This window comes from Myxococcus sp. XM-1-1-1 (genome assembly GCF_020037095.1).
Taxonomy (GTDB): domain Bacteria; phylum Myxococcota; class Myxococcia; order Myxococcales; family Myxococcaceae; genus Myxococcus; species Myxococcus fulvus.
This window is the reverse complement of record NZ_JAIQDH010000005.1, coordinates 229732-345074: the sequence shown is the minus strand read 5'-3', so window position 1 is coordinate 345074 and position 115343 is coordinate 229732. Positions and strand designations below refer to the sequence as shown.

General features: G+C 70.8%; 35 protein-coding genes (1 of these 35 running past the window's edge). 12 read left to right on the top strand and 23 right to left on the bottom strand.

Annotated features, from left to right (window positions below):
• The 4 genes from K8640_RS42860 to K8640_RS13505 all read right to left on the bottom strand — a co-directional run.
• Positions 1-23474: the 5' portion of an IPT/TIG domain-containing protein gene (locus K8640_RS42860; RefSeq protein ID WP_370640341.1), read on the bottom strand. Its footprint begins 8605 nt before the window's first position; only the first 23474 of its 32079 coding nucleotides appear in the window; it begins with the start codon at positions 23472-23474; its stop codon lies off the left edge, out of view.
• Between the two features lie 686 nt (positions 23475-24160).
• The gene (locus tag K8640_RS13515) at positions 24161-39040 is read right to left on the bottom strand and encodes an RHS repeat-associated core domain-containing protein (RefSeq protein WP_223747413.1); all 14880 of its coding nucleotides are present in this window, start codon (positions 39038-39040) and stop codon (positions 24161-24163) included.
• A gap of 5 nt (positions 39041-39045) precedes the next feature.
• On the bottom strand, positions 39046-39876 hold the full coding sequence (locus K8640_RS13510; RefSeq protein WP_223747412.1) for a peptidylprolyl isomerase: 831 nt from the start codon (positions 39874-39876) through the stop codon (positions 39046-39048).
• Between the two features lie 131 nt (positions 39877-40007).
• Complete coding sequence (locus K8640_RS13505; RefSeq protein WP_370640340.1) at positions 40008-40781, bottom strand: peptidylprolyl isomerase; 774 nt, start codon at positions 40779-40781, stop codon at positions 40008-40010.
• Positions 40782-41076: 295 nt separating this feature from the next.
• On the opposite strand from K8640_RS13505, the gene K8640_RS13500 reads away from it, so the two are divergent.
• Positions 41077-42072 (top strand): peptidyl-prolyl cis-trans isomerase, encoded by a 996-nt coding sequence (locus K8640_RS13500; RefSeq protein ID WP_223747411.1) that lies wholly within the window; start codon positions 41077-41079, stop codon positions 42070-42072.
• A gap of 108 nt (positions 42073-42180) precedes the next feature.
• A complete protein-coding gene (locus tag K8640_RS13495; RefSeq protein WP_223747410.1) occupies positions 42181-42444 on the top strand; it encodes an acyl carrier protein in 264 nt (87 codons plus the stop codon).
• A gap of 6 nt (positions 42445-42450) precedes the next feature.
• Here K8640_RS13495 and K8640_RS13490 read toward each other — a convergent pair whose 3' ends face one another.
• From K8640_RS13490 to K8640_RS13430, 13 genes are all read right to left on the bottom strand, one after another.
• Positions 42451-45288, bottom strand: a complete 2838-nt coding sequence (locus tag K8640_RS13490; RefSeq protein WP_223747409.1) for a type I polyketide synthase — start codon at positions 45286-45288, stop codon at positions 42451-42453.
• 21 nt (positions 45289-45309) lie between these two features.
• Positions 45310-50784: a type I polyketide synthase gene (locus tag K8640_RS13485; RefSeq protein WP_223747408.1), complete on the bottom strand. Its 5475-nt coding sequence runs from the start codon at positions 50782-50784 to the stop codon at positions 45310-45312.
• A 9-nt stretch (positions 50785-50793) separates the two neighbouring features.
• On the bottom strand, positions 50794-52818 hold the full coding sequence (locus tag K8640_RS13480; protein WP_223747407.1) for a RiPP maturation radical SAM C-methyltransferase: 2025 nt from the start codon (positions 52816-52818) through the stop codon (positions 50794-50796).
• Positions 52819-52838: 20 nt separating this feature from the next.
• Positions 52839-55640, bottom strand: a complete 2802-nt coding sequence (locus K8640_RS42855) for an SDR family NAD(P)-dependent oxidoreductase (RefSeq protein WP_305070655.1) — start codon at positions 55638-55640, stop codon at positions 52839-52841.
• Positions 55641-55735: 95 nt separating this feature from the next.
• Positions 55736-56218: a hypothetical protein gene (locus K8640_RS13470; RefSeq protein ID WP_223747406.1), complete on the bottom strand. Its 483-nt coding sequence runs from the start codon at positions 56216-56218 to the stop codon at positions 55736-55738.
• Between the two features lie 2 nt (positions 56219-56220).
• The gene (locus K8640_RS13465) at positions 56221-57360 is read right to left on the bottom strand and encodes an ArsA family ATPase (RefSeq protein WP_223747405.1); all 1140 of its coding nucleotides are present in this window, start codon (positions 57358-57360) and stop codon (positions 56221-56223) included.
• Positions 57360-58460 carry a patatin-like phospholipase family protein gene (locus K8640_RS13460; RefSeq protein ID WP_223747404.1) on the bottom strand — a complete coding sequence of 367 codons (1101 nt, stop codon included), beginning with the start codon at positions 58458-58460 and terminating at the stop codon, positions 57360-57362. The genes K8640_RS13465 and K8640_RS13460 overlap by 1 nt, the downstream gene beginning before the upstream one ends.
• Positions 58460-62755 carry an amino acid adenylation domain-containing protein gene (locus K8640_RS13455; protein ID WP_223747403.1) on the bottom strand — a complete coding sequence of 1432 codons (4296 nt, stop codon included), beginning with the start codon at positions 62753-62755 and terminating at the stop codon, positions 58460-58462. The genes K8640_RS13460 and K8640_RS13455 overlap by 1 nt, the downstream gene beginning before the upstream one ends.
• Positions 62752-68247: a type I polyketide synthase gene (locus tag K8640_RS13450; RefSeq protein WP_223747402.1), complete on the bottom strand. Its 5496-nt coding sequence runs from the start codon at positions 68245-68247 to the stop codon at positions 62752-62754. The genes K8640_RS13455 and K8640_RS13450 overlap by 4 nt, the downstream gene beginning before the upstream one ends.
• A gap of 7 nt (positions 68248-68254) precedes the next feature.
• Complete coding sequence (locus K8640_RS13445) at positions 68255-73681, bottom strand: type I polyketide synthase (RefSeq protein ID WP_223747479.1); 5427 nt, start codon at positions 73679-73681, stop codon at positions 68255-68257.
• Between the two features lie 39 nt (positions 73682-73720).
• Positions 73721-82615: a non-ribosomal peptide synthetase/type I polyketide synthase gene (locus K8640_RS13440; RefSeq protein WP_223747401.1), complete on the bottom strand. Its 8895-nt coding sequence runs from the start codon at positions 82613-82615 to the stop codon at positions 73721-73723.
• Positions 82612-87150 carry a type I polyketide synthase gene (locus tag K8640_RS13435; protein WP_223747400.1) on the bottom strand — a complete coding sequence of 1513 codons (4539 nt, stop codon included), beginning with the start codon at positions 87148-87150 and terminating at the stop codon, positions 82612-82614. The genes K8640_RS13440 and K8640_RS13435 overlap by 4 nt, the downstream gene beginning before the upstream one ends.
• Positions 87147-89348, bottom strand: a complete 2202-nt coding sequence (locus tag K8640_RS13430; protein WP_223747399.1) for a beta-ketoacyl synthase N-terminal-like domain-containing protein — start codon at positions 89346-89348, stop codon at positions 87147-87149. Before K8640_RS13430 ends, K8640_RS13435 begins: the two co-directional genes overlap by 4 nt.
• 209 nt (positions 89349-89557) lie before the next feature.
• Between K8640_RS13430 and K8640_RS13425 the strand changes: the two genes are divergently transcribed.
• Both K8640_RS13425 and K8640_RS13420 read left to right on the top strand, forming a co-directional pair.
• The gene (locus K8640_RS13425; RefSeq protein WP_223747398.1) at positions 89558-90694 is read left to right on the top strand and encodes an acyl-CoA dehydrogenase family protein; all 1137 of its coding nucleotides are present in this window, start codon (positions 89558-89560) and stop codon (positions 90692-90694) included.
• Positions 90691-92184, top strand: coding sequence for an amino acid adenylation domain-containing protein (locus tag K8640_RS13420; RefSeq protein WP_223747397.1), 1494 nt, complete (start codon positions 90691-90693; stop codon positions 92182-92184). The genes K8640_RS13425 and K8640_RS13420 overlap by 4 nt, the downstream gene beginning before the upstream one ends.
• Before the next feature lie 6 nt (positions 92185-92190).
• On the opposite strand, the gene K8640_RS13415 is transcribed toward K8640_RS13420, so the two are convergent.
• Positions 92191-93393 carry a PLP-dependent aminotransferase family protein gene (locus tag K8640_RS13415; RefSeq protein WP_223747396.1) on the bottom strand — a complete coding sequence of 401 codons (1203 nt, stop codon included), beginning with the start codon at positions 93391-93393 and terminating at the stop codon, positions 92191-92193.
• Between the two features lie 216 nt (positions 93394-93609).
• Here K8640_RS13415 and K8640_RS13410 point away from each other — a divergent pair, with 216 nt between their 5' ends.
• On the top strand, positions 93610-95196 hold the full coding sequence (locus K8640_RS13410; protein WP_141328022.1) for an MBL fold metallo-hydrolase: 1587 nt from the start codon (positions 93610-93612) through the stop codon (positions 95194-95196).
• Positions 95197-95203: 7 nt separating this feature from the next.
• On the opposite strand, the gene cysC is transcribed toward K8640_RS13410, so the two are convergent.
• Genes cysC through cysD form a run of 3 tightly spaced genes read right to left on the bottom strand, consistent with a single transcriptional unit; the run spans position 95204 to position 97924 of the window.
• Positions 95204-95755: an adenylyl-sulfate kinase gene (gene cysC / locus K8640_RS13405; RefSeq protein ID WP_046714122.1), complete on the bottom strand. Its 552-nt coding sequence runs from the start codon at positions 95753-95755 to the stop codon at positions 95204-95206.
• A 7-nt stretch (positions 95756-95762) separates the two neighbouring features.
• On the bottom strand, positions 95763-97019 hold the full coding sequence (locus K8640_RS13400) for a sulfate adenylyltransferase subunit 1 (protein WP_223747395.1): 1257 nt from the start codon (positions 97017-97019) through the stop codon (positions 95763-95765).
• Positions 97019-97924 carry a sulfate adenylyltransferase subunit CysD gene (cysD, locus tag K8640_RS13395; protein WP_141328026.1) on the bottom strand — a complete coding sequence of 302 codons (906 nt, stop codon included), beginning with the start codon at positions 97922-97924 and terminating at the stop codon, positions 97019-97021. Before cysD ends, K8640_RS13400 begins: the two co-directional genes overlap by 1 nt.
• Before the next feature lie 165 nt (positions 97925-98089).
• Here cysD and K8640_RS13390 point away from each other — a divergent pair, with 165 nt between their 5' ends.
• Complete coding sequence (locus tag K8640_RS13390) at positions 98090-98875, top strand: thioesterase II family protein (protein ID WP_223747394.1); 786 nt, start codon at positions 98090-98092, stop codon at positions 98873-98875.
• On the opposite strand, the gene K8640_RS13385 is transcribed toward K8640_RS13390, so the two are convergent.
• On the bottom strand, positions 98847-99653 hold the full coding sequence (locus tag K8640_RS13385; protein WP_223747393.1) for a 4'-phosphopantetheinyl transferase superfamily protein: 807 nt from the start codon (positions 99651-99653) through the stop codon (positions 98847-98849). The two genes, K8640_RS13390 and K8640_RS13385, sit on opposite strands and share 29 nt — an antisense overlap.
• Before the next feature lie 83 nt (positions 99654-99736).
• On the opposite strand from K8640_RS13385, the gene K8640_RS13380 reads away from it, so the two are divergent.
• The 6 genes from K8640_RS13380 (at position 99737) to K8640_RS13355 (ending at position 114017) form a co-directional block, all read left to right on the top strand.
• Complete coding sequence (locus K8640_RS13380; RefSeq protein ID WP_223747392.1) at positions 99737-100951, top strand: phosphatase domain-containing protein; 1215 nt, start codon at positions 99737-99739, stop codon at positions 100949-100951.
• 240 nt (positions 100952-101191) lie between these two features.
• Entirely contained in the window at positions 101192-102442 is a 1251-nt protein-coding gene (locus tag K8640_RS13375; protein ID WP_141328034.1) for a glycosyltransferase family 2 protein, read from the top strand.
• Positions 102439-103524, top strand: coding sequence for a hypothetical protein (locus K8640_RS13370; protein ID WP_223747391.1), 1086 nt, complete (start codon positions 102439-102441; stop codon positions 103522-103524). Before K8640_RS13375 ends, K8640_RS13370 begins: the two co-directional genes overlap by 4 nt.
• Before the next feature lie 35 nt (positions 103525-103559).
• Positions 103560-104690: a hypothetical protein gene (locus K8640_RS42850; protein ID WP_305070654.1), complete on the top strand. Its 1131-nt coding sequence runs from the start codon at positions 103560-103562 to the stop codon at positions 104688-104690.
• An 86-nt stretch (positions 104691-104776) separates the two neighbouring features.
• Entirely contained in the window at positions 104777-105334 is a 558-nt protein-coding gene (locus K8640_RS13360; RefSeq protein ID WP_223747390.1) for a hypothetical protein, read from the top strand.
• Between the two features lie 445 nt (positions 105335-105779).
• The gene (locus K8640_RS13355; RefSeq protein ID WP_223747389.1) at positions 105780-114017 is read left to right on the top strand and encodes an Ig-like domain-containing protein; all 8238 of its coding nucleotides are present in this window, start codon (positions 105780-105782) and stop codon (positions 114015-114017) included.
• Between the two features lie 45 nt (positions 114018-114062).
• Here the strand turns inward: K8640_RS13355 and K8640_RS13350 are convergent, their stop codons facing one another.
• Positions 114063-115211, bottom strand: coding sequence for a mannosyltransferase family protein (locus K8640_RS13350; RefSeq protein ID WP_223747388.1), 1149 nt, complete (start codon positions 115209-115211; stop codon positions 114063-114065).
• Positions 115212-115343: the final 132 nt, after the last annotated feature.

Genomic DNA, 115343 nt, shown 5'->3' with positions numbered 1-115343 from the left:
GCGCTCGAGCTCGCGCCCAGCACGGTGACGTCCACCGTCGCCTCCGCGTCGTTGTCGCGCGCGTCGTAGGCCCGCAGGCGCAGCTTCACCTGCGTGTCCTGGGACACGGTCGGCGCCACCCAGCGCACCGCCCCGGGCACGGCCGTGAACGAGGCGACCTGCTTCGCCGCGCCGGTCCCCACCAGCTCCTCGATGGTGACGCGAGCGACGCGGTTGTCGTCCGTCACCTTCACGCGCAGGTCCAGCCCCGCGCCCGAGGGCAGCTTCGCGCCCGCCGTCGGCAACAGCCACGCCACCGTCGGGTCCTGCACGTCCGGCGTCACCGTCACCTGCAACAGGGCGGGCGGAGACGTCTGGCCCCGCGAGTCCGTCGCCACCGCGACCAGCTCGTGGACCTCGCTCGTCGAGCCCGACAGCGTCAGCGGGAGCGACTCCGTCAAGTCATGCAGCTGGCCCGACAGGCCCGTGACGCGCCGGAACGGCTGACCATCCAGGCTGAGCTCCAGGGCGTTGAGGGCGTCGGGGTCCTCCGCGCGGACCACCAGCGGGAGCGTGCCCCCCTCCGTGCGCTCCACGGCGGACAGCGTGGGCTCGAGGAAGCGCACCGAGGGGACCCGGTCATTCGTCAGGAAGACGGTGGCCGACAGCTCGGCGTCGTTGCCGCTGGGGTCCGTCACCCGGGCCACGAGCGTGGACTGGCCGCTGGGCGGGATGCTCCGCCACGTGTAGCGGAAGTGCGGCGTCCAGCGGTCCACGCGCGACACCTCCTCGCCGTCGATGAAGAATTCCATCTCCAGATTCGTCCCGCTGGCGTCCGTGCCTGACACCGCGAAGACGTACTCCGTGCCGATGCCGAGCGTGGCGTTGTGCACGGGCATCGCGCGGCCGACGAAGGCCAGCGCCACCGTCGGGTCGATGGTGTCCTGGGCGTAGTAGTAGTGCGCGTCCGGCGAGGCCTGGACGTTGCCCACCAGGTCGTAGACGTTCTTCAGCGTCAGCTTGTAAGCGCCGTTGGACGCGAGGGTCGGCGGAGTCGTGCCGCGCGTCACGGTCAACGTCGAGCCCGACACGCTCACCGTGCCCGGCAGGACCTCACCCGTGGCGACGTTCGTCAGCACCGCGGTGGTGGCCGACTCGATCCCCGTGTGCATCCGGATGGGCTCGTCGAACGTCGCGCTGAACACCTTCTGCGCGAGCGGCACGGCGCCCACGGGCGCGTACACGGGCCGCGAGGTCGGCGGCTTCAGGTCGCCTCGGGAGAGGGACTCGGGCAGCACCAGGCTCGCGCCGGGCTGCGACAGGTACAGCGGCACCCAGCCCGCCACTCCAGCGGGGACCTGGACATCCACGCGGGTCGACGTGAAGCCGGACAGCTTCGCGGCGGGAGCACCCGGCGCGAAGCGGACCTCCAGGCCCCGGGTGAAGCCCGTGCCCCTCAGCGTCACCCAGCCCCCGGCGAAGTCCAGCCGGTTCGGGGTGACCTCCGACACGGTGATGGGGGCCGTGTAGACGAACCCGCCCGGGACACGCGCCTCGTCACCACCGTCGACCACGCGCACCGTCACCGGCCCCGCGAACAGGGTCGACGGCGCCAGCACCCGCAGCTCCGTGCTGCTCGCGGTGTGCGTCGGGTCGGCCTCCGCCCGCGTCGCGCCGAAGTACACCTGGGACGCGGCGGAGAAGCCCTGGCCCGTGAGCGTCACCACGGTGTCACCGGCCACCGGCCCGTGGTCCGGGCTGATGTGGCTGACGCGCACGCCAGCTTCCCCGGCGCCGCCCTTGAACGAGAAGGACCAGGGGCTCAGCACCGTTCCGCCACGGTACGGCGTCGCGCCCAGGGTGACGCGCGCGGTGTAGTCACGCGAGGACACCAGCGTGTCCTCGGGCAGCGCACGCACCACCGAGCCCGAACGCTCCACGCTCGCGAGCACCTCCGTCTCCCCTTCCAGCAGGAGGATGGAGGACTGCGCCGCCACCGTCAGCGGCAGCTCGCTGGCCAGGGACACCTTCACCGGAGCCTCCGGCGACAGCGCGCCTCCCGGAGGCGGCGACGTGTGCCGGACCGTCGGATACGGCAGCGTGTCGAAGAGCTGCGTGCGCGAAGCGCCCGCGAGCAGCGCGATGCCGTCTCCCAGCAGCGCCTTCGGCAGCGACGACACCGTGTGCATGAAGAACGTGCGCTCCACGAAACCCGGCGCCGTCGTGGTGTCGATCCACGCCGCGCGGTTCGTCCCCGCGGCCAGCAGCCACGGGCCCGCGAGCGCCACGGTGCGCGGAGTGCTCGTCGACTCATCCGCCGACGTCCACGAGCCCAGCCGCCTCGGGAGCTTCGGGTCCAACACCTCCACGACATGGGCCGTGCGGCCCGTGGCCACGGCGATGCGGCTGCCATCCACGGCCAGGGCCTGGGCCACGCCCGCCAGCCCGCTCACCACGGAGAGCGGCTCCAGCTCGCCGTCGCTCAGGTCTCGCAGCTCCATGCGCGACACCTGGCCCTCGTCCATCAGCACCGCCAGCGCCTCGCCCACCACGCCCAGGGCGACGACCCGCGCGGGCGCCACCGAGTGCTGAGCCACGACCACCAGCGCGTCCCGGGTCTGCGCGCCCTCGCGCAGCTCACCGAGCACCACCAGCTCGCTTCCTCCCGCCACGACCACCGTCGTCGCGCCGGGCCCCACGGCCACCGTCGACAGGGGCGCGCCGGTCACCAACGGGACACGGTCCAGCTCCTCGGGCGCACAAGGCACACCCGGGCCGCTGCCACAGGCCCCCAGGTCGTAGCGCACCACCACGTTCGTCCCGAGCAGCACGGCGCGGTCGCCCGACACCGCCAGCGACAGCGCGCCTTCCACACCGGCCACGCGGCCCAGCTCCAGCTTGTTGCCGGACGTCGACAGGTCGATGGCGACCAGGTCCTTGTCCCGCGCCTGCAGCAGCGTGGTCCCCACGAGCGCGCTCGCGGCCCCGCCCACCGTCAGGCTCTCGCGCTGGGCGAGCGTGAAGGTGAAGCCCGCCACCAGGGAGCTGCCCTGGGCATTGCCGCCCGAGCCCGTCTCCACGCGCACGTCCACCGGACCGACGATTCCATCCGGCACCGTCGCCGTCAGCGTGCCCGACACGTCCACCGTCGTGGTGAGCGCCGGCACGCCGCCGAACGTCACCTTCGAGCCCGCGTAGAAGCCCTCGCCCGACAGGCGGACCTGCGCGCGGCTCATCGTCTCCGCGAAGGCCGGCTCCACCTTCGTGAGCTTGGGCACCGGCAGGTAGCGCCAGGCCCCCAGCCGCGACACGGACAGGCCATCCGGATTGATGACCTCCACCGCCGCGGCGCCCGCGACGCCCGGAGGCGCCAGGACGGTGATGACCTTGCCCCCCTGCGACACCGCGCAGGCCCCCAGGGACGTCGCGCCCGCCAGCTGCCCGCCGATGCGCACCGTGCAGCCGGACTCGAAGCCCGTGCCGTGGATCGTCAGCGTCTCACCGCCCGCCGTGAGGCCATACCCCGGGCTCACCTCACCCAGCGTCGGGCGCTCCACGGTGTTGCGCGTGGCCGTCTGGAAGCGCACCTCCGTGTCCGCGCCCAGCGCGCCGCCCTGCAGGTCCGAAAGGCCGGCTCCGACCTTGAGCACGTAGCGCGTGCCCACCGTCAGCGCGGACGCGGGGATGAACGTGGCCCTGGCGCCGCCCTCGTCCGAGCGGGCCTCCACCGTGCCCGCCACCGTCTGCGGCGACGCGGACAGCGTCTCCAGGCGAAGCTCATCCAGCGTGTCCGTGCTCGGCAGCTCCGACAGGAGCACCGCCGGGCGCGTGCCTACCGGCACCGTCTCGCCGTCCTCGGGAATGGAGCCACGCACCTCCAGGTGGTCGAGCATCACCGAGGCCAGGGTGCCGGCCAGCTCGCCGCGCCCGTCGTCGGGAGGCTGCACGGGCAGCTCCACCGCGCGACCGTTCTTGTCGAGCACCAGCGTGCTCACCATCAGGTAGCGGTCCATCATCGCCAGCGACATGGCGTCGCCCTGGACGAGCGCATGCTCCAGCGGCGTGACAGCCCCGGCGTGCGTCACCCGGAAGCGCTGCACCTTGCCGCCGCCCGACGCGACGTACGCGATGCCCGCCGCCACGCGCGTCTGCTCCGCGGAGACGCGGCCACGGCCCGTCACGTCCGCCAGCACCAGCGCCCCCAGGAGCACCGGCGCGTCCGGCGCCTTCACGTCGATGATGGACACCTGGGCCTTGGCGCCGAGCGACACGAAGGCTCGCGAGCCGTCCATCGCGATGTGGCGCGCGGCGCCGATGAGCGCGTGCTCGCCGACCTGCGCCAGGTCTCCGCGCCGCGCGTCCAGCACGAGCAGGCGCGTGCCGCCCGCGCCCTCCGTGGCGGCGAGCAGGTGGTGGCCATGCAGCGCCATCGCCGTCACGCCGCCCGGGATGGGCCGCTGCGACGTCAAACGGGGCTGCGGGTTCTCCGTGGTCCGATAGGCCCGGATGCCCGAGGCGTCCGCCGCGTAGAGCATGTCTCCCGCGACGGCCACGCCCACCGTGGCCCCCGTTCCCGGCAGCGTGTACTTCACGCTCGCCGCGGAGGGCCGCGCCACGTCCACCACCTTCACGCCCGCCGTGCCCGCGGCCACGTAGAGCGTGCTGCCCTGCTTCGCGAGCTGGTACGCCCCCGACGTCCCGCTGTCGGTGAACATCACCCGGGCCATCTGCCGGACCGCCGTCTGCTCGGAGAGGTCCGCGATGTACAGGCCGCCCTGCGACTGCGCACGCGAGCCGCCACCCTCCACCGCCGCGCCGTTGGGCCCGGTGACCTCCACCTGTCCGCCGATGGCGCCATACAGCACGCCCCGGTCCACCAGCACCTGCCGCAGCGGAGGCGTCTCCAGCCGCGCCATGGCGCCCGCGCCGTAGAGGAACGCGTCGGGCCGCACACCCTCCTTCATTTGCGTCCCGCCCGAGTGGATGGGCAGCTCCAGCCGCGCCGTGAGGTCCACCAGGCCCGCGCCGTGAGGCGGCGCCACCGCCGTGGCCTCGTTGGCCGAGCGCACGTGCACCGTGAAGGAGCGCGCGTCACCGAAGAAGACCTTCATGTCGGGCAGGAAGCCCGTGCCGCGCAGCGCCACCTCGACGCCGCCCTGCTGACCCGAGTTGTCGGGAACGGGCGCGCTCAACTGGAGCGCCTCGCGGTAGGTGAACGTCCCCAGCCGCGTCGCCGTCATGCCATCCGCGTACCCCACGCGCACCGCCGCCGGGCCGGAGTTCGTCGAGGGAGGAATGCGCACGGTGAGCGCTTCCGTCTCGGAGTCGTACACCACGTCACCCGCGCCGGTGATGGGCGTCTCGCCCACGAACACCACCAGCCCCGGGCTGCCCAGGTTCGTGCCGTCGATGCGCACCGTCGTCGTCTCGGTCTTCAGGCCGCTCGACGGGGTCAGCTGGGTGATGGAGGGCCGCGCCCGGCCCGCCTTGTCCACCTTGAAGCGGAAGTGCACGGGCGTCGCCAGCGGATACGTCAGGCCGGCCTCGGTCAGCATCGACCGCACGCCTCCCGCCGTCAGCGACACCTCGACCTCCTCCTCCGGCTCGAAGACATGGCCCGCGTCGGGCGTGAAGAACAGGGACGACGTCCTCAGCCCCGTCGCCTCCACCCTCAGCGTCCCCTGCACGATGCGCCCCGTCGGGTGGGCGTCGGAGACGGCCTCCACCACGAGCGCGCCCGGCTGCAGCGTGTTGAGCGCCACGGGCATCGTGAAGTCGATGCGGACGTCCGTGCCCACCGGCGCCATGGCCCCATCCGCGGGAGCCGAGCCCACCGCGAGCAGCTCCGAGGACGGCACCTCCACGACGCTGCGATTCTGACCGCGCGTGGCCACCCACAGCGCGCCGCCGAACCACGTCAGGCCCGAGCCCTCCGCCTCCAGCAACGTGGACTGGAGCAGCTTCGGCTGGCCCTCGTTCGTCGTCGTCACGTCGAAGACGTACAGGCGCGTGCCCACCGTGACGTAGGCCCGGCCGGCGCGCACGGTGATGCGGGCGCGCAGCATCTGCTCCAGCGTCGCGTTCGCGTCCACGGTGACACCGCCCAGCCGCGCACCCGCGCGGTCATGGATGGCCAGGCGCAGGCCGTTTCCACCCGAGGCGTTGATGTTCGACGTGAGGACGTAGAAGCGGTCAGGCCCCAGGTCCAACGCGAGCCCGTCCTCCGGGTACAGCAGGATGGCGTGGTCGAACTCGGGCTGCGGCCCCAGCAGCTCGAAGACCTGGATCTGCCCGCTGGGCACGCCGGGCTGGGTGATGCTGACGTACGCCATCGAGCCCTCGATGCGCACCCCTGTCGCCAGGCCACCGGTGTTCACCCGGCCGGTGATGTAAGGCAGCCGGCTCCTGCTCGCGTCCACCACGGTGAGCCCCGAGCCCTCGGCCAGCAGCACCAGCGAGCCGCTCACGTCCAGCCCGTTGACCGGGTTGTCCGTCCGCACGCCGCCCAGGCGGATGGGACGCTCCTCGAGCGTCACGTCGAAGATGTCCAGCCCCACCGCGTTCGCCGGCCCGCCCACGCCCACGTACAGCGTGTTCCCGGAGAGCCGCAGCTCGGAGATGCTCTTGGGCGGGTAGCCGGGCAGCCCCAGGTTCGAGCCGAACGGCAGGTCGTAGGCGAAGGTCGCCACGTTCCACGTGTGCGTCGTCTCCGGCGTGGAGCCCGGGCGCACCAGCGTCACCGTCGCGAGTCCCGGCGCGGTCGCCGCGGGCACCGTGAAGCGCACCGTGCGCAGGTCGACGATGTCGACCGCCTCCGCCTCCAGCGACTCGCCGAAGCGGACCTTCATGCCGGGCTCGAGGACGGACTTGTCGAACGTCAGGGTGGCGCGCGTGCCCCCGCCCACCGGACCGTGGTTCGGCGAGAGGGTGGCCACCGCCTGGCCCGGGTCATCGACGAAGAAGAGCGCGAAGGGCAGCTCGGACCTCGGGCCCCCCGGGTGCTTCACCGACACGTCCACGGGGCCCGCCTGCGCCGCCGCCCTGGCGGTCAGCGACATCCGCGTGCCGCTCTCCGTCACCAGACACGTGCCCGCCACCAGGGCGCAGTTCACCACGTCCGTCCCCACGCGCACCTCCTCCGTGCCCGTGAAGCCCGAGCCCGCCAGGGTGATGCGGCCGCCCGTGGTGCGCGGCAGCGAGGTGGGCGACACGGACACCAGCATCGGCACCCGGGCGTTCGCCTTGCCCGTCGTGAAGGTGGCACGGAACTCGGACAGCAGCCGTCCGGCGCGCTCGTCCGTCACGTCCTTCGTGAGCACCAGCGTGTAGTCCTCCTCGGGCTTCAGCGTGCCCTGCACGGTGGCCTTCACCGTGTAGTGCCGCTTCGCATCCACGCGCTCCACCGTGAGGTCCAGGGAGACCGGCTGGCCGTTCGCGCCGAGCGCGGGCTGCCCGTTCTCGCCCAGCAGGTACACGGAGCTGGGCGTCACGCTGGGCCCATGCACGGGCCGGTTGAGGCGCACCGCCAGCACGGGGCTGTCGGGGGTGATGATGGCGCCACGCTCCGGCGAGACGTCGGTGACGAAGGAGAACGGAATCTCCAGCTCCGTGAGCTTGTCGCCCCCCGCGAGCAGCAGCCGGTCTCCCGCCAGCGCCGTGTCCAGCGCGGACTCCGTGTTGCCGCCACTCACCAGCTCCGGCTCACGCGGGTTCGCCACGTTCACCAGCACCACGCCGCCATCCTTCGCGGACACGAAGAGCATGTCGCCCACCAGCCGCAGGCGCTGCGGCTGACCCGGCGTGTTGGAGAGCGTCTCGTCGAAGTCGATGCGCAGCGACTCCAGCTCCTCGGCGGTCGCCGGGTCGCTGATGTCGATGAAGAGCAGGCCCAGCTCCGCCGCCGCGACGATGGCCGTGTCGCCCACCACCACCACGTCGGTGAGGTTCGCGTCGTAGTCCAGCCGCTTCACCACCGAGGCGTCCGGGCGCGCCGAGTCGTAGATGACCAGGCTGCCGCGCGGGCCCGCCTCGGACGACCTCGCGTGGTACGTCGTGCGCTGACCACCACCGAGGCCGCCGCCGACGGAGTACTCGGGTGGCGGGGGCAGCGTGCCCTCCGGGTTGTTGCAGTAGTGCACGCCCTCGTGGTGCCCCGTGGCCACGAACAGCCGGCCACCGTGCACCGTCATGCCGTACGGCTCGCCGCCGGGGCTGAGGCTGCCCACGAGCAGCGGGTCCGCGGGGTAGCGCGTGTCCATCAACCGGAGGACACCGCCGTTGCCCGCCGCGGGCTCGAAGCCCTTGCAGGGCCCCGCGTCCGGCGGAGGATTCGGCACCATCTTGTTGAAGGCCACCCAGCTGCCCATGGGCGTCGGCAGCAGGCGCGTCGCGAACTCGGGGTCCGCCCAGCCTCCGAACTTCGCGCGCCCCAGCTCCGTCATGGCGCGGTCATTCGCCGTCGTCACCGCGAGGCCCGACGCGCCGTTGGCGATGAGGACCTGGCCCGGCAGCGTCGCCACGTCGAGCGAGTCCGCCGTCAGCTCCAGCTCCGGCCACGGCGTCTGCGCGGGCAGGTAGCCGAACAGGATGGCCTGCAGCAGGTCCACCCGGGCCGGGTTCGGGTTCAGCGTCTGGCCAATCGAGGCCAGGGCCTGACCGGGCATCCGCACGTCGAACGTGGCGGCCGTGAACGCGTCGAAGAAGTACCCCTCGTCGACGTGCGTCCCCTGGAACTCCTTGCGCTGACGGTTGCCCCGGATGGAGGCACCGGCGGCGGAGTACAGGTAGAGCGGCGAGTCGAGGTCCGCCACCAGGGCGCGGGTGTTGAAGTCGCTGACGGAGACCACGCCGTCCGAGGGCAGCACGGGTCCCGTCGCGTTCTCCGGACGTCCACGCTCCAGACCGTAGCCCACCTTGCGCGCCAGGCGCACGTCCTCGAACAGGTCCGTCCCCGTCTCGGAGCCCCGATTGTCCGGGAGCTGCGACGTCACGCGGACCTCGGCGAAGCCGTCCTCGCCGAACGAGCCCAGGGGCGCCGTCAGCGTCAGCTCCTCGGTGGACACCACCTGGACACCCGTGGCCTGCAACGTGCCGACATACACCTTCGGCGGTCCGAGCGCGCCATAGGCCCACGCCGGCAGGAAGCCGTCACCGCGCAGCCGCATGGGGCTGCCGCCGAACGGGTTGAGGAAGCGCGGCGTCGCGGCCGAGAGGAAGAGCGGCGCCTTGTACAGGAAGCCACCCGCCCTGCGGTCCCACAACCCCGAGCCCGACACGAGCACGCCCGCGTCGTTCACGACGCCGTTGATGACGACCACGTCCGCGAGCCCCGGCTCTCCGCCCGGGACCATGACGACGAGCCGCTCCGACGACGCGGGCCCGTCCGACGGGAGCACGGTCGCCTTCGCGCCGCCAATCAGGACGGTGGTCTCCTCCGCGAAGTTGCGGCCCAGGATCTGGACGAACGAGCCACCCCCCGTGGGCCCCACGCGAGGCACCACCTGCGAAATCTCCGGACGCGCGCCGTCGTCGGCCGCGGCATCCAGCACCACCGAGAACGGCGTCAGCAGGTGCTGGCCGTCCGGCGTGAGCAGGTCCGTGGACACGGAGAGCTGCAGCACCGCGCTCGGAGGCAGCGGCCTCTCCGGACGGAAGCGCACGAGCACCGTGCTGACGGGCTGCTCCGCGCTCCCCGCCTCCAGGTCCGCGCCGGGCGCATCCGGGCCCAGCCACTCCACGCCGTCCACCCTCAGCGACACGGCCTGCTTCGCGCTCTCCGGCGTCACCGTCGTCGAGAACGACAGCATCATCGAGGACAGGCCCAGCGGGACGACGTCGCCCGACTTCACGCTCGCGGAGACCAGCGTCAGCTCCGCCGCCTGACCGAACTCCAGCGCCCAGCCCGCGGCGCCACGGTTCCTGGCGCTCACGACGCGGCCCCCCGCCACCGCCACCCGCTCGGCGGCGCCACCGTTCGCGCCCGCGACGTGGTGCATCAGCCGAGGCGCCGCCAGGTTGCTCAGGTCCACCACCGCCACGCCCGCCGCGCCCACCGCGACATAGGCCACGTCCCCCACCACCCGCACATCCGAGGCGAAGCCCTTGAGCACGTCCGTGCCCACCGACGCGCCCCGCTGGGGGGCATCGGGGTTGGACACGTTCACCAGCACCAGGCCCTCGTTGCCCGCCGCCACGACGGCCCAGTGGTCCCGACGCAGGCGCACCCGCTGGACATCCAGCGCCAGCGAGCCCCGCTGCGACGGACGCTTGTCCACCCGCACCGTGTGCAGCTGGCCCCCGGTGAAGCGGTGCCCCGGCGTCCACGTGCCGGTCCCCACCACCGCGAGGCCCTCTTCCACGGCCAGCGCGCTGACCTCGGGGGCCAGCGGTGACTTCAGCGTGTGGAGCAGGAACGCCGCGTTCGTGATGTCGAAGCCGAGCAGACCGCCCTTGCCGGCCGCCGTCAGCAGCCGGTCTCCGCGCAGGTCCAGGCCGAAGGCCGCGCCGTCGCCGGCGGACGTGGTCCGCACCAGCTGGGGCCGCGCGGGGTTGGAGATGTCCAGCTCCAGGACCGTGGCCGCCGAGTACGAGCTCTGGCCCCGCATCGAGCCCGAGCCCAGGAACAGGCGGTCATTCCACTCGGACGCGTACGCGATGGAGAGCAGGTCCGCGCCCAGGTAGTCCCACTTCCCGATGATGCGGTCGTCCAGCCGGTCGTTGTCCTCGTCGATGAGCTCGCTGCGGCGCTCGGGAGGAATCGGCGTCCCGGCCAGGCGCCCCTTCAGGTAGAGGCCCGACAGGTCGACGATGCGCAGCCCGCCCGCGCCCACCATGTAGACGTGGTCGCCGATGGCCACCATGTCGCGAATCTCGCCCTGGAACGCCACCGAGGCGTCCGTGGGCTGGTCGAAGATGTACGCATCCTCGAGCACCGCAGGCGGAGCGCCGTCCTGGACCACCGACACGTCCACCGCCCCACGAAGCCCGTTGGGCGTGTACGCCTCCAGCCGCTTCATGCCCAGCACGCGCACTCGCAGCGCCGGCGTGGTGCCGAACAGCACCCGGACGGTGCCGCTGGTGGAGAAGCCGTTGCCCTCGAGCACCACCTTCGTGCCGCCCGACGACGGGCCGCGCCCCGGCGAAATCGAGACCAGCGACAGCGGCCGCGTGTAGATGAACGCACCCGCGCGTGTCAGCGAGGTGCCCGAGAGGTTGCGCACCTCGAGCGCCACCGCGCCGTCCACCGTGGACACGGGCGTGCGCACGGTGACTTCGTTCGCCGAGAAGGACTGGATGTCCGCGGGGAGGCCGCCGATGCGGACCTCCAGGCCCGCCTCGAAGCCACGCCCCTTCAGCGTGACGAGCGTGCCGCCCGCCACCGGGCCCTCGCGCGGCGAAATCGTGTCGACCACCACCTGCCGCGTCACGGTGTCCTTGGACGTCCGGAACTCGGTGACGAAGCGCCCGGGCATGAGCGAGCCGTCCGCGTCGTCGGCCTGGAGGCCGGAGATGATCAACCGATAGCGCGCATCTCCCGCGAGCGCGCTCACGGGGTCGATGACGAGCTTCTGGACGCCCTCCTCCACCGGCGTCCGGAGCTCCGTGGTGATCTCCTCACCCAGCGCGGATCCATCCAGCGCGTACAGGCGCGCGTTCACCGACGACACGTTCCGGATGGGGACGTTGAGCTCGGCGACGAGCGTCTCCAGCGTGGACACGCCCAGCTCGGAAGCGGCCGGACGCATCGCGGTCACCATGGGGAACGGCACCGCGACGACGGCGAACCCGTCATTCGGCGTGGGCAGGTTCCTCGGCGAGAAGACGCCGTTGATGCTGGCCACGACCACGCCCCGGTCGATGCCCACGTCGGCGAGCGACGTCGCCGGCCACAGGTCCACCGCATCCACGGCGAGCGGAGCGTCGATTTCGGAAGCGGCCGACAGCTGGAGCACGCCCGCGCCGGCGTTCACGCCCAGGTGCGGCCCCAGCGCGGACTGGAAGAAGCGCGTGCCCACCAGGGACGGGATGGACGCCACCTTGCGCGGCAGCGTGGGCGGAGACAGCGACACCGTGGCCGCCGTCTCGAGCGAGGCGAGGCCCCGGCCCGAGTGGATGGCGAGGTCCCCCACGTCCGGCGTCTCTCCCACCACGGGGAAGCCCGGGCGCGCCAGGTCCACCGTCAGGGTGGCCGCGGCGTTCCCCAGCCGGGCCCGCAGCACCGCGTGGCGGCCGAGGATGCGCACCTGCTCGATGGAGGGCGTCTTGACGGTGCCGTTCATGACGAACGACCTCACGGCGCCCAGCAGCATGGGGCGCAGTGGCTCCACCAGCGAGAACACCGCCAGGCCGCTGTCTCCCGCGGCCACGAGCGCCAGGTCATCCACCACCGCGACATCCAGCGCCTCGCCCTCGTAGGGCAGCGCCTGCACCAGCTTGGGCTCGGTCGGCTTGCTCACGTCCACCACGAGCAGCGACGGGCCACCCTCCCCCACCATGTCCACGTGGGTCAGCTCGGCCGCGTCGGCCGCCACGTACGCGATGGTTCCGCGCACGGTGAGCGCCTTCGGCTCGTAGGGCGGCGGGAACGAGACGCCGCCCATCATCCCGGCGTTCTCCGGCACGGAGACGTCGATGACCGACAGCGCGCCTTGCGTGCTGCGCTTGAGCACGTCGATGACGTCGACGCCCTGCTGGATGGACGCCTCGGAGAGCACGTAGGCGCGGCCCCCGGAGATGACGAGCGGCCCTGGGCGGCCCTGCGGCATCCGGTCCGACGGGCGGCCGTCCGTGCCATCGATGGAGGGCTGGTACCGGCCGATGCGCTTCGTCGTCGACAGGTTCGTGTAGAGGTACGCGCTCTCGGCCACCGCGAGCTGCCCGTCCGGGTTGGCGACGAAGACGTCCGCCGGACCGTAGCCGCCCTCGGGCGTCTCCACGAGCAGGCGGCCCGGCGACAGCAACGTGACGGAGCGCGCCGGGCGCCCCCGCGCCGTCTGCGAGCCCTGCCCCCGGAAGAAGACCTCCGCGCCGTGCTGGAAGCCCGCGCCGGACAGCTCCACCAACTGCCCGCCCGCCAGCGGCCCCGAGGCCGGCGAGGCGTGGCTCACCTGGAGGATGTCCATGAAGATGAAGCCGCCCAGGAGGCTGCCCTGCAGCCCGCCGGGGTTGACCACCGTGACGCGCGCGGGGCCCTCCACCTGCTGCGGCGTGCGCGCGGTGAGGCGCGTGCCGGTCTCATCGACGGAGACCTCCGTCGCCTCCGCGTTGGAGAAGTACACGCGCGCCCCCTGCGCGAACCGCTCGCCGTGAATCGTCACGCGCGTGCCGCCATCCACCGGGCCCGCGCGCGGCACCACGCGGTCCACGCTGGGCAGCTCGCCCTCCGTCGTGCGCGTGCGGAAGCGCGAGAGGTAGCGCCGCTCCAGCGTCTGGCCAAAGGTGCTGCCCAGGTCCGCCTCCACCGCGATGGAGTGCTCCTTGCCGCGCGCCAGCTTCACGCCCTCGGGCAGCACCAGCTCGACGCGGAAGGCATCCGTCGCGCTCACGCGCACGTCGGCGGTCACCACGCGGCCGTTCAGCAGGCCCTCGCGCAGGATGACGCGCGACGCGCTCACCGTGGCCGCGTCCACCGGCTGCGAGAAGCCGACCGACAACACCGGCGCCTCGAACGACACCTGCTCCGCGCCGTCCGCCGGGGTGACGTCCGTCACCAGGAAGCGCGGCAGGGTGAACTCCGCCACGCCCTGGTGACCGAAGAGCGTCATCGGCCCGCCGGACGTCATCTCCACGTCGCCCGCCGCGGGGACGTTGGCGCGCACGGACGTCGTCGTGACGCCCTCCGCGTCCACGATGGAGGCCGTGAGCAGGCCCTTCACCGGACGGTTCGTCGGGTCGATGAGCTGCACCGTCGACACCGACACGTTGCCCAGGCCGGACACGGAGCGCTGGCCGGTGGCCAGCAGGTCCGCGCGGCCCGGCGCGTGGGAAAGCAGCGACAGCACGCGCGGCGCGGCGCGCACGTCCACCACCGCCAGCGAGGCCGAGGCCCCCTGGCAGCCCACGTGGACGCGCTCGCCCACCACCGTCACCGTCTCCGCGCCACCCGGCACCGCCGCGTACCCCAGCTCACCGAGCTTCGGGTCCAGCAGGTCGAACACCCGCAGGCCGCTCGTCCCCGCGGCCACCAGCAGCTTGTCGCCGAGCACCGCCACGTCGCGCGCAGGCGCCGGCGTGGGCAGCGTCGTCACGCGCTGGGGGTAGTCGCGGTCCGACAGGTCCACCACCACCACGCCCGCGGCGCCGTTGGCCACGAAGGCCAGCTGCCCCGCCGCCACCACGCCGCCCACCTCGGGACCGGACAGCTCGATGCTGCCCTGCTGGAGGATGTGGGCCGCGTCGTTCGTCTTGAACAGCACCAGCTCACCGTTGCGCGCCGCCGAGTCGTGGCGGACGCTGACCAGCGCCAGGCCGTCGTGGAACGCCGACGCCACCGGCGCGCCCTGCAGGGCATGTCCCACCAGGGCCGCCAGGGGGGCGTCCGTCACGCGGAAGAACTCCACGCCACGCGAGAAGGGCGCGCCCTTGGGCAGGCCCGTGGCGCCGACGATGCCCAGCCCCTCGCCGTCCACCGCCAGGGCGGACAGCCGGGTGCTCTCACCCGAGCCACCGAAGGGCTTGTAGGGCGCGCGGGAGGGCCGCATGCCGGCCTCCACCTGGACCACGGGCGTCGCCTTCGGGTTGCCCGACAGGTCGCTCGCGAGCGCATGGAGCGTGATGGCCTTGCCGGCCATCGGCGTGGGCACCAGCCACGAATAGCGGTACTGGGGCCGGTTCGCGCTGCTCGTCACCGGCACCACGGAGGCGCCGACCTGCTCGGACACCGGCTGGCCGGCGACGTTGGTGTAGGCCGCGTGGAAGGCGACCTCGTGGATGCCGGCGTTGTCCTCGGCGAAGGCGGACAGGAGCAGCGGGTCGCCTTCGGTGACGACGTCCAGGTGCGGCGGGTCCACCAGCTCCACCTCGGGAACGGTGGTGTCGGGGATGGTGCCCACCTTGCGCTCGGGCGTCTCCACCTCCTGCCCCGCCTTGTCCACCGCCACGGCCTTGATGAAGAACTCACGGCTGCCGCTGCCGATGGGCGCCACGAAGCTTCCCACGTAGGCATGGGGACGGCCGGGGATGCCCGCGGGCGTCAGCGCCGTGGCCACCTTGCGGCCGTCCACGAAGAACGACACCGCCTCGATGCCGCTGTCCACGTCGAAGGCGTTGGCCTCCAGCCGCAGCCGCGCGCCCGCGAAGACGGTGCCATCGGGCTCCGGCCGCGTCAGCTCCACCGAGGGGAGCTGGTCCGCCACCACGCTGAACGCGATGGGCTCCGACTGCGTCGCCTGTCCGGCGGTGTCCACCGCGCGAGCGGCGATCCACAGCCGCTTGCCCACGTCCGCCGGGTCCGCCACGTGGATGTGCTCGAACGGGAGCTGGAAGCGGCGCCCCACCTCGGCCAGCTGGTCTCTGGCGGGCCCCACCAGGAACGTCACGTAGGACACCGCGACGTCGTCGCCCGTCTCGGTCGCGAAGGTGCTCGGCAGCTTCGCCACCACCTTGAACGGCGGGTTTCGCAGCGACACCGACGGCGGCTTGTCGTTGATGGCGCTCACGGTGACCACGTCCGACGAGGTCCGGTTGCTCAGGTCCACGGCCCGGGCGGTGAAGCGCAGCGGCACGCTCACCCCGGCCTCCGTCACCAGGTTCTTGGGCACCAGGTAGGAGAAGCGATACGGCGGCGCGGGGACCTGGGCCAGCTGCGTCTCCGCCCCGTCGCCTACCTTCACGAAGAACGTCACGCTCGCCACGCCCACGTTGTCCTCGGCGCGCGCCTCCACATCCATCCGCAGGCCGGACACCATCGCCGAGCCGTTCGCCGGGGACACCAGCTTCACCACCGGGTCCTGCGTGTCCGCCTTCGCCTGCACCGTCACTTCACGCGCCTGGACCGTCCTGCCCGACGAGTCCCGCGCGTTGGCGCGAATCGTCAGGTGACGCCCCGCCGAGCCATGCGGCAGCGGGACGCGGAAGGAGTACGGACGGGTGGCGCTGGCGAAGCGCAGCGGCCCCTCGACCCCGCCCTCCACGGTGACCTCCACGCGCTGGACCTCGACGTCGTCCTGCGCGGCCACCAGCACGGCGAAGTCGCGGCCCTCGGTGACGATGGCGCCATGCGCCGGCTGCGCGATGGCCACCGTGGGAGGCTGGTCGCCCACCACGGAGAGCACCACCGTCTGCGAGCTCACCTCATGCCCGAAGCTGTCCACCGCGTGGCCGCGCAGGCGCAGGGTGCCCCCCGTCGACGCGGGCACCGGCACCAGGAAGCGGAACGGCGGCTGGTTCAGCGTGGCGACGGGCGCCGTCTGGTCATCCAGGTAGAGCGACACGGACGTGACGCCCACGTCGTCCTCCGCCGAGAGGATGACCGGCAGCGGGTTGTCCGCGACCACGGTGGTGCCATCCGACGGGGAGAGGATGGCCAGCGCGGGCTCGCGGTCCCTCACGATGTCGATCTGCTGGTACTCCAGCTCGCCCTGGTTGCCGGAGACGTCACGGGCGCGCGTGGCGATGAAGTACGGGACCAGGTCCAGGCCGCCCAGCTCCGAGAGCCTCGGGACGGAGTACTGGAAGGTCACCACCGGCGAGTACACGTCGAACGGCGAGCCGGGCAGCCCGTTCTCCGACGGGAAGCCTCCGGCGACGTGGATGAGCTTCAGACCCTCCGCGCTCGGGCCGGCGTAGATCTCCACCCGGTCCACGAAGGCGTTGTCGTGCGCCTGCACCTGGATGAGCACGGGCGTGTTCTCGATGACGTCGCGGCCCAGGCTGGGGCGCAGCACGTTCGCCACCGGCAGGGCCGTGTCCTCGGCGATGCGGATGCGCCGCTCGACGGAGGAGCGGTTGCCCTCCAGGTCGCGAGCCTCGACGCGCAGGAGCACGTGGCTCTCCGTGCGCGTGGGGTCCAGGCGCACGAAGCCCGGGGGCAGCGACAGCAGCCCGCGGAAGATGCGGAAGCGGGAGATGTCCTCGGGCGCCACGCGCAGGGCCGCGAGCGTGTCGCGCACGGTGACGTCGGCGGCGACGGGGTTGCCCTCCGGGTCGAAGAGCGTGGGCACCACGGTGCCGTCGCGCTCGGCGAGCTGGAGCGCGGGCTTGCCGTTGACGAAGAACTCCACGCCCGTCACCTTCGTGTCGTCCGCGGCCAGCGCGCCCAGGCGCAGCTGGATGCTGCCTTCCACCAGGTAGGCATCCGCCGCGGGCTCCAGGAAGGCGAGCTGGGGCGCGCGCGGCCTGCGGCTCTCGATGACCAGCCGCGCGCTCTTCTCCTGGTTCGCCGTGTCCTTGACGGTGAGGGTCAACACGGTGGGCTGGCCATCGGCGCCCATGGGCGGCGTGAACTTCACGCTCAGCGACCTGCTGCCCGTCACCGCCGGCGTGAAGGGCCGCGTATCCGGCAGGCCGTCTCCGTAGGTCGTGGTGACGGAGGCCACGCCCACGTCGTCCTTGACGGTGAAGTGCAGCGTCGCCTCCTTGCCCTGCAGGAGGCTGACGAAGCCGTTCTCCAGCTCCGCGCGGTGGATGGTCTCCCCCGTGGCCACCAGCCGGTCCAGCTGGAGCGTCGGCGCGGCGTCGGGGACGATCTGCACGAACACCGGATGGGACACGGCGTCGTTGCCCGCGCGGTCCGTGACGAGCGCGTCGAGCTTGACGGGCCCCAGCGTCGTGCGCTGCAAGGTGAGCTCCACGTCCTGCGAGGTCCCCACCAGGAGGGTGTCGCCCTGGGGCTCACCGTTCACCAGCAGTTGGACCTTGGCCAGGCTCGCGTTGTCCGCGGCGCGCAGGCGCACCTTGAAGGGCTGGCCCGTCACCGCCGAGGCGCCCTCCCCCAAGCCGACGAAGGCCACCGTCGGGTCCACCGTGTCGGGCACCACCTTCAGGACGCGAGCGTCCTTCGCCACCACGCCCGCCGTGTCCACCGCGACGGTGGTGAGGCGCGCGTCCGTGGCCGTCCACGCCGCCGGGATGCGGAAGCCCGCCTGGCGCGCGCTCAGCTGGCCCGCCGTGAGCGTCGCGGACAGCGGGTCCACCGTCAGGCGCTGGCCAGCGGCGGCCACGCGGACCTGGTGCGGCTGGCCGGACTGGTAGCGCAGCGCCAGCTCGGAGACCAGCACCGGGCGCGAGTCTCCACCGACGGCGTGCAGCGACACGAGGACCTGCTCCACGTCCACCGCGTTCTTCGGGAAGCCGAGGTCCACCTCGTACAGGTTGCCCGCGTCGAGCGTGAGCACGCGCGTCTGCGTCAAATCACCGGAGGGGAACAGGGCCTTGAAGGCCGCCAGCTCCGCCTGCGCCTCGGTCGACAGCTGCGTCTTCGGCCGCAGGTGGTAGGAGACGTGCGCCTGGGCACCGTGCGAGTCCGCGGCGACCTTCAGGCGGAGCTGCCCCGGGCCGTTGTCCGAGGGATGGGCCGCGTGCGGCGTGACGCGCACCGCGCCGTCCTCACCCGTCACCACGAAGGTGAACGGGGTGCCCGCCGACGTGCCGCTCCCGGGCTGGGCGCCGAAGGTGAGCGTCGCGCTCGACACCGCGTGGTTCGACAGCGAGAAGGGCACCTGCGGCGTGCCCGTGAGCAACGGGGCATCGAGCGCCAGGCCCGTGGCCGTCGCGGACTTCACCTCGGAGGTGGAGGCGACGAGCCACGCCGCGCGCAGCCCCACGTCATCCTGGAGCTCCATCGAGCCCGTGTAGCGCTGCTCCTCGATGAGGTCCCCGCTCGCGGGCGACACCCAGCGGACGACGGGCGCCGCGTCGGGCACCAGCAGGCACGAGTAGCCGGACACCGTGGTGCGGCCCAGCGTGTCCGTCGCCGTGGCCTCGAAGCTCACCGTGCGCGACGCGCCGCTCGTCAGCGTGGGCATCACGAACGGACCGCTCAAGCTCACCGAGGCCGCGGGCAGCGTCCCCGGCCGCTGCTCGAGCCCCTCGATGCCCTCGGGCTCCTCCAGGCCATCATCGAAGCTCACGGCGAGCGACTGCACCGCGCTGTCGTCGGACGCCTGCGCCTGGAGGGTGACCTCCGAACCGGACACGCACGTCTTCGCGTCGGGCACGCCTCGCAGCGAGATGCGCACCACCGGCGGCAGCTTGTCCTCGGGGGTGATGATCTCGAACTCGACCTTGGACGTGTCGGTGGGGTTGCCGGCCGGGTCATACGCGCGGGCCCAGACGACGTGCTTCTCGGGCGCGGTGTTGGACGGGTCCGTGCCAGTGCGCTGGACGGGAATCGTCCCCGAGTAGGTGCCCACGTAGCGCCGGCTGACGAGGATGTCGCCGGGGCCCTGCGGGTTGGGGGCGCGGACCTCCTCGAAGTCCTCGTGGCTTGCGCGCAGGTAGTCCTTCTGCGGCTCGGGCCGGATCTCGACACCGTCCAGCACCACGGCGACGCGCGAGACGCGCACGTCGTCGGAGACATCCACGCGCAGCCCCAGGCTGCTGCGGTTGGCGACCTGCAGGGGCTGCGTGGCCGTGCCGGGAATCGGCGACAGGAGCAGCGCGGTGGGGTGCTCCACGTCGTCGATGACGTCGAGCAGCACGTCCTCGTGGCCGAGCTGGGGCACGGGGCTCACGTCCTTGGCGACGACCCCCACCGAGCGCTCGGACGCGGGCGTCGTCGACGTGACGATGGGCGCGCGCACCACCAGCTTCTGCTGGATGGCCGTGTTGACCGGACCGATGAACGGCTCCAGCGTCACGCCGCCGGAGCGACCCGCGACGCTCGCCACGCCCTCGTCGTCGGACACGGTGAAGGTGATGGTGACGTCCTGGCCCTCCTTCACCACGGAGCTCGGCGCGGGCAGCATCAGGTTGACCACGGGCGCGGTGTTCTCCACCGCCTGGAGCACCAGCCGGCGCTCCGCGGAGCGGTCCCCGTCATCCACCACCTCCGCGCGCAGCCGCAGCGGATGGCCCGCGTACGCGGCCGGCACGTCCAGCTTCCACTTGAACACCTGGTACAGCCCCTCTTCCGTCCCGGCGTTGACGGAGCCCACCGGCGACTCGGGAGCGTCCGGGTTCTTGGGCTGGAGGGGGTCCTGGAGGAAGAGCCGGGCGTTCTTGACGTGGACGTTGTCCGTGGCGACCACGACGACGTCCACGCTCCGGTTGGGGCCCGCGAACACGCGCGTGCCCTCGGCGGGGCTCCGGAAGGCCACCATGGGCGGCTCTTCGTCCGCCTTCACGTCGAGCGTGAGGCTCACCGTCTTCGTGTTCTTCTCGTTGTTGCTGTCGGTGACCTCGGCCTCCAACCGCACGCTCCCCGCCGTCGAGGGCAGGCGCAGGTCGAAGCGGTACGGCGGCAGCGTGGCGACACCGGCGGAGTGGCGCGCGGCGCCGCGGTACTCGAAGAGCTCCACCCTGGAAACGGCGACGTCGTCCTCGGCGTGGAGGACGATGGGGACGAGCGTGTTCGCGGTGCCGACGAAGCCGGGGCTCGGACTGAGGAACTCCACGGTGGGCGGAAGGTCCCCCTGGAGGGTGACGGTGTGGCTCACCTCGTCGTGATTGTCCGAGGTGTCGTAGGCGCGCGCGGTGAGCTTGAGGCTCGTCTTGGGGACCGCGCCGTCGAAGAAGTGCTCGGTGGGGATGACGGTGTAGCTGATGAACGAGCCGGGCACGCCCGCGTTGTCGCCGGGTGAGGTGTCGGTGAAGACGGGCGTGTTGAGCTCCTCGCCCAGGAAGAGCTCCACGCGTTTGGCGCCCACGTCGTCGAAGCCGGCGATGGTGACGAGCAGCCCCTGCGAGTTGGGCACCTTCACCAGGTGCTGCGGCGTGAGGATGTTGACCTTGGGCTTGTTGAGGTCCGGGCGAATCACCACGTCCACGTGGTGGCTCTCCCGCTCGTGCCCCTGAGCGTCGCGGGCGGTCGCGATGAGGCGATAGGTGGTGGCCGTCGTCACCACGGACGTGCGCCACGTCACCCGGTAGGGCGGCACGGAGGACTGGCCCACGGGCACGCCGTTCACCTTCCACGTCACCTGCGGCGCCTCGCCGCTGTCATCCGAGGCGGCGGCGGTGAGGAGCACCTGCGTACCCCCCACGTACGAGTCCGTGAAGGTGGGCGTCTGGATGGCCACGTTGGGCGGGCCGTCCTGCACGACGACGGCCTCGAAGCCGACGCGGCGCTCGAGCCCGCCATGGTCGATGGCCTGAATCTCCACGCGAGGCCGACTGCCCGCGGAGCCCGCGGGCGGCGTCCACAGGAGCCGGAAGTTCTGCGAGCCCTGCGCGGTGCCGCCCTGCCCTCCTTCGTCCAGCCGCGTGGTGGCCACGGCGTTGCCGTTGACCAGCAGCGCCACCTTGACGCCGAAGGACAGCGCGTCGTCCCCCACGGTGCCCTCGACGGCGAGCGGCACCTTCTCCGTCACCTCCACCGTGCTGCCCAGCGGGGCGCGCCGGGTGATGAGCGGAGGCGCGTTGCCGACGATGCGCACGAGGACGGCGGAGCCCTCCGCGGTGGCGCCATGGCGGTCCACGGCGATGGCCTTGATGGAGGCGCCCGTGCCCGCGCTCCCCGGCGGCGGCACGTAGCTCACCTCCCACAGCGGGACGGCGACGATCTCCTGCGGCACCTTGTCGGGGACGGGGCGCAGCTCGATGCGGGCCGTCGAGGATGAGCCCACGGGGGCGCCGTCCACGGTGAAGCGCACGACCTGGAAGTCGAGCGGGGACAGCGTGCCGGACGTCCAGTCGCCGCTCGTCACCCGGAGGATGTGCGGGATTCCCTCGATGAGGTTCGCGCCGGAGACGGGCTGTTCGTAGACGACCTGTCGGGTGCTCGGGCCCGGGGGCGCCGTCACCTTGACCTGGAGCACAGCCGGCGTGGACTCCTGGTCACCGGAGTCCACGGCGATGGCGGACAGCTTGAAGGTCGCCCCCACGTTCGGCGGGGCCTGGATGCGCAGGGTGTACGGCGCGGTGTCGTCGATGACGGTGGGCACGCCGTTGACGAGGAAGCTGACGTGCTTGACGGCCACGTCGTCGGAGGCCACGGCGCGCAGCTCCACGCTTGCGCCGGCGGCGATGGAGGTGGGGCCGGACAGGCGCACCGAGGGGACGCCGTCCTTCGCCTCGACGCGGCGGGTGTCCGTCCACGGCTCGTTCTCCGAGGTGAGGTGGGTGGCGGTGATGGTGGCGCTGCCGGGGGCGAGCGAGGTGACCTTGCCCTCGGAGCTGACGGCGACGATGGCCGGGTGCGAGGAGCTCCAGGTGGTGCGCAGGGTGCTCGGGGTCAGGTCGATGACGCGGCCGGTGACGGGGTGGTCCAGGCGGCCCTGCAGTTGGAGCTGGAGGCTGTCCTTCACGCGCGCGAGCGTGACGGTGTCCGGGAGGATGCTCACGCCCGCGATGCGCGAGGGGTCCGTGACGATGACGGGGACCTCGCGGGTGCGCTCGGCATACGTCACCTTGATGGTGGCCTCGCCCTGCGCGAGCGCGATGACCTCACCGGACTGGGTGACGGCGACAACGGCGGGCTTGCTGGACTCGTAGAGGACGCCGCGGCGACCGCCGGAGAGGTCCGCCTGCCCGGCGACGGCGAAGTTGCCGAAGACCTTGAGGTCCTCGCGCTGGCCCACCTGCTCCAGCAGGAGCGAGCTGGGCTGGACGGTGATGTCGACGAGCGGATCGAAGGACGTGGAGCTGGTGAACTCGACGGCGGAGGTGTGGACGGTGCGGCCGAAGGGGTCCTGGAGGGCGACGTCGGCGATGACGACGCCGTCGGGGGGCAGCCTTCCGTCGGTGGTGGGGATGAAGAAGCTGATGCGGCCGGGTGTGGCGACGTGGGGACGGCCGACGAGCCGGCGCGCGGTGACGAAGGCCTGGGCCTCGGCCTCGCCGAGGTCACCGTGCACGGTGCGCAGGGCGAGCGCGGAGGCGCCCATCATGGAGAGCTCGGCGGAGGCGACCTGGCCGGTGTAGGCGACCTGCAGGACGATGCCGCCCGCGGTGGCGTCGGAGCGGACGGTGACGGGCGTGGCGGCGAAGCCGGGCGGGCTGCCCTTGGCGTTGAAGGTGGTGACGAAGGGGGTGCCCGGAACGGAGTCGGACCCGATGGGCGTGGCGGTGACCTTCAGGGCGCCGTCGTCGGGGAAGGCGACCTTGAGGGGCACGAGCACGTGGAAGGGCACGGCGCCCGCGAAGTCACGCTCGACCCGGAGGTTGGAGGTGGCGACGAAGGAGCCGTGGGAGTCCGAGGTGCCCTCGAGGGTGACGAGGACCTGGGAGACCTGTTGCTCGATGTCGAAGCCGATCTCGACACTCTGGGCGCCGGGGCGCAGAGGCGCGAGGGGATAGGCCGCCGTCACCACGGGGGGCTCCGCCCGGGCCACCAGAGCGAACCCCAGACACAGCACCGTGAGCACCGCGCGAACACCGCTCCAACCCTGACTGTTCACAGCCCCTCCCACCGACGAACCACGAACTCCGGAACCCCCACCTGCACGCCGCCCACTTCCCGACAATCGAGACGCACCTACCCACATACGGGGCCACCCATTAATTGAGGTCGTCAGGCCTTCCGCTTTCCCTCACGGGAGCGGGAATCGAGGCGCGCGGACACACCTCCGGCGTGGCGTCGCGGGTCAACCGCGACTGCGTTCACGCCTCGGGGCTCTCGAGATTCTTCAGCGCGGAAGCGCCCGTTCAGGGCTCGCCTTCACGAACCAAGAACGCGCCGCCGGACGAAGACATCGCATACCGGCCGGAACAGACGGGACAACGGTCGCTGACATGGCCGACACCATGCTTCTCACAGCGGCCGGTTCCGTCCCGCGGTGCGTAATCCAGCGCCGTGACGGTGCCCGAGCCTTCATTGCTCGCGCAGGGCCCCTGCCCAGACCAACACCGCCGTCAAAGGAATCGCGCGACACGCGTCGCATCGTGAACCAGGACCATCAATGGCCCATCGAACACCGACCCGTCTTCTCCTCGCCTTTCGAAGAGCACGACCCACTCGTCCGGCATCCTGGGGTGCTTTCTCACCAGGGGATCTGGCTTCAACTCCCGCCCCAGTTCTCGACGGATGAACGCACCCGCAATCTCGGCCACCTCTTCCGCATTCAACATTCAAGCGCCTCTCGAACTACCAGGTCCCGAGCTTGTCGGACTCTTCCGCCGTCAACCCTCGCCCACCATATCCTCCGCTGCCCTCAATATAGTTGAGCGCATGGCGTCGCTGGTCTTCATTGAAGTGCGTGCGCCACTTGTTCGACCGCGAGAGAACATCGAACACACGCTGCTCGGTGGGCCATCCGCTGGCGATGTTCCGTGGCAGCTTCAGGAACGCATCGCGCCCCACCTCGTTGTAGTGCATCCAGTGGGCCAGCTCGTGCCAGACCTCATACTCCGTGGGATTGCTGCGCAGGTAGATGATAGGACGCACGGACTCATCAGGGCTCACCCAGAACCCACCTGCCTTCTTGTCGGGCAAGAACTCGTCCCCAACCATCAAGTCGACCTCGCGACCCTCCTTGTTGAGATAGGCCCTGAGCCGCTCAATCCGCTTCTCGCCGTAGAGGCGGCCACCCAAGCGGGTGCCCTCGAAGACTTCGTCGGCCATCTCACGAGGCGCGACACTCTTGACGCCACTCAGTCCGAACCTCTTCCGCAACCGCTCGAAGCGTTTGGTGGAAAGCCGGCTAGAGACACCTGCGGGGATGTAGTCCATCACAGGCCCCGCTGCGCCACTTCGATAGCTCTTGGCCCCGGTGCGAACAAAGCGTCCGGCTCTTCCAACCCCGACGACCTGAGCCGCGCCATCAACCTCGGCCATCGTCAACCCGAGGGATGGCATGAACGCATCCGCGTGAGACAGAAGCCCGATTGTTCCAAAGCCCGCCGTCACGGCATTGAACGCCACGCCTTCGGCCGTGACGTTGCCGGTCAGGCCATACTCCGAAACAGTTCCTGCCCCTGTCTCGACCAGCCACACGCCAGTGGCGGCCGTTGTCCCCGAGATGCTCCCAGCTTCAACCATTGCAAGAGCGATCGGCGGAGCCGCAAGAGAGATCCCCACGCCCACGGCAAGGAAAGCCCCCTGGACGCTCTTCTGGAGTTCCCGCTGCCGCTCCTCCTCCATCCGCTCATAGGGCCCGCGGAAATCGGTCAGATCACCTTGGTGGAAGGGTGAGGAGCCCCAACGTCCCGACAACGCCAGGCGCGCTTCGCACGCAGTGTGGCTCTCTCCGCTGTAGCAAGAGGACCGACCATCGGGGTCCGTGAATCGGGTCGGATTGGCATTGCCATAACCCCAGGGCTGCATGCCCATGGGAGCATTCAGGTACGCCTCCGCGCCCACGGAGTCCTCGGACAGGAACCGTCCGGTCCTTCCGTCGTACCAGCGCTGCTGGGCATAGGTGAGCCCCGCCGCCGCGTCCCATGCATGCCCCGTGAAGCCGACACTGGACTGGTTCTCACCCGGGACATGGCCCGCCCGGTATCCACCCCAGGCATCGAACCGGGACTGCGTCGTCAGGTTTCCGGTCCCGTCAACGCGCCCCACCGCGCTGCCCAGTCCATCGTGGACGATGCGCTCTCCACCCGAAGAGAGCGTCAGTCCCGCGAGCACCTCCTGGTGCAGCCGCGTGCCCCCGACAAGCTGCTCCTCGACGAGCTGCTCCCCCGCCCACACGTAGCGGGTGGTGCCCGAGGACGTGGTCCTCGACCGCCGCAGGCCGTCGTAGCCATAGCGGTACTGGGTCGCCGTCGTCACCGGCGGCGCACCGCCAACACCGGGCTTCTGGTCGCGGACCTGGGCCAGCCGCCCCTCCGCATCCCAGTCGTAGTTCGTCACGTCCGTGTCCGAGCGCTTCTCGCGCCGCACACGTCCCGAGCCATCCGTGAAGTACTCCGCCACGCGCTGTCCGCTCGAAAGCGCCTGGTCATCGATGGACTTCAGTCCACCCGCGCCGTCGAAGCCGTACACCAGGCGCCGTTGCGCCCCCGACGCCAGGTCGTACCCTTCCGTCGACAGCGAGCCGGAGTGGCTCGTGGCGAACCGCGCCCCCAGCCGCGTTCCATCCGCCGCGAGCCTGTACAGCTCCGCCGCGCCACCCGGGTAACGGACTCCCGTCAGCCGGTCCGCCAGGTCATAGCCATACTCCGTCGGCTCGTTGACCAGGGCGCCCAGCGCGTCCGGGCGTCGAGCGTCCTCGCGGATGCGATTGCCGCGAGCATCATAGGTGTACTCGAAGGCAAGCCGCGGCGCGCTGGGCGACTGGCTGCACTCCACATCCATCGCCACCGTCGTGGCCCGGACCGACGTCAGCCAACCACGGCCGTCGTAGCAGTTGCGCTCGACGAGTGAGCCGTCCGCGATACGCGAGAGCCGACTCCCACCCGGCTCCCACGCCACGGTGCGCTCGCTCTGCTGGACGCCATCGACGCGCATCCGCACGGCGTTGATGCGAGCCAGCGCGTCGTAGCCGAACTCCTCCTCGAGCCGAGCCCCATCCGCCGCGCGACCCGACGTGCTCCGGTGGAGCAGATCGCTCCCCGTCACATACGTGAAGTCGACCCGGTCATCCTTGTCCGTCGCGTGGTCCTTGCCGCGCTCGAGCCACTCGATGCGTCCGCGTCCGTCGTAGCTGAACCGGTTCAGCACGTTCCCGCTACCACGCGTCTCGTGCGCCTGCACCAGCGAGTCCAGCGCGTCGTAGGCAAAGGCCACACGGCTGATGTCCTGCTGGTCCTCCGACGAAGCCCCAGCGGTGATGGCCTTCCAGACCGGCCGTCCCCGGCCATCCACCAGCGTCTCGGTGATGTCCCAATCACTGCCACCCGACGTTTCCGAGTTGCTCGGGCTCGTCGAATGAACGACGCCGTTCACCCACGACGACACCCACTCGGAGGTCCCGCGCTTCCGCTTCGTGCTCCGCCCCAGGTAGTCGTACTCGAACGACTCCGAGGGCACCCCACCCGAAGGCCGCTGGATGGCCGTCAGTCGCCGCGCGGCGTCGTACTCGTAGTTGAAGGCCGCGAGCCCCGGCGGCGTCACCCGGCGCACTTCACCGAACGGGCCGTTCTTGTACTCCCACGCCTCCGCGGGCTTCGCGGGGTCCTTCCACACCTTGGCGAGGAAGCCACCCGCGTCGTAGGAGAGGTTCGTCTCCGTCGACTCGCCGCCCTTGCCGAACCACTCGCGCACCAGCAGGCCACGCGGCCCATAGAAGTACGCCCGCACGCGCTCGGCCGGGTCCGTCACGCTCTTGAGCCGACCGTCCTGCCGGTACGCCAGGTGGGTGGGCTCCGAGTCCGCGCCAGTGCCCAGGACGAGCTCGGTCAGCAAGCCCTGCTCGTACGTGTAGCGCTTCGACGGCTGCCCCGCGGGCTGCTCGCGGGCAATCAGGCCCACGGCGTCATAGGCCCAGGTGTCCGTCAGCCCGCCCTGCGTCCGGGACTCCATCTGTCCCAGGCCGTTCGTCTCCACCTCGAACTGCCGCGAAGGCAGCGTGACAGGCGGCGAGGCGCTCATCGTCCCCGTCTGGAGCACCGTCACGGTGCGCCCCATCCACGGCGACTTCGTCACGTACTCATACGAGTCCGAGCCCCGCTGCCAGTGCTCGCGCGCCTCCAGCGAGCGGCCCCGGTCATCGAACTTCTTGTGCTCGAACGTGAGCACCGTCGGAGAGCCCGTGCCACCCGCCGTCTGCTCCGTCGTCACCTGCTTCTGCAGCCACGGTCCCGCGTAGCTGTACGTCGTGGTCCGGGTGTTCCCGCTCGTGCTCGTCCCGCCACCGGCGACTTCGAGCTTGTCCTCGCGCACCTCCTTGAGGACCTGGTAGCGCGCGTTGAAGTAGCGATAGGTCTTGTACCCGAGCGGGTCCGTCTCCACCGTCGCCGAGTCCGGCACCGAGCCATCCGCGCCCGGCTTCCCACTCAACCCATAGTCATACGTCCACGTGGCGCCGACGGTGTTCTCCCCCGCGGCCACCAGCTCCTTGCGCGAGAGCTGTCCGAAGGCGTCGTACCGGTAGCGCCAGTCCACATCGGGATGCGGCCCCACCTGGCGCACGGTGCGCCCTTCCCCGTCCACGAAGAGCTCCGTGACGGCGGCGGGGTTGGCCGCGTCCCCGGGCTCGTTCTTGCGGTAGAGGTTGCCCGCGGAGTCGTAGTGGTACGTCGTCGTCTCGGTACCCGACGCATCCGTCGGCACCACCTCGGTCAGCACCTGGCCCCGAGGGTTGTATGTGTAGCGCCACCGGGAGACCTGCCCCGAGAGTGTGCGGGACTGCTCCACCAGCCGCCCCGCCAGGTCGTAGTACTCCTCCTCCACCTCGGTGCGCGGCGTCCCGCCGCCCGGCAGACCGATGGTCCGCGTAATCGTCACCTTCCGGCGGTTCTCGGAGGAATGCGTCCCGTCCTCGTAGCGACGCGTCTCCACGAGCTGCAGCGGCGCCGAGCCCGTCGCCATCGTCCGCGTGTAGCGCGTCTGGCGACCGAGCACGTCGCGATACTCGAAGTGCTCGTCCGTCTCCATGACGTGGTCCTGCTGCCGCGTCACGCGCCCCAGGTCGTCATAGTCCGTGGTGACATCGACGCTCGTCGCCGCGCCCCCCGCGAGGTTCGTCTTCGTCGAGCGCACCTGTCCCAGCGCGTCCGGAGCGATGTCCAGCACATGGCTGGAAGCGCTGTTGCCGAACGAGCGAGACACCACGTCGCCCTGGAAGTTTCGGCGCCACTCCTCGGTGCTGGCATCTCCGCTCAGTCCGTCCGCGCCGGTGTAGTCCCAGTACACGGGCCGACCCAGGAAGTCGTGACCGATGCGCGTCACCAGCCCGTTGTGGTCCGTGATCTTCCGCGCGCTCCCGTTCGTGTCGAACTCCGAGAAGCTCTTCTCCACCGCCGTGGCGGGGCCGGTGGTCGTCCCGGCGTTGACGATGCGCACCGCCAGCAGGCGACCCGACGTGTCGTAGTCGTACTCACGCTCCACACCCGACGCGTCCGTCGTGGAGACCCACCGGCCGTTGCGCAGGTGCCGCTTGCGCACCGCGATGGCCTCATGGCCGGGAGCGCCGTAAGGCGTGCGCTCCTCCTCGAAGAGCCCGCGCGTCGACTCCTCGCCCTCCGTCACCTCCCAGGTGTCCACCGTGCGAACGGGCGCGGAGCCATCCAGGTGCTCGGTCATCGTCACCCGACGGTTCGCGGGCGTGTACGTGTACGTCCAGGCCCAGCCCTGCGTGGGCGACAGCTGCACGCGGTGACGGGTGACACGGCCCAGGCTGTCGTAGCTCCACTCCTCCCAGGTTCCGGTCTCCACCTCCGTGAGCTTCGTGACGTGGCCGAAGTCGTCGTACGTCAGCTCACGCGTCAGCGTCCCCAGCCCCAACCCATCCGTGGCATTCGGGTTCGTCACGACGATGCGCTGCGACAACCCCAAGGCGTTGGGGTTGCTGTACGTCGTCACCTGTCCCTGCGCGTCCGTCTCCGACTCGAGGACGCCCGAGCCGTCCGTCTTGAACCGCCGCGTCCCGGTGTTGCGCGCCGTCGTCCCGTTGCTGTTGGTGACGGTGACCCCCTCCACCTGCCCCTGAGGGGTGACGCGCGTGGTGAGGGACTGCGTCCCCGTCGTGGCGGGGGTGATGCGCTGGTCCGGGATGCCGAACTTCTGGTTGGCCGGGTTCGGGAACGTCTGGCGGACCACCTCCGCCTGGGTGCCGGGGGCGATGGGCCCCTGGTACTCGTTGCCCCCAGGCGCAGTCACCTTCAGCGACAGCAGTCGGTGCGACGCGTCGATGTCGTAGTCCAGCTTCGACTGGTTGGGCAGCGTCACCTCCTTCGGCGACACCTGTCCATCCGAGCGCCACACCGTCTTGTGTTCGTTGAACGAGCCCACGGTGACGCTCTCGGCGCTGCCGTAGCTCGTCAGGGTGTAGAGCACCTGCACGCCATCGGGCCGCGTCACCGTGCGGCTGCCGCCGCTCGCGTAGACGTACTGGTACGGCCGGGGCCCCTTGCCCGAGCTCGTCGCCGAGTCGATGACCTCCGCGGACTGCACGTGCTCGTAGGTGCGGGACGTCCCGCTGCTCGCGTAGTCGGCGACCCACTGGTCGTGGAACGTCGGCTCGCCCAGCACCGGCACCGGAACCGCCGTCACCTGGTAGCGCGCCGTGCGCAGCTCGTTGATCAGGCGCCACTTGTTGTACCCCGAGCCCGTCTCGGGCAGCGGCGCGTACTCGTACACCCACGCCTGCTGCGGCAGGCCCGTGCGCCGCACCGCGCGCCTCAGGTTGCCCCACTTGTCGTGCTCGAACTCCACCCGGTGGATGGCGTCGTCCGAGTCAGGCGCGTCCTCTGGGTCCTCAGGCAGGTGCTCGTTGCGATACACCCCTACCGCGGACAGCAACTTCAGTCCCTGCGTCCGCGCCAGGAGCTGGAGCTTCTCCGAGGCCTCGTCCTCGTCGATTTCCTCGTACTCGAACGCCAGCGACACATGCCCGGGCGTCCGCGTCACGCGCAGCACGCGGTCCGAGTCCTGCGCGTACGTCAGCGCCGTCCAGCCCTGCTTCGGGCTGTCCTGCCCCAACCCATCCGAGTACTCGGAGAGCACCCACCGGCGCTGCTCCGCGATGCCCGTGTCCAGCACAGAGGGCCGCAGGAACCGGAACACCATGCCCTGAGGCGTCACGAACTCCGCGCCCGCGCGCGTCACCGTGAGGCTGCCACCGTGCGACTTGTCCGTCCGGCAGTCGCTCGCGGACTGGTCCTGGCGAAGCACCGTCTCGCACCGGGGGAAGTCATACGACTGGCCGCTCAGGACGACGATGTAGCGCCCGAGCTCCTCCTCCACGACGAAGCCCTCGTACGCATGGGACCAGCCCACGCCCAGCGGCGTCATCTCGTTGCGCTGGTTGTTGAAGGTGCGCGAGAAGCTCACGGACTCCGCCAGGTGCGGCACGGAGAAGTCCTCGTGCGTGACGCTCAGGTGGCCACCGGCGAGGTTGACGTTCTCCACCACCGACTGACCCGCCGCACGCGCGTTGACGAAGCTGTAGCGGCCCACCGGCTCGCCCAGCGCCATCTTCACCGGCGCGCTCGCGCCGAAGATGCCGGGCTCCGGCTCCAGCACCAGGAACAGCTCCCGCCCGCTCGACAGCATGTCGTGCATGCGGCCCAAATCGTTCGACAGCGGCAGCGCGAAGCGGCGGGCGCCATTCGCCCCGGGCTTCGTCAAGAGGATGAGCGGCTGCTTGACGCGCGCATCGCCCTCATTCAGGTAGCGCACCACCTCGTACGTCCCGACGCCCGTGTCGGCGTTCCGGCTGTACTTGAGCTCCGCCGCCTTCAGCAGCGTGTTCGCGTTGCAGTCCGGCCCCTCGCACAGCCGGACGATGCCGTTCGTCATCGTCTCCGGTTCAATGGCGAAGTGAGCCATCGCCTTGACGGAGATGGGACGCGCGACCTCCGGTGACGCCAGGCTCGTCAGCGACGGGGACGAAGACGTCGCCCGCGCCATGGAGCGCTCCAGCGTGTCCTCGCTGCCCGCCGTCACGAAGTCCGTGCGCGGTGAGATTCCGTGGAAGTTGAAGCGGTACAGCACGTTGTCCGCGTTCCCGCTCAGGTACAGCTCGAAGTACAGGATGTCCGCAGCCGACAGCACCTCCGGCAGGAACTCCCCATCACACGTGCCGCGGATGCGGCCGCCCTCGATGACCACCGGGCACTCGATGCCGAAGTCGTCCGTGCCCAGTCGCAGGCGGTACTCACCGCTCACCGTGCCCGCGCGGCCCGGCACGTCCGGCTCCTGGAGGCCGTCGATGAGGAACTGGTACGCCAGGTCATCCTCGCTGGCCGAGGGCCTCGGCACACCCGTCAGCACCCGCCCTGCGTCCGGGCTTCCACCATCGGCGCCCGCCTCGTCACCCGGCCGGGCGCTCACCGTCACCTTGCCCAGCTCCAGCACGCGGAACTCGTGCTCACGGGCGCGGTCATACCGCTCCAGCGCCGAGCCATCCGACTCGCGGTGCCGGTAGACGTTCTTCAGCCCCACCGCCCACTTGGGCAGCTTGTCGGGGTTCGTCTCCGACTCCTCGTCGGGCTCCACCTCGCCGTCGCGGTTCTGGCACTCGCCGGGCTCGCAGAAGTTCGGCGGCGGCGAATTCACCTCGTCCGGCTGCAGGAAGCCGTCGTCGTTCCGGTCCCGCTCGTACATCGGGTGACCGACGACGTGCAGATAGTAGTTCGCGCGCGTCAGCGAGCTGAGCGACACCATCGCCCCGGACTCGTTCTGGTACGTCAGCGACGCCTGCACGGAGGCGGTGTGGCGACCCGGGCGCACCGGGAAGGCCACCACCACCGGCTGCTCCACCGCCGTCTGAGTCACCTGCACCAGCCGGCCCGCGAGCGGAGGGACACCCGGCGGCACGTCCACCACGCGCGGCGTCCCCGTGTCGCACCGTCCCTGCAGGCGCAGGGGCGACGTGGGCGGCAGCTCCGAGCAGAACTGCTCCAGCTCCTCGCCCGGCTCGCCACGGTCTCTCAGGAGGTCGGGCTCGCAGATGCCACCGTCGGCCAGGAAGCCCGCGTCCGTGCACTCGGAGCCAGAGGAGCCACCATCGCCGCCACCGGACGCGCCGGCATCCACCACGCCGCCATCCGTGTGCGGCTCGGGGAGCTGACGCACGCGCCAGTGCGTGGCCATCTGCAGGAAGTCATCGCGCGTCGTGGCCGCGCCGCCGTGCCGGATGAGCGTGGGGCGCATGGCGACCTGGACACCCTCGGGCGTCATGCGTCGGGCCACGCGGACATCGATCTCGGGCGGGAAGAGCTTCAGGTCCGCGGGGATGCCCAGCTCGGTCTGCGTGCACCGGGACAGCGTCATCGGCTCGCCCAGCTCCGTCACCTGGAGCGGTCCGCCGGCCTCGTCGTCGGCCTGGCATCCGCCGGTCTCCGTGCGGCTCACGCGGTTGATGGCCGGCACGATGACGGACGTCATGCCCGAGTAGCCCGTCGCGTGGTTCACCGCGAAGACCACCAGCCGGTCTCCCGGGTTCAGCCGCAGGGTGTTGGTGCGGTTGTCGCGGCAGTTGCCGTCGTAATAGCCCTGGTCCTCGGCGCTCAGCCCACCGGCATCCGCCCCGCCCAATTGCCTGTCCAGCTCACGGCAGCGCTCACGCGCCATCTGCCGGATGCGAGCCGCCGGGCCGGTGCGCACGCGCGCGTAGTAGCCGTGCGGCGAATCCTCCGTGGGGCCCTGCGTGCAGGCCACGCCGTTGGGCGTGCCCGCGGCGAACGTCGCGATGGGATGCTCCAGGTCATCGGCGCGGAAGAAGTGGACCTCCGTCGACTTCACGTCCTTGAGCGCGATGTCCGTGTACTCGCCCTGCACGGGCGCCTTCTGGCTGTGGGCCTCCGGGTCGCAGTTGAGGGCCAGCGGCTCGCCGTGGCGGTCCACGAACGTCAGCGCGCCGTACAGCATGCGCACGTCCACCAGGATGTCCGCGCGCGTCGTCCTGCCGGGGTACAGCCAGTACGTCTGCGAGCAGACGGGGAACTGGTTGAGCGTGGGCGTGTAGTGCATCACCCCGTCCTCGCCCAGGCGCTCCACCATGCGCGGGCCGGTGGGAATCTCGGTGCAGGAGATGCCCATCTCTCCGCCCATCAAGCCCGGCACGGGGATGCCGTAGCCGCCCGACTCACCCGTCGTGCCCGCCGAGCCGCTGCCGGGCCCCGTGAGCGTCACGCGCAGGTTCTTGAAGCGCACCGGGCTGTGGACCGCCTCGTCCCCGGCCTCGGAGAAGGTGTCCTCCAGCGTGCGCAGCCGCAGCTTCGCGCTCGCCGGGCCGCCATCGGAGGGCTCCACCACCAGCTCCGCCTCGAACTTCATCAAGCGGTGCGTGGACTTCGACTGCGCGGACAGCGTCAGCGTCGTCTTGCCCACGGGGAGCGCGACGCGAGGCGCCAGCGCGGCCTCACCCTCGCCCTCCGACTGCCAGGCGCCGGCGGTGGGCTCGGGCAGGTTGCCCGAGGGCCCCTGCGCCACGAGCTTGACGAGCACCGTCTCCGGATTCTCGACGTCATACGGGTCCGAGGAGACGAACTGCGAGCGGAAGTCGAGCGCCAGCGTGTACGGCATCGCCACCGTCTGCTCGGACGCGGGCTGTCCCACCGCGGGCAGCGCGGGCGCACGCACCTCCAGCTCGAGCTGCCGCTCCAGCGGCGCGCGCACCGAGCCCAGCACCGCGCCGGGCACGGCCATCCCGAGCATCGTGTCGAAGGCGTTGTACCCCGCCAGGTCCAGCCCACCGAGCTGGGCATGCGCCTGGGTCACCATGAAGTTCGTCATGAACTTCTTCCAGAGCGGCTCGGTCGGAGTGCTCCGCGGCCTCGAGCCCTGGAATCCCTCGCCCTCCTCCGTGCCCGCATCCGGCAGAGAGAGCCCCAGCGCCTGGGCGACGGCGACATGCTGCTCGTCGTTGAGCGGCACGTAGCCGATGAACTCCAGCGACGTGAGCCCCAGCGGCGCCAGCGGCTCCAGCGTCTTGCCGTTCGGCGACACCTGGGCGAAGCCCACGCGCTTGAGCACGTGGCGCTGCGGGTCATGTCCCAGCACCAGGGCCAGCCGTCCGACGGGGAGCTGGGCGCGGTTGGGGAACGTCACGGACACGGTCTTCTGCAGCCGCACGCCCGCGGGGCCTATCTGCCACAGCGCGCCGAGCGCCGCGCGTCCATCCATGGGCAGCGGCAGCGCATACGGCTGGAGCTCCGTGGCGGTGACGAGCCCACGCGTCATGCCGTCCTCGAAGAAGAGCCCATCCTCGGGCACGTCGATGTGCAGGTCGGGCTGACGGTCCGCGAAGCGCAGCGCCATGGGGTGCAGCGCGTCCACGACCTGCGCGGACGCCATGTCCACCGCGGTGAGCACCAGGGGCGCGTCCAGCGTGTCGGCCTCGTGGTTGACGAACAGGCGTCGACGCAGGCTCGGGTACGTGGCGCCCTCGGACGTCAGGCCGCCCTCGTACCGCATCACCACTTCCCCACCCCGGGGGCTGAACAGCGTCCAGTTGCCGTCGGGGCCCGTCACGGTGGAGAGGCTCGTCCCCTCCATCGCGACCTTCACCCCGGGCAGCGGGCGGTAGTCCGCGTCGACGACGTAGCCGCGCACGCGCGTGAGCGGCCTGCGCACCGTGAAGTCGCTGGAGAAGTCGCCCCCCATGCCCGGCGGAGTCTCGGGCGCCAGGCCCTGCTTCACCTCGACCGTCAGGCGGGCCCCTTCGGGGAGAGGATCTCTCGCGATGAAGGAGACCGTCTGGGAGCCCGGCACCACCGAGTAGCCACCCGGCAGCGGCGTGGACTGCCCCTGGACGCGGACGAGGAAGCGCTCCGACAGGCCCGTGCCCAGGATGGGCTTGTTGAAGGACACGCTGATGAGCGCGTCGGGTTCCACGCCCTGCTCACCGGCGCGGGGCGACACCCCCGTCACCACGAGCGGGGCCTTGCTCGCCTCCAGGTAGCGCACGGTGACGCTGGCCGAGCCCACCATGCCGCTAGCTTCGCCCTCGGGAACCTGGGTGTCCTCGGCGGTGACGTGGATGACGTTCTCCCCGTGGGACAGCGGCACCTCCGCCGAGTACACGTCCGTCGTCGACGTCACCGTGCTCGTGCCGATGCGCACCTCGCGCAGCGGCGCGGCGCTCTCGACGCGAGCGCGCACCGTCACCACCGCGTCCTCGGACTCCGAGCCCTGCGCGGGCTCGAGGATGGTGACGCGCGGCGCGCCCCCCCGGAGGGTCAGCTCCACGGACCGCTGGCTGCGATTGCCCACGACGTCGGACGCGGTGACGACCACCGGCGTCGGCGTGTTGGGGACCAGCTGCACGTACGCGCTGAACGCGCCCGCGATGACGCGCGCGGGGGTGCCATTGACCAGCACCTCCGTCAGGTGCCGGTCTCCGGCGGTGCCCTGCAGCAGGTAGGGAGAGCGTGAGAGGCGATTCCACGCCTCGGGAGGCGTGGGCTCGGTGAGCACCAGGTGCGGCGGCGTTCGGTCCACCGCCACGGCGCGCGTCTGGGTGTGGCTGCGCCCCCGGGCATCCGTCACCTTGAACTGGAGGTCGTGGTCTCCATCATCGAGCGTCAGCGCGCCCGTGAAGTCGCGCCCGTTCACCGCCACGCCAACGCCCTGCACGGTGACGCGCAGCGGGAGCGTTCCACCCTCGACATGACCGCTGACGACGAAGCGGGCGCCGCCGTACACGCCGCCCTCCACCGGCGCCTCGACCACCAGCATCGGGTCGGGCTCCACGCCGGGCCCCGCGTCCTGGGGCGAACCCTGGCCGCCACCATCCGGAGAGGCCGTCCCGCCATCACTCGACGCGCCACCGCCAGCATCCGGGCGAGCGCCCGCGTCCGGCGACCCACCGTCCGCCTCCGCGCGCGTGAGCGTGCGGACGACCTCCTCCGTGGCGCCATGGTTGTCGCGCGCGATGATGGAGATGGAGCGCGTCTGGCCCGGGGACAGCGACACGACGTGCGAGAAATCGCCCGAGGCCGAGACGGTCGCTGACGCGCCATCCACCGTCACGGTGACGGTGCCCAGCGGCTCACCAGCCTTGGCGTTGCCCACCACCGTCACCGTGGCCGTGGTGACGACCATGTCCTCCGCGGGCGAGGTGACGACGAGCGTGGGCTTCGTGGCGCTGACGCGGACGGTGCGGGACACCGTCTCCACGTGCCCGTGGGCGTCCGTCGCGACGAGCGTCAACGTGTTCACTCCGGCGGTCAGCGTCACGCGGTGGGAGAAGCTCCCATCCGACGCGAGCGTCACCGGGGCCCCGTTGAGGGTGAGCGTCACCGAGGACGCGTCCACGACGCGGCCGATGACGTCGGTGAACAGCTCCGCCACCTGGACATTGTCCTCCGGCGCGGTGACGATGATTTCGGGCTTCTTCGAGTCGCGAATCAGCGAGACGGCATGTCGGGTGACGTTGCCGGCCTGGTCGGTCGCGACGACCTCGAAGAGGTTCGTCCCCTCCACCAGCGCCAGCGACGTCCGATAGCGCCCGTCGCCGCCAGGGGAGAGCTCCGTGGCCCCCAGCTCCACCGTCACGTTCGACCAGGTGTCCGTCACCTGGAGCACCAGCTCCAGGCTCTCCTGGGGGGTGCTGGTGCCATCCGCGGGGCTCACCCGCGTCACCACGGGGGCCGAGCGGTCCACCGTGAAGTAGACCGTCCGCGAGTCCTCGTTGCCCAGGTCGTCCGAGGCGGTGACGACCAGCGTGTGAGGGCCCTCCCCGGTCACGGGCGTCCCACGCTCGAAGGGTGCGTCATCGAGCGTCGCGGACGCCGTCACCGTGCCTTCATCGGTGACGGTGTAGTTCGGCGTCACCGTCTCCTTCGTGATGAGACCCTCGGAGACACCCGTGATGGTGATGACCGGGGCCTGGGCGTCCACGCGGAATTCGCGCCGGACCTCCGTGCGGTTCTGCGCCTGGTCGAGCGCGACGGCGACGAAGACATGGGGCCCATGGGTGGTGATGGGGTCACCCGACGTGTACGGCGCTCCGTCCAGCGTCCCCGTCACCGAGAGGAAGTTCGCGTCGGTGGCGGAGAAGGTGATGGCCACCGGCGCGGCGTAGCGGCCCCCCTCCTCCACGCCCGTCACCGTCAGCGACGGGTCCGTCCGGTCGATGGTGAAGGTGTGCTCCTGCCGCGTGACGTTTCCGGCCTGGTCGGTGGCCTCCACGATGAGCGTGTGCAGCCGCTGCAGGGTGATGGGGTCACCACTCGCGATGGGATTCCCGTTGAGCGTGGCGGAGATCGACACGCTCGTGAGCGAGTCCGTGGCCTCGAACCTGGGAACCACCTCCTCGACATCCACCACGGGGCTGCTCGGCAGGCCCGTCACCGTGAGGACGGGGGGCACCGGGTCGAGGATGAAGTTCACCACCTCGCGGGAGAGGTTGAAGAGGTCGTCCTCGGCGGTGACCTCCAGCGTCAGGTTGCCCCAGATGGGTGTGGCATCCCCGCTGTTGAACGACTCGCCATTCAGCCGCGCGCGCACGTCGACGGGACCTCGCGAGTCATCCGTCGCGCTGTAGTGGATGACCACCGAGGACAGCTTGCTGATGAAGCCCTCGTGGACCCCGGTGATGGTGATGACGGGTCCCAGCGCATCCACGAAGAAGTTGCGCGTCACGATGGACGTGCGGCCGAAGCGGTCCTTCGCGGTGAGCTGGAACGTGTGGGCCCCATGGGCAGAGATGGTGGTCCCCTGCTCGTAGGGTGCGCCGTCGAGCGTCGAGACGACGGTGTCCAGGGTCAGATCCGTGACGCTGAAGAGGATGACGGCGCTGGGATACCGGCCGCCGTTCGCCACGCCGCTGACGGCCACCACCGGCGCCGTCCAGTCGAGGATGAAGTGGATCTCCCGGGTCGTCGCGTTGCCCGCGGCGTCCGTGGCGGTGACGATCAACGTGTAGGACCCCACCGTCGAGACGGTGGTGCCGCTGGTGAAGGGCTGGCCGTTCAGGGTCGCCACCACCGTGGGCGGCGTCCCTGTGTCGTCCGTGGCGCTGAAGGTGATGGTGAGCGGGACGTCGCGCTCCCATCCCGCGTCGACCCCCGAGACGGTGACGACGGGCGCCGTCGTGTCGAGGCGGAAGCTCCGCGTCACCGTGGTGGTGAGCCCCATGGTGTCCGTGGCACGGACGACGAGCGTGTGCGCGCCCTGGCTGGAGACCGTCACGCCGCTGGTGGCGGGGTTGCCGTCCAGCCACGCCTCCACGCGCGTGGCGCTCTGGTCCGTGACGACCCACGACAGCGTGGGCGGCACCTTCACCGAGGCGTCCGGCGCCACCCCGCTCACGACGATGGTCGGAGGCGAGGCATCTCCGGCGACCGCCTGACGGACCTGTTCCACGCGAGGCGCATCACTCGCGGCGGAGGTCTCGGGACGAGACCGCTCCTGGCCACACCCCAGCCACAAGCCGAGGAGGGCCACCACCCACACGCCACGACCATTCATGGAATTTATTCCTTGCCCGTCTGACTCGTGGCGACGGACGCGGCGGCGTCCAGACGCTCCGGGTGGGTCTTCACGGCAATGCGCTCACGAAGCTCCTTCATGAGCCGCGCCTGCGCGTCACGCCGCGCGTCCGACTCCAGCCGCCCCCGCGCTTCCTCGAAGGTCGGCACCACCGTCTTCATGTCCGCGACGGCCTCGAGCAGATGCAGGCCATACGCCGTGGAGAACGGCCGCGAACGCTCGCCCTTGGAGAGCTGCGCGGCCTCGGTGAAGAACACGTCGTCCACCTGGCCTTCGAGCACCGGCCCCAGGTCTCCGCCTCGCGCCGCGCTCACCGTCTCCTCGGAGGTCTCGCTCGCGACCTTCTCGAAGGGCTCACCGCCCGCGAGCCGCGCGAACAGCGCGTTCATCCGCGACTGCGCCCGGGCCCGAGTCTCGTCGTCCGCGCCCGGAGGCACACGCACCAGGAGCTGCCGCACGTGGACCTCGCGGCGGCCGAGCTGCTCCCGCGTCACCGCGTAGCGCTCCCGCAGCCGGGCCTCGGTGGTGACCTCCGCCAGGTGCTTGTCGAGCAGCGCATGGGCCAGCACCTCGCGCTCGGCGCTGCGCAGGCGAGCCTGGACGGCCGCGTCCTCATGCAGCCCCGAGCGACGGGCCTCCTCGGCGAGCAGCGAGCGCTCGACGAGCGCGTCCAGCGCCTCGCCCGACGTGGGGCGTTCGCGCGAGCTGCGCGAGGCGATGAGCGCGGAGACGTCCGCCTTGGAGATGTCGCGCTTGCCGACCTCGGCGACGAGGCTCTCGTCCTGGCAGGCGCCCAGGGTGAGCGCGAGCAACACCCACGCGCAGCAACGCCATGCGCGCCGGAGCCCCGGGCGCAGCGCGGTTCGGTCTTCAGGGCACACGACGCCGTCGACGGCGCCCAAGCCGTCCGAGACAAAGAGATGCACAACCCCTCCCGCCTGCGCCCTCAGGGCGTCCCAGGCATGTCGATGCTCACCGAGCCCGTCTCACGCAGCCGGGCCAGCAATCCTTCCAGAACCTTTCGCTTCCACTGCGGCAGCGCCCGCCCCTCCACCTCCGCCCTCACCTCCTCGAACGCCGGCACCCTCGCCTCCCGGCGCTCCAGCAGCCGCACCACCGAGTACCCCTTCGCCTCCGCCACCACCGCGCTGGTGTCTCCCACCTTCTTCAAGCCGAACGCCGCGCTCTCCAGCTCCCGGTCCGGCAGGTCTCCCCGCGCCACCCACCCCAGCTCCCCGCTGCGCCCATCCCCGTCCGCCGCCACCTTCTCCAGCGCCTCGCCGGACCGCAGTCGCTGCGCCAGCCGCTCCGCCTTCTGCTTCGCCTGGGCGCGCTGCGTCGCCGTCGCCGCGGGCGGCACCACCACCTGCACCCGCGCGAGCCGCAGCCGCTCGGGCTGGGCCAGCTCGTCGCGGTGCTGCTGGTAGTACTCGCGCAGCGCCTGCTCGCCCGGCGTGCCCACCGCCTTCTCCTCCGCCGCGAGCAGCTCCTGGATGACCAGCCGCTCCTCCAGGGCCTGCACCTGCTTGTGGATCTCCGGCTTCTGATGGAGGCCACGGACCCGGGCCTCCTGGGCCAACAGGCGCTTGTCGATCATGGAGCGCACGAACTCGCGCTGACCGGCGGGGCGCTCGAACTGCTCGCGCAGGGGCGAGGGCAGCCGGGCCGACTCCTCGGCCAGCTCCGCCTGCGTCACCACGCCACCATCGAAGCGGCCCACGACGGGGCCCTCCCCCGCGTGGGAGGGACTCGCGACGGGGGCCGGCTTCGTGCAGGCCGCGCACAGCGCCCACGCGACCAGCAGGACCCGACGCGTCCGTATCGTCCTTGGAGGGACGCTTTCCTTCCGCCCGTTGGACCCAAAACGAGGAACGACGGGATTCGCACCTTGCGCCATGTTGGATATACGATTCAGCGCCACTTCTTGGTTGTCGCTTCACGCGTTGCTTGCGGCTTCCGCTCGAGAACGCGGAGCTCCCACACGCAAGGTGAAGGCCCCGAGGTTGATTCCACCCATGCACACGCGCTCCATCCGAACCCGAGTCCTCTCCGCCGCCCTCGCCGTCCTCGCGCTCTCCGCCTGCGAGGGGGGAAGCGCGGGCCCCGCGAAGCAGGCGCCCCAGGACTCGAGCCCCGTCGTCGCGGTCATCAATGACCGCAACCTGACCGCCAACGAGGTGAAGGCGAAGCTGGACGAGCAGCCCCTGTTCGTTCGCAACCGCTACGCCACGCTCGAGAAGAAGAAGGAGTTCGTCGACAACCTCGTGCGCTTCGAGCTGCTGGTGCAGGAGGCCCGACGTCAGGGGTTGGAGGACGACCCGGAGATCAAGGCGACGGTGGAGAAGGTGATGGTGCAGAAGCTGCTCCGGAAGCAGCAGGAGGCGGCGGCCGGAAAGCTCGACGAGCCCGAGCTGCGCAAGTACTTCGAGGAGCACCAGTCGGAGTTCGTCCGGCCCGAGCGCGTGCGGGTGAGCCACATCTTCCTGGAGGCCCCGCAGGCCGACGCGGCCAGGCGGGCCCAGGCGCGCACCGCGGCGACGAAGCTCCTGGCGGACCTGAAGGGCAAGGAGGCGGGCCCCACCAAGAGCGCCTTCGAGCTGGCCGCGTCCGAGCAGTCGCAGGACCCCGTCTCCAAGTCCTCGGGTGGAGACCTGGGCTTCCGCAGCCGGGAGGAGCTGACGCAGAGCTGGGGCGCCACGCTGGCGGAGGCGGCCTTCGGGTTGAAGACGCCGGCGGACATCGGCCAGGTGGTGGAGACGGAGAAGGGCTTCCACCTGGTGAAGCTGCAGAGCCGTCAGGTGGGAATGGACCTGTCCTTCGAGCAGGCCCGGCCGCGCATCGAGGCGCGCCTGTTGGGTGAGCGCCGCTCCAAGGCGATGGAGGGCTTCATCGACGGCCTGAAGTCGAAGGCGAAGATCGAAGTGAAGGACGCGGCCTTGGAGCAGGTGAAGATCGAAGGCGCGGACAACAAGGCCGCCGAGCCCGCGACGGCTCCGACGGCCCAGCCGTAGCGCTGCGGCCCTCGCGTCATGCAGTGCACGAGGGAACCCATGACGTGCTGGTGGGTCCACGGCACATGCTCTACCGTCGACCCTGCCTGCTCATGGGGGGTCGACGCCGTGAATCAGACTCAGCTTCTCGCCAGTTTGACCCGGTACATCGCCGAAGAGATTCTCGAAGGTGAGGCGGAGGAGCTCCTGCCCTCCACTCCCCTGCTCGAGCTCGGCATCCTGAACTCGCTGGAGACAGCGCGGATGATGAGCTTCATCGAGAAGCAATACGGCATCACCATCCCCGCGGACGCGATGCGCGTGGAGAACCTCGCCACCCTGTCCGCAATCACAGCCATGGTCCAGGCCTGCGCGCAGGCGTCCCAGCGATAGCGCCCCTCAGCCTCTTCGCTGCTGGCCCTCCAACAGCGCCTGGACCTGCTCGTCCGTGAGCTGTTCGAGCAGGTCCAGCTGTCCCGCCAACGCCTCCAGGTCCCCTCCTGGCAAGACGGTGGGCACCTCGGGCGTCGCGGGGCGATCGAACCAGTACCTACTGCGCTGGAAGCAGCTCGTCGGGAGCACCACCTTGTCGTGGGCCCTGTCCCGATAGACCTCCGACCACGCGACCTCAGCCCCCGCGGCAACCAGGCCCGCGAGGCTCTCGACGAGCACGGTCCTGTCATCGTCCGGTGCACGCAGGCTGGGGAACCAGGGGTGCGCTGGCACGGGACGGACACGCAGCCCCAGGGCCATCCAGCCCGCGCCGGGGCCCACGTCCAGAGAGCCGCTCACCCCGTGCCCCCTCAACGCATCCATCGCGGTGAGCCATTGCCCAGGGGCCCCCGGGCGCTCTCGCCAGCACTCCGCGCTCGGCGCCTCCATCACCTTTCCCGTGAGCGCGGACAGCCAGGGGACGCGGGGTCGTTCGTGCACCTTCGAGCGCGCCGCCGCGGCCACCGCCTCGCGCGCGGCGCTCCAGGCCGTCAGGGTGAGGGCGTGTGACGTGTCGCGCGACTCGGCATGAATCCCCTGCTCGAGCAGCTCCGCTCGCGCCGCTTCGATGGCCGCGCGAGTGCCTGAGAGGATGCCGCGCCCCTCGCCATCGAGCCCCAACAGGCACACGTCCGGAAGCCTCGGGAGGACATCCGAGAGCTGCTCGGGCTGCTCGACCCTCAGCTCGGCGCCAGGGGCCGCGCGCTCGAGCTGCTCACCCAGCGTCGCCACGAGCGCCATTCCATCCGCCCAGGTGAGCACACCCGCGGCACAGGCCGCCGCGTACTCTCCTACGCCGACGCCCAACACCGCCGACGGCGCGATGCCCCACGCCCTCCACAGCTGAACCAGTCCACACTGCACCGCGAACATCCCCGGAAGCGTGAGGCCTGGTCCCAGCGGGCCCGAGTCCGCCCCTCGCACGGAGAAGAGCCCAGGGACCAGAGGCCGGCCCAGCGCGCCCTCGCAGTGGAGGATGGCTTCCCTGAAGACAGGCTCGGACTCGAAGAGTCTTCGTCCCCAGCCTTGCCATTCCCACGCCCAGCCCGCGAACAAGAACGCCAGACGGGGCCGCTGTCGCCCGGAGCCGGTCCACACACCTGGCACCTGGTCGCCTTGCATGAAGCCCGTGAGCTTCTGGCGGGCCTCGCTGTCGCTCGACGCCACGAGAGCGACCCGATGCGCGAACGCGACCCGGCCCGTGTTGGCCGTGAAGCAGACGTCCCCGAACGAGGGCCGGTGCGCCGTCTCCGTCGAGAAGTGCTCCACGTAGCGCCGCGCCAGGGACTGGAGCGCTGGCGCGGAGCGGGCCGACAGCAGCAGCAGCTGGGGTGACGGTGCGACCTCCATCGGGGCGGACTCGACGAGGGGCGCCTCTTCGACGAGCACGTGCGCGTTCGTCCCGTTGAAGCCGAACGCCGTCACTCCGGCGATTCGCCGCTTCGCCCCTCGCGCCCAGCGCATGCGCTCGCGCGGCACGACGACGGGCAGCGCATCCCAGCGGATGTTGGGGTTGGGCGTCTCCAGGTTCAGGTGCGCGGGGATCTCCTCGTGTTGGAGCGCGAGCACGACCTTGATGATGCCCGCCACCCCCGCCGCGCCCTCGGTATGGCCGATGTTGGTCTTCACGGAGCCGACGACCACCGGCGCCTCTCGCGAGTGCGCGGGCCCGAAGACGCGGCCCAGCGCCTCCATCTCGATGGGGTCCCCGATGGCCGTTCCCGTGCCATGGGCTTCCAGATAGCCCACCTGCTCGGGCTCGACACCGCCGGACTTCAGCGCCGCGCGCATCACCTTCGCCAGCGCATTGCCATTGGGAACGGTCAGACCGCTCGACTGACCGCTGTGGTTGGTCGCGGAGCCTCTCAGCAACGCCAGGATGGGGTCCCTGTCCGCGACCGCGTCCGACAGTCGCTTGAGCGCGAGCATCCCGCAGCCCTCGCCTCGCACGAAGCCATCCGCCGAGGCGTCGAACGTGCTGCACCGCCCCTTCGCGGAGAGCATGCGCATCGCGCAGTTCACCACGGACGTCAGCGGCGACAGGATGAGGCTGATGCCACCGGCCAGGGCCAGGTCACACTCGCGCGTCCGCAGGCTCTGACATGCCAGGTGCACCGTGACCAGCGATGACGAGCAGGCCGCGTCGACGGCCATCGTCGGCCCCTGCAGTCCCAGGCTGTAGGCCAGCCTCCCCGCCGCGACACTCAACCCCGAGCCCGAGGCGGTGTGCAGGTCGATCTGCGTCGCATCCGTCATCAGGTGCGAGAAGTCCTCGTTCATCATGCCGACGAAGACGCCCGTGGAGCTGCCCTTGAGGTCCGCCGCCGACAGGCCCGCGCGCTCCAGCGCCTCCCAGGTCACTTCCAGGAGCAATCGCTGGTGAGGGTCCATCCGGGACGCTTCTCGCGGAGAGATGCCGAAGAACTGCGGGTCGAAGTCCTCTACCCCTCGGATGAAGGCACCATGCCGCGTGTACATCTTCCCCGGCGTCCCCGGCGTCGGGTCGTAGTACGCGTCGACATCCCAGCGCGAAGAAGGAATGGGAGTGATGGCCTCCCTCCCCTCCTTCAACAACTCCCAGAAGGACTCCGGCGTGTCCGCGCCGCCAGGGAACCGCAGCCCCATCCCGATGATGGCGATGGGCTCGCTCAACGCCAGCGACAGCTTCGACTCGACCTTGCGCGCCAACAACGCCAGCTTGAGTGGCGGCAGGTCACTGAGGCGGGGGGTGGAATCCGTCGTCATGGTGTCCTCGAAGGGCTCGGCTCAGCGGCGACGGCGCAGCAGTTCCTGGACGTCGCCATCGGCCAGGTCATCCACGTCGGACAGGAGCGCTTCCAGGTCCGCGTCCTCGACCCGCTCCCTCGCGGGTGCCGCCTGCTCCGGCAGGCCCAGCACCTCCCTGGCCAGATGGTCCACGAGCGCGTTCACCGTGGGGTTGTCGAAGGCGACCGTCGCGGGCAGCGAGACGCCCAGGCTTCGCTGGAGGACGTTGCGCAGCTCCACGGACATCAGCGAGTCCATGCCCAGGTCGAAGAAGCCCTGGCCCGGGTCCAGCGCCTCCGTCAGAGGTCGCCCCAACACACCGTTCACCAGGCCGCCCACGTGCACGCGCAGCTCGGCTCGGCGCTCGGCGGGCGGCAGGCGCTCCAGCTTCGCCCGGAGGTCTTCGCTCGCGGCCGGCCCCGGCTGCGCGACGAAGTCCTCGTACAGCGCGGCGCGCCCCCGGCGCCCGAGCACGGCCCAGTCCACCGGCAGGATGCCGAGCTGACCTCCCAACCCCAGCGCCTGCTCGAAGACGCGCAGCCCGTCCGCGGGAGGAATCACGCCGAAGCCCAGCTGCTCCATGCGCCGCTGGAGTGACTCCTCCGCGGCGGCGCCGACTTCGGACCAGGCGCCCCAGTCGAGGCTCAGGCCGGGCACCCCCTCGGCACGACGCAGGTGCGCCAGTGAGTCCAGGAATGCATTCGCGGCCACGTAGCTCGACTGACCGGCGGAGCCAATCATCGACGCCGCCGAGGAGAAGAGGACGAAGAAGTCGAGCGCCGCCCCCTGGAACACACGGTGCAGATTCCATCCGCCGGAGACCTTCGCGGCGAACACGTTGGAGAACCGCTCGGGCGTCATCTGCATCAACAGCCCGTCGTCGATGACACCCGCCGCATGCACCACGCCACGGATGGGCGGCTGACATCCCTCGAGGGCACGCTCGAGCTCGGAAGCCACGGACACGTCGCACGAGAGCGTCCGCACCTCCACGCCCCGCTCCGCCAGTGCCGCCAGTCGCGTGCGTGCAGCATCCCCCGGAGACTTGCGTCCCAGCAGGACGAGATGTCGCGCCCCACGTTCCACCAGTCGCTCCGCCACGGCGAGCCCCAGCCCGCCGAGCCCCCCCGTGACGAGGTAGCTCGCATCCGGACGCAGCGAGGCTTCGGTCTCGCCGCTCGACAGCCGCAGTCGACGGCTGCGCACCAGTCGTGGCACGCGGCGGCTCCGACCTCGAAGGGCCACCTCCTCCTCGCTCCCGCCGAGCAGCTCGTCCCGCAGTTGCTCCACCTCGTGCTCGGGAGCACTCGGGTCCAGGTCCACGCGGCGGCATTGAAGCTCCGGATGCTCGCGAGCAATCGCCTTGCCGAGTCCCCACAGGACCGCGCCCGCGGGTCCGGAGAGCGGCCCTCCTTCGACAGCGGCCTGCGCCCCTCGTGTCACGAGCCAGAGCGACGTGGACCCCATCGGGGCCCGGACGAGGGCCTGCACCAGCTCCAGCACCCGCGTGCCGTGCTCCAAGGCCGCACCGGGCACATCGGTCCCCGCGCCATCCAAACTCCAGAGGTCGATGACGTGCACCGGTGCCGGGCCTTCACGCATCGCGAGGAGCGCCTCGGCGCGCTCGCGGTCGAAGGCACGCTCTCGCGCCACCGTCTCCACGCGCCAGCCTCGTGCCCGGAGCCCCTCCGCGAGGCGGCTCCCCACCCCTGTCCCGTCATCGAGGATGAGGCCGAAACCGACAGACCGGGACGCCGCCACTGACGGAGCGTCCCGCCACTCCAGCTCATAGAGCCAGTTCTGCAAGCGCTTGCTCCTTGCTCCCAGGAATCCGTCGCGACCGACACGCTGCAGTCGCAGCCGCTCCACCACGGCCACGAGCTCCCCCTCCGCGGTGAACAGCTCCAGGTCACACGTGTAGCCGGACCCCTTCGCCTCCTCGTCACGCGACATCCGCGCGTGCGCCCAGACCTCACGTGCCCCCGCTCTCCACACCTGGACCGTTCCGACGCCGACCGGCAGATAGGCGGCATCGCCCTCCTCCTCCAGGACGGCCCCCACCATCTGGAAGCAGGCATCCAGGAGCGCGGGCACAAGGACATAGCGCTCCGCATCCACCACGGCCCCACCGGCCAGGGCGAGCTGCCCCAACACCTCGCTCCCACCACTCCACAGCCCGCGAATGGCTCGGAAGCTGGGGCCATAGGCGAGACCCGCCTTGCCCAGCTTGTCGTAGTAGCCATCCACGGCCACTTCGGCGCCGAGCGCGGTCCGCAGCGCGTGAAGGTCGACACGTCCACCCGACTCTCGCGTCGCCGCGCGGAGCCTGCCGTGGGCATGGAGGGTCCATGACGGCTCGGGCTCACCTGCCGTCGACTCCTGGCTGAAGATCTCGAACCGCCCCGCGCGGTCTCCCTCCGGCGTGTAGAGCAACTGCACGCGCCGCTCCCCTTCCTCAGGGAGGAAGAGGGCCTGCGAGAAGCCGAGCTCGTCGACAACGCATCCGTCCGCTCCGAACAGCGCCAGGCCCGCGGCGAGCCCCATCTCCACGTACGCCGCTCCCGGCACGACGAGCTGTCCGTATACGGCGTGGTCCCGAAGGAACGCGGGCGAGGAGGCCCCCAGCGAGGACTCGAACTGTCGTGTCCGGGCCGGCGAGTCCTGTCGGCTCCCCAGCAGCGGGTGGACGCCCGCGGTGCTCCGGGCTCGCACGCCCTGACGATCCCACCCCGTGCCGGCCAGCTCCATCCAGTGCCTCTTGCGTTGAAAGGGGTACCCCGGCAGCGAGACCTTGCGTCGCTCCCGGCCTGCATCCAGCCCGAGCCAATCCACCGTCGCGCCCGCCGAATAGAGCGAGGCGAGCCCCTCCAGCATCTGCCGCCAATCCGAGCGCTCCGGCCGGAGGCTCGACAACCAGAGCGTTCCCTCCCCGGAGACACACGCCTGCCCCATCGCGGTCAGGGTCGGCCTGGGCCCCACCTCCACGAAGGCCTGGACCCCCGCCCGGCTCAGCATCTCCACGCTCCGCGCGAACCGCACGGGCCCCCGGAGCTGCTCCACCCAATACCGGGGCTCCAGCAGCTCACCACGGGCCTCCTCACCGCTCACGTTGGAGATGAGTGGGATGGCCGGAGGCTGGAGGCGGACCTTGGCCACCTCGCGCGAGAACGCGTCGAGGATGGGGTCCATCAGCGCCGAATGGAAGGCGTGGGACACACGCAGGAGCGAGCCGCGCTTGCCCTGCTTGTCCAGCTCGCCGAGACAGTCGCGCACCGCGCCCTCGCGACCCGAGATGACGACGCTGCGCGGACCGTTGAGCGCCGCGATGGAGACCTGTCCCTCATACCGGGGCAGCAGCGTCTCCACCATCGACGGGTCCGCGGACACGGTGGCCATCGCGCCCCCCGAGGGGAGCGACTGCATCAACCGGGCGCGCGCCACGATGAGCTGGAGACCCTCCTCCAACGTGAAGACACCGGCCACGCACGCGGCCACCAGCTCGCCCACGGAGTGCCCCATCACGAAGTCAGGGACGATGCCCCACGACATCCACACCCGCGCCAGTGCGTACTCGAGCGCGAACAGCACCGGCTGCGTGAAGCCCGTCGCGTCCAGTCGCGCGCGGGCGGCCTCGTCGCGCTCGGACGGGTACAGCAGCCCGGGGAGCGACTGTCCCAGCAGCGGAGCCAGCACCTCGTCACAGCGCTGCAGCGTCTGACGGAAGAGCGGCTCCGTCCGGAAGAGCTCCTCGCCCATCCCGAGCCACTGCGAGCCCTGTCCCGTGAACAGGAACGCGATGCGGGGAGCGCCTTGGACGCGCTGCACGTCACGTCTCGCGCGGAGCTGCTCGCGCAGGCCCTCGTGCGAGTCCCCGAGCACGGCGAGACGGTACTGGAAATGGGTGCGCCCCGTGTTCGCGGTGAAGCACACATCCCCCACGGGTGTTGCGGTCAGCTCCGCGCTCCCGAGCGCCTCGTCGTAGCGCTGCGCGAGCGCCCCCAGCGCCTCCGGACTCCTCGCCGACAACGCAAGGACGTGGACGGGCCTCGGGAACTCCTCCGGGCCCCTGGGGGCCTCGGGCGGGGCCTCCGCGACGAGGACATGGGCGTTGACCCCACTGAGGCCGAACCCGCTGATGCCCGCGACCCGGGGCCCCGCAGGCCACGGTGTCATCTCCGTGGGCACCCGGAGCCGCAGCTGCTCCCAGTCGATGGCCGGGTTGGGATTGCGCAGGTGCAGGTGCGGAGGAATGGCGCCATGGCGCAGCGAGAGCGCGACCTTGATGAGCCCCGCGGCGCCAGCGGCCGACTCCAGGTGGCCCAGGTTCGTCTTCACCGAGCCGACCAGGAGCGGCGCCTCTGTACCTCGCCCCTCCCCGAGCACCGCGTCCAGGGCCCGCAGCTCGATGGGGTCTCCCAGCGGCGTCCCCGTCCCATGCGCCTCCACGTAGCGCACGTCGGACGGCGAGAGGCTCGCGGACCTCAGCGCCCTGCGCAGCAGCTTCTCCTGCGCGGGCCCATGAGGCACCGTCAGCCCACCGCTGGGCCCGTCGTGGTTCACCGCCGAGCCCCGGACGACGGCGTGGATGCGGTCCTTGTCCCGCAGCGCATCCGAGAGCCGCTTGAGCACCAGGACGCCGCAGCCCTCACCTCGCCCGTATCCGTTGGCGGACGCATCGAAGGTCTTCGAGCGCCCATCCGGCGCCAGCGCCCGCATCTTCGACAGGACGATGTTGTTGTCCGGATGGAGGATGAGGTTCACGCCCCCCGCGAGTGCCAGCGAGCACTCCGCCTGACGCAGCGCCTGGCACGCGAGGTGGACCGAGACGAGCGCCGACGAGCACGCCGTCGCGACGACCATGGACGGGCCCTGCAATCCCAGCACATACGAGACGCGTCCCGCCGAGAAGCTCAGCTCGTTCCCCGTCCCCATGTAGGGCAGGTCCCTCGTCGGCAGCGCATTGAACGGGACGCGCCCGTAGTCGCTGCTGAGGAAGCCGACGTACACGCCCGTGTCGCTCCCCGCCAGCGAGCCCGGGGCAATGCCCGCGTCCTCCAGCGACTCCCACGCGACCTCCAGCATCAAGCGCTGCTGGGGGTCGACGTAGCTCGCCTCGCGTGGCGACAGCCCGAAGAACTCGCAGTCGAACGCGGCGATGGGCTGCGAGAGGAAGCCCCCTTCGCGCACGACCATCTTCCACGCGGCATCGGGGTCCTCGGCGAAATAGGCCTGCGCGTCCCAGCGGTCCGCGGGCACCGGCCCCACCGCGTCGACTCCCGCGCGCAGGAGCTCCCAGTACCGCTCCGGCGTGTCCGCGCCCCCAGGGAAGCGGCACCCCATGCCGATGATGGCGATGGGCTCCGAGCGCGCGTGCTCCAACCCCTCCACCTTCGCGCGGAGGGTCTTGATGGCCAGGGCCGCCCGCTGCAGGGGCGTCAGCTCCTCCGTGGGGGAGGACGTCGAGTCGTCGGGCATCGCGTGGGCCTAGGTCGAAGAGGCGACGAGCTGCGCGGGGCCGGGGCTCACCGCCGGCCTGGCCCCAAGACGGGCCCAGTCGATCGTGCCCAGCTGCGCGGCCATCTTCAGGTCGATGATGCGCTGGCGCTCCGTGCGGTCCAGCACGAGGCTCAGGTGCTTCGCGCCCTCGCGGATGACCCAACCCCACTCCAGGAACCGCGCGAGCATCGCGTCGAAGTCCGCCGCCGGCATCGGGCCTCCCTCGCGCGACTCGTTCACCTTCTCGAGCCCGACACGAGCGCTCTGGATGGAGTCCATGGCCTTCAACAGCCGGATGCCGTCCACCGTCACCTCCGTCTCCCGCGACGCCCCGTCCCGCGTGTCCAGCACGTACGTCGCGCCATCGCGCGTCTTCAGCTCGAGCGTCACGCCCCGGCTGTACCCGTCGCGCCACTCCTCGGTCCGCTTCAGCGTGTCCTGGAGATAGACCGTCGGGTCGATGTCGCCCTCGAGGTCGTAGTCGAAGTAGTACGCGATGCGCCGGCGCTCCTCGGCGGGCAGCGCGGCGTAGACATAGTCATACGCCCACTTCTGGCGGACGTTCTTGAGGTTGTACTTCTCCGGCGTCTTCCAATACGGCGCGAACCGGTCCATGCGGATGCGCCCGCATCCTCCAGGCGGGGGCAGGTGGACGAGCGAGGGCATCAGCCGGGCCATCTCCGCGTACTCCTCGGGCGCCTCACCCGGGAAGCCGAAGAGGATGTTCCAGTTCACGTTGATGTCGAACTCCTCGCACCACTTGATGAGCTGGATGTTCTGCAGGCGCGTGGTGCCCTTGTCCATCAGCTCCAGGATGGGCGTGCTGAGGCTCTCGATGCCCGGCTGCAGCTCGGTGACCCCCCCGGCGACCATGAGCTCGAGCTGCTCCTTCCGGAGGTTGCTCTTCGTCTCATAGAACATGGTGATTTCGTCCCCCTGCTCGATGAGCGCGGGGAACACCGACTTGATGTATTTCAGGTCCAGGATGTTGTCGGCCATCATGAAGAAGTTGAAGCCGTAGCGACCCGCCAACGTGCGCAGCTCCTGGACGAAGCGACCCGGGTCCTTGCTCCGGTACGCCATGCCGGAGCCGTTGAGGCCGCAGAAGGTGCAGTGCGACTTCGCCCCCCACCAGCAGCCACGCGACGACTCCGCCGTCAGGTTGGCGCGCTTGGCCATCGGCATGTCCTTGATGGCCTCGAAGTAGTGGTCGAAGTCCGGAATCGGCAGCGTGTCCATGGCCTCGAACGGCGGCGCGGCCACGTAGCGAGGCTGGGGGCGGCCGCCTCGGCGATCCAACACGCCCTTGACCAGGTCGACGATGACGCCCTCGCCCTCTCCGGAGACCACGTGGTCCATGAAGGGGAAGTTGTCCGAGAGCGCCTTGCCCATGTCGGCCTCGCAGTTGGCGCCGCCCATGATGAGCGTCAGCTCCTCGCGCGGGCGCAGCCGGCGCAGCTCCTTCGCCAGCGCGAGCGAGGCGACGCTCTGCTGGAACGTCGAGGTGAAGCCGATGACGCGCGGATTGTCCACGAGGATGTCCTGCGCCCACTGCCTGACGATGCGCGGGCTGTCCTCGCGCAGGGCGCGAATCAGCTCGCGGGCACGTCCCCAGTGCAGCGCCTGCTCACGCCGCGCGCCGCCCGAGGTGGCGCCCTCCGTGTGCTGCTTCACCTCCAGCAGCGGCGTCAGGCGGTCCGCGTACTCCTCCCAGTTCGAGGCCGCGTCGCCCCACAGCGCCGGAGCGAAGACCATCTCCCCCAGCAGCAGGTCCGGCGAGGCCGGCAGGAAGGCCATCTCCCCCGCGAGGATCTCCGGGGGCGTGGCGTAGGAGAGGTAGTAGTAGAGCTCCCAGCCGATCTGCCGCATGAACTGGACGTTGAGGTAGCGGACATCCGCCTGGATGCCGCTCCTGCCGAGCACCCCTATCAGCGTGCTCACGCCCAGCGCGGGCTGGTGTTCGGGGAGGAAGGGAGCAACGACGAAGCGGACCTGAACGGAATCACCAGACACGTTCCACTCCTTTGCGAATCTCAACGCAGGGCTTCGTAGAGAGAACCCGACAGCTCACCGATGCTCTTGCCCCCCAACAGCTCCTGGAGGGGGAACTCCACCCGCAGCTCCGCGTGCAGCAGCTTCTTGAGCTCCACGCCCATCAGGGAGTCGAGCCCCAGCTCATGCAGCGACTGCTCCGGCTCCGGGAGCTGGGTGACGCCCAGCTCCAGCACCTTCGCCACCCGCGCGCGGAACCACTCGAGCACCGCGCTCCGCCCGTCCTCCGCGGAGCCCTGGCGCACGCGGCGCAGCAGCTCGCGTCTCAGCTCCGCGCCCGCGTGACCCGCACCAGCATCCCCACCGAAGTCCGCGAACAACGGCGGAGGCCCGTCCCCCGGGAGGCCGCCGAGGAAGGTGGGCCAGTGGATGGGCATCACCCCCACCACCGCCGGCATCGGACCAAAGACCTGCTCCAGGATGGCGAACGCCTGCCTCGCAGGCACCAGGCCCACGCCGCGCTTGCGCATGCGCGCGTCCAGCGCCGCCTGGGCCTCGTCGCCGGGCTGTGTCCAGGCGCCCCAGCTCGAGCTCTGCCCTGGCAGGCCCTGGGAGCGTCGGTACTCGGCGAGCCCGTCCAGGAAGGCTGTCGCCGCCAGGTGGTTGCCCTGCCCCGAGGCGCCCATCAACGACGTGGACGAGGACAGCGAGAAGAAGAAGTCGAGCGGCGTGCCCGCGAGCCACCGGTGCAGGTTCCACGCACCGGCGACCTTGGCCGCGAACACCCGGCCCAGGCGCTCGCGCGTCTGGTGCACGAGGATGCCGTCGTCCACCTCCGTCGCCGCGTGGATGATGCCTCGCAGCGGCGGCATGCGCTTCGAGATGCCCGCCATCACGAAGTCGAGGTCCGAGTCCACCGACACACCCGCGAGCGAGATGATGGCCGCGCCCCGGGCCCGCATCTCCTTCACCTCCTCGGCGGACACGTCGCTCGCCCGCTTGCGCCCCAGGAGCACCAGGTTGCGCGCCCCGCGCTCCACCATCCACCGCGCCACCTGGAGGCCCAGTCCGCCCAGCCCTCCCGTCACCAGGTAGGTGGCGTCCGCCCTGAACTGAAGGCGTCCCGCGCCCTCCCAGTCCCACCGCCGATGCCGGGCCAGCCGCAGCACGTGGCGCCGCCCCTCGCGCAACAGGACCTGGTCCTCGTCGTCGCGGGAGCACAGCTCCGTCCACAGCGCCTGCGCTCCGTCCTCGAGGTCGCGCCGCGGATCCAGGTCGACCCGGCGGCAGTCGAGCTCCGGGTGCTCATAGGCGATCGCCTTCCCCAAGCCCCAGAGTGGAGCCCCCAGCAGGCCCGGGAGCCCACCCGTGTCGTCGGCGCGCTGGGCGCCCCGCGTGGCCATCCAGAGTGAAGGCGAGGCCGGGTGGCTCGCGCCCGCCGTGAGCAGGGCCTGGGCGAGGTACAGCAGGCCGCCGCACACATCGAGCGTCTCGTCCTGGAGCCGCGCGACGGTCAGCCCCTCCGGCTCCGGCACCTCGAGGCTCCACAGGTAGACGACCTGGGAAGGCACGAGCCCGGCGGCGGACAGCGCCTCCATCAACCGGAGGAAGGACTCCGGGTTCCGCGGGGGCACTTCGTAACCGCCGTCCTCGCGCTGTCGGAACACCTCGCCGCGGTGGACGAAGGTGCAGCGTCCCCCCGCCTCGCTCACGCGCCGCGAGAGCGCCTCGCCCAGGCCTCCCTTGTCCGCGAAGACCAGGCAGTGCCCGGGCGACGGGGTGGCTTCCTCCGCGGGCGGAGGGCTGGCGACGGGACGCCACGTGGGCGCATACACCCACGTGTGTGGCAGCTCGGCGTAGGGAGTCGCCGCCGTCAGCCTCTCGCGGTTCAGCGCCTCCAGCTGCCCTGACTCCATCCCACCGCGCCGCTCGGCGGTCAGCAGCAGATAGGCGGCCGCGCCGCCACGGAGCAGACCGCCCATCACCTCGTACGCGCGGGCCACCTGCGCACGCGCATCCTCGCCCCCCCAGCCCAGCTGCGACAGCCGCGCGTCCAGCTGGGGCTCGTGGAGGAAGTTCCCCATCTCCCGGGCCGCGTCCACGCAGTCCACGACGAGGAAGCCATTCGTGGTGAGCCAGACGGCCAGCTCCTCGATGAGCGGCAGCGACAGTCGCTCGACGTGCGGCGGCGCCAGGCCCGTCTTCAGGAACACGTCCCCGAGGACCAGTCGCCCCCCTTCGCGGACCTTCTTCCCCAGGGCCGCGAAGAGAGCCCGCCGGTCCTCCGGAGGGCCGAGGGCCTCCAGTCCGAAGGCGACATCGAAGCCCGGCTCCAGCGCGTCGGAGTCGAGCCCGCCCGTCACGACCTCGATGCGGCCCTCCAGCGCCTGGGCACGCACGCGCTCGCGGGCCGCCTCCACCTCTCGGGACGAGGATGCATGGCCGAAGATGCGGAACGTCCCGGGCCGTCGGGCCAGCGACACCCACTCGCGGCCTTCACCGCCGCCGAAGCCGAGGACCCGCTCGCACGCGGTGAGGTCCACCGACCGGAACAGCACCCCGCGCAGCTCGCGGTGCGCGTCCTCCAGGAGCCGGGCCTGCTCGTACGTCCGCGTCCCTCGCGCCGCGAGCACCCAGGAGAACTCCGCGGCGACCTCCGGGAACGGCGCCAACGTCGCGAAGTCCTCCGTCCCCTCCTGGAGCAACACGTCCAGGCCAGGACGCGGACCCACCGCACGAGGTGCCGGGGCCCGCTTCAGCGCCAGCTCCAGCAGCGCCCTGCGCTCGGGTGAAAGCGCGGCGAGTCGCTCCGCGAGGATACGTCCCTGTCCCTCTTGTTCCATGAGACCGCCTCCTCGACGACACCTCGCCCGTGGTGGGACAGCGCCCACCGACGTGGCGAGGAAGACCGTGGATGCACGACGCGGACGACGTGGACTCAGGTGAGCGAAATCTTCTCCGGACCCGTGGTGCCGGGACGGCTGCCCGGCTCACCTTCCGTGCTCCTGGGGCGCTCCACCGCGCCATGGGTGGTGTGAGCCGGAGGACACGCGGCGTCGGGCCCATGGGCGTGAGCGACCCGCTCTCCGCGGAGCTTCGCGCTGGCCTCCTCCATCATCTGCTTGATGGTCATCATGCGCGGGCTGAGCGGCGACTCCGCGCACGAGGCCGCCGCACCGGCGACGCCCGGCCGGTACTCGCCCCGGATGGCCGAGTCGATGTGCTCCAGCTCGTGGATCTGCGCCTGGAGCAGGTGGGAGACCCCTTGCAGCACGTCCTTCTTCGCGCGGAAGAGCTGCTGGATGAAGCCCTTCCCTCCTGGAATCACGGCATCGACGACCTCCGCGACGCGGGCGCCTTCCTCGGGCTGCGTCTCCAACCGGAAGAAGTCCTTCGGCAAACGTCTGTTCTGCCAGACCATGTTCAAACCCTCTCTTTCTTGAACTCGACGACGAGTCTGTCGCCCTCCAGGCTCGCCCCGGCGGTGGCGAGTGGCGCGACCATCCTGGGGAGCAGGACATTGCGCCGGAGGGCACCTACCTGGATGACGAGCTCCGCCTCGCGCCGGGAGAGCGAGACCTCTTCCTTGCGCGCGAAGGGGAGCTGGACCTCCAGCCTGTACACATCCACGGCCTGCTTGCCGACGCCAACGCTGGGAGGCGTGCTCCCGAGCCGCGCCGGATCTTCGCCTCGGTACAGCAGCGTCGCGAAGGCCTCGAGCGCCTCCTCCCCGACGATGTCCCGCCCCTGGAGCGCAATCCCTGTCACCGGGATGGAGCCGACCAGGTGCTGGAGGTTCTCGACCGCCGGGTGCCGTGCGAGGGCCGCATCCTCCCCCACCAGCGCGAGGCGATTGAGGATGATTCCATCCAGGGCAAGACCTTGCAGACCGAACGCCGAGCAGGCCCTCCGGAGGCCCTGCTCGGTCCGGTGGTCATGCGTCGTCACCCACCGCACGCGCGTCACCGTGGGGTCTCGCAGCAGCGCGCCCACGTCCGTCAGCTTGTCGCTGACCGAGTGGAGGACATCCGGGTCCACGCGCGACGGCCGTGCCCGCCGAGCGCTCTGCTCCGGAGCCCTCGACCTGCGCGCATACCAGCCCACGGCGTCCGCGCCGCCGACGAAGCGCGGCGCGTCTCCCGCATCGATGACGATGAGGTCGTACGTCCGCGCGCGGCTGTGCTCGCCGAGCAGGAGGAGCGCCAGCAGCACCTCCACCCCCGGAGCGAGCGCCACCTCCTCCGCGGTCACGCCCTCCAGGCCACCACCGAGCAGCGCGGCCACCTCGCCGCGGCCCTCGCTCCAGCGGCGCTTCAGCTCCGACATGACGTCGAGCTCCTGAAGGTGCAGCCGGTCATCGACGCGAACGGGCAGCCCCCGGGCCTCCGGGAGCACCGGCGCCACCAGGCCGAAGGCCCCACGCAGGTCTCGTGAGGAGTCGAAGGAAAAGACCAACGTGCGCTGGCCCCGACGCGAGGCCGCAAGGCCCGTCGCCGCCGCCACCGTCGTCCGGCCCGCGCCGCCGCTCCCCGAGACCAGCAGGACTTGCGTCGTCTCAGCCATCAGGTCCCCACCTGTGAGGGCTGCGTGTCCTGCCGCGAGTCCCCCAGCCAGCCGGACTTCTCGAGCCAGTGCCGCGTGCGCTGGAGCTGGTCCATGGTGGACTGCTGACTCAGCAGTTGGACGAGCGCCGCCTCCACATGCTTCGCGTCGTATGCGGAGATGCGCTGCTCCACGATGGGGTCCAGCCGGAAGTACTTCTTCCGGAGGATCATCCGGCACTGGTAGTTCACCGCGTCCGAGCCCGCCTCCAGCAACATCTTCACCAGCACCATCGGGTCTCGGGTGTCCAACAGCCACCGGGCGAAGCCCCAGTTGGACTCACCGCTCCGGAAGGTGGGCGAGAGGAAGGAGGACATGATGCCGTTGCCCATGGACAGCACCAGGATGGAGTCCAGGCTGGGCGGCTCGGTCGCCAGCGTGTCCACCTGCTCATGCTTGTTCTTGCGGGAGCTGTTGTTGATGGCCTGGGCCAGCCCCACGAGCGAGGGATTGTTGGCGTACAGCCCGCCATCCACGTAGCCGCTGCCCCGCTCCTTGAGCCCCTGATAGATGGGATAGGAGAGCGGCGGCGAGCCGCTGCGCATCAGGACGTCGATGAGCAGCTCATTCATGTCCGGGTCGTTCTCCGGACCCGTGTTGTGGAAGATCTTCGATTTCCACGTCCGCACGCCCTTGCGCTGTCCGTCGAGCTGGAAGCTCGGGATGACGACCTTGCGCTTCAGATCGCCCAGCCGCGTCGTCATCCCGAAGTAGCCGCCCAGGAAGTCGCGCATGTAGTTCGAGTCGAGGAAGGAGCTGGCGCCCGTCAGGGCCAGCAGCGTGCGTCCCAGGGAGACGCCCTTCCTGTTCATGGCGACGGCCTCGCCCCAGAACTGGAGGCTCTTGTCGTAGGCGCTGTCCGGGTCCGCCGCGCTGGCGAAGAAGGCCGCGTTGAACGAGCCCGCGGAGGTGCCCACGAAGAGGTCCACCTGATTGAGCAGGGCCCGTCGGTCTCCTCCCGCGTCGAGCGTCTGTCGGAGCGCTCCGAGCATGCCCGTGGTGACGTAGCCCTCCCCTCCACTGATGGAGGAACCATCCATTGACAGGATCCGGTGCGGCATCACGCGACCTCCTTCGAGAACTGCGCCTTCCACCCATTCGCGGGCAGGAGCGCCCGAGAAGGTTCTTGTCCGGGCACTCCGGGCAGGGCCGCGTCCAGGCATTGCTGGAGTCGCGAGGCCAGCACCGCGGCGTTCTTCTCATCCATGACGAGTGTCATGTGATTGCCGGGGACCACGATGACCTGCAAGCCATTGGGCGCGAACCTGCGCACGCTGTCGACCAGCGAATCCCGCCCCTGGCTCGGGGGCTCGGCCCGGAAGAGCGTGGCGCGGCCCCCGTACGCGGTGAAGGTGTAGGAGCGCTCCGCCCGCAGGGTGACCAACATGTTCCGCGCCGTTCGCGACACGTCCTTCAGGAACCTGCGCAGGTACGTGCGCTGCCCGCCCGAGTCCTTGCGCCAGAGGTCCTTGGGCGTCTCCGGGAGGCTGATGCCCATCCACTCGCCCACGAGCCGGAGGTTCTCGTAGTCCCGCGGCAGCGGCGTCTGCGCCAGCACCTTCACCAGCTGCGAGCCCGTGGAGACCGCCTGCCGGAGGTCCTGACTGTCCTGCGCGGCCTTGCGGTCGAGCGAGGCGCCATCAATCAGGCCGAGCAGCGCGACCTGCTCTCCCTGCGCCTCGAGCTGGCGCGCCATCTCGCACACGATGATGCCGCCGAAGGACCACCCCGCGAGGCGATACGGCCCCCGAGGCTGCATCCGCCGCATGATGTCCACGTAGTGCGCCGCCGCCTCCTCGATGGTGGCCCTGGGGGCGCTGTCGTCCAGCAGCCCCGGCATCTGGAAGCCGAAGACGGGCTGCTCGGGACTCAGGTGGCGGGTGAGCGAGACATAGACGGCGGGATTGCCCGCGGAGGGAGGCGCGACGAACAGCGGCGGGTTGCGCCCCTGGGGCCTCAGCGCCACCACGCCCTCGGGCAGGCGCGGCGCGAGCACTCCGGCCTGCGCGTCGACCCACCGGGCGAGTCCCTCCACCGTGGGTCGCTCGAAGAGTTCGTTGAGGGGGACCTCCACGTCCAGCACGCTCCGGATGCGCGCGATGAGGGTGACGGCGAGCAGCGAGTGCCCACCCAGGTCGAAGAAGCTGTCGCCGGGAGCCACGGCGTCGAGCCCCAGCAGCTCGCGGAAGAGGGCCTGGAGCTTTCGCTCCGTGTCGGTCAGCACGCCGGATTCGCGCACGGCGAGGCCCCGGGTCCGTGGCCCTGCCTCCGCGCTGGGAAGCGCCTTGCGGTCGACCTTGCCGCTGGGCGTGAGCGGCAGCACGTCGAGGATGAGGAGGACCGACGGGCGCATGTACTCGGGGAGCTCTCCCTGGAGGAACTCGCGCAGCACGCGCTCCAGGTCCTCACCCGGCGGTCGCGGCTCCGAGGGCTGGACGTAGGCGACGAGGCGCGGCTCCTGTCCCGGAGCGCGCTGCAACACCACGGCGGCGTGGGTGACCCTCGGGTGTCGCGCGAGGGCGGCCTCCACCTCTCCGGACTCGACGCGGTGACCACGAATCTTGAGCTGGTCGTCCAACCGCCCCAGGAACTCGAGCGTGCCGTCCGGCAGATACCGGGCCAGATCTCCCGTGCGATACAGCCGCGCGCCCGCCTCGAAGGGGTCGGGCACGAAGCGCTCGGCTGTCAGGTCCGGGCGCCCCAGGTATCCCCGGGCCAGCCCCACGCCGCCGATGTACAGCTCCCCCGACACGCCGACGGCCACCGGCTGCCCCCAGCGGTCCAGGACATACAGCGCGGTGTTCGAGATGGGCTTGCCGATGGGGATGCGCTCGGGGAGCGCGCCGCCGTCCGCGGGCACGTCGTGGAAGCAGCACGCCACGGCGGCCTCCGTGGGGCCGTACTCGTTGATGACGCGCGTGGGGAGGCGCAAGGCACGCCACGTCTCCAGGTCTCCACCGTGGAGTCCCTCGCCACCGAGGACGACCGCATGGGTGCGCTCCAGCACCTCGCGCAGCCGCCCCAGCCCGTCGAACGCGCGCAGGTGCGAGGGCGTCAGCTTGATGAAGCTGAAGCCCTGCTCGGGGTAGTCCCTGGAGGACAGCAGGTCCAGCTCCCGCCCCCGTGGCAGCAGGAACAGCGCTCGGCCCGAGATGAGCGGCGCGAAGAGGCTGGTCAGCGTGCCGTCGAAGCTGATGGACCCGAGCACCGGGCTCCCCGTGCCCTCGTCGAGCCGGTACGTCCGCACGCTCCACTTCAGATAGTTGACGATGCTCCGGTGCGTGACCTCCGTGCCCTTCGGCTGGCCCGTGGAGCCGGAGGTGTAGAGGACGTAGGCCAGGTGGTCCGGGGTGACGTCACGGCGCAGGCACACACCGGTGGCGTCCGGGAGCCGCTCCGCCGCCGCGTCCACGTGGAGGACCGTCATGCCGGCCTCCAGCTCCGGGTGTGTCCCGGAGGTGAGCAGCACCCGCGGACGGGCGTCGTCGAGGATGCGCCGCAGTCGCGCGTGCGGCTCGTCGGGGTCGAGCGCGAGGAACACGCCGCCCGCCTTGAGCACCGCCAGCAGGCTCACGATGAGCCGGGGCGAGCGCTCCATGCAGAGGCCCACCCGCGTCTCGGGCCCCACGCCCAGCGCCTGCAGCGCCGCCGCGAGTCGGTCCGCGCGCTGGTCCAGCTCGCCATAGGTCAGCTCCCAGTCCCCCATGACGAGCGCGCAGGCGTCCGGCGTCCGCGCCGCGCGGGCCTCGAACAACGCGTGCAGGCACGGCCCGTCCGCGCCCTCCCCTCGCGTGTCGTTCCACTGCCGGAGGATGCGCTCGCGCGCGTCCGCGGGCAGCAACGGGAGCTCGCCCACCGGGCGCTGGGGCTCGGTGAGCAACCCCCGCAGCAGTTGCTGGAAGCAGTCCGCGTAGTGCTGGACGGTGCCCTGGTCGAAGAGGCCCCGGTTGAACACGAAGCGCACCGTGAGCCGGTCGCCGTGGTCCTCCACGAAGAGGTCCAGGTCGAAGCGCGAGGTGGTGGTCTCGAACTCGAGCGGGAGGATGTTCATCCCGCTCGGCGCCGGCGTGCCTTCCATGGCCCGCGTCCACGAGAACACGGTCTGGAACAGGGGATTGTAGCCGGGGTTGCGCGGGGGCTTCAGCTCCTCGACGAGCAGGTCGAAGGGCAGGTCCTGATGAGCGAAGGCGTCGAGCACCACCTCCCGGACGCGCTTCACCACGGTGGAGAAGTCCGGACGGCCCCCCAGGTCCACTCGCATCACCAGGTTGTCGACGAAGAAGCCCACCAGCGGCTCCAGCTCGGTGCGGGTCCGGTTGATGGAGTTCGCGCCGATGACCAGGTCCTCCTGTCCGGTGAGCCGGTGCAGCAGGACGAAGAAGGCGCCCAGCATGCCCATGAAGGGTGTGGCGTTGGCCGCATGGCTCAGGGTCTTCAGCGCCTCGGTGAGCGGGGCCTCCACCTCGAGGCGGACCTCGCCTCCCGCATAGGTCCGCACCCGGGGACGCGGGCGGTCCGTGGGGAGCTCCAGCAGCGGAGGCATCCCGGCCAGTCGCCGCTTCCAGGCGTCCACCAGCTCGCGGCGGACCTCGCCCCGCAGGTGCCCCCGCTGCCAGATGGCGAAATCGGAGTACTGCAGCGGCAAGGGAGGCAGAGGAGAGGGCCGCCCCTGGACGAAGGCCGCGTAGAGGGCCGTCAGCTCGTGGATGATGAGGCCGCGCGCCCAGACATCCGCCGAGATGTGATGCAGGCAGGCCTGGACGTACTGGCCTTGGGGCCCCCGGTCGACCACGAGGACGCGGATCAACGGGCCCTCGGACAAATCGAAGGGCCGCTCCCCTTCGCGGCGCAGGAACGCCTCCGTGCCCGAGGGCTCGTGGGCGAACACCTCCGCCTCCTGCATCACCTCGAACTCGAGCCGTGGCTCGGGGTCGACGAGCTGCACCGGGACGCCCTCCTGCTCGGCGTAGCGTGTGCGGAGGATTTCGTGACGGCGGACGATCTCGACGAAGCAGCGCTCCAGGATCCCCACGTCGAGATGTCCCTCGACCCGCATGGGCATCACCAGGTTGTAGCTGGCGCCTCCGGGTTCGAGCCGGTCGAGGAACCACAGCCGCTGCTGTCCGAACGACAGCGGGGCTGGCCCCGTGCGCTCGACGGGGGTGATGGGGCGCTCCTCGTCCACCCGCTGGCGCTCTCTCAGCAGCGCCAGCAGCTCCTGCTTGTGCTCGGCGAGCACCTTCAGGAGCTCCTCGCCCGCGGCCCCCTTCGGGCCTCGGAGCTTCAATTGCTCGCCCTCGGCACGGACCTCGAGGCCCCGCCGATTCAGCTCGGCGAGCAGCTCACCCATCCTCATAGCGTCAGCTCCTCGACCTCGGACTGCGCGGCGGAGACGGGGACACGCGCGAGCAGCTCGCTGAGCTCGAGCTGCTCGTGCAGCGCATCCACGATTCCGGCGACACCGGTGCCGTCGATGAAGCGGGCCATGGGCAGGTCCACCCCCAGCTCGCGGCCCATGCGGTTCTTCAGCTCGACGGCGCGCAGCGAGTCGAGCCCCATCTCGTTGAGGGAGATCTTCTTCTGGAGCACCTCGTGCTCCGGCGGGAACCCGAGCAACGGCGCCAACCGGCCCCGCACGTAGTGCGTCAGGAGCCCTCGCCGACGCGCGCCATCCGAGCGCGTGAACTCCTCCAGCAGCTCCACCATCCGGCCCGTGCCGGCGGAGGGCGCCTTCTCACGCGCCGCCAGCTCGGAGAACAGGGGGCCGTGGACCTCGGAGAGCGAAGCCCCCTGCGTGGAGGGGTCGAAGGGCAGCACCCCCACCTGCGCGACCTCCCGGCCCAGCAGCTCCTCGAGCAAACGCAACGCCCGCTGGGGCTGAAGGCCCGTGACATCCGCTGTCGCCGTGCGTCCCCTCGCCTTCTGGGCCATTCCCTCGCCAGCCCACTGTCCCCAGTTGACGCTGAGCGCGGGCAGCGCCTTCGCGCGGCGGTGGTGCGCCAGCGCGTCGAGGAAGGTGTTGGCGGCCATGTAGTTGGCCTGCCCGGCGACGCCGACGAGCGACGCCGCGGACGAGTACAGGACGAAGAGGTCGAGCGGCAGCCCAACCGTCGCGTGATGCAGGTTCCACGCGCCCATCACCTTGGGCGCGAGCACACGCTCCAGACGCTCCCGGTCCTGCCGCAGGAACACGCCGTCCTCCAGCACGCCCGCAGCGTGGAAGATGCCTCGCAGCCGGGTGCCTCTCCCGGCGAGGTCCTCCAGGACGCGCCGCACGTCGTCCAGGCGCGAGACATCCGCACGCGCCACCGTGACCTCACAGCCGCGCGCGCCCAGCTCGTCGAGTCGCGGCTTCGTCGCGTCTGTCGGTGCGCCTCGGCCGACCAGGACCAGGTGACGGGCGCCGGCTTCCACCAACCACGCGGCGGTGGCGAGCCCGAGCGCGCCCAAGCCTCCGGTGATGAGATACGCGCCATCGGCGTGCACACCCATCGGGCGGGGGGTGTTCGACGGCGCGACGGGCCGCGTGAGCCGAGCGCCAAGGAGCCGAGCGCCTCGAAGCGCCAGCAGGTTCTCCCCTGTCACGCGGGTCATCCGCTCGAACAACCGCGAGGCGGCGTCCTCGCCGTCGTCCAGGTCCACCAACCGGCACCCCAGCTCCGGATGTTCGATGGCGGCCGCGCGTCCCAGTCCCCAGAGCATCGACTGCGCGAGGCCATCCACGGTGTCCCCTGGTGCGGCCGCGACGGCGCCTCGGCTCACCAGCCACAGCGCCGGCCGCTGGGCCCAGCTCGCGCGCGCCATGGCCTGCACGAGGTGGAGGACGCCCGTCGCGCTCCGTGCGGTTGCCCCCATGAGGGAATCCGGTGAGAGCGCTTCGGCCCGGCGCTCGTCGAGCCCCCAGAGGCAGACGACCGTCGTCGGCGCGGCCCCCTCATCGGACAGCGCCTGGAGGAGTCGGACGAAGCCGTCTGGATCGCTCGGGTCGACATGGACGCGGCCCGGCTCCTCGCTCGCGTCCGGCGTCACCCAGACACATGTTCCACCGTGACGCTGGACCTGCGCCTTCAGGCCCTCCGCGACGCCGCCCGAGTCCGCGAGCAACAACCAACGCTGGGTCTGGAGGGAAGCCGGTGTCCGGGTCGGAGGAGAATCCAGCTCGCGCCACGCCAGCTCGAGGAGCAGCTCCCGCGTGGAGCCGGAGAGGGACGTCGAGAGCGCTCGCCGGTCGATGCGCTTCAGCAGCAGCCCCTCGACCTCGGCGATGACCTCCCCTGTCTCCCCGAGGATGCGCAGGTCGATGCTCAAGAGCTCATCGGAGGCGGAGGCTCGCTCGTCGTGGCGTGCGTGGACCCAGGCGCTGCTCCCGGGCTTCTTGAACCAGCGCAGGCGCTGGATGGCGACCGGCATCCGTTGGCGGTGGTCCCGTGCCTCGCTGGCCTCCTCCATGAACAGGGCCGCGACGGTCTGGAAGCAGGCGTCGAGGATGAGCGGATGCAGCCGGTACTCGCCCATCCCGATGACCTGGTTGTCGGGCAGCCGGACATGGGCGAGGCAGGCGTTCTTCCCGAACCTCAGCGCATCGATGGCACGGAACGACGGGCCGTACTCGATGCCATGGCGCGCCATCAGCGCGTAGAACGGCTCGACCGGTCGCGGCGGGGAGAAGCGCGCGAGCAGCCCGGCCTCCAGCTCGACGTGTCGCGCGGACTCGCGATGCTCCGCGAGATAACCATGGGCGAGGCGGGCCCAGTCCCCCTCGGCGCCCGTCGTCTCCTGACTGTAGATCTCGAAGTGCGTGCGCCCTTCCCCTGGCGTCAGCACCGTCTGGACCTCACGGCCCTCGGCCTCGCCGAGCACGAGCGGGCGCTCCAGCTCGAACGAGAGCACGTCGAACGACGCCTCCGGCGAAGCCGTGAAGTGCGCGGCCCCCAGCGCCATCTCGACGTAGCAGGCGGCCGGCAGCACCGTCGCGCCGAAGACCCGATGCTCGGCGAGGAACGAGGGCTCCCGGATACCCAGGCGCGCCGCGAAGCGCGTCCCCTTCGTCCCCGCGAGTGACAACGGTGCGCCCGCGAGCAGAGGGGAACTGGCGCGAGCCGTCCTCCGCTCCGCCATGGAGCCCCCCGTCGGGGAGTCGATCCAATAGCGCTCGCGACGGAAGGGGTACGTCGGGAGGGTGACGGACCGCCGCTCGAAGGGTGCATCGAACGCGCTCCAGTCCACCTCGAAGCCCCGCTCGTAGAGAGTGCCCAGGACGGTGAGCAGCTGCGCTGTCTCGCCAGAGGAGGGACGCAGGCTCGGAAGCCAGCTCAGCTCATCCGCATGGGGGTAGCTGCGCAGACCGAGGCCGGTGAGGACCGGCGTGGGCCCCACCTCCAGGAACGTGCGGTGCTTCTGTTCACGCAATGTCTCCAGCGCGTCGGCGAAGCGGACGGGCTCGCGCAGGTGGCGGCACCAGTACGCGGGTCGGGTCAGCGCCTCCGAGACGAGCCCGCCCTCCAGCGTGGAGACGAAGGGGAGCCGTGGCGCTGCGAGCGCCACCCCGTCGAAGCACGCCTCGAACGCCGTCACCACCGGCTCCATGAGCGGCGAGTGGAAGGCGTGGGTGACGGACAGCGGCCTGCAGCCGATGCCCTCACGCGACAGACGCGCCGCGACCTCGGAGAGCGCCGCGCGGTCTCCGGAGATGACCAGGTCCTGAGGACCGTTGACCGCCGCGAGCGAGATGAGCTGGGAGAGCGGCGCGAGCGTCGGAGCAAGCACCTCCAGCGTGGCGTTGACGGCCAGCATCGCGCCCTCGCCCGGGGCCTCATGGATGAGCCGGGAGCGCGCGACGACCAGCTTCAGCGCGTCCTCGATGGACAGGACTCCGGCGACCACGGCGGCCGCGTACTCGCCCAGGCTGTGACCGACCACCGCTCCTGGGACGATGCCCCACGACGACCACAGCTCGCAGAGCGCGTATTCGAGCGCCACGAGCGCGGGCTGGGCGTAGCGCGTGTCCGCGAGCAAGGAGGAGGACTGCTCGCCATGCAGGATGTCCTCGAGCCTGGGTTCGAGCAGCCCCTTCAGCGCCTCCGAGCACCGCTGCACCGCCGCATGGAACACGGGCCAGGTCTGCGCGAGCTCGCGCCCCACCCCGGGACGCAGCGAGCCCTGCCCCGTGAACAGGAAGACCGGCCTCGGGCCCTCCGTCCCCCGTCGAGGCTCGCGATGTGGCTGGGTCCTCCCCGCGCCCAGACGCGACAGGCCCGCCCGGAGCTCGGCCGCGTTCGCGCCCGAGACCGCCGCGCGGTGCTCGAAGTGGGAGCGACCGACGTTGGCCGTGTAGCACCAGTCTCCGAGCATTTCGCCCTCGTCGGGCAGCGTGGACGCATGCACCTCCACCAGCGCCTCGAGCGCGGCCTCGGTCTTGGCCGACAGGGTCAGCAGGTGGACGGGGCGCTCACGCACCACCGGAGGGCGAGGCAGCAGCGGGGCCTCCTCCACCACGAGGTGCACGTTGGTGCCGCTGAAGCCGAAGCTGCTCAGGCCCGCGAGCCGCCGCTGTTCCCCTCGCGGCCAGGGCTGCAGCGCGGTGGGGATGACCACCGGCAGGTCCTCCCAGCGGATGTTCGGGTTCGGCCGCGAGAAGTGGAGGTGCGCGGGGATGGCCTCGTGCCGCAAGGCCAGCAGCACCTTGATGAGCCCCGCGATTCCGGCCGCGGCCTCCAGGTGTCCGATGTTCGTCTTCACGGAGCCGACGAACAGCGGCGAGGCTCGCGCGGGCGCGCGGCCGAAGACCGAGCGGAGCGCCTCCATCTCGATGGGGTCGCCGAGCGACGTCCCCGTGCCGTGGGCCTCGACGTAGCCCACCTGCTCGGGCTCCACGCCGCAGCCCTCCAGCGCCATGCGGATGACGCGCTCCTGCGCGCGCCCGTTCGGCACCATCAAGCCGCTGCTGCGTCCATCGTGGTTGAGCGCCGATCCCCGGATGACGCCGAGGATGGGGTTGCCCTGGGCCAGCGCGTCCGACAGGCGCTTGAGCACGACGACGCCGCACCCTTCCCCGCGCGAGAAGCCATCCGCCGACGCATCGAAGGTCTTGCACCGACCATCGACCGCCAGCATCCGGTTCTGGCACTCGAACATCATGGTGATGGGGGACAGGCTCAGGCTGACGCCTCCCGCGAGGGCCAGGTCGCTCTCGTCGTTGCGCAGGCTCTGGCACGCCAGGTGGACGGCGACCGCGGAGGACGAGCACGCGGTGTCCACGGTGAGCGCCGGCCCCTGGAGGCCCAGCGTGTGGGCGATGCGCCCCGCCGCCATGGACGGGTAGTTGAGGGACGCGGAGTGCATCTCCACGCCCGCGGTGATGCCGAGCACGTTGTAGTCGTTGTGCATCAGCCCCACGAAGACACCGGTGCGGCTCCCGGTCAGCCCCGCTGGGGGGATGCCCGCGCGCTCCAGGGAGCGCCAGCACTCCTCGAGCAGCATGCGCTGCTGCGGATCCATGTCCTTCGCGTCGCGCGGAGGGATGCCGAAGAACGCGGGCTCGAACAGGTCGACGTTCTCGATGAAGGCGCCCCGGCGCGTGTACACCTTCCCCTTCGCGCCCGGCGTGGGGTCGTAGATTTCGTCGATGTTCCAGCGCTCGGGAGGCACCTCGCGGGTCGCATCGCCTCCCTCGCGGAGGAATTGCCAGAAGGTCTCCGGCAGCTCGCCTCCGCCAGGGAAGCGGCAGGACATGCCGACGACGGCGATGGGCTCCGCGGCCAGGAGGTCCTTCTTGGCGCGGAGCTGGTTCGCGAGATAGGCGAGCTTGACGGCCGGCAGCTCGCAGATGCGTGTCGGTAGTTTCGCCATCCGGTCCTCAGCGGGTGAGCGCGCTCACCAGCTCCTGGTCGATGAGTGAGGTGAGCTCCTGCTCCGACAGCGCCTGTATCTCCGCGGTCAATGCGTCCTCCCGCGTCGGGCCCTCCAGTGGCCGCTGGGCGGGCTCGCCCAGCCCCAGCTCTCCCGCGAGGTGCGTGACGAGCCCCGACACCGAGGGAAAATCGAAGACCAGCGTGGAGCGCAGGCTCTTGCCGAGGCTGCTCGCGAGCCGGTTCTTCAGCTCCACCGCCAGCAGTGAATCGAAGCCCAGGTCGAAGAGCCGCTCGCCACCGGAGAGCCGCTCCGACTCCGCCAGCCCCAACGTGCGTGCGACCTGCTCCGCCACGTGCTGGCGCAGCAGCTCCAACCTCCGGTTCGGCGCGGCCGCGTCCAGTCGCGCGCGGAAGGAAGGCGCCCGAGGCTCCATCGCCGCGCCTCCCAGCAGGCCCTGGAAGAAGGCCTGACGCGCGAGCCCCGGCCACTGCTCCGCGAGCCGGGTCCAGTCGATGGGGAAGACACCGAGCGAGGTGTACGCTCCCCCCATGAGGCGCTCCAGGACCTCCAGGCCCCGCTCCACCGGAATCGTCCCGAAGCCCAGGGCAGCGGGCGACCTCGCCGACGCCGGGCCCATTCGCGCGGCCATCCCCGTCTCTGCCCAGGAGCCCCAGTTGAGGGTCAGCGCGGGGCGCCCCTGCGCGCGCCGGAGCTGGGCCAGTGCATCGAGGAAGGCGTTCGCGGCGACGTAGTTGGACTGCCCCGGCGTTCCCAGCACCGAGGCCGCCGAGGAGAAGCAGACGAAGAAATCCAGCGGCATCCCGGCGGTGAGCACGTGAAGGTTCCACGCGCCCTGGACCTTGGGTGCCAGCACTTCGCGGAAGCGCTCCGCCGTCTGATGGGCCAGGGTGCCGTCGCGGAGGACTCCCGCGGCGTGGAAGAGTCCTCGCAGCGGAGGAGCGTCGTTCAGCTGGGCCAGGGCCGCCGCGAGCTCGTCGCGAGAAGCCAGGTCCGCCAGGGCCACACGGATGTGGACGCCTCGCGCCGTCAGCGCGTCGAGCTGCCGCTGGGTCTCCGCCGATGGCCCATGCCGCCCCAGCAGGATGAGGTGTCGCGCGCCCCGGTCCGCCAGCCATCCCGCGAGTCGGAGTCCAAGCCCGCCCAGTCCACCCGCGACGAGGTAGGACGCGTCCGAGGAGAGCTCCAGCTTCCGCGTCACCGCGCGAGCGCGGGCGCGCTCCAAGCGAGCGACGGACAAGCCCTCCGCGCGCACGGATACCTGCTGCTCCTGCTCGGCCAGCGCGAACGCACGCAGGCAGGCCTCGGCCTCCCCGTTGACGGGCGCACCGGGGAGGTCGACCCGGAGGCAGCGCAGCTCCGGCAGCTCCGTGGACACCGCCTGCCCGAGGCCCCACAGCGGCGCCTGCGCGATGCGCGGCTCGTGGGCATCGGAGGACAGCGCTTGAGTGCCTCGGGTGATGAGCATCAACCGGGGCGTCCAGGAAGCTCGCGCCAGGGCCTGCACCAGGTGCAGCGCGCCCTCGCAGCTCGCCCCCTCTTCATCGTCACCCCACAGGTACACGAGGCCGTGCGGAGCCGCGCCGTGCCACTGCGAGAACAGGCGGTCGAAGTGGTCGGGCCTCGCGGGGTCCACGGAGAGGCCCTTGCGTACGCGGGTGACTCGGGCACCCCGCTGTTCGAGCAGCGCGGCCAGCGAGTCCCCGACGCCCTCATCGCCGATGAAGACGACCCAGTGCTGCCCCGCCGGGCGCAGCTCGCCCTGGGAGGCACACGGGCGCCAGGTGACGAGGTACAGCCAGTCCTGCCAGTCCACATCGAGGCCGCGCAGCAACACCTCCCGCTCGGCCTTGCGGACGGAGAGCCCGGTGAGGGACGCGACCACGCTGCCGTCCTCGGCGCAGAGGGTCATGTCGGTGGTGGGGCGTTCCGTCGAGCCGGCCTGGGCGCGCTGCGAGGCGAAGGTCCAGAGGCGCGCGGGCAGGCGCTGGTAGAGGTCGAGGCGGTGGATGGCGACCGGGAGCAGCAGCGCGTCGTCTGGCGACAGGGGCGTGACGGCGGCCGCGGTCCGGAGGCACGCATCGAGCAGCGCCGGATGGGCGCGGTAGCCCACGCCACGCGCTTCCACCTCGCTGAAGGAGCACGCGGCCCCAGGCCCCCGGTGCAGCGACGACAGCACTCGCAGCGAGGGGCCGTAGTCGAGCCCGCGCTGACGAATCGCCTCGGAGAAGGCCTCGAGGTCGACGGGGCTGGGGCAGTCTTGCCGTCGTGCCTCCAGCGCCACCCGAGGCGGCGGCGTCGCACCGGGCGCGTGGACCCGACAGGTCAGGTGGGTGATCCAGGAGGAGCGCTCGCCCCGCCCTTCGTCCTCCCGGCTCATCACGGTGCACGTGAAGCCCGCGGCGCCCTGCTCCTCCAGGAGCGTCTGGACGACGCGCGTGCGCGACTCCGGCAGGACGAGCGGATGGTGGAGCGTCACCGCCTCCAGCGTCATGGACTCCGAGCCCGACACCTGCGCCACTGCCGAGACCACCATCTCCACGAAGGCCGCGGCGGGGACCACCGCCTTGCCGAACACGCGGTGGTCCTCCAGGAGTGGAAGGGCCCGCGCCTCCAGCTCTCGCGAGAAGACGGCGGTGCCTTCACGCAGCGCCACGGAGTCCCACCGCTCACCGAGCAGTGGATGCACCGCGGGCTTCGTGGGACGTGACCAGGGCGCGGGAACGTCCAGCCAGTGCCGCTGCCGCTCGAACGGATAGGTCGGAAGGGCGATGCGCCCGCGTGCGCCATCGACGCGCGCCAGGTCCACCGTCGCGCCACGCACGTAGAGCTCCGACACGGCGCGCAGCAGTCCCATCCGGTCCGAGCGACGCGGGTGCAGCGTCTCCAGCCACAGGGCGGATTCGGAGGCCGCGAGGTCTCGCGCGAGGTTCGACAGGACCGGCTTCGGACCCACCTCGAGGAAGGCGCGCACCCCACGCTGGAGGAGCGTGCGGAGTCCCTCCGCGAAGCGGACCGGCTCGCGGCAATGCCGGACCCAATAGTCCGGACACGTGAAGCCCTCCCCTGCCTCGGCGCCGTCGAGGTTGGAGATGAGGGACACCCGCGGCGCCTGGAGGCGCACACCGGCGACGACGCGCGCGAACGACTCCAACATCGGCTGCATCAGCGGCGAGTGGAACGCATGCGAGACCTTCAGGCGCTGGCTCTCGATGCCCTCGGCGGCCAGCTCGCGCGCGATGGCGTCGAGCGACTCCCGCGCTCCGGAGATGACCGTGTTCCTTGGCCCATTGAGCGCCGCCAGCGACACCCGCTCATGCCCCGCCACGGCTCGGAGGACTCGCGCTTCGTCGGTGAAGAGGGCCAGCATGGCGCCGCGCTCGGGCAGCGCCTGCATCAGCCGCGCGCGCTCGGCCACCAACGGGAGCCCGGCCTCGGCGGTCAGGGCGCCGGCGAAGATGGCGGCGGCATACTCACCGACGCTGTGCCCCAGGACCGCGTCGGCGTGGAGGCCCCACGAGCGCAGCAGACCGGCCACCGCCAGCTCGAGCGCCACGATTGCCGGCTGCGTGTACCGCGTCTCGTCCAGCGCGCCCGCGTCGCCCTGGAACAGCACCTCGGTCAGCGGCCGGTCGAGATGGGGGCGGAGGATCTCCTCGTAGTGGAGGAGGTCGCGACGGAAGCCCGGCTCCGTCTCGAACAGCTCCCGCCCCATGCCCACGTACTGGGCCCCCTGCCCGGTGAAGAGCCACGCGACGAGCGGCGCCTCCGGGCCTCGCTGCCCTTCGACCCAAGCGCCGGTGGTTCGGGACTCGCCACGGCTGAAGTCGCGCAGGGCGGCGGCCAGGTCCTCGGAGGTCGAGGCCACGAAGGCCACGCGCTCCTCCAGCGAGCTCCGGCTGACCCTCGCCGTGTGGCAGACCTGCGCGAGCGCATCCTCGCGCGCCCCGCCGAGCGCGTCCGCGAACGACGCCGCCAACCGGCGCAGGCTGCCGCTCGTGCGGGCCGAGAGCGTCAAGAGCTGCGGCAGGCGCGCGGTGGCCTGGACGGCCGCCTGTTCCGGACGCGGCGCGGACTCGAGGATGACGTGCGCGTTGGTGCCCGAGAACCCGAACGAGCTCACGGCCGCGAAGCGCGGCGCCTCGGCTCGCCAGTCGCGCCGCGCGGTGGGGACCTCGACGAAGAGCCGGCTCCAGTCGACGTGCGGCGTGGGGGTCCGCAAGTGGAGGTGGGGAGGAATCGCCTCGTTCGCCAGACACAGGGCGGCCTTCATCAGCCCCGCGATGCCCGCCGCGCCCTCCAGGTGGCCCAGGTTCGTCTTCACCGAGCCCACCATCAGGGGCTGCTCGCGCGTCGCCCTGTCCCCGTAGACCGCGGCGAGCGCCTCCAGCTCGATGGGATCACCGAGCGCCGTCCCGGTCCCATGGGCTTCGACGTAGCCCACGCGCGCCGCATCGACGCGCGCATCCCTCAGTGCCTCCGCGAGGACCTGTCGCTGCGCGAGCCCGTTCGGGACCGTCAACCCGCTGGTCCGGCCATCCTGGTTGACCGCCGAGCCGCGAATCACCGCGACGATGGGGTCCTTGTCCGCGAGGGCATCCGCGAGCCGCCGCAGGACGAGGAGGCCACAGCCCTCCCCTCTTCCCATCCCATTGGCCGCCGCATCGAAGGCCTTGCAGCGCCCGTCCACGGCGAGCATGTGCGCGCGCGACTCAATCAACGTCGCGACCGGCGACAGCACCAGGTTCACCCCGCCCACCAGCGCGAAGTCGACCTCGCGCTGGCGCAGCGAGCGGAGCGCGAGATGGACGGCGACCAGCGACGACGAGCACGCGGTGTCGACCGTGAGGCTCGGCCCCTGGAAGTCGAACGTGTACGACAGCCGCCCCGAGGCGACGCTCGCGCCATTGCCCGAGCCCGTGTGCGCGTCGATGAGCTCGGGGGACTGGGTGGCGAGCTGCGTGTAGTCCTGCCCCATCATCCCGATGAACACGCCCGTTCGGCTTCCTCGCAGGGAGCTCGGGTCGCGCCCCGCGCTCTCCAGGGCCTCCCAGGCGACCTCCAGCAGCAGCCGGTGCTGCGGGTCCATCCGCGCCGCCTCGCGCGGGGAGATGCCGAAGAACCGGGGCTCGAACTGGTCGATGTCCTCCAGGAACGCGCCGTGACGGCAGTAGACCTTCCCCGGCTGGTCGGGCTCGGGGTGATAGAAGGCCTCCGCGTCCCATCGCTCCTTGGGGACCTCGGTGACGGTGTCGACACCGTCGAGGAGCAGTCGCCAGTAGCGACCGGGAGTCGAGGCACCGCCCGGGAACCGGCATCCCATGCCGACGATGGCCAGGGCCTCATGCCGCTCGCGTGCGTGGGCGTCGAGCTGTGCCTGCGCCTCCTGGAGCTTCAGGAGCGCGCGCTTCATCAACTCCGCATGGTCTGCCTGGGCGGACACGGCGGGCTCCTAGTTCATCTTCGAGAGCTGCTCTTCGAGCAGGTGGGCGAGGTGCGCTTCGGACAGGTTCTCCAGTTCGGACGTGCCCTGCTCCGGGGCTTCGGGAGGGGCGCTGGTGGGCGAGGCGAACTCCAGGGGAAGGAACGCGGCGGCGAGCTGCTCCGCGAGCTTCTCGGTGGTGGGGTAGTTGAAGACGAGGGTGGCGGGCAGGGAGAGCCCGAAGCCGCTCTGGAGCCGGTTCTTGAGCTGCAGCGCCGCCAGGGAGTCGATGCCCATCTCGCTGAAGCCTTGCGAGGGGTCGACCGACGCACCGGAGGCCGCGCCGCGAATCCACGCCACCTGCTCACGCAGGTAGTCCAGGAGCAGCTTGCGACGCTGCGTGACGGGCGAGCGTGCGAGTGTCTCCAGGAATCGCGCGCGCTCCACGGTCCGCCCCCGGGCCGCGTCGCGCAGCTCGGCGTCGTAGGGCGAGGAGCGGCCACCGCCGAACACCGCCCAGTCGATCTCCGCGACGCCCACCTGCGCGACAGGGCTCGTGAGCAGCGCTTCCAGTGCCGCCAGCCCCTCGCGCACGGGGAGGCTCCCCCAGCCCGGAGTGTGGGAGCGCGCGCCGACGTCCACGCGGGCTCCGGCGTCTCCCGCCCACACCCCCCAGTTGATGCTGAGCCCCGGCAGTCCGAGGGCTCGGCGGTGATGCGCCAACGCGTCCTCGAACGCCGTCGCCGCGCAGTGGTTCGACTGTCCGGCGGAGCCGACCAGGGAGGCCACGGACGAGAACAACACGAAGTGGTCGAGCGCGAGCTTCGAGGTCAGCCGGTGCAGGTTCCACGCTCCCCTCACCTTGGGCCTGAGCACGTTCTCGAAGCGGGCCCAGCGCTGCTGGCGCAGGACTCCGTCATCCAGCACACCCGCCGAGTGGAACACGCCACCCAGCGGCGCGAGCTCGTCGGAGATCTCCCGGAGCACTGCCGCGAGCGCGTCCTCGTCCGCGACGTCCACCTGTCGGTACTCGACGCGCACCCCGAGCGTGCGCAGTCGCGCCAGCCGCTCGGCCGCCTCCGGCCCCACCGCGCCACGCCCCGTCAGCACGAGGCTCCGCGCGCCCCGATTCGCCAGGAGCTCCGCCGTCAGCAACCCCAGCCGACCGAGCCCACCCACCACGAGATAGGTGCGATCCTCCCGGACAGCGTCAGCGCCCGCCCGCCGCGAGGACGCGGGCAGAACCTCGCGAGCAGAGACCCTGCGCAGCCGTGCGACCTGGCGGCCACCGCGGAAGGCGACCTGGTTGTCCGCCACTTCTGTTCGCGCGTGGAGCTCCCGCGTGAGCGCCTCCACCTGCGCATCCGGTGCGCTCCGTGGATCAAGGTCGACGCACCGGACATCCAGCTCGGAGGACTCGATGGCGACAGGTCGCGCCAGGCCCCAGAGCAGCGACTGTGCAATCCCAGGGAGTGACTGCCCGGTGACGACGGCCTGCGCGCCCCGCGTCACCCACCACACGGCCTGGGAGTATCCACGCTCGATGAGGTAGCGCAGCAGCCCGAGGCCGCCTCCGCATCCGCGCCGCGCGTCCGCGTCGAGGCTCGCCGGGTCGAGGTCCTCCGAATCCGCGCCGTCGAGCCCCCACAGCAGGATGACGTCCGAGAGCGAGGCCGGAAGCCGCAGGGTCCGCAGGGCCTCCGCGAGCACCTCGGGGTCCTCCGGCAACTCGAAGCGCGTGTCGCCGATGGCACGGAACGTCTGGCCGCGGAACGCGATGAAGCAGGTCCGTCCATCCCGTTCGAGTGCTCGCGCGAGCTGCAGCCCCAGCCCACGCTCGTCCGCGAGAATCAGGCACGGTCCGCGCTCCGTCGGAGGGGTGCCCGCCGCCTCCAGCACGAGCGGCTCCCACCGGCGCTCGTAGAGCCATCCATCCAGCGGTGACTGGGTCGCCGGGCTCAACGCTTCCCGACGGGTCCGCTGGAGCTCCAGTCCGAGGACTCGCGCGCACAGCCTCCCCTCCCTCCCGAAGACGTGGACATCGGCGCGAAGCCGCTTCCACGTGGCATCCAGGGGCAGCACCACCGCGTGGCTCCACATCCGCGCGTCGAGTCCTCCGAACAGCTCGAGGCTCTCCACGTTCATCGGCACATAGAGCTCGGAGCCGCTCGACTCCGGATACACGCCGCCCACCACCTGGAGGCACGCATCCAGCAGCGCCGGGTGCGCGAAGAACGCGTCGTGGTCCCCGAGCGCGGCGGGCCTCTCGATTCGGGCCAGGACCTGCTCCGACTGTCGGCGCAGCTCGGTGATGCCCTGGAACTCCGCGCCGAAGTCGACCCCGGACTCTCGCGCCCTTCGATAAGGGTCTGGGATGAGCAGCGCGGCCCGCTGCATCGCGAGCACCGCGTCGTAGCCCGCTGACTCACCAGGCGCCTCTCCCTCGAGTGGGGCGAGGAGCGTCGCGGTCGCATGAAGGACCCACTCGCCTTCCGCGTCATCCATCGCGCGACTGAAGATGCGCGCCGTCGCCGTGCCAGCCTCGTCCTTGCTCACCGAGCACTGCACCCTGCGACGGGAGTCTCCAGGGAAGGTCATCGCCGCGAGCAAGGACAGGTTCTCCAACCGCGGCGCCTTCGTGCCGAGCAGTCGCGCGCCCGCGGCCAGCGCCATCTCGACGTAGGCCGTCGCGGGCAACGTCGGAGTCCCGAAGACGCGATGCTGCCCCAGGAAGGCCTGCGACGAAGGACCCAGCGTCGACTCGAACAGCAGCGCGTCCGCCCCGATCACGGCCCACGGCAGGCGCGCGCCGAGCAGGGGGTGCTCCTCCCGGGTGACGCTCGTGCCCTGAAGCCGCTGCAGCCCCGCGCCCTCTTCCCAGTACCTCTGCCGCTGGAAGGGATACGTGGGGAGCGCCACCTTGCGCCGGGTGAAGCCCGCCTCGAAGGCCGTCCAGTCCACGCGGACGCCTCGGACATACAGCGCCGACAGACTCTCCAACATCTGCTGCCAGCCGCCGTCCTCGGGCCGCAGGCTCGGCAGCCACGCGCACTCCCCTTCCGGAACGCACCGCGCCGCCATGCCGAGCAGCGTCGCCTTGGGCCCCATCTCGATGAACACCCGCACCCCGTCGCGGTACAGGTGCTCCACGCCCTGCGCGAAACGCACCGGGTCTCGGAGCTGGCGGCACCAATAGTCCGGCGTGGTGATGGCGTCCGTGATGGGCTCGCCGGTCATCCCGGAGACCATGGGGATGGCGGGCCGCGTGTAGGAGAGCGTGGAGGCGACGGCCCTGAACTCCGGGAGGATGGCCTCGACCATGACCGAGTGGGCCGCGCGCGGAATGTTCAGGCGGCGCACCTTGAGGCCGCGCGACTCCAGGGCCGAGGCCACCTCCCCCAGCTCGCCAGGGGGACCGGAGACGACCACGTTGTCGGGACCATTGAGCGCGGCGATGGAGCAGCTCCATCCGCCTCGCGCCAGGACCTCGCGCACCTCCGCCTCACCCGTGGAGACCGCGAGGTTTCCTCCCTCTGGGAGCTGATGCATCAGCCGGCCACGGTGGAGCGCCAGCTTCAGTCCGTCCTCGAGGCTGAACACCCCCGCGAGGCACGCCGCCGCCAGCTCTCCCGTGCTGTGTCCGAGCAGGACATCGGGCTGGATGCCCCAGGACATCCACAGCTCGGCCAGCGCGTACTCGAGCGCGAAGAGCACCGGCTGCGCGTAGTCGAACTGGTCGATGGGCGAGTCGTGTCCCGGCTCCGGATAGAGCACGGAGTGGAGCGAGCGTCCCCAGACGTCACGCAGCAGCACATCGAACGCATCGATGCGGCGGCGGAAACCCGGATGCGTCGGATAGAGCTCGCGAGCCGCGCCGACGTACTGCGAGCCCTGCCCCGAGAAGAGGAACGCGACCTTCGGCGACGACCTCGCGTCGAGCACGCCGTGTACCAACCCCGGACGCTCCTCGCTCCTCGCCGCGGCGCCGAGCGAGGCGGCCATGGCACCACGCTCCGAGGCCACCACCGCGAGCCGATGCTCGAAGGCGACGCGGCCCGTGTTCGCGGAGAAGCACACGTCCGCGAGCGACACGTCGGTTCCCTCCAACAGCGCCTGGTACTGGCCCGCGAGCAACCGCAGCGCCGCGTCATTGCGCGCCGAGAGCGTCAGGACATGACGGGGGCGATCCGCGCCGGAGGCCTCGGGCACCTGTGCCGCGGGAGCCTCTTCCACCACCACATGCGCGTTGGTGCCGCCGATGCCGAAAGAGCTGACTCCGGCGCGGCGCGGGCCGCTCGCCACATTCCACGGCGTGGCCTTGTCGACCACGAAGAACGGGCTGTGCTCGAAGTCGATGCGCGGGTTCGGCGCCTCGAAGTGAAGCGAGGGCGCGAGGGTGCGGTGCTGGAGGGACAGCACGACCTTGATGAGCCCGGCGATTCCCGCCGCGCTGTCCAGGTGCCCGATGTTGCTCTTCACCGAGCCCAGCGCACAGGACCGGGACTCCGCCTGCTCACCGAAGGCCCGGGTCAGCGCCGCGACCTCGATGGGGTCGCCCATGGCGGTCCCCGTCCCGTGCGCCTCGACGTAGGAGATGCTCCGAGGGTCGATGCCGGCGCGCTGGTGCGCCCGGCGGACGACGTCGGATTGCCCTTCGACACCGGGCGCCATGAAGCCGACCTTCCGGTGCCCGTCGTTGTTGATGGCGGAGCCCTTGATGACCGCGAGGACCCGGTCCCCATCGGCGAGCGCTCGCTTCAGGCGCTTGAGCACGACGACGCCGGCGCCGCTTCCAGGGAGGGTGCCGCTGGCCCGGGCATCGAACGGCCGGCAGTGGCCGTCCTTCGAGAAGATGCTGCCCTCTTCGTAGAGGTAGCCGACCTTGTGCGGGACCTTGATGGCCACCCCGCCCGCGAGCGCCATGTCGCAGCGTCCGTCGAGCAGCGCGTCGCAGGCCGTCGACACGGCGACGAGCGACGTCGAGCAGGCCGTCTGGAGGTTCAGGCTCGGACCGCGCAGGTCGAGCTTGTAGGACGTCTGCGTCGCCAGGAAGTCCTTGTCCTGGGACACGAGGTCCTGGAAGAAGCTGAGCGGCCGCGTGAGGTCCGGATACGGATAGCGGTAGTGGCTGACGCTCTTGCCCGCGTAGACACCGACGACGGCGTCGCCCGCGCCAGGTGGGTAGCCCGCGTGTTCGAGCGCCTCCCACGAGCACTCCAGGAACACGCGCTGCTGAGGGTCCAGCGAGCGCGCCTCGCGGGGGGTGAGGGAGAAGAAGTCGGCGTCGAACGCGTCGAAGTCCTCCATCACCGCCGAGGCGCGGACGTAGCGCGGGTCCCGGAACGCCGACTCGCTCACGCCCGCGGCCCGCAGGTCGTCATCGGTGAAGGTGCCGACGGACTCGACGCCATCCACCAGGTTGCGCCAGAACGCATCGAGCGTGGCCGCGCCGGGGAAACGTCCGCTCATCCCGATGATGGCGATGTCCCGGTCCTCCTGCGTCGGAGGTACCTCGACGACGGGCGTGGTACGCGCCGCGGTCCCCGGAGCGCCGAGTCGCGCCGCGAGCGAGCGGACCGTCGGGTTCCCGAACAGCTCGACGACGGGGATGGTCAGCGCCAGGGCCTGCTTGATGCGCAGGTGGAGCTGGATGAGGTGCACGGAGTTGGCGCCGAGCTCGAAGAAGTTGGTATCCGGATGGACCGCCGGAATCCCCAGCACGGCCCCGACGGCCTTGGACAGCGCGTCCTGGAGCGCGCGCGTCCCTTCCCCACCCCCTATCGCCGGGGGCGGCCGCGATGCGGTGTCCTGCTTCGCCTGGGCGACCTCGTCGGGGTGAGGCAACGCCCGGCGGTCCACCTTGGCGTTGCGGGTCAGCGGAAGGGCGTCCAGCACGACATACGTCGCGGGCACCATGTGCTCGGGGAGCACGCGCGAGAGGAACTCGCGGACGCGCCGCGTGTCGAGCTCCCGCGCTCCGTCCGCGAGGACGACATACGCGACGAGTCGCTTCTCATGGTGCTCACCGACGGCCCCCACCACGGCGGCGCGGATGTCCGGAGCACGGAGCAGCGCCGCTTCGATTTCTCCGGGCTCGATGCGCTGTCCACGGATGGAGAGCTGGAAGTCGACGCGGCCGAGGAACTCGATGGTGCCATCGGGCAGATACCGGCCGAGATCTCCGGTGCGATAGATGCGCTCGCCCGTGCGAGGGTGGACAGTGAACTTCCGCGAGCCCGCCCCCGCGCCGATGTAGCCCAGGGCCACGCCAATGCCCGCGCAGCACAGCTCGCCGGGGACCCAGACAGGCCGCTCCTCCAGCCGTTCGTCCAGCACGTAGTACCGGGTGTTGGCGATGGGCTTGCCGTACGGAATGCTGCGACGACGCTCGTCCCCCTCCTCGACGGGATGGGTGATGTTCCAGAGCGAAGTCTCGGTCGGGCCGCCGACGCTCACCACCTTCACACCGCCGAAGCGCGCGCGCAGGCGCCCGGGGAGCGTCACGGCGATCCAGTCGCCCCCCAACATCACGAGCCGCAGCGGACACGCGAGCCGGACGTTGCCTCCCTCGAGGTACGTCAGCAGCATCTCCATCATCGCCGGCACGGTGCTCCAGAGCGTGACGCCGTGGCGGGCCATCAGCTCGACCCAATGCGAGGGGTCTCTGCGCCGGGAGGCATCGGGCATCACCACCGTGCCGCCCGCGCTCAGCGTTCCGAAAACGTCGTAGACGGAGAAGTCGTGGTGGAGGGCGCTCAGGGCGATGAGCCGGTCATCCGGTCCGACGCCGTACTTGCGGTTCGTCCACTCGATGGCGTTGACCATCCCCGCATGCGTGAGCATCGCCCCGTTGGGCTGGCCCGTGGATCCGGACGTGTAGAGGATGTGCGCGAGGTCCTCGGGCCGCTGCGCGGTCGACAACGGCGCGTCGGGGTACTCACCGAAGGCCTCGGGGGTGAGGACCAGCACCTGGACGGACCCGGGCCACGAGTCCCGGGCGAACTTCGGCTGGGTCACCACCCGCTCGACGCCGCCGTTGCGCATCATGAAGGAGCGCCGCTCCAGCGGCAGGCCCGCGTCGATGGGCAGATACGCGGCGCCCGAGGCCAGGACGCCGAGCACCGCGACGACCTGCTCCCACCCCTTCTCCATCACCACCGCGACCACGTGATTGGGCGCGGCGCCACGCTCTCGCAGCACATGGCCCAGGCGGTTGGCGCGACGAGCCAGCTCGCCATAGCTCAGCGTGCACCCCTCGGCGACCAGGGCGAGTGCGTCGGGACGCGCGGCGGCGTTCCGGTAGAAGCCTGTGTGGAGCAGCTCACCACTCAGCGGACGGGCCGTGTCGTTGACGCGGGCGATGAGCTCGCGCTGGCGCGGCGGAAGCAGGTCCAGGTCCGCGCGCTCCCAGGCCGCGTCGTCCTCCGCCAATCGGAGGAGCAGCGCGTGGAAGCTGGCGAACATGTCCTCCAGCATCCCGGACGGGAAGAGTTCCTCCGCCACGTCCCAGTTCAGGAAGACGCCGCCCCGCTGGTAGACGATCTGAAGGTCGATCCACACCTGTGGCGTCTGCGTGAGGGCCTCGACGAGCCCGCCGAACGACTCCGCCAGGAAGTCCACCCAATGCGAGTCCCCGCTCCGGGAGTGGGAGGCGAAGCTCGTCATCACCACGGGCATGATGGCGCCGGAGATGCGCCCCTGGGCGCGGAACAGCTCTCGCAGCAGCTCGACGCCGCTCACCTCGCGATGTTCGAGCGCGAGGAGGAGCTGCTCGCGAATCGCCAGCGCGCGCTCGGTGAAGCTGCGCTCCGGATGGTGGTCCACCTCGACCAGCGTGAAGCTGGCGAAGGTGCCGATGATGTCGTTGACCTGGGGGTGGACGGGCAGCCGGTTGAAGTGCGGGACGTTGAGCGTGAAGCGCGGGCCACGGCTCCAGCGGGCGATGACCTCCGCGTACGCGGCCAGCAGCAGCTCGGGTTCGGTCAGCCGGCGTGCGCGGGCCCGCTGCTTGAGCCGCTGCCACACCTCCGCGTCCACGCGCGCGAACCAGCGGCGGAAGCGCGGGCGCCGGAGCGTACGGGGGTCCTTCTCCAGCGGGAGGTCGGGCGCGGGCGGAAGGTGCGGGAGGCGTGCGCGCCAGTATTCGAGCGAGCGCGCGTAGCGGGCACCTCGGGCATGGTGCACGGCGAGCGAGTAGTCCCGATACGACAGCGTGAGGGGCGCGACTGTGGCTTCGGGGTGCCGGTAGAAGTGAACCAGGTCCCGGTAGAGGAGCTGGAAGCTGTACCCATCGATGAAGGTCCCATCGATGCTCATGAAGAGGCGCACGCGGTCGCCGTCGAGCAGACACGCGCGCAGCTCGAACAAGGGCCACTGGTCGAGCGGGAGCACCTGCTGGGACAGCCGCTCGCGGATGGCGACGAGGCGTGCCTCGGCCTCTTCCTGGCCGCGCCCGCGCAGGTCCTCAACGGGCAGGTGGTAGCGAGGGACGGAGGGGAGGATCTGCTGCTGGAAGCCCGGGGCCTCCACGGCGCGCAGCATCTCGTGGCGGTCCACGACCCGGTTCCACGCCTCCTCGAAGCGCGCGAGGTCGAGCCCGGGACAGTCGAGCTCGTTGTACGCGTGCATCGACGCGTTCATCTCCAGCTCGGCCTGTCGGCCCACGCTGTAGGCCTGCTGGAGCTCGGTCATCGGGAACGACAGGTGCCGCTCCTCGGGCCGAGGAACCACCTCCAAGGGAGTGCCTGACAGAGGCTCGTCCCGCTCCGACAGGAGTGCGCGGAGCGCCGCCTTGTGCTCCATGAGCTGTTCGCGCAGGTGCGGGGGAAGCACCCCGTCCGGCGCGTCGACGGCCAGGTGCTCGCCGTCCACGCTCAGCGTGATGCCGTGAGCGGCCAGCGACTGGAGGAGCTCCGCCAGCGTCATAGGAGGACCCGCTTGGTATCGGTGCGCGCCGAGGACACTCCGCCCATCACACTGGCGACGGCGAGCTTCTCCAGCAGCTCGGCCGCCACCTGCCCGATGGAGCCGTCATCCACGAAGCGCTTGAGGGGCAGCCCCACCTCGAGCTCGCCCAGGACCAGGTCGCGCAGCTCCAGCGCCATGATGGAATCGAGGCCCAGCGACTCGAACGAATCCGTCGCCGCGAGACGCTCGGGAGCCAGTCGGCAGACCTGGGCCACCATGTCCTTCAGCCGGGCCTCCATCATCTGGGAGCGCGCGGAGCCCTCCAGCGAGAGCAGCACCTCGCGGAGCTTGCGCGGCTCAGCCTCCGCGGCGGGCGCGCGGACCCGGGGACGGAACAGGGACGAGCGCGCCACGGATGGGTGACTGCGCGCCCAGCGCTCCGCATCGAAGCGGGCGATGGCGCGGACCACGGGGGCGTCCGCGAGCGTGAGGGCCATGGCGGACAGCGCGGCGTCGACGGACATGGGCTCCATGCCGTGCTCGGCGAGTCGGGCACCGCGCCTGGCGTCCGCGGCGGACATGCCGACCTCCGCCCAGCTTCCCCACTGGAGGCTGATGGCGGGCAGCCCCCGTGCGCGACGAAGGTGGGCCAGCGCATCGAGGAAGGCGTTCGCCGCGGCGTAGTTGGCCTGCCCCGGAGCGCCCAGCAACGAGGCGGTCGATGAGAACAGGACGAACTGCTCCAGCGAATCATCCGTGGCCAGTGTGTGGAGGTTCCAGGCTCCGTCGACTTTGGGGCCCAGGACGCGGTCGAAGCTCCGGGGCTCCAGTTGGAGCAGGGAGCCGTCGGCCAGCACACCCGCGCAATGGAAGAGCCCGCCGAGGGGAGGTCCTCCACTGCGCACCGAGCGCAACAGGTCCGCGACCGCCTCGGACTGGCTCACATCGACGGAGAAGACGTCCACCCGCGCTCCCGTCGCGCGCAAGGGAGCCAGGGCCCGACGCGCCTCCGGCGTCTCTCCCATCCGGCCGCAGAGCGCGAGGTGACGCGCGCCGTGGTCCACCAGCCAGGAGGCCAACCTGAGCCCGATGCCGCCGAGCCCACCCGTGATGAGGTACGTGCGGTCCGCTCGCGGACGGAACGGCTTCGTGGAGGGACGACGTCCTTGGGTGAGCGTCGGGACCAGCCGTCTGTCTCCGCGCAGCGCGACCTCGTCGTCCTCCGCGCCGGGCGAGGAGGAGCGACGGAGCTCGTCCACGAGCAACCGCGACGAATCCACCCCTGACACGGAGTCGACGTCGATGCGGAGGCACCGCAGCTCGGGGTGCTCGTAGGCGATGACCCGCCCGAGCCCCCAGAGGGAGGCGCCCAGGAGAGACACCGACTCCGAGCCTCCGCCCACGGCCTGCGAGCCTCGGGTGATGAGGTACAGCCGAGGGGGCCTCTCCAGCGTCGCGCGGGCCAGGGCCTGAACGAGCGAGGTCAGGGCGACGGCCTGGGCCCGGACATCTCGGGGCAAGGACTCGGGGTTTCCGGCGCGAGCCAGGAAGAGCACTCCGCGAAGCGGCTGGTCAGCGGAGCAAAGCTCGCGCAGCAACATCGAGAAGGACGCGACCTGGGTGAAGTCGAGACGCTGGTCGCGAGCCGACACGCGCTCGAAGGCAGCGCCTGGACGCGCCAGCACCACTTCGCCTCCCGCATCGGCCAGTGCATCACGAAGCGACTGGGTGGCCTCCGGTTCCTCGGAGACGATGAGCCAGGTGCCATCCAGTCGGGCCTGCGCGTGCTCCGACTCACGAGGGCTCCACGAGAGTTCGTGAAACAACTCCGCACCCGCGGCGGCATCTTCGACCACCACGGGCGCGATCTCGCCGTCCCACCAGAAGCGCTCGCGCTGCCACGGGTAGGTCGGAGCGACGACCTTCCTCCCCTCCGGGAAGAGGTGCTCGAAGCGGAGAGGGACTCCAGCACAGTAGAGCCTCGCGGCGAGGGTCAGCAGCTCCTGACGGGTCCCCAAGCCGGCCTGCAGCACGAGCACGTCCCGGCCCCGGCGCTGCGCTGCCGCTTCCAACGCTTCGCCGAGAGAGGCCTCACACGCCAGCGACAGGTAGACGGAGGCGCTCCGCTCCATCAACTGTTCGGCGGACAGGTCCACGTCGGGAGCATCCCGGTTCGCCAGGTCGCCAGCTGTCCCGTTTGCTCCCGCGTCCAGCCACGCCTCCTCTCGGAAGGACAGGAAGGCGCACTTCGCCGGACGGACAGGAAGCGAGCCAGGCGGGAGAACCCCCAGGACGCTCCGGAGCGCCTCCTCCACGGTGAGCAGGCCCGCGATGACGGCGGCGGAGATTGAACCCACGCCATGACCGGCGACAGCGGACGGCTCGACGCCGAAGGCGCGCCACATCTCCGCCAGGGCGAGCTGACAGATGAGGAGGAGCGCTGCATCCCCCTCGTGCCCACCCACCGGCTGGAACACCGACTCACCCTGCGTTCTGCCGACGAGGCCATCGCGGCTCTCGCCATGGGGACGGCGCGCAGCCACATCGTCGCGCCCCTGCGCGAGCACCGAATCGCCCGCCTCGCCGACGAAGCCATCGCGCCCGTCGATAGGGCGAAGGCGTGCAGCCGCCTTCGTGCGCTCCTGCTCGGCCACCGACTCGCCCGCCACCTCGTGGGCGAGGCCGTCGCGTTGGTCGGCGGAGCGCAGGTGCCCGGCCTCACGCTCACGCGCAAGTTCGAACACGGACACGCCCGCCACCTGCCGGAAGACGCCGTCGAGCTGCTCGACGTGGCGAAGGAATGCCTGCTCCTGGCCATGCTCCGCGCGCATGCGCCCACGGGCCGCGGAGACGTCATCTCCCAACACGAAGACCACGCCACGTCCGCCCGAGCCCTTGAGCCGCCCCTGGAACGCCCCCTCCCCCTCACGCCCCTCCGAAGCGCGGCGCAGCAGCGCCTGCAGCTCCTCGCGCGTCCTGGCAACCAAGGCGAGGCGCCGCTCGTGGTGCGCACGTCCCGCCCCCGCCGTGAAGCATGCATCCCGGAGGTTCATCCCCGGCAACTGACGCGACCACGCCCCAGCCAACTCCCTCAGCGCGGCCTCGCCACGCGCCGAGAGCGGCAACAGGTAGGGCCCCACATCCGGAGCGGCAGCCACCGTCTCCCGATGCGCTTCGAGCAGCGCATGAGCATTCACCCCGCTCATCCCGAACGAGCTCACGGCGACCCGATGCGGACGACCCACCTCCGGGAGGGACCTGCGCTCGCGGACCACTTCGAGACCGGAGCCTTCCCAGGTGAACTCGGGCGTCGGGTGCTCGAAGTGCACAGCGGGCGGGACCTCCCCCGTCTGCAGGACCGTCACCGCCTTGATGATCCCCGCGATTCCCGCCGCCGCTTCGGTGTGACCGATGTTCGGTTTGACAGAGCCGATCCACAGCGGCCGCGCCGAGCCCCGCCCACGCCCGTAGACCCTGGCAATCCCCTCCAGCTCGATGGGGTCTCCGAGCCGGGTCCCCGTCCCATGGGCCTCCAGGTAGTCCACCTGCCCCGCCTCGAGTCCCGCGCGCTCCAGCGCGAGCCGATACAGCGACTCCTGCGCTCGGACATTGGGCACCGTCAGCCCACCGCTCGCGCCATCATGGTTCGTCGCCGTGGCTCGAATCGTCGCGAGGATTCGATCTCCATCCCGGACGGCGTCCCGCTGCCGCTTCAGGATGATCACGCCACATCCCTCCCCCTGCACCATCCCGTCCGCGTCACGGTCGAAGGCGCGGCAGGTCTGGCGAGGAGAGAGCGCCCCCGCCTTGGCCAGGAACACACTCAGATGCGGCGCCAGGAGGAGCTTCACGCCGCCCGCGATGGCCACCGTCGACTCGCCCGCGCGCAGGCTCTGGCAGGCCAGATGCACCGCGACCAGCGAGGACGAGCAAGCCGTGTCCACGGCCATGCAGGGCCCCTCCAGGCCCAGCAGATACGAGAGGCGCCCGGCGACATAGCTCGCGTCCACGCCCGTCGAGTAGTGCGCGTCGACGCGCTCCAACCCACCGTCCGCGATCAGCGCGTAATCCCGAGCGTGGATGCCGGCGAACACGCCTGTCCGCGTCCCCGCGAGCCGGTGCGGCGAGAGCCCCGCGTCCTCGAGCGCCTCCCAGCTCACCTCCAGGAAGAAGCGCTGCTGCGGGTCCATCCCCTCCGCCTCCCGTCGGGAGATGCGGAAGAACTCCGCGTCGAACCGGTCGACGCCTTCCACGAACGCCGCCCGGCGCATCGTCGTCCTGCCAGGCGCGGACGGCTCAGCGTCATGAGCGCCCCGCAGCGCTCGACGCTCTGCGGGGACGTCCGTCACCGCGTCACCCGAACTCCAGAGCAGCTCACGGAAACGTGCGGGATTCGAGGCTCCGCCTGGAAACCGACAGCCCATCCCGATGATGGCGATGGCGCCGTCGTCAGCCCGGGCGACAGCCCCGAGCTTGCGCTGGAGCTTCTCGATGGTCAGCAAGGCCTGCTGCAGCGGCGTCAACTCCACGCCCGCACCGTCCTCGCGGCTCATCCCTCCACCTCCTCGTGGTCGAGCTCCGCGAGCTTCCGCGCAATCAGCTCGCGGGCCTGCGCCTCCGACAACCCGGAGATGCGCTCCACCAGCCCCGCGTCCTCGTCAGACGCCCGAGCGCCCCCCGCCCGCGAATCCAGGAGCCCCTGCAAGCCCGTCGCCAGCGAGTCCAACCGTGGATGCTCGAAGAGGAAGGTCGTCGCCACCGCCACGCCCAGCTCCCGCGTCAGCCGACCCGAGAGCATCACCAGGGACACCGAGCTCATTCCCAGCTCGAACAGCGTCCGCCCTCGCCAGTCCAGCTCCGCGGGCTCCACCTCCAGCACCGCCGCCACCTGCCCCTGGAGGAGCTCCAGCAGCCGGGCCTCGCGCGCTGGTGTGGTTCCCTCCCGGAAGTCCATTCCCGTGGCCGTCCTGGGCACGGGCGCCTCGGCGGACTCCGGCCTCGAACGCGAGGGAGCACGAGACACCACCTCGGGCGAAAGCCACTCCGGCCACAAACGCTGTCTCTGAAAGGGATAGGCCGGAAGACTTACACATCGTCCTTCGAGCCCTGGGAAGGCCTCGCGGCAAACCCTGCCTTTCTCCAGATAGGTCCGCGCCGCCTCGACCCAGTGGCTCGGCAGGCCCTCCTCCACCCAGAGGGTCTGTTCCGGAGAACCGATGAATGCCTTCAGCATTCGCATCAATCCTTCCCGCCCCCCGGCGAGCATCGCGGCACGATGGCGATGGTGCTGCCGCTTGAACATCGCGGTAAAGCAGACATCCCCGAGCCGGACAGCAGAGTCTGCGTTCTCCGAAAGGAAATCCAGAACCTGCTGGGACTGCTGCCTGAGTGCCTCCGGGGTCAGCGCGGAGAGCACCAGGAGGTGGTTCGACGAGATGGCCGCAAGCCCTTGCATGAGAGGGAATTCCGGGGCGGACTCCAGGACGACAAAGGCATTGGACCCACCCAGGGAGGTAGACACGACGCCAGCGCGTGCGGGTCGACCTGCCCCGCGGTCTGACCAGGCCTCCAGGCGTGACTGGATTTGCAGCCCCAGCTCGTCGAAAGCGAGTGTGGGATTAGGGGAATCCACATGAATCGTCGGCGGCCAGGTGCGGTGGTACAAGGACAGACAGACCTTGATGAGCTGCGCGATGCCAGCCGCCGCCCCCAGATAGCCCAGGTTGTTGCTGATCGCGCCCAGCCGGCAGGGCTCCGAGCGCGCGCCACCCAGCGCCTCGGCGATGGCGATGGCCTCCGCCGCGTCGCCCTTGAGGAAGGCCGAGCCGTGCAGCTCCACGTAGTCCAGGCTGGCGGCCTCCACGCCGCCCCGTGAGCAGGCCTGACGGATGACGTCCGTCTGCGCCTCGATGCTGGGCGCCATGATCCACTCGTTCCGGCCGTTGTGGTTCACGGCGCTGCCGCGGATCACCGCGTACACGCGATCAGTCGGGTCCACCCGGGACAGCGGCTTGAGGACGAGCATCCCGGCGCCCTCGCCACGGATGTAGCCATCCGCTCCGGCATCCAGGGTCCGGCACTCCCCGCGCGCCGACAGCACCCCGGCCTGGGAGAGCATGATGCTGCTGTCCGGAGAGAGCATCAGCTCCACACCACCTGCGAGCGCGCAGTCCACTTCTCCCAACATCAGACTTCTACAGGCCTCATGTACGGCCGTCGTCGACGAGGCGCAGCCCACGCTGGAGCAGGTGCTGGGCCCCCGGAGGTCGAACGCATGGGAGATGCGATTGGCCGCGAAGGACGGTGTGGACCCCAGCACGGAATACCCATCCAGCGCCCCCCAGTCCCGCGCCAGCATCCGCTGGAAGTCATTGAAGTTGACCCCGACGAAGACCCCGGTGCGGCTGCCTCGGAGGGAATCCAGGGGGATGCCCGCGTCCTCCAGCGCGTGCCACGCGCACTCGAACAGCACGCGGTGCTGGGGATCCATCTGCCGCAGCTCCCGCTTCGACAGACGGAAGGCCTGGGGATCCGCCGATGCGACGTCCTCCAGCAGTCCAGCGCGCCAGTGGCGCACCTTCCCCGGAGTGGCCGGGGTGGGGTCATGGAGCAAGCCCTTCTCCCAGCGGGAGGTCGGGATCTCTCGGGTGGCGTCCAATCCCTCGCACAGAAGCCTCCACAGGCTCCGCGGACACTCGGCCCCAGGAAATCGAAGGCCGATGCCCACGACAGCGATTGCCTCGTGTCGCATTGCACAAACCCTTAACGCACCCGGAATCTCCAGGTCAAACATTGCGAATCACATACCAGACAATCAAAACAGACCCAACCCGACACACATGCAAGCCAAGGCAACCCGGGGGATTCTTGACGATTCACACACACCAGGGTGAAAGTCTTCAGACGCCCACGAATCTCACGGCGCGGCTGGCCCATCAACCCCTGACGACTCAGGACCGCATGGACTTCAGCTTTTCGAGTGAACAGGTGGAGCTGTACGACAGCGCTCTGTCGTTCGCGAAGTCGGAGTTGAGCGCGGAGGCCGGCGGCCATGAGGGATTCCCGAGGGACCTTTGGCGCCGATGCGGTGAGTTCGGCTTCCTGGGCCTGCCCGTGCCCGAGCACCACGGAGGGCTCGGGCTGGACACGTTGACGACGGCGCGGGTGATGGAGGCGCTGGGACGCGGATGCGCGGACACGGGGCTGGTCTTCTCCGTGGGGGCGCACCTGTTCGCGTGCGTGCTGCCGGTGCTGGAGTGCGGCGACGAGGCGCAAAAGCAGCGCTACCTCCCCCGGTTGTGCGCGGGAGCGTGGGTGGGCGCCAACGCCATCTCGGAGCCGGAGGCGGGCTCGGACGTCTTCGCGCTCAAGACGCGGGCGGTGCGCGACGGCCACGACTACGTGCTCGATGGGAGCAAGAGCTACGTCACCAACGGGCCGGTCGCCGACGTGTTCCTGGTGTACGCCGTCACCTCGCCCTCACACGGCTACATGGGCTTGAGCGCCTTCCTCATCGAGAAGGACACGCCGGGGCTCTCGGTGGGACGGCCCTTCCAGAAGATGGGCCTGTCCACCTCCCCCATCGCCCCGCTCTATCTGGAGAGCTGTCGGGTGCCCGCCTCCGCGCGGCTCGGAGAGGAAGGCCAGGGCGCGCCGATGTTCAAGCGCTCGATGCAGTGGGAGCGGGCGTGTCTGTTCGGCGCCTATGTCGGGTTGATGGAGCGGGTGCTGGAGCAGACGGTGGACTTCGCCCGACAGCGCAAGCAGTTCAAGCGGGCGATCGGAAAGAACCAGGCCATCTCCCATCGGCTGGCGGACATGAAGCAGCGGCTCGATGCGGCGCGACTGCTCCTGTACCGGGCCTGCTGGCTGATGGACCGCGGGCAGGACGCGGCGATGGAGGTGTCCCTCGCCAAGCTGGCCATCAGTGAGGGGGCGATCCAATGCGGCCTGGATGCCATCCAGATCCACGGAGGCCTGGGCTACGTGGCCGAGGTGGGCATCGAGCGCGTGCTGCGTGACGCCATTCCCAGCGCCCTCTTCTCCGGCACCTCGGAGATGCAACGCGACATCATCGCCAGTCACCTGGGCCTATGACGCTCGACCAGATTGTCATGCGCGCCGCGGCGCGGAACCCCGGGGCCATCGCCGTCAGGGGGCCCGATGAAATCCTCACGTACGGACAGCTCGACGCGCTCGCCAACCAGGTGGCGCGGGTCCTCCAGGAGCTGGGGGTCCAGCGCGGCGACCGGGTAGGCCTGTGGACCGAGAAGTCGGCGCGAGCAGTGGCCGCCATGCAGGGCATCGCGCGGCTGGGCGCCGCCTATGTCCCGTTGGATCCACTGAACCCGGCCGCGCGCACGCGGCTCATTCTCGACGACTGCCGCATCGACGTGGTGGTGACCAGCGCCGCACGTGCATCCGAGCTGCGCAACGGGGGCCTCGACCGTCTGCGCTTCCTGCTGGTGGACGACACGGGTCCTGCGCGCGCATGGACGAACCTGGGCAACGTCTCCCCGGAGTCGCTGCCGGGGCATGGCCTGGACGACCACGCGCTGGCCTACATCCTCTACACCTCCGGCTCCACGGGCACGCCCAAGGGCGTGTGCATCAGCCAGCGCAACGCCCTGGCCTTCATCGAGTGGAGCCATGCGCTGCTGGGCACCACGCCGGAGGACCGCTTCAGCAACCACGCGCCGTTCTTCTTCGACCTCTCGGTGCTGGACCTCTATGCGGCGTTCCTCGGGGGCGCCTCCGTCACGCTCATCCCGGAGGCGCTGGCCTTCACGCCGAAGAAGCTGGTGGAGCTGGTGCTGCGCGAGCGGTTCACCGTCTGGTACTCGGTGCCCTCCGCGCTCATCCTGATGATGTCGGAGGGAGGACTGCTGGAGCACGAAGACCTCCCGTTCCGGACGGTGCTGTTCGCGGGCGAGCCCTTCCCCATCCGCCACCTGCGCCCACTGAGAGAGCGCCTCGCCACCGCGCGGTTCTTCAACCTGTACGGTCCCACGGAGACGAACGTCTGCACCGCCTACGAAGTGGGCGACATCGCCCCCGAGCGCACCGAGCCGGTGCCCATCGGACATGCGAGCTGTGGTAACCGCGTCTGGCTGGCGGACGAAGCGACGCAGCCGGGCGTCGGAGAGCTGATGGTGGAGGGGCCCACGGTGATGCTGGGATACTGGGGTCAGCCGCCACAGGAGGCGCGGCCCTACGCGACGGGGGACCTCTGCCGTCAGCTTCCGGATGGCGGGTTCGAGTACCTCGGTCGCCGCGACAACATGCTGAAGGTGCGAGGGCGGCGCATCGAGCCGGGCGAAATCGAGACGGCGCTGCTGACCCATCCAGCAGTGCGGGAGGCAGGGGTCGTCACCACCGAGTCCGGCCTGGACGCGCGACTGGTGGCCTTCGTCGTGGCCGTCGACGGCACGAAGCCCACCCTCCTCCAGCTCAAGAAGCACTGCGCCGAGCGACTGCCCCGGTACATGATCATCGACGAGCTCCGCGTGCTGGCGGAGCTGCCAAGGACCCAGAACGGCAAGCTCGACCGGCGAGCGCTCCGCGACCTGGCGCCGCGGCGCACTTGACGGAGCTCACCCCTCCCGCAGCACCTCACCCAACCTGCGCACCGCCTCGGTGATCCGCTCCGGCGCGCAGGCGGAGAAGTTCAACCGCAGGCCATGCGACGCCGAGCGTCCACCGCTCACCGCGAAGGCCTGTCCCGGCAGGTACGCCACCTGCTGCGTCTCCAGCGCGCGTGACAGCAACACCGTGCTGTCCATCCCCTCGGGCAGCTCCACCCAGACGAACATCCCGCTCGTGGGCGTCGTCCACGTCGCCCCTGCCGGCAGCTGCGTCTCCAGCGCCTTCAGCAACGTGTCCCGCCGCAGCCGGTACTCCCGCCGCAGCGTCGCCAGATGTCCCTCCAATCGCCCCGACTGGAGGAACGCCAGCACCATCCGCTGCGGGAAGGTCGTCGTGTCGATGTCGCTCGCCTCCTTCACCGTCGCCAGCCGGAACACCATCCACTCCGGCACCACCACCCAGCCCACCCGCAGCGCCGGCGCGAGGATCTTCGAGAACGAGCCGACGTAGAACACCCACTCCGACTCCCACGCCTTCACCGGCGCGAGCGCCCCGCCCTCCTCGTAGTGCAGGAACCCATACGCATCATCCTCGATGACCGGCATCCGGTACTCGCGCGCCAGCCCCGCCAGCCGCTCCCGAGCCTCCCGCGCGAGGCTCGTCCCCAGCGGGTTGTGCCCGTCGCTCATCGTGTAGAACAGCGCCGGCCGCTCACCCGCCGCGAGCAGCGCCTCCATCCCATCCAGGTCCAACCCCGTGCGTGCATCCCGCCGCACCGGAACCCGACGCACGTCGTAGGGCGCGAGCACCTGCTGGAACCCCGAATACACCCGGTCCTCCAACAACACGCTGCGCCCCGGCTCCAACAAGAGCCGCGCCAGCAGGTTCATCCCCTGCTGCGCCCCTGTCGTCAGGAACACCTGCGCCGGCGAGCACCGCACGCCCCGCTTCGCCATCAGCGCCACCACCTGCTCGCGCAACGGCTCCAGCGTCGCCGAGTACTGCAACGCCTGCCCCTGCTCCGCCAGCACCCGCGCCGCCGCCTCCGCCATCCCCTCCGTCGGGAACAGCTCCGCCGCCGGCAACCCCAGGGCCAACGAGTACACCCCCGGCCGCGTGATCTTCTGCAACATGTCCTGGATGGCGGACGGCCCCAGCCCCCGCGCCCACGACGCCACCGGCAACTCGGCCACACTCGACGGAGCCTTCACGATGTCTCCACGTGATGACGCGCAAAACCTGCGCACTCTTGAAACTCCGCCGCAATCGTAGCGCACGGGAAAGCCGAGCGAGCAGGAAGCCACACCCGGAAGACACACCCCGCGTGGGCCCGGAGCCCTACTCGCGCTCGGCGGGCGGCCAGCCGTCACCTGGGGCTTCCCAGTCTCCGAGCCCTCCTCGATAATCGAAGCTCGCCTGGAGAACCGATGCTGGACCGACCGATGTACCTCAAGCCCAACGTGGCGATCGAGCCGCTGTACAACCAGTGGTACGCGTGGTGGTACCTGCTCTCGCCGGCCACCGCGCCCCTGTTCGTCACGAACCTGCACCAGAAGCTGATGCAGTCCTTCGTCGCGAACCCGGACGTGCACGTGGCCGCGCTGAAGAACCCCATGTTGATGGGCGGCCCCTTCATCAACCACCCCACGGCCAAGGCCCCTCGCGTGAAGGAGCTCCTGGAGCGCACGCAGAAGGAGCAGGCCCACATGCTCGCCTACACCAAGGCGGTGGGCGAGCTGGAGCAGCTGCTCGCGCCCAACAACGGCGGCTCGCTCGAGGCGCTCTACGCCAAGGTGCCCGACCTGCTGCGCGGCTACGTGGAGCTCACGTACGACCTGAGCAACCGCGCCAGCGCCCGCTTCATCGAGCCCCTGCTCTACAAGAGCCGCTTCTACCAGGAGTCCTCGCAGAGCGTGACGCTGTCCCAGGTGGACGGCGACTGGCGCCCGTACATCTTCAGCACGCCGCGCCTGGAGGAGGACACGCCCATCTGGCTCAACGTGCCCTTCCGTCACGAGGGCCTGGACGCGCTGTTCCGCATGCGCCACACGCCGGGCTCCCCGGGCCAGGTGGCGGAGATGCTCGGCGTGCCGTCCAAGGCCGCCGCCGCGTTCGCGGACCTGTTCACCGACGTGGTGCCGCGCAAGGCCGCCCGCTATGACGGCGAGGGCGTGCGCGTGCGCTACTTCGGCCACGCCTGCGTGCTGCTGGAGACCAAGGAGGTGAGCATCCTCACCGACCCCGTCATCAGCTACGAGTTCCCCACGGACCTGCCGCGCTACACCCACGCGGACCTGCCCGAGCACGTGGACTACGTGGTCATCACCCACGGACACGCCGACCACCTGATGATGGAGACGCTCATCCAGCTGCGTCACCGCGTGGGCACCATCATCGTCCCGCGCAACAACGGCAACTCGCTGGCGGACCCCTCGCTGCGGCTGATGCTCCAGGCCACGGGCTTCAAGAACGTGGTGGAGATCGACGACCTGCAGGAGATTCAAATCCCCGGCGGCTCCATCACCGGCCTGCCCTTCATCGGCGAGCACAGTGACCTGGCCATCCAGGCGAAGACGGCGCACCTGGTGCGGCTGGGCGGCAAGTCCATCCTGATGGCGGCGGACTCCAACGCGCTCGAGCCGCGGATGTACCAGCACCTGCGCGAAATCATCGGGCCCATCGACATCCTCTTCCTCGGCATGGAGTGCGAGGGCGGCCCGATGAGCTGGATGTACGGCCCGCTGCTCACCAACCCGCTGCCCCGGAAGATGGACCAGGCCCGGCGCCTCAACGGCTCCGACTGCGCCCGCGCGTCGGAGATCTCCAACTACCTGACGCCCAAGGAGGTCTACGTCTACGCCATGGGTCAGGAGCCCTGGTTGCGCCACGTGATGATCCTCGTCTACGACGAGACGGCGCCCCAGCTCATCGAGTCCAACAAGTACCTGGAGCACTGCCGCGCCAAGGGCATCCAGGCCGAGCGCCCGTACGTGCGCATGGAGCGCGTGCTCTAGCGAGCGCTCACGCGGCGCGGGGTGACAGGTGGCCCCGCGCCCGGAGCGCGTCCAGCACGCGCTCCACCCCCGCCTCCACCGGCTCCGTCGCCGAGCGGACCGTGACGTCCGGCGACTCCGGGGCCTCGTAGGGGTCCGAGACGCCGGTGAAGTGCGGCAGCTCCCCCGCCAGCGCCTTCTTGTAGAGCCCCTTCACGTCGCGGGTGATGAGCGCGTCCAGGGGCGCCTCGATGTAGACCTCCACGAAGTCCACCTGGGCCTCCGCCGCCAGCGCGCGCACCTCCGCGCGAGAGCGCTGGTACGGGGAGATGGCCGCGACGATGACGCCCACGCCGTGCCGTGCGAGCAGCCGCGCCACATGGCCGATGCGCCGCGCGTTCTCCTCGCGGTCCTCGCGCGAGAAGCCCAGGCCCCGCGTCAGCCACGTGCGCACCTCGTCGCCGTCCAACACCTCCACGGCGCGCTCGGGGGAGAGCCGCTCGCGCAGCGCCCGCGACAGCGTGCTCTTGCCCGCGCCCGACATGCCCGTCAGCCAGAGGATGAAGCCCCGCCGGTTCATGCGCACCTCACACGGCGGGGCCGTTGATCATCCCGGCCCCCACCGTCGCGTTCGTCGCTTCGTCGATGAGGATGAAGCTGCCCGTGTGCCGGTTGTCGCGGTACGCGTCGAAGAACAACGGCGCCGTGGTGCGCAGCGTCACCCGGCCAATCTCGTTGAGCGCCAGCCGGGGACTCTGCTCGTCGCGGCTGAGCGTGTTGATGTCCAGCCGGTAGTGCAGCTGCTTCACCTGCGCGCGCACCGAGCGCGTGGTGTGCTTGAGCGCCAGCCGCGAGCCCGTCTGCAGCGACACGCCCTCCGCCAGCCAGCACACCATCGCGTCCAGGTCCTGCCCCACGTGCGGCGGGTTGCCCGGACGGCACAGCAGGTCGCCCCGGCTGATGTCCAGCTCGTCCGCCAGCGACACATTCACGGACATGGGCGGGAACGCCTGCGCCACCTCCCGCCCCGCCAGGTCCAGCGAGCGGATGCGCGTGGTGAACCCGGAGGGCAGCGCCATCAGCTCGTCGCCGGGCTTGAGCACCCCGCCCAGCACCTGCCCCGCGTACGCGCGGTAGTCCGGGAACCTCGACGACATGGGCCGGATGACCGTCTGCACGGGGAAGCGCACGTGGATGAGGTTGCGGTCCGACGCGATGTGCACGTTCTCCAGGTGGTGCAACAGCGTCGGCCCCTGATACCAGGGCATCTTCTCCGAGCGCGTCACCACGTTGTCCCCGCCCAGCGCGGAGATGGGGATGAACGTCAGGTCCGTCACGTCCAGCTTCATGGAGAACTGGCGGAACTCCTCGCGGATGGCCTCGAAGACGGCCGCGTCGAAGCCCACCAGGTCCATCTTGTTCACGCACAGCACCAGGTGCGGCACGCGCAGGAGCGACGCGAGGAACGCGTGGCGCCGCGTCTGCTCCAGCACGCCCTTGCGCGCGTCCACCAGGATGAGCGCCAGGTCCGCCGTGGACGCCCCCGTCACCATGTTGCGCGTGTACTGCAGGTGCCCGGGCGTGTCCGCGATGATGAACTTGCGGCTCGCCGTGGCGAAGTAGCGGTACGCCACGTCGATGGTGATGCCCTGCTCGCGCTCGGCCTTGAGCCCGTCCAACAGCAGCGCCAGGTTGACGTACTCGTCCCCGCGCGCGCGGCTGGTGCGCTCCACCGCGGCCAGCTGGTCCTCGAGAATCGAGCGCGTGTCGTGGAGCAGCCTGCCGATGAGGGTGCTCTTGCCGTCGTCGACGGAGCCCGCGGTCGCGAAGCGTAGCAGTTCCACTAGAAGTACCCCTCGCGCTTGCGGTCTTCCATCGCCGTCTCGCTGAACTTGTCGTCCGCGCGGCTCGCGCCCCGCTCCGTGACGCGCGAGGCGGCGATCTCCGAGATGACGTCCTCCACCTTCACCGCCTCCGACTCCACGCACGCGGTGCACGTCATGTCGCCCACCGTGCGGAAGCGCACCGCCGCCGTCGTGACCTCCTCGCCCGGAAGCAGCGGCAGGTACGGGGACCACGCCATCAACATGCCATCCCGACGGAACACCTCGCGCCGGTGGCTGAAGTAGATGGAGGGCAGCGCCACACCTTCGCGGGCGATGTACTGCCACACGTCCAGCTCCGTCCAGTTGGACAGCGGGAAGACGCGCAGGTGCTCACCCCGGCGGTGGCGGCCGTTGTACAGGCTCCACAGCTCCGGGCGCTGGTGCTTGGGGTCCCACTGGCCGAACTCGTCGCGGAAGGAGAACACCCGCTCCTTCGCGCGCGCCTTCTCCTCGTCCCGGCGCGCGCCGCCGAACACGGCGTTGAAGCGGTGCTTCTCGATGGCCTCCAGGAGCGGCACCGTCTGTGCCCGGTTGCGCGAGGCGCGGGGCCCCTTCTCCTCCGCCACCCGCCCGGCGTCGATGGCCTCCTGCACGGACGCCACCAGCAGCCTCGCGCCCAGCTCGGCCACGCGCGCGTCCCGGTACGCGAGCACCTCCGGGAAGTTGTGCCCGGTGTCCACGTGCATGAGGGGGAAAGGCAGCGGCGCGGGCGCGAAGGCCTTCACCGCCAGGTGCAGCATCACCGCGGAGTCCTTGCCGCCGGAGAACAGCAGCACCGGGCTGTCCAGCTCGGCGACCACCTCCCGGAGGATGAACACCGACTCCGCCTCGAGGGCGTCCAGGTGCGAAAGCTCGTAGCTCACGGGAGAAAACGCTAGCACGCCTCACACGGAGTCCTGCCAGCCCACTCATTCACGAAATACGCGCGTAACAAGTCAGGCATGTACGCGGGGTGGAAGTCTGCAGCGGGCTCGAAGTTGCCAGGGCTTGACCCGTTTTCCTCGGCTGTGCGACAGAACCGTACCGCCATGCCCAGTGCGCCCACCTCGAATCCGAACGCTCCCGAACGCTGGTTTCCTTCCCGCAAGCCCCTGCCGGACGCTCGGCTGAGGCTGTTCGCCCTGCCCTTCGCGGGCGGCAGCGCCTCCATCTACAGCGGCTGGCAGGGTGGCCTGCCACCGGGCGTGGAGCTGTGCGCGGTGCAGCTGCCCGGCCGCGAGCGGCGGTTGATGGAGAAGCCCTTCGACAGCCTGCCCGCGCTGGTGGACACGCTGCTGCCGGTGCTGGCGCCGCTGCTCGACAAGCCCTTCGCCTTCTTCGGCTACAGCATGGGCTCGCGCATCTCCCTGGAGCTCACCCGGCGGCTGCAGGCGCGCAACGGCCCCATGCCCCGCGGGCTGGTGCTGGCCGCGTCCGGCGCCCCACGCGAGTCGGACCGCAAGCCCATCCACCACCTGCCGCAGGAGCAGTTCATCGAGGAGCTGCGCCGCTACGACGGCACGCCCGAAGAGATTCTGCAGCACCGCGAGCTGCTGGAGCTGCTGGTGCCCACGCTGCGCGCGGACTTCGCGCTCGCGTGGTGGGAGAACGGCGTCTCCCCCGTGAAGCTCGACGTGCCCATCTCGGTCATGGGCGGCACCACGGACAAGCACGTGTCGCTCGCCCGGCTGGAGACGTGGCGCGAGGAGACGCGCAGCCCGGACTTCCGCATCCGTCACTTCGACGGCGGGCACTTCTTCCTGCGCGCGCAGCAGGCCGCGCTGCTCGCCGCGCTGGGCGAGGACCTCACCCGGTGGATGTCGACCCCGGCGTGAGGCCCCGCGCCGCCTCGAACCGGGGCGGCGCATCCGACGCCAGCGGGACGGTGAACTGCCAGCGCACACGGAACGGCTGGTCCCACGGCCGGCGCATCGCCACCGCGGCCTGGTGACGCGCCGAGGGCCGCAGCTGCATGAAGCGCCAGGTCTGGGGCGTGTCCTTCATCCGCGCATCGAACGAGATGCGCGGCTCCTTGCCCGCCTCCAGGTGGAAGGCGAACTGGTCCAGCGGCAGGGACAGGCCCGCGCCCCGGGCCTTGATGTAGGACTCCTTGAGCGTCCAGTACTCGAAGAAGCGGCCGCGCTGCTCGCCCTCGGGCAGGGCCTTGAGCGCGGCGACCTCGGGCGCGGCGAAGAAGCTGTCGGCGATCTCCACCGTCTCGCCCTTGCGCTCCGCGTCCTCCACGTCCGCGCCCAGCTCCGCGTCCAGCCCCACCGCCACCAGCGCCATGCCGTCGGTGTGGGACAGGTTGAAGCGCAGCCGGGCGCCGTGCTCGCCGCGAATCTCCGGCCGCCCGTAGGCGTTGGTCGAGAAGCTCCACGCCGTGGGCGGCACCGGCGCGTAGCGCGACAGCGTCAGGCGCACCAGCGCGTGACTCACCAGGTACTGCTTCTGGTGGCGCTCGAAGCGGAAGCGCTGCTGCTTCTCGCGCTCGGCCGAGTCCAACAGGCCCCAGTACGCGTCCAGGAGGTGCCGCTCCAGGATGCGCTCGGGCTCGACAATCCACACGTGGACTTCGTCCGGACCCAGTTCCAGCGGCGCGACAGTCGACATGCGCCTGCTCTACCACGCCCACCCCACCCCCGCGTAGGCTCCCCAGGTTCAAGGCCGGCCTCGCGCCGGACGGGGGGAGCCACATGGATCCACGCGCCGCGACGAAGAAGCTGGAGACCCTGCGCACGCTCATGGCCGGTCACACCGACGCCAGCGAGGAGCGCCGCATCCTGGACCTGCTCGGTGACGCGACGCCCGCCGAGCTGAACTACCTGTTGGCCAACGTCGACCTGGAGTCGCTCCTGGGCGATCTGGACGACCGGGTCTTCGGCCCGGACCACCACACCGTCCTCATGAAGCTGCTGTGCCGGGAGCGGGCGCAGGAGCTGGCGCTGCCCGTGCGTGCCAGCCTGGTGACGGCCATCCAGAGGGGCGGCACGCCCTACACCGCCGAGCAGTGCATCAAGGATTTGTTCCTCGGCGTGCGGGGCCGCGAGCTGACGGCGTTCAAGAACCTGCTCGACGCCGGCAACAACCACCAGGACCTGGAGAAGCTGCTCTTCGACGACGTGGACAACGTGGCGCTGCGCGAGGAGATCCTCGGCCACATCCAGCACGAGGCCCGCCTGGCGCCCAGCGGCGAGAGCAAGGTGCTCAGCGACATCGACGACACCTTCTACGCCAACCTCAAGGACAGCCGGTACCCGCCCAAGACGGTGTACCCGGGCGTGCTCGCCTTCTACGCGGAGCTGGACCGGGGGCCGGGCATCATCCCCGGACGCGAGGGCGACCTCACCTTCGTCACCGCGCGCCCCATGGACCCGCTGGGCGCGGTGGAGAACCTGACGTTCGACAGCCTGCGCAAGCACGGCGTTCCGCCGCACGTGGTGCTGTCCGGCAGCCTCACGCACCTCCTGGGCAACTCGCGCATCGCCACGAAGAAGTTCGACAACTTCCTGCGCTACCTGCGCTGCTTCCCCGAGTACAGCTTCGTCTTCGTGGGCGACAGCGGCCAGGGCGACGTGGAGTTCGGAGACAGGATGCTGAAGCACGCGCCGGAGGCGGTGCACGCCGTCTTCATCCACGACGTGGTGGACACGCCTGAGACGACGCGGCGGGCGTGGCGCGACAAGCGCATCCACTTCTTCGACACCTACGTGGGCGCGGCGGTGGACGCGTTCGCGGTGGGCCTCATCTCCCGGGATGGCCTGGCCCGCGTGGCGCTCGCGGCGCGCGAGTCCATGGAGGGCATCGCCTTCACCTCCGCGGCCCAGCGCGACGCGCGCAAGACGGAGCTGTTGCGCGACCTGCAACGCGCGGATGCCTTGACGTCGCCCTCGCCGCCCGCGGCGCACTGACGTCCCGAGGGAGCGTCGGCTGGCGGAAGCGCCCCTCGACGCGGGGGCGGGCCGGCTGACCTGTTCCGGACGGCCGCTGGGGCGCGCGCTCGCGCCGGTGGGCAATCCCCTTCCACCGTCCCTGGGGGCAGTTGGCGCGGGCCCCCGCATCGCCAACTTTCCCACCGCTCCCTCATGGGGGCCGAGGGGCGGAGCGCCCCCCGTGGCGAGGGAGGGTGGCGTGATGGGGGGCGGGGTCTGATGGAGCTCTTTCCCATCCACCTGCTGTTCATCGTCGTGCTGATGAACCGCTACATCCTGGGGCCGTTCCTGCGCCGCGTGCGGGGCCGGAGCATCGACCAGGTGGACGAGTCGTACCGGCCGCGGGTCGCCATCGTCATCCCCCTCTTCAACGAGGGCCAGGGCATCTTCCAGGCCGTCCGCAGCCTGCTGGAGCAGGACTATCCCCGCGAGCTGCTGCAGATCGTCGTGGTGGACGACTGCTCCAAGGATGACAGCTACGCGTGGGCGATGAAGGCCGCCGAGGGCCACCCCAACGTGCTCGTGATGCGCAACCCCGAGAACCTGGGCAAGCGCAAGGGCATCAACCGGGGCGTGAAGGCCGCGGTGGACGCGGAGATCATCGTCTCGGTGGACTCGGACGTCATCGTGGACCGCGCCGCCGTGCGCCACCTGGTGCGCCGCTTCACGCACTCGCGCATCGCCGCGGTGGGCGGCCGCACCTACGTGACGAACCGACACCAGAACTGGCTGACGCGCATGGTGGAGATCAAGTTCCACTTCGCCCAGCAGTGGCTCAAGGACCTGGAGCGCAGCTTCCGACAGGTGATGTGCCTGTCGGGCTGCCTCACCGCGTACCGCCGCGACGTGCTGCTGGAGCTGGAGCCCATCCTGGAGGCGCGCGCCATCGCGGGCGTGCCCATCAAGTACGGCGAGGACCGCTTCCTCACGCGGCAGATCGTCAAGCACGACTACGAGACGGTCTACACGCTGGACGCGTTCTGCTTCACCGCCGCGCCGGCGACGCTCGCGGGCTACTTCTCCCAGCAGCTGCGGTGGCGGCGCTCCAACCTGGTGGACCTGCTGGGCGGCCTGTCCCATGCGTGGCGGCTGCACCCGGTCATCACCATCCACTACGTGTCGCAGCTCGCGCTGCTGCTCGCCTACCCCGTCGTCATCGTCCACAACGTCCTGACGGGTGAGTTCATGGACATCCTCGCGTTCCACTTCCTGGTCATCGGCCTCCTGGGAATCATCTACCGGCTGGAGACGCGGCACCTGCCGGAGGAGCGACGGGTGCATGGGGCGTGCTTCCTGCCCATGGCCCTCTTGATGCCGGTGACGTACGCGCTGTTCACGCCGCTGGCGCTGCTGACCCTGGACTCCGGCAGCTGGGAGACGCGGGGCAGTCCCAGCGCCGCGCCGGCCCCCAGTCCCGCGGCCAACCGCGGCGAGCTTCCGACCGACCCCGCTGGTGAGGGCTCTCCATGAACCAACGCGTCGCCAATCGCATCAACGCCGTGGCCGTCTCGCTCTACAAGATGATGGGCTCGGTGTTGCTGGGCCTCATCCTCACGGCCCTCATCTCGTTCCTGTCGGTGCAGGGCTTCTTCCTCTTGAGCCACTCCTGGGCGACGCCGACGGTGATATCGCCCACCGACCCGCAGATCCTCACGCTCAACACCCAGCTCGCCGCGCAGACGTCGTCCCGGGACCATGTGCTCGCGGAGAAGCGCGCGGTGGAGAACCGGATGACGGACGCGCAGCGCACCGTGGCCGCGGAGCGCTCGTTCCAGCAGCGCTTCCTGGTCGCCCTGCGCGGCGAGCGCGCCTCCAAGGACCGCACGGCCAGGCGCCTGGCCACGCTGCGCCGCGAGTACCAGGAGGCGCGCAAGGAGATCCTCGAGTCCAACCGCGCCTACGCGGGCCTGTCCCGCGCGCGCACGGATGCGCTGTATGGCGCACGGCTCCTGCAGCAGGAAGACAAGCTCACCCTCAACCACCACCTGGCGCAGCTGGCGCAGAGCAACCTGTCGCTGGCGCAGACGACGGTGGACCTGGAGACGCGGGTGGAGGGCATCCACCGTGAGATCGCGGGGCTGACGGCGGTGCAGGACGGCACGCCGGACGGGATGACGTCGGACGTGCTGCTGCTGGAGCGGGAGTACACGCACTCGATGCTGGAGCAGGCGCGCGCGGAGGCGACGCTGCGCAGCCTGGAGCACGACGCGAAGGCGCTCGACGACGTGGCCCAGCGTTATGAGGCGCTCATCGCGTCGCTCAAGGCCTCGCCGTACCTGCGCGCCATCGAGAAGGACCTGACGGTGGCCTTCGTGCCGTACGAGAACCTGGGCAACGCGGCGGAGGGCGCGCCCCTGTTCGCCTGCGCCCTGAAGGTCGTCTGGTGCCGCGAGGTGGGCGTGGTGGGGCGGGTGCTGGAGGGCGAGGTCTCCATCAAGCACCCCATCCGTCAGCACCTGCTGCGCGGGGTGATGGTGGAGCTGAAGCTCACGGACGCCGCGTCGGCCCGGGAGGACCTGCTGCACCTGGGCCGCGCGCCCCTGGTGCTGTGAGCCGCGCGCCCATGACGACACGGTGGAGAAGTCCCATGCGGAAGAGCCTGACTTGCGGCGCGCTGCTGTTGCTCGCCGCGCGAACTCCCGTCTCCTGGGCCCAGTCGACGCCCGAGGCCACCACGCTGGAGGCTCGCTTGGAGGAGCGCTCCGCGGGCTACTGCGACTGGGTCCAGGGGATGGGTGACGCGGAGGCCGCGCTGGAGCTGGCGCCGGAGGTGTTCGGGAGCTTCGGCGCGGTGAACACCGGCGAGGCCGAGGGCGGCACCGCCCTGGGCAAGCCCAAGCTGCGCGTCACCGCGGGCCTGAGCTACGACTTCGTGGGCCTGTACCGCGGACGCACCATCCACCGGCGCGCGGCGGCGGAGTGCCGACGCTACCAGGCGCTCTCGTCGCTCCAGGCGGCGGTGCGCCAGGGCTCGGGGCTGGGCGAGGACTCGGCGCTGGAGGCCCGTGCCCGTGTCCTCCAGGACGCCCTGCCCCGCGCGGAGGCGCTCGTCACCGCGCTGCGCGACGACCTCAAGCAAGGCCGCGCGACGCTCGAGGAGCTCAACGCCGTCCAGGTGCGGCTGGACCACCTGCGCTCGCTGAGCACGGACACGGCGCTGGCGCGGGAGCGGCTGGCCGCCCGTCCCGCCTTCGCCCGGGGGCAGCGGCTGGAGACCCTGCTGGAGGAGCTCCGGGCGGCCGATGACGCGGTGGAGTCCGCCGCCGGTGGCCTGCGTCGAGCCCGCGCCTGGCAGCTCAGCGTGCGCGGCGGGTACGACGAGGTCTTCGACGTGGACCAGGACGTGCCGCTCTTCGGGCAGGTCATGCTCACGTACGATCTGGGCCACCTGTGGCAGGGCAAGGCGAACGCCCGCGCGCGCGACGGCCGCCGCCGCGCGACGCTGCATGACGTGGAGGGGATGGACCAGCAGGTCTCCGAGCTGTTGGTGGAGCTGCGCTCCCGGCACAGGACGGAGGAGGCCCGGCTGCGCGAGGTCTCCGCGCTGGTGACGGACCTGGAGGGCCAGTTGCGCGACGTGGAGGCGCTGCAGACGCGAGAGATTCGCCGCTTCCGGGACTACCTCCTGTTGGAGCTGGCGAGGCTTCGCGCCGAGCAGGCCTACCTGACGGCCCATGTGGAGGCGCTCACCTCGTTCCTCGGGAACACCCAGCCCTGAGGCGGACCCGCGCGCGCACGTGGCTCCTGGTGACCTGCCTGGGGTCAGGAGCCCTCGCGGCCGCGCCCAGGACGGCGGACAGGCCCTTGCCACCGAGCCAGCTGCAGGTGACGGAGGGGGCGACCCGGCGGCGGCCCGACGGCCGGCTCGACGTGGACGGCGCGCGGCTGCGAGCCATCCTCCCGGGCTCCGACTCCTCGCGGGCCGAGCTGCGCTTCACGCCCCACGCCCCGTCCGAGGAGCAGCGCGCGTTGCAGTCCGGAGCACCGCGCCAGCAGGTGGGCCTCAAGCTGCGCGCCCTGGATGGCTGCAACGTGGTGTACGTGATGTGGCGCTTCACGCCGAAGCCCGGCCTCGTCGTCAACTACAAGCACAACCCGGACCTGCACCGCAGCGCCGACTGCGGGAACTCAGGCTATGTCACCGTGCGCCCCACCCGCCGTGTCGCGCTCGGCGCGCCCGCCTGGGGACGAGAGCACGTGCTGCGCGTCGAGCTCACCCGCCCCACCTTGCGCGTCTGGGCCGATGACACCCTGGCGTGGGAGGGAGCGCTGCCTGCCGAGGCCTTCTCCTTCGATGGCCCGGTGGGGCTCCGCTCGGACAACGTGCGCCTGACGCTCCAGCTCCGCGTCCCGCCTCCGTAGGCCCCGCGTCGACATTGACCCTGCCGACGCGTGCCAGCGGATCCGCTGCTGCGCGTGTCGACACGACGCGTGATTTCTCTCGCCGCGAAACAGCAATCCCAGACATCCACCCTCCGCGCGCTCGCGGCCCCGCTGAAACACGCTCGTCCGGATTCCAGAATCTGGATCCAGCTCCCAGACAGACACTTCGAGCGTGTGTTTCACGCGGCCTCGAAAACCGACAACCCAGCCGTGAATCCTGTGTTTCACGCTGGCACCCCGGTTGCTTTTTCGACGGTCCGTGACAGAGCGAGCCACCCCCGCCTCCGAGCCGTCCCCCCGGCGAGCCATAGCTGACTGGGATTCCATGCCCCCCGGCGATTCCCGGGCTCGTGGCGTCCAGCGCCAGGTCGTCGCGGACCTCGCTCATCGGTCCCCTCCTCCCGCCCCTTCAGGTACCCCCACCATGACCACGACCTCCACTCGCGGCGCCGCGTCGCGAAGGCGCTGGGTGCTGCCGCTGCTGATGACCGCCTTCGCGGGCCAGGCGCAGGCGGCGCCGGTGCTTCGCCACACGGCGGACCAGCGCGGCGACCTGCTGATGGTGGGCAACACGCTCGCCCACGACTGCGCCCCCAACGTCCCCGGGCCGGTGGTGGGAACCGTCGGGAACTGCGGCTCGAACACCTCCGATGACGCGGTGGATGTCTATTGGACCCTCCAGTCGGGCGTGGCCCAGGCGAACACCTCGGTGACGGCCACGCAGGCGCGCAGCCGGGCGGCGCTGGTGATTCCCCCGGGCGCGGTGGTGACGTACGCGCGCCTGTACTGGGCCGCGCACCTGTCCACCAGCACCAACGCCCGGACGCCGGACACCACCGCCGAGTTCGGCCGGCCCGGCGTCTTCACGCAGATGCTGACGGCGGATGTCTCGCACAGCTACGCGCCGAGCGGCCGCTACATCTACGAGTCCTCCGCGGACGTCACCACCCTGGTCGCCACGAACGGCTCGGGGGTCTACGAGGTGAGCGACGTCGACTCCGCGCCCCTCGCCAGCGTCAACAGCACGGACACGTTCAGCGCCTGGGCGCTGGTGGTGTTCTACCGCCACCCGGACTCGCCCATCCGCAACCTGACCTTGTTCGACGGCATGGACTACGTCAGCAATGGCAACACCCAGACGGTGACGCTGTCTGGCTTCAACGTGCCGAGCTCGGGCTTCGACGCCAAGCTGGGCGTGCTGGCCTTCGAGGGCGACGCGACGCGCACCGGCGACCAGTTCCGCGTCAACGGCAGCAACATCTCCGACGGCGCCAACCCGGTGAACAACTTCTTCAACAGCACGCGCTCGGTGCTCGGCACGCCCGCGAGCCACGCCGACGACCTGCCCCGGCTGACGGGCGCGTCGGCGAGCATGTCCGGCGTGGACATGGACGTGGTGGACATCACCAACCACGTCTCCGGTGGCGCCACGTCGATGACCGTCACGGCGACGTCCTCGGGTGACTCGTACATCCTCGGCGCCTTCGCGACGTCCATCGCCACGCTGCGCCCGGACTTCACCAACACGTACAAGACGGCCACGGCGGTGAACCCACGCGCGGACGGCTCGCTGCGCGGCGGCGACCTCATCGACTACACCATCGTCACCACGAACACCGGTGACGACGTCAGCATCGAGACCGTCCTCCAGGATCCGCTCCCCGCCCAGCTCGCCTATGTCCCGGGCTCGCTCGAAGTCCTCACCGGCCCCAACGCGGGCCCCCTCACCGACATCCAGGGTGACGACGTGGGCGAGGTCAGCCCCACGGGGGTCATCACCGTGCGGCTGGGCACGGGCGCGACGAGCACGCTGGGTGGCAGCCTGCAGCTCAACCAGAGCACCAGCCTCCGCTTCCGCGCCGTGGTGACCCCCGCGGCCTCCGGCGTCATCGCCAACCAGGCCACCATCACGGCCCAGGGCGAGCGCGGCGCGCCGGCCAGCTCCGCGAGCAGCTCCCCCTCCCCCAGCACCACCGGCCCGACCAACATCGTCGTGTCCGTGCCGCCCGCGCCCGTCGTGACGGCGCCCTCGAACGGGAGCACCCTGGGGACGAACCAGCCCGGGTTCACCGGCACGGCCGAGCCCGGCAGCACCGTCAGCGTGGTGATTGGGGGCGCGGTCGTCTGCACCGCTCCGGCCCAACCCACCACGGGCGCCTGGTCCTGCGCGAGCAGCGCGCTCCCCGACGGCGCGCACACCGCCACGGTGACCACGAGCGACCCGGCCGGCAACACCAGCCCCGCCACCACGGTGAGCTTCACCACCGACACCGCCGCGCCCGACACGAGCCTCCTCACCGGCCCCGTGGGCACGGTGGCGGCGCCGGGCGCGAGCTTCACCTTCGACTCCAACGAGAGCGGCGTGACGTATGAGTGCAGCCTGGACGGCGCGGCCTTCACGGCCTGCACCTCGCCCACCAGCTACACGGGGCTCGCCCAGGGCTCCCACACGTTCCAGGTGCGGGCCCGGGATGCGGCCGGCAACGTGGACCCGACGCCCGCCAGTCGCACCTGGGTGGTGGACACCGTGGCGCCGGATACGACCATCGTCAGCGGCCCGAGCGGCCTGACGAACAGCGCGAGCGCGACGTTCGACTTCAACTCCAACGAGCTCGCGGTGACGTACCAGTGCTCGCTGGACGGGGCCCCCTTCGCGGCGTGCACCGACCCGGTGACCTTCCCTGGCCTGTCTCAGGGCAGCCACACCTTGCAGGTGCGGGCGGTGGACGCCGCCGGCAACCTCGACGCCACGCCCGCCAGCCGGACCTGGACCGTGGACACCGTGGCGCCGGACACCAGCATCACCTCGGGCCCGACGGGGACGACCAACTCGAACAGCGCCACGTTCACCTTCACCTCCACGGAGTCGCCCGCCCTCTTCGAGTGCAGCCTGGACGGTGGGACCTTCGCCGCATGCACCACGCCCGCGACCTTCAACAACCTGTCCCAGGGCAACCACACGTTGGCGGTCCGCGCGCGTGACAGCGCGGGCAACGTGGATGGGACGCCGGCCACGCGCACGTGGACGGTGGACACCGTGGCGCCCGAGACGACCATCGTCAGCGGCCCATCCGGGACGACGGCCTCCACCGAGGCGACGTTCGACTTCGACTCCAACGAGAGCGGCGTGACGTACGAGTGCGCGCTCGATGGTGCGACCTTCACCGGCTGCACGGACCCGATGACGTACACGGGGCTGTCGCAGGGCAGCCACACCTTGCGGGTCCGCGCGCGCGACAGCGCCGGCAACGTGGACGCGACGCCAGCCACCCGCACGTGGACCGTCGACACGGTGGCCCCCGACACGGCCTTCGCGAGCACGCCCCCGGCCGTGTCCAACTCGGCGGTGGCCCACTTCCAGTTCAGCTCCAACGAGAGCGGCGTGAGCTACGAGTGCCGCCTGGACGGCGCGGTGATGTTCACCGCGTGCTCCGCCTCGCAGAGCTTCCCTGCCCTCGCGCAGGGCAGCCACACGCTGGAGGTCCGCGCCGTGGATGCCGCGGGCAACGTGGACCCCACGCCCGCCGTCTACACGTGGACCATCGACACCACCGCGCCGGACACCACCCTCTCGGGCGGCCCGACGGGGACGACCTCGGACACCGGCGCGACGTTCACCCTCACCTCCACCGAGAGCCCGCAGACGTTCCAGTGCTCGCTCGACGGGGCACCGTTCACCGCGTGCACCAGCCCGACGTCGCTCTCGAACCTGGCGGATGGCTCGCACACCTTCGCGGTTCGCGCCGTGGATGCCGCGGGCAATGTGGACCTGACGCCGGCCACACGCACGTGGACGGTGGACACCCTCGCGCCGGACACGACCATCGTCAGCGGCCCGCCGAGCCCCTCCGCTTCGGCGGACGCCGGGTTCACCTTCAGCGCCACCGAGACGCCGGTGACGCTCGAGTGCTCGCTCGACGGTGGGACGTTCGCCACCTGCGCCGCCTCGCAGTCCTTCCCCGGCCTCTCGGACGGCGCGCACACTCTTGCGGTCCGCGCGCGCGACACCGCGGGCAACGTGGACCTGACGCCCGCGACGTACGCGTGGACGGTGGACACCACCGCGCCGGACACGAGCATCGTCAGCGGGCCCTCCGGCCTGACGAACAGCGACAGCGCAACGTTCGGCTTCGACAGCACGGAGTCCGGCGTCACCTTCGAGTGCTCGCTGAACGGCGCCACGTACGTCGCCTGCTCGAACCCCGTGACGTTCGACGACCTGTCCCAGGGCAGCCACACGCTCACCGTGCGCGCCCGTGACAGCGCGGGCAACGTGGACCCGACGCCGGCCACCCGCACGTGGACCGTCGACACCGTGGCGCCCACCACGACGTTCACCAGCACCCCGCCCTCCATCACCAACGCCACCTCCGCCACGTTCGGCTTCGGCAGCGACACGGACCCGGTGACGTATGAGTGCTCACTGGACGGCGCGACGTTCATCACCTGCTCGAACCCCCGAACCTTCACGGGCCTCTCGGAAGGCAGCCACACCCTGGCGGTCCGCGCTCGCGACACGGCGGGCAACGTGGACGCCTCGCCCGCGACGTACACCTGGACCGTGGACACGACGGCGCCGGATGCGCCCGTCATCGACACGCCCGCCAACGGCGTCGTGGTGCCCACGCAGCGCCCGGTCATCTCCGGCACGGGGACGGCGGGCACGCTGGTGACGGTGAGCGTGGATGGCATCGTCCTGGGCACCGCGCCCGTGGATGCCCAGGGCCGCTGGACGTACACCCCCGCCGTGGACCTGGGCCAGGGACTCCACACAGCCACGGCGACGGCCACCGATGCCGCGGGCAACGTGAGTGACGACAGCGCGCCCTCCGAGTTCACCGTGGACACGGTGGCTCCCGACGCCCCGGTCATCGCCACGCCGGCGGACGGCACCACCATCGCCACCGCGACGCCCGTCTACTCCGGCACCGCCGAGCCCTTCGCTCAGGTGACGGTGGAGGTGGACGGGGACGTGATTGGCACGGTGACGGCGAACATCGACGGCGAGTGGAGCCTGCCCAGCCCGACCGCGCTGAGCGAAGGTCCCCACACGGTCGAGGCCACCGCGACGGACTCCGCGGGCAACACCAGCGAGACGGCGTCCAACGGGTTCGACATCGATTTGTCCACGCCGGAGACCTTCATCGACTCCGGCCCCGCGGCCTTCACGCGCGAGACCGCGGCCACCTTCGCGCTCCGCATGGAGAACGGCGGCGTCTCCTTCGAGTGCAGCCTGGATGGCGCGGCCTTCACGCCCTGCACCAGCCCGCTGAGCATCACCGGCCTCTCCGAGGCCACCCACGTCCTCGCGGTCCGCGCCGTCAACGCCCTGGGCACGGCGGACCCGTCGCCCGCGACGTACACGTGGACGGTGGACCTGCAGGCGCCCTCGGCTCCTGTCGTCGTCTCGCCGGCGAATGGCGGCACGGTGGGCACCGCGACGCCCACCATCACTGGCACGGCCGCGTCGGACAGTCAGGTCTACCTGGAGGTGAACGGCGCCACCTACGGCCCCATCTCCGTGACGTCGTCCGGCACGTGGACCTTCACCTTCTCCACCGCGCAGCCCGAAGGCCCCCTCACGCTCACGGCCGTCGCGGTGGACGCCGCGGGCAACACCTCCGATGCGACGTCCCACGGCTTCACCATCGACCTGACGCCGCCGGAGACGTTCATCGAGTCCGGACCGGACGCGCTCACCCGTGAGACTTCTGCCACCTTCGAGCTGCGCTCCGAGGGGGGCGCGGTCGGCTACGAGTGCAGCCTGGACGGCGCGGCCTATGCGGCCTGCACCTCACCCGTGAGCTACTCGGGGCTCGCGGACGGTGAGCACCAGCTCCGCGTGCGCGCGGTGGACGCGGTGGGCAACGTGGACGCGACGCCCGCGACCCACACCTGGACGGTGGACACCACTGCGCCGGACACGCTCATCGTGTCCGGTCCGGACTCGCCCACCCGCGCCGTGGATGCCTCGTTCGAGCTCGCCGCCAGCGAGCCGGGCTCCACCTTCGAGTGCAGCGTGGACGGCGCGACGTACGTCGCCTGCACCAGCCCGGCCCTGTTCGAGGGCTTCGCCGAGGGCGAGCACACCCTGACGGTGCGCGCGGTGGACGCCGCGGGCAACGTTGACCCCACGCCCGCCGAGTACACGTGGACGGTGGACCTGACGCCGCCGGCCGCTCCGCTCATCGCGTCGCCCGCCCAGGGCGCGGTGCTGGATGACGGCGTCGTGACGCTCACGGGCACGGCCACGGACGCGACGTCGGTGATGGTGACGGTGGGAGGGACGACCTACGGTCCCATCCCCGTGAATGGCGCCGGTGGGTGGACCTTCACGCCGCCCGTGACGCTGGGCGACGGCGCGTACACGGCGGTCGTCACCGCCACGGACGCCGCGGGCAACACCAGCGCGCCGACGAGCGTCACCTTCACGGTGGACACGACGGCGCCGGACACGGCCATCGACAGCGGTCCCGAGGCCCTGACGAACGTGGCCTCCGCGTCCTTCGTCTTCTCCTCGAACGAGTCGCCGGTGACCTTCGAGTGCAGCCTGGACGGCGCGGCCTTCCTCGCGTGCTCCGCCCAGGCGACGTTCGACAGTCTCGCGGACGGCGCGCACACCCTCGCGGTGCGCGCGGTGGACGCGGCGGGCAACGCGGACGCGACGCCCGCGGAGCACACGTGGACGGTGGATACCCGGGCGCCCGCCGTGGACATCGACACGCCGGCGGATGGCTCGGTGTCGAGCGTCGCGACGGTGACGTATTCGGGCACGGCGGAGCCGGGCAGCACCGTCACCGTGACGGTGGACGGCACGGTGCTGGGCACCTTCGAGGTGGATGGCTCGGGTGCGTGGACGCTGACGGGGAGCGCGCCGCTCGGAGAGGGCTCGCACACCGTCTCCGTCAGCGCGACGGACGAGGCGGGCAACACCAGCACCCCCGTCGTCCACACCTTCACCGTGGATGCCGAGCCGCCGCAGACGGCGTTCACCCAGACGCCGCCCACGCTGACGCGTCAGTCCTCGTCCACCTTCGGCTTCAGCTCGGACGAGTCCCCGGTGACGTACGAGTGCAGCCTGGACGGCGCGCCCTTCGGCGAGTGCCAGAACCCCTCCGAGCTGACGGACCTGACCGACGGCGAGCACACGCTGGAGGTCCGCGCGAAGGATGAGGACGGCAACCTGGACCCGACGCCCGCCTCGTACACGTGGACGGTGGACACCCAGGCGCCGGACACGCGCATCGTCAGTGGTCCGCCGCTCACGGAGGCGCCCGCCGACGCCACGTTCGTCTTCGAGTCCACCGAGCCCGGCTCCACTTTCGAGTGCAGCCTGGACGGCGCGACCTGGACGCCGTGCACCAACCCTGTGGCCTTCACGAACCTGGCGCTCGGGGCGCACACCCTGGAGGTCCGCGCGGTGGACGCCGCGGGCAACGTGGATGGCTCGCCGGCCTCCTACGTGTGGGTCATCACGGCCGACTCGGATGGTGACGGACTGACGGACGCGGAGGAGCTCGCGCTGGGCACGGACCCGAACAACGCCGACACGGACGGCGACGGCCTGCCGGACGGCATCGAGGTGAAGGTCGCGGGCACGGACCCGCTCGATGACGACACGGATGACGACGGTCTCCTGGATGGCAACGAGGACGCCAACCACAACGGCCTCGTCGATGACGGTGAGACGGACCCGAAGAAGGCGGACACGGACGGCGACGGGCTGACGGATGGCCTGGAGCTGGGCCTCACCGAGCCGCAGGGCACCGACACGGACCCGGCGCGCTTCACGCCGGACGCGGACCCTTCGACGAAGACGGACCCGCTCAACCCCGACACGGATGGCGGCGGCGTGCGCGACGGCATCGAGGACGCGAACCACAACGGCCGCGTCGACGCCGGCGAGACGGACCCGCTCTTCGCCCCCGACGACGTCGACTCCGACATGGACGGCATCGATGACGCGACGGAGCTCGCGCTGGGCCTCGACCCACGCAACGCGGACTCCGACTCCGACGGAGTGCCGGATGGCGTGGATGGCATCACCGACACGGACGGGGACGGCCTCATCGACGCGCTGGACTCGGACAGCGACAACGACGGCGTGCTGGACGGCACGGAGCTGGGCGTGACGCGCGAGACGGCGCACCAGCACACGGACCAGACCTCGCCGAACTTCCGTCCGGACGAGGACCCGAGCACCACCACCGACCCGAAGAACCCGGACACGGATGGCGACGGGCTGACGGATGGCGAGGAGGACGCCAATCACAACGGCCGCGTCGACGCGCGGGAGACGGACCCGAACAACCCCGACACGGATGGTGACGGCCTGCCCGACGGCATCGAGGTGAAGGGCGAGAACCCCACGGATCCGCTCAATCCGGACACGGACGGGGATGGCCTGCCGGACGGCGAGGAGGACGCGAACCACAACGGCCGCGTCGACCCGGGCGAGACGGACCCGAACAACCCCGACACGGATGGGGGCGGCGCCAGTGACGGCGTGGAGGTCGCCGACGGCTCGAACCCGCTGGACGGCAATGATGACTTCCTCATCGCCGGAGGCGGCTGCAGCACCGGCGGCGCGGCCACGCTCGCGCCGCTGGCCCTGCTGCTCCTCGCCCTGCCGCTGCGTCGCCGGGCGCGTCGCGACGGATGAGCCACCGAGGGCTCCGGCGGCCATGCGCCACCGGGGCCCTCGACGTCAGTTGATGGGATAGGAGTGCACGAAGAGGAACACGAGCATGCCCTGGAACAGGGCCATGCCCAGCACCACGGGCCCTCGCAGCGCGGGCCGGCGCGCGAGCCACGCGCCCAGCGGCAGGAACGCGGGCCACACGGCCGCGCTGTAGCGCCCCAGGCCCACCAGGCCCACCGTCCACAGCACCAGCATCAACGGAATGCCGAACGCGGCCAGCGGCCACCACCGGCGACGACGCGTGAGCAGGAGCGCCCCCACGCCCGGGATGAAGGACACCGCCACGTAGAGGCTGACCTCGGGCGCCCAGTCATCTCGGAGCCACCACGTCCCGAGCCCCGACCACGCGCCCGACCACTCGCCGGCGCGGACCTTCCACCACAGCTGCGGGTCGCCGAACTTCCACGCGAGGAAGACGAAGTAGAGCGACGTCACGACCAGCGGCACGGCGAGCGCCAGGATGTCGCGGTGGAACCACGCCTTGAGCCCGCCGCCGCGGGAGCGCAGCTGCTGATAGAGCAGCGAGAGCCCCGCCACGAGGGACAGGTGACGTGACAGTCCGCCGAAGCCCAGCGCGAGCGCCGCCCACCAGTGTCGCCCTCGCACGCTGAGCAGCACCGCGAGCGCGGTGAGGAACACCATCCACGACTCCGGGTAGCCCGCGGACTGGAAGAAGGCGAACGGATAGGCGGTGAAGACCAGCAGGGCCGCGCGGGCCGTGTCCTCGTCCTCGAGCGCGCGGAAGAGCCGATACAGGACGATGAGCCCGAGCAGCCCGGCCACGTTGGCCACCAGCACCAGCGACACCTGGATGCTCAGGCCTGTCGCCTCATGGACCAGCCGCCCCAGCATGGGCAGCAGCGGGAAGAAGTTGGTGGCCTGGGGGCGCTCATAACCCTGCCGGGCGATCTCCGTGTACCAGCCGCAGTCCCAGCGGCAGAACGCATCCAGCCCCGCCGGGCCGGTCTGCTGGAACGGTGGGCGGTGCAGCCGGTTGTCGAACACCAGCGACACCCGCGCGAGCAGCAGCAACGCCAGCCGACTGAAGAAGAAGAGGCTGACGGGGAACGCCAGCTCCGAGCCCAGGGCCCGGAGTCTCACCCGCCAGGGCGCGGGACGCACGGCCTCTTCGGTGACAGGAACGTCCGTGGACATGCGGTCGAGGAATCCCGAGGTGCGAGAAGGGGCGACACCCTACCCCACTCCGGCCCCCATGGCAGCGCCTCCGCTCCGCGCGGAAGCAGGCTGCGTCCCAAGTCCCCTCTTGTCCGAAGCCGCCCGCGTCAG

Bases quoted from the DNA above. Each gene is read 5' to 3' on its own strand.
- K8640_RS13515 (WP_223747413.1), bottom strand. From the start codon at position 39,040: ATGAATGGTCGTGGCGTGTGGGTGGTGGCCCTCCTCGGCTTGTGGCTG.
- K8640_RS13500 (WP_223747411.1), top strand. From the start codon at position 41,077: ATGCACACGCGCTCCATCCGAACCCGAGTCCTCTCCGCCGCCCTCGCC.
- K8640_RS13490 (WP_223747409.1), bottom strand. From the start codon at position 45,288: ATGACGACGGATTCCACCCCCCGCCTCAGTGACCTGCCGCCACTCAAG.
- K8640_RS13485 (WP_223747408.1), bottom strand. From the start codon at position 50,784: ATGCCCGACGACTCGACGTCCTCCCCCACGGAGGAGCTGACGCCCCTG.
- K8640_RS42855 (WP_305070655.1), bottom strand. From the start codon at position 55,640: ATGGAACAAGAGGGACAGGGACGTATCCTCGCGGAGCGACTCGCCGCG.
- K8640_RS13470 (WP_223747406.1), bottom strand. From the start codon at position 56,218: ATGGTCTGGCAGAACAGACGTTTGCCGAAGGACTTCTTCCGGTTGGAG.
- K8640_RS13465 (WP_223747405.1), bottom strand. From the start codon at position 57,360: ATGGCTGAGACGACGCAAGTCCTGCTGGTCTCGGGGAGCGGCGGCGCG.
- K8640_RS13460 (WP_223747404.1), bottom strand. From the start codon at position 58,460: ATGCCGCACCGGATCCTGTCAATGGATGGTTCCTCCATCAGTGGAGGG.
- K8640_RS13455 (WP_223747403.1), bottom strand. From the start codon at position 62,755: ATGAGGATGGGTGAGCTGCTCGCCGAGCTGAATCGGCGGGGCCTCGAG.
- K8640_RS13450 (WP_223747402.1), bottom strand. From the start codon at position 68,247: ATGGCGAAACTACCGACACGCATCTGCGAGCTGCCGGCCGTCAAGCTC.
- K8640_RS13445 (WP_223747479.1), bottom strand. From the start codon at position 73,681: ATGAAGCGCGCGCTCCTGAAGCTCCAGGAGGCGCAGGCACAGCTCGAC.
- K8640_RS13440 (WP_223747401.1), bottom strand. From the start codon at position 82,615: ATGACGCTGGCGGAGCTCCTCCAGTCGCTGGCCGCTCACGGCATCACG.
- K8640_RS13435 (WP_223747400.1), bottom strand. From the start codon at position 87,150: ATGAGCCGCGAGGACGGTGCGGGCGTGGAGTTGACGCCGCTGCAGCAG.
- K8640_RS13430 (WP_223747399.1), bottom strand. From the start codon at position 89,348: ATGCGACACGAGGCAATCGCTGTCGTGGGCATCGGCCTTCGATTTCCT.
- K8640_RS13425 (WP_223747398.1), top strand. From the start codon at position 89,558: ATGGACTTCAGCTTTTCGAGTGAACAGGTGGAGCTGTACGACAGCGCT.
- K8640_RS13420 (WP_223747397.1), top strand. From the start codon at position 90,691: ATGACGCTCGACCAGATTGTCATGCGCGCCGCGGCGCGGAACCCCGGG.
- K8640_RS13410 (WP_141328022.1), top strand. From the start codon at position 93,610: ATGCTGGACCGACCGATGTACCTCAAGCCCAACGTGGCGATCGAGCCG.
- cysC (WP_046714122.1), bottom strand. From the start codon at position 95,755: ATGAACCGGCGGGGCTTCATCCTCTGGCTGACGGGCATGTCGGGCGCG.
- K8640_RS13390 (WP_223747394.1), top strand. From the start codon at position 98,090: ATGCCCAGTGCGCCCACCTCGAATCCGAACGCTCCCGAACGCTGGTTT.
- K8640_RS13385 (WP_223747393.1), bottom strand. From the start codon at position 99,653: ATGTCGACTGTCGCGCCGCTGGAACTGGGTCCGGACGAAGTCCACGTG.
- K8640_RS13380 (WP_223747392.1), top strand. From the start codon at position 99,737: ATGGATCCACGCGCCGCGACGAAGAAGCTGGAGACCCTGCGCACGCTC.
- K8640_RS13375 (WP_141328034.1), top strand. From the start codon at position 101,192: ATGGAGCTCTTTCCCATCCACCTGCTGTTCATCGTCGTGCTGATGAAC.
- K8640_RS13370 (WP_223747391.1), top strand. From the start codon at position 102,439: ATGAACCAACGCGTCGCCAATCGCATCAACGCCGTGGCCGTCTCGCTC.
- K8640_RS42850 (WP_305070654.1), top strand. From the start codon at position 103,560: ATGCGGAAGAGCCTGACTTGCGGCGCGCTGCTGTTGCTCGCCGCGCGA.
- K8640_RS13355 (WP_223747389.1), top strand. From the start codon at position 105,780: ATGACCACGACCTCCACTCGCGGCGCCGCGTCGCGAAGGCGCTGGGTG.
- K8640_RS13350 (WP_223747388.1), bottom strand. From the start codon at position 115,211: ATGTCCACGGACGTTCCTGTCACCGAAGAGGCCGTGCGTCCCGCGCCC.